The sequence below is a fragment of the Streptomyces sp. NPDC046759 genome (assembly GCF_040645475.1).
Lineage (GTDB): Bacteria > Actinomycetota > Actinomycetes > Streptomycetales > Streptomycetaceae > Streptomyces.
In genome coordinates this window covers 1-115,343 of the sequence record NZ_JBEYYJ010000003.1, presented here as the reverse complement: position 1 = coordinate 115,343, position 115,343 = coordinate 1, and the positions used below count along the sequence as shown (strand labels likewise).

Genomic DNA, 115,343 nt, shown 5'->3' with positions numbered 1-115,343 from the left:
TCCGCCCTGAGTATCGCGTCGATCGGCTGGGCAACCTCGAGAGTAATCCCATCTGCAAGAAGAAGTGGAATCCGCACAAGGTCCCCGCATCGGTCGGAACCACCAGTTGTGACGAGTACGCCATGGCGTCCACTCACGAATCGGGCGGGTTCCCCCAGTCGCCCGACAAGGTGACGGACGGGTCGCAATGCGCCCAGCTCTACACCGACGTCGTGTCCGGCGGCAACACCGCTTTCGGAATGTTGGCAGATGTCGGGCAGCAGCCCGGGGGACTGTCCACTCACGAAAAATGCGGCCGAGCCGATCTTCCAGCGGACCAGAACAGTGGGGCCTTCCGGGGTTATCCCGTTCCTGACTGGCGCATACTCGACAACGACGGCTTCTTTGTCGACACTCCTGGTTTCGACCACTGCAAAAAGGATGTCGTGCGACAACCCCAGCACCGGCAGCGACCCCACCGGCCTGCGCCTCATCTGCGGCGATGGTTACAACCCGACTGCCCCACAGGCACTGGCACGCACCAGTCCTCACCTCCCAGCAGCGGAGGCGGCGGTGGCGGTGGTGGCGGTGGTGGCACCACCACTTCCAGCGGAGGCAACCACAGCAGCTCCGTGCAGCGCACCAGCCCGCAACGCCTCGTCGAAGTTCGGCGGCGATGTCTGCGAAGCCCAGCAGATGGGCACCTACGGGCCGCCGACGTCGGGAACCCTCCGAGCGGATCTGCTTGAAGGCAGCCTCGGCTCCCAGTTGTCGAGCCTGCTTGGCGACATCCCGACGGACCTGGATCTGGCCGACGCCGACGTCTCCCCGTTACTCCACGGATCCCCGGCCCACAAGGCGTATGACCTGCTTCGCGCACAGTACGGTCTGGGGCGACCAGGGTAGCCAAACTGCTCGCCCGTAAGCGCCCACGGCTGCTGCCCGTCTACGACGACATCGTCGGGTGTACCGCCGCTCACCCCGCCTCCTGGTGGCACACCCTGCACACCGCGCTATGCACCGACGATCAAGCTCTCCACCACATCTTCCGTGACATGCGCTCCACCGCCAGCCTGCCGGAAACCGTCAGTGTGCTTCGGGTCATCGACGTCGCCTTGTGGATGCGACACCACGACGACCACGACGACAAGAAGCCTCAGCTCTGCGTCTGGCGGTGACCAGGAGGGCGTAATCTCGTTGGGTCTCTGCCGTCGGCATGCGGCTTCCCGACCGCACTGCGCTCGACGGCGAACTCGTCGTGTGGGAGGTTGGACGCCTGGCGTTCGAGCGCCTGCAGGGCCGTTCGCGGCTGGCCACATCACCGGCTTCACGGGGCGTCCGGCACCGGTGGCTCAGTGTGCGACCAGCCGCTCGCTCATCCACTGCAGCATCGGCGGGATCTCCCGCTTCCAGGTGTTGAAGTTGTGCCCGCCGCTGGGAAGGATGATCGACGAAATCCTGGTCACGTTCGTGTCCTGCACGCTCTTGATGAACTTGAGCGTGTCCTTGTAGTTGTGTTCACCGACCTTGCTCGTGGTGACGAGCAGCGACGTCTCGGGCGCGGGCAGGTGCTTGAGCGCCCAGAAGAGGTCGGCGCGATTCTGCAGGTTCTTGTTGCCGCGGAACAGGTCGCCGGTGGTGGGGTCGATCGGCGCCTTGTAGTACGGCGACAGTCCGGCAGCGGCCGCGTACGCCCTCGGGTAGTGCACGGCGATCTTCAGCGCGCAGTAGCCGCCGGTCGAATCGCCGACGATGCCCCAGCTGGCGGGCGTCTTGTCGACCCGGTAGCGGGCCACTACCGCATCGCGCAGATCCTTGGCGAAGAAGGTCTCGGTCTGCGGGCCACCGGGAACGTCGACGCACTCGGTGTCCCGCGGTGGCGCCACGGTCGGCCGCAGCATCACCAGAATCATCGGCTGCATCTTCCCGTTCCTGGCCAGCTGCTGCGCCGTGCTCGGGTAGTGCAGCTTGTCCACCAGCGCCTGGGCCGTGCCCGGGTAACCCGTGAGCACGACGGACACCGGGAACTTGTGTGCGCGGTTTTGCGGCTGGAAGTACTCGGGGGGCAGGTACACGAATGCCGGCGTGGCGAGGTGGGTCGTACGGCCGATGATGTCGACTTTCTGGATCTGCCCGGCCATCTGCGGCAGCGCGCTGCTCGCGCCGAGGACGCGGGAGGTGGAGACCACTTGGACGGAGCTGTTACCGCCCTCCGCTATATGGTCGACGACCACTCCCTGGCCGGTTTCCTGGCCGAACAGGTCGGCCCAGCTGGCGTAGAAGCCGAACGCCTGGTTTGCGGCGAGTCCCACCGTGGCGAAGAGCGCCAGCTGGGTGCCGAGCAGCAGCCCGACCCGTCCGCTGACGGCCCGCCAGTTCTGCCGGGCCAGTCCCGGCCACAGCCAGACCGTGCCGAAGAACAGGGCGACGGCGATGACCATCGCCAGCATCAGCACTTTGTTGCTCGTGAGACCCATGAGCTGTTACCTGCCTGCGCTCTCCGCCCGGCCTCCGCCCGCGCTTCGTTGTGGGGGCTTGCCCGGGGCTTTCCTCGGATGACCTGACGGGTTCAAGGTCTCTCGCAGAACTACGAGATGCGTTGTCTGTCAGATAGATGAGCAAATATCGGCCGGGGTTCCGACTCGATCCAGCCGGCCGCGGCGCATACTGTGTGGCCCGCGCCCCGAGGCCGAAAGCGTGCAACGGCTGTGAAGCACACTGATTTCTGGGCGGTTCAGTGTCCGGCCGGCGGCTGGATGTAGTCCTCCAGGCGAGCCACCGCGAAACCCTGTTCCCGGATGAGCTTGAGCAGATTTGCGAACATCTCCGTCATGGTGGTGCCCTTGAGCTCCGCAGGCCCGCGGAAGTGGGCGAGGATGATGTCGCCGGGACGCAGCTTCTTGCCCGGGTCCTGGTACTGCATACGGCGCACCTGCATGGATTCGCGCCACCAGACGATCGCTCGCGGCCCGCAATCCCCCACCGCGATCTTGGTGTTGTTGTTGTACGCCCCGTAGGGCGGCCGGAAGAGGAACGGGGCGGTGCCGAACTGCTGGGTGAGGATCCTCTGGTCGCCGCACACCTCTTGCTTCTGGCGGACCAGCGGGATGGTGTTCATCGCGGGATGGTGCAGGGTGTGGTTCTGGATGTGATTGCCCATCGCCTGCAGTGGCTTGAAGTACCCGTAGTCCGACTTGATGGCGTCGTTCATCAGGAACATCGTGATCGGGATTTTCAGGTCCCGCATCATCGCGATGAACTTGGGGTCCTTCTCCAGTCCGTCGTCGACGGTGATGAAGACGACCTTCTGGGAAGTCGGTACGTGGGCTAACACCGGAACCGGGCCGGTCGCGGACAGCTTGATGGGTTTGTCCGCCGGGGGCTTGGGCGCCGCGGGCAGCGGTGTCAGGCCCCACTTCTGCCAGGCGGCAGCCTCAGCCGTGACGTGCGACGCGGTCCCGGGCGTGCCGCCGACGGAGGCGGACGCCGGACCAGTTGCGTTGCCACCGCTCATGCCGCAGCCGCCTACGGACAGGGCCAGGAGCACGCAGTTCAGGGGGGCGTAGACCCTGCCGCCTATATTGCCTCGCCTCACCACACCGGTCTCCTGATTGAAGCGCGCTGACCTTGACTCTGCTGGGAAGGTAACCGCGGCATGAAAGGCGAAGTTCAGAGGCATGAAAGGCGAAGTTCAGCGGAGGGTGAGAATACGACCAAGGCCGACACCACCCCCGGCACCAGGCGGGTCATCACAGCCGACGCCCCGGCAGGAGGCCGCCGGTGCGGCGGGTGCAGGAGTCGCGCAGTTGCTTGGCGCCCGAGGTCTTCTGCCGCGCTCGCTGTCGGAGCCGTGTGGACCGGCTTGAGTGCGCGGGAGATCGTGCCCCAGTCCTGGCGGCCCACGTAGCGGAACGACGCCCGGATCAGGTGGACGACACAGACTCCCCCTGTCAACCTCCGTGGTCTGGGTGACCAGCCTGGGGCCGGACCGCCGAGGTGGAGTAGGGCAGGCCCTCGAGCCCGTCGTAGACGACCATTCACACGTCCTCGACGCCGCGATCCTTGATCTCGGTCAGGACCTGGAGCCAGACACCAGCGCGCCGACGGTCGCGCGGGCAGGCACCCCCAGCGGACGAACGTTGGAGCAGAGCGGCGCGCCCGGTCACCGCGAGCACGCCGACTGGTCCGGCCGCTGTCTCGCCGACCGGTACGTGAGTCAGGCCCTTTTCACGAGACGGGGGCCATTCAGTAGGTCTCGCAACCGGACACTCCCTTGCCCGACCAGGACCGTATCGTCGATGAGCAACTCCCCCCTCGGACACAACGATTGACGATACGGTGACGAGGGCCTCGACCTTACGGTCGCGGTCCTCGTTGCGTGTTCGTAGCTGATGGTGATGCCCAGGGCGTCGTAGAGCGGACCTCTCTTCTCCACGGCGGCAGTCTGGATGTGCTGTGCAATATCTCCAAGACTCTCAGTGATCTGCCGGATCTGTTGCGCGTCGAGCGGGGTTTGCTTCTTCCGGGGGACGGCGGGGTGCGCGTCGAGCTTCTTCTGCGCCGCGTCCTTGTCCCGCTGGGCCTCGTTGATCCACTGGGTGACGACGGCGGGGTCGGCTCCTGCGTCGAGGGTTGCTTGGTAGCGGGCGAGCCGCCGCTCGCATTCCTTGATTGCCTGGCGTGCCTGGGCCTGTTCGGGGGTCTGGAACTGTGCGCTGCTTGCTGCGGCGCTGGCGTGGGTGAGCGCTTCGATGGTGGCGGTGAGCCGGTCGGGGGCGAAGGCGCGGGCGATCCACTGATCCAGGGCCTGGCACACGATGTCTTCGCGCGGGTAGACGGTGCGGGGTGGGTCAGGTGGGGGTAGAGGGCGGCTTCTTCCTCTTTGAACTCGCAGCGGTAGTAGACGCGGCTGCGGATGGTGGCGGGCTGCATCTTGCGTCCGCACAGGCTGCAGCGGACCCGGCCGCGCAGAGCGTAGGGGCGCCCGCCTCGCTTGCCGGCGCGCTCCTGCCGCCCTTGGTTGCGGGCGCGCTGTGTGCGCACGGTGCGGGCGGCATCGAAGAGATCGGGGCTGATGATCGCTTCGTGGGCGGGTTCGTTGGAGTGGATCCACTCGTCGGGCTCGACGCTTTCGACCTTCCGGGGATGCTTGAGCAGCTTTGGCTTCGCGAAGTCGGGGTTGAGGGCAGCTATGAGGTTTGTTGTATCCCCTTCTACGCCTACGGCCTGGCGCTAGGCGACGTGGTGGAGAAGGGTGAATCGGAAACCGTCAATCGGGTCGTTAAGAAGTCGGGTCGTCGTGTCCTTCGGGTTCTCTTCGCTGAGCCTCGGCCCTTGACGGACAGTCGATCTGCGCTGCGCAGGGCCGTGGAGTCTGCAGGACTCTTGAGTGAGTGGAACGGTGATCGCCATGTCGCGATCGATGTCCCAGACGTCGCGGTGATGCAGCCGGTCTTCGACTCTGTTCAGGAAATCCAGAATGGAACGGCTTTCTGGGAGTGGAGTGACGCTAAGGAATTCAGGTCTGCCTGACGTGCGTTGAGTACTGGCATCGAGGCTCTATTGGCTCGCTAGAAAAACAAAGGCCAACCGTCCTCGTTCTCCAGTTGGAGCACCGCGGTCTGGTGAGCGTGTGGTGCCTGCGAGTGGGAATCTGCAGGTCGCAGGCAAGCGGTTCTGGCTCGGACCGGCCCGTTCAGGACTGACGGTTACCTTCTGGGCCGAAACCTCGGTGATCCACCTGCTGATCGCGGGAGCACGGATCAAGACCGTGCGCTCGCACCTGTCGGTGACGGATCTGGGACGGCTGGCTGCCCGGGGAGGACGCGCAGCCGGACCGACCCCGCTTCCGGCCGGCGACGGGGCCGCGTTCGAGGTGGACCGGGTGGTGACAACAGCGGCCTGGTGGGCCAGGGCGGGCACCAGGTGCTGGCGGCGGACGTCCTGGGAGGCCGCCAGGTGGGCATCCGCATCGACGACGAGACGCTGTCGTTCTTCGACCTGTCCTCGCGGGAGCTGCTGCGGGCGCGGCCCAACCCGCTGACCAGCGAAGAAATCCGCCGACTGCGGGGCCTGAGGCCAGCTGGCCCGCCGCCGCGTCCAGGCGTCGAGCCTGTGCGTGTGCAGCGGCGGGTCAGCGCGGTGGGCACGGGCATGGTCTGCCGCCAGGTCGTCTCCCTCGGTCGCCCCTACGCAGGCCAGACCGTGACCGTGCATGTCTCGGACACGACGATCACCGTCGAGCTGGACGGCCAGGTCCGAGTGATCCGGCGCACGACCGACGTCCCGGTCCGTAACGTGAAAGCGAACAAGCCCTACGGGGCTCCCTACGTTGTCTAGGCCCACCGTCAAGCATCACCTGGGACCAGATCGTTGTCTTGTCTCGGTTGATGCTTGACGTTGTGGCTTCAACGGCTGTCGCAGAGCTGATCTCGATCGTGGCCCGCGCCTCAGATGAAGGAAGGCTGGGGCCTCAGTTGCAGGTGCCGCTGCCGGAGTCGCTGTACTGCAGCGCTGTGGAGTCGAAGCCGGGGCCGGGCAGGACGGGCTTGTAGTCCCAGCTGTAGCTGTTGGACTTGAGGGTGAGCTTCATGACGCCGAAGGCGCTGGCCTGGGCGGTGACCACGTTGGGGTTGTCGTAGTTGCCGGGCGAGCCGGCGAGGGTGTCGAGGGCCTCGCCGCCGGAGCCGACGATGAACTCCGGGATGCCGTGGGTCGGGTCGTACTGGCCGTCCGGGTTCATCGGGCGCAGCCGGGCGTATGCGTGCTCGTGACCGTTGAGGATGAGCGTGGCGTGGTGCTGGTAGAGGAGCTTCCACCACGCGTCGGTCGCTGCACCCTCGGCGCCGCCGGCGCCCGGCGCGGACGCCGGCACCGTGGCGGTCGAGGCCGTCGTGGCGCTGAAGGTCGCCTGGTGCCAGTACGCGATCGTGCACTGACGCTTGTTGGCGGCCAGGTCGTTCGAGAGCCACTGGGTCTCCTGGCCGAGGAGGCCGCTGTCCGTCGTGGAGCAGTCGTGTTTGAACGCGTCGGAATTGCACTCGGCGTTGAGCGAGATGATGTGCCAGTTGCCGAGGTTGTAGGAGTACCACCCCTGCTTGTCGGCGGTGTCGTCGCCGGCCTGGCCCTGGGTCTCCGGCGTGCCGACCTGGTCGTGGCCGTTGAAGTAGCCGAAGTATCCGGCACCGTTCTGCCCGGCCTCGTTGTCGTCCTTCTTGGTGTACGGGTAGTACTCGTGGTTGCCCGGCGCCGGACGTTCGAGCATCCTCAGGCCGCCCCATGCCTGCTCGAAGGACCGCTCGAAGTCGGTCAGCTTGCCGACCTGGTACTGCTCGTCGCCCAGCAGTGCCACGGCATCGGGGTGCATGTCCGTGGCCTGCTTGGCGGTGGCGAACTCGGCGCTCATGCCGCCCAGGGTGGGACTGCCGCACTTGAGCGACGCCGGGGTGGCGGCGTTCTCGGCGTCGTCGGGCTCGCAGGCGATGTCGCCGACAGCCGCCAGGGTGTACGAGGCCGCGCTGTGGTGGGCGTAGGGCCAGTCGTTGTCGCTCTGGTTCGCGGCGGCGACGGCGGTGCCGGTGACCGCGAGGACGGCCAGGCCGACAGCTGCGGAGGAGATCTTGGTGACGCGTCTCATGTGCGGTGTCCTTCCACGGCGGGAGTAGCCAACGCACGTTAGGCAGTTGATCTATCAGTTGACACAAACACGTGCCAACGGTTCGGTGAACTCCGTTCGTGGCAGGGCGACCACGGCATCCCTGCTGTGGGCGGCTGCAAGGTGGCCGTCTGACCGGCCTGCCACCGCTGTTGCCCCGCCTGCCGAGCAGATCGCCGAGCAGATCGCCGAACGGACCGTTGGCAGCGTCGGCAGCTTCATGGTCGTCGGACAGCGCATCCAGCTCAGCCGCGGCTATGCCCGCCAGGCGGTATTCGCGGCGGGCGCCGATCAGCCGGATTCATGTCTCCCGGCCGATGCCGTAGAGGGTTCTCAAGATCCCAGACAGAGTCGCTCAGTGCGGCGAATCGGCCTCTCAGGGCGACGGGTAGGCCGGCGCGGCCACGGTCAAGCCAAGTTCTCGCAGTGCCGATCTCGCGGCGTTGTGGCCGCACATGCCGTGCACGCCCGCGCCCGGTGGCGTCGCCGCCGAGCACAGGTAGACGCCGGGGATGCCAGTTGCGTACGGGTCGAGGGCAGGGCGTGGGCGGAATGCGAGCGAGGCGAGGGAGTGGGCGCCGGTGAGGATGTCTCCGCCGACGTAGTTGGGGTTGTACGCCTCCAGCTGGACCGGGGAGCGGGTGGACAGGCCGACGACGCGGTCGCGCAGTCCAGGGGCGTACTGCTCGATCCGGTCCAGGACGGCGGCCGTCGCGTCGCCGTCGTAGCCGTGTGGGGCGTGCGCATATGCCCAGACGGGGTGGATGTCGCCGGCCGAACGCCCGGGGTCGGCGAGGTACTGCTGGGCGACCAGAACGAAGGGGCACCGGGGCATCCGTCCGCGGGACGCCGCCTGTTCGGCCTCCGTGATCTCCTCTGCGGTTCCGCCGAGGTGGACGGTGCCCGCCTTGCGGCACGCCTCGGCACGCCATGGCACGCCTCCCTCCACCGCCAGGTCGACCTTGTACGCGGCGAGCCCGTGCCGGTAGCAGGTGTAGGCGCGTCGGATGCGGGCGGGAAGACGCGGACCGCACACCCGCGCTGCCGCGCGGGGAGCCAGGTCGAGCAGGATCGTGCGGGCGGGGGGAAGGTCTCGCAGGGAACGAACGGGGGTGCCCGTTTCGATGGTGCCGCCGAGTTCAACGAGACGGGCGGCGAGCGCGTGGGCGATGGCTTGAGAGCCCCCACGGGCGACGGGCCAGCCGTGCCGGTGCGCGGCGGCGGTGAGCATGAGTCCGATGGCGGAGCCGCCCGGGGCGGCGAGCGGCTGCAGCGCGTGGGCGGCGATCCCTGCGAACAGGGCACGGGCCGCTTGGCCCCGCCATCGGTGCAGGGTCCACTGCGTAGGTTGGGCCGCCAGAAGCCCGAACCTGCCCGTCAGGACGGGGTGACGGGGCAGCCGCGCCAAGGGGCGCATGAGGTCTTCGCTCAGGGCGTCGTAGTGGGCGGTCAGGGGTGAGAAGAGACGACGCCAGGCCGGGCCGTCGACGCCGAGACCCCGCACGGTCACGGCCAGATCGCGCTGGAGCACGGCCGCGTGGCCGCCGTCGAGGGGGTGGGCGAGGGCGGTCTCGGCGTGCTCCCAGCGCAGTCCGTGGCGTTGGAGGCCGAGAGTGCGCAGGTAGGGCGATGCGACGGCCATGGGATGCACCGCGGCGCAGTGGTCGTGGAGCAGGCCGGGCACGGTGACCTCGCCGCTGCGTGTCCCGCCGCCGATGGTGGCGGCGGCTTCGAGGACGGTCACGGAAAGGCCCGCCTGGGCGAGCGTGACGGCGCCTGCGAGGCCGTTCGGCCCCGCTCCCACGACGATGGCGTCGGCGGTCACCGCAGGGCGCCCTTGGTGTGCTGGAACCAGCGCAGGTATCCCGGGGCGGGGGAGCCCAGGCCCGTGGCCTCGTCGTAGCCGCGGTGCGCGGGCAGGCCGAAGTCATGGCCGAGCGTGTAGAGGATGTAGCGCTGGGCGCCGGTGGAGGTGTCGGTGTCGGGGCCCTCGTCGCGGACCACCGTGAGGGGCGAGGATCCGGCGTTCGCGGACCGGTCGGTGACGTCGTGGAACACCTGGCTGCGGGAACCGGAGAGTGCGTACAGGAGCGGGTTGGCGAAGCCGATCCGGTGCCCGGAGGCTTGTTCCGCGTCGGCCTGCAAGGCGGCGAAGGCGGGGGTCGCCGCCGATGTGCCGCCGAATCCGATGAGGTGGAAGGTTCCGGCGTCGGTGAACCCGACCAGTACGGGCAGTGCCCCGTCACCCTCCATCGCGACGTCGGGTGTCGTGCGGTGCCCGGTGTCGCCGGTGCCGCGGTCGCGCTGGTACCAGGGCTGCGGGAAGTCGCTCGCGCCTCCTCCGCCGCCGAAGGCGAAGACGCCGGGGACGGGTCCCCAGGGTCCCTTGCCGTTGCCGGTGCGGATGGACACCTCGTCGCCCATGCTGGTCTCCCAGGCGTAGTCGCCGTGCCGGTCCAGGGCGAGCGTGGTGCCGCCGACCGAGGTGACCCACGGGGAGCCGCTGGGGAAGTCGGCCTGGGCACGGGTGGTCTTCGGGTCGCAGTTGACGCCGGTCTGAGCTGCCTGGGGCGAGGAGTCGCCGCAGTCACCCGCCGCGAAGTAGACCCCGATGCCTTCGGCGGCGGCCTGTTGGAACAGCAGGTTCCACGCGGCGACCAGGGCAGGGGTGAGATGTCCCGGGTCGGAGTGGATGATCTCGGCCCAGGAGTTCGAGATGACGTCCGCCCGGCGGCCGTCGATGACGTACGACTCGGCGTTCATCAGGTCGTTGTCGAGGCAGGAGTTCGCGCCGACGTAGAGGACGTTCGCGTCCGGGGCGAGGCCGTGGGCGAGATCGATGTCGAGAGCCTGTTCGCCGGCCCAGGTGCGCGGAGGCGCGCACGCGTCGCCGATCTGCCACTGGGAAGGGGTGACCTGCTCGCGGTACTGGCCCGGCCGGAAAGGACGGTCGCCGGTGGCGCGGGCGTAGCGGGCCGTGTCGGCCGCCATGTCCGGCGATCCGTAGGCGTCGACGACGGCGACGGTGGCGCCGCGGCCGGTGGCGCTGCCCCTGCCGCCCGCGCCGTAGGCGTGGCGCAGCTGGGCGGGGGTGTAGGGGCAGGGCGCGTAGGTGGAGATCCTGCCGTATGCCTCAGGCAAGTTCGTGGCGGGCTTCTGCCCGAAGTGGCCGGAGCAGACGGCACCGTCGGCGGCTACGTCGGGGGCGGGCGCCGGGGTGGACAGCGGGCGGGCCGCGCCGGGGAGGGAAAGGCCGGTGACACCGAGCACGGCGGAGCCGAGGGAGGCGGGCACGCTGAGGTCGGCCGAGGGGGCGTCGATGGTGTCGCGTCCGGTGCGGTAGCGATGCAGGCTCGTGCCGAAGGCCTGCCGGACGGCGCGGGCTGGGCCCCCGATCCGCAGGTAGTGGAGGGTGCGGCCGGTGACGGTGAATCCGGACCTGGCCAGCCATGCCGTGACGGTCTGGATCTGACGGTCGGCCGGGCCGAAGCGGCGCTGGTACTGCGCGGGGGTGAGGAAGTGCCGGTAATGCGGGCTGCGGGGGTCGGTGACATCGCGCAGGAACGCCGCCAGGCCCCGCGGGTCACGGGAGTTGAGGTAGAGCCGTGCACTGACGCGCCGGTCGCCGGGCACTGGTCCCGCGTCGGCGGCCGGTGTCGCGTAGGCGGGCCGGGATCCCATGAGCGGATGCCGGTCGGCGGCGTGGGCGGTGGGCAGGAACCCGGCGGTGCACAGCAGGGCGGCACAGGAAGCCGCGACCACCGAGCCGCGCAGACGGCGCAGCGGGCGTATGGGGGCATGGAAGGGCACGGGTGAAGACCTTCTGGTGAGGGGGTGCCGAGGACGCGCAGGACGTGACGAGGCGGCCCGGGGCCGGGCATGTCGTCCGTGCGGGCCGGAGGGCTGCCTGTCGTGATGAAGGGCGTGGTGTGGTCTACGAGCGGACGGTCCGGCCCCGGCACAGCGGGCCCGAGACCCCCTCGAACTCCAGGTCGAGGCCGACGCCGTCGCGTTCGGCGTGGATGTGCAGGTGCGGCTCGGTGCTGTTGCCCGAGTTGCCGACCTCGCCGAGCACCTGCCCGGCGCGCACGGTGTCGCCCTTGGCCACGGTCACGGTGCCGGGGCGCAGGTGGGCGAGTTTGACGAGTTCGGCGCCGGTGTCGATCCACACGTGGTTGCCGTAGGCGGGCTGGTAGCGGATGGTGCCGGGTTCCTGGTCGTCGATGTGGTCGGCGGCGGCGACGACCGTGCCGTCGCAGGGGGCGTGCACGGGCCGTCCGTACACGAGGTGGCTCTCGTTCACGCCTCGGGAGCGCCCCCGCGTACCGCCGGGGCCGACCTGAACCACGTCCAGGGCGCCACGCTGCTCGGGGAAGGCGAAATGGTGGTTGAGGCCGCGCCCTCCGCCCTGCGCGATGTACCAACTGCCGCCCCGCAAAGGGAAGACGAGCGGCCGGGAGACGGCTGTTCCCCAGCGGTGGCGTCGTGCCCGCACCAGCAGTACGCCGACGACGGCGACCAGGCAGGCCCCCACGACCAGCTCACCGGCGCCGCCCGACGCGGGCAGCCCCGGCAGCCGCCAGGCGGAGGCGAGGGCGACGAGGGCCCCCGCCTCCAGCGGCCGGCGGGCCCACCACGGCATCAGGGCGGGGGCACGCCAGCCCTCGATGACCAGGTACCCGACCGCGACGATGAGCAGGCGCCCGCACCAGGCGATCTGGGAGGGGGCCTCCCAGCAGGCGTCGATCCGCACGACGAACAGCGCCACCAGCACGGTCCACGGCAGAGCCCGACGCAGCCGGGCGAGGAGCGGGGGCGAGGGGCGGTACGTGCCGGGGGCGATCAGGAGATGGTCGAGCGTCCGGCCGTCCGCGGTGGCGGCGAAGGCGAGGGCGCGTCCCCGGGTGCCGCCGATCACCAGTCCGTCGGGGCTGTCGTGCACGCCGGTGACCTCGCCGACGCGTGCGAGGGCGGCGTCCACGATCTCGTCGAGCCGCTCGCGTCCCACGGCGGCGACCACGCGCGGCGCGAGGCGCTCCCGGTCGGCGCGCCCGGCGGTGAGGAACCGGTACAGGGCATCCGCCGCCGCGCCTTGCGAGCCGGTGCCGCCTGCCGGTTCCCTGACGGTGTCACGCATCGGCCACCCCGTCCTGCCCGGCCGCGATCGCCACGGGGCTCATGCCGCGCGCGGGGAGCGGTGACCAACCACGGGGCAGCAGGCGCTCCTTAAGGGTCCGCAGGCGCCGGGCGAGCGACCGGTAGTCGTCGTCGCGCAGGCAGGTGCAGTCCGCGCCGATCATCAGCAGGCCGAAGCACACCAGGCCCATGCAGACCATGATGCCCACGTGCATGGCCTCCAGAGCCAGGGTGTTGGCCTTCCGGACCCATGGGCGGGCGGACAGGATCGCGAAGGGCAGCGCGAGTTCGACAGCGATCGTGAAGTAGCAGACGGCGGTGCCCACGTAGGCGTTGCTCATCAGGTGCGTGTACGCCGCCGACATCTGGAAGCCGGTGATCCGGCTGATGTAGTACATCGCCACGCCGTCCTGCCACATCTTCCCGGTGATCTTCCAGTAGCCGGCGGCGAAGTACAGCACCGCGGTCTGGAAGACGATCAGGAAGGCGGCCAGGTTGTGCAGCACGGTGGAGACCGCCGGCCGCTCCCGCTCCCTCAGCCGCGCGCGCCGCCGCCTGGCGCCGGGCGCGAAGTAGGCGTCGGAGACGGTGAAGACCATGAACAGGATGAGGATCTGGGCGAGGTTGTCGCCGCCTTCGAGCACGTCCTGGTTGCGGTTGTGCAGCGACCACATCATCACGGCCTGGGCCAGTGCGAGCCATCGGCCGCCGAAGATCATGAAGGCCAGGGCGACCACGATCACGGCGTGGAAGACGATCTCGAACCAGAGCGTCGAGTGGCTCCACAGAAAGAGCGAGAAGCCCCAGCGCGGCAGCGCGTCCCTCGCCGTGGAGAGGGAGTTGTAGGAGTCCGGCCCCCACAGGAAGCGGCGCCTGGAGTAGTCGGACAGGCAGTACAGGACCGTGGCGAAGCCGATGACGACACGGAGCGCCGCGATGCCGATGAGCCGGTGCCTGCGGGTCGCGAGGCGCAGCAGCGCCGTGTCCAGCCGTGCCGTACCGGTTCGCCATGCCCTGGCCGTCAGAGCGGATACGCGGGTCACTGGGCCACCCCCGGTACGTAGGTCATCCACGACGTCGCCAGCAGCCCCTGCTCGTGCGCCTCCGGCTTGGGCACCGCGTACCGGGCCGAGAACGGGACGATGGGACGGTTCTTGAAGGTCGCCTGGACGGCGATGATCTGGGCGTCCGGGTAGAGCGCCTTCGCCTGGACGGAGAAGAACCGCCGCATTTCCTCGAAGTCCGACGCGAACTGGTGGTCGAGGCGTGCCCGGGCGTCCTTGCGGTCGGCCGCGGGCAGTTTGTTGAACTTGGTCGCGATGCTCGCGTAGTGGTTGGCCGCGGCGTCGAACGCGAGCAGGACGCCGGGAAGTTTCGTGGGGTTCACGGGGAAGTCCTGCGGCGCTCTGTCGATGGCCTGCTCGATCTCGACGGGGCTCGACTCCACGGTCCTGCCCGAGGGAAGCCTCATCCGGGCACGCAGGTAGATGAGGTCGTCGCTGCTGCCGGGCGTGGGCCCGAAGAGCTGCCAGTCCTGCCAGAAGTACGGCTCCATAACGGCCGTGGCGGGGCTCTTGACGCGGTCTTTCAACGGGGAGGCGGGGGCGTTGTAGACCAGGCAGCACAGGCAGTACACCGCCACGGCCGCGAGGGCTGCCAGCGCACTGATCCGTACGGCCGGCGGGAGGGGTACACCCGCCGCCGGGGGTGCGCCCTCCGATGCGCGCGAGCGCGCGGGAACTCTCATCGCTGTCCACATCCAGGTGGGTCGACGTCCAGGTCGGGTCGATTCGGAAACGGTGGTGGATCCGCGCGAGACTGCGTGCCGGGGCGGGGCGCCCCGCCCCGGCACCGGGGGTCGATCGGCATCGGTGGGCACACGACACCACATGTCACTTCGCACCGCTGGTCCTGCGGTGGCTCACGTCACCGGCACCGACGGTCGGTCGATGCCGTATGCCACGCGGCTCCGCCTGCCGGGCGGTGCCGTGGCTCTTCCCCCTTGCGCCGGATGTCCGCCGGCGCCACAGGTCACGCGGCGCCGGTGGTCGGCCGACGCCAGTGGATCTCTCGGTGCCGCACGTCGTGCGGCGGTACGGAACTGCTCGACGCCGAGGGTCAGTGGGCGTCGTAGGCGGTGTCGCCCAGGATCACCCCGTGCGCCGTCGCGCCGCTGAGGGCGGGACCGCCGCTGGACGAGGACGACGACTCGCTGGAGGACGAGGACTCGCTCGACTTCAGCTTGGTCGTGACCTTCACCGCCGCCTCGGACGCCTTGACGACCGTCGCCGCGGCGACGCTCTGCGCGATCGCGTGCCAGAACTGCGGCTGCGCGCCCTTGCTGAGGACCTGGGCGGTGGCGACCGAGTGCTGGGCGGCGGCCTTGTGCTGCGGCAGGGAGGCAGCCGAGGCGCTGGACGTGGTGAGACCCGCGGTGCCGACCGCGGCGAGAGCCGCGATGACCGCACCGGCGACGGCACGCTTGCCGTTCATGGTGGTTCCCTTCGAGTGGTGAGAATTCAAGAGGATGCGCGAATCGATTCGCAGACACGTGCGCACTTTCTCCCGAGGCTCGGCATGGCACGCTTAATGCCGTGAGCAACCGGGGAGTGGCTTCACTCTAACCATGACTTCACGGGACGCTCAACGGATTTCGCGCCCGTCAAGCGGAGTTGAATGCTCCAAACTCAGCAAAAGCTCAAATCCAGGGGGTGCACTGATGGTTCTTCCAGGTCGTCGGGGGTCAGGTGCTACTTCGGATCGCGCAACCTTTACCTTCGGGTGGGGTTTTCGAGAGGAAACTAAACCCGCGCTAACGCATCTCGAAATGGGCAGACAAGAGACTTTCGTCCTTTCCGACCTCTAGGGTTGCAATATGAACGAGCGTCATCGGAACGGACGGCCATGGGTTCCGTCGGTGGCGGACCATGTCTGCAGGCTGATCGGTGTCCTGGATCTGGTGAGTGCCCTCTTTCCCGGCTTCCGGCACTCCCGGGTGCACGCCGGCTCGGTGAGCTTCCCGGCGGGGTGACCACACTGGCCGCGGTGGGCCAGCTGACCGGCGGACTGCTGCTGATCCTGCTGGCCCACGCGCTGCGCCGCCGCAAGCGCCGGGCATGGCGCGCGGTGGTCGTGCCGCTTCCGGTGAGCGCGGCGCTTCACCTGCTGCACCGCCACCAGCTGGTCTCGGCGGTGATCGCGCTGGTGCTGCTGGGGGCGATCGTGGTCCACCGGCGTGAGTTCTACGCCAAGGCCGACCCGCGCACCCGGCTGCGAGCGCTCGTCGGCCTGCCCGGTCTCGGCGGTGTCAGCGTCCTGCTCGGCCTGCTCATCGTCAGCGTCCACCCGTCGAGCGAGCGCCGGCCGTACGGCTTCCCGCAGCGGCTGGAGCACGTGCTGTACGGGCTGTGCGGCTTCGAGGGGCCGGTTAGCCTCCGGCGACCCGCTCGGCGACGTCGAGGCATGGCCGGGCGCCATTCATGCCTTCATGGCCGAGGCCCGCGAGCACGCCTGGGTTCCCGCCGTCGTGGGCTGCAGTGAGACCGGCGGGGAGATCTGGGCCGGGGAGGCCGGACTCGACGCGCTGGAGCTGGGCGACGAGGCGGTGGTCGACACGTCCGACTTCTCGCTGTCGGGCCGGGCCATGCGCAACGTCCGGCAGATGGTGAAGAGGATCGAACGTGCCGGCTACGTCTGCCGGGTGCGCCGGGTCGCCGAACTGGCGGTGTTCCGCTCGGCTTTGGCCAGGGGGGAGCGGCTCGGAGCCGGACCGGTGCTGCGCGTGTGGCGCGGCCTGCTGGTCTTCGCCTCGCGCTGGTTCCAGATCGAGTCGCTCTACAAGTTCAACGCCAAATTCCAGCCGGACTGGGAGCCGCGTTTCCTGGTGTATCCACGGGCGCGTGATCTGCCCCGGATCGGGCTCGCCATCATGCGGGCCGAGGCATTCATCACCCTTGAACTGCCCCGGCCCGGACGTGCCGGGCGACGGACCACCCTGGCGCCGGCCCTGGCCGAGGACGTCCGTTCCGCCGTTTGAGGCGGGGGACGGACGTCCTCGGGACACATATCTAGGAGACCAGCGGAAGGGCGGCGCCGTCCTCCAGCCAGGAGGCCCGGGAGAGAATGGCGCGCTGCACCTGCCGGAGCCGCAGACTCGGTTCCATTCCCAGCCCTTCGACGAGTTTGTTCCGCAGGGTGTTGTAGACGCCGAGTGCATCGGCGGTTCGGCCGCTCCGGTAGAGAGCCACCATCAGATAGAGATAGAGGTTCTCCCATAGCGGCTGGTCCGCGACCAGACCATAAGTCTCGCTGATCACCCAGGAGTTATGGCCGAGCCGGAGTTCCGTTTCCACCCACAGTTCGTGAGTGGAATTCCGTTTCTCGTCCAGCTGGCGGCCCAGGTCGTCCAGCAGGGGCAGGCCGCGGACGTCGGCGAGCGCTGGCCCGCGCCACAGGGCGACGGCGGAGGCCAGCAGTTCCGAGGCCTCCGCCATCCGCCCGACGGTTCTCAGCCCGTGGGCCCTGGCGACCGTCGACTCGAAGCGATGCAGGTCCAGTTCGTGCCGCTGCCCCAGGTCGAGGAGGTAGCCGGGGGCTCGCGTGGTCAGGACGCCCGGGTCCGCGCCCAGCGCCGACAGGTGTTTGCGCAGCCTGGACACGTAGACCTGCAGAGCGGTGGCCGCGGTGCGCGGTGGGCTGTCCGGCCAGACGAGGTCGGTCAACTGCTGGGCGGAGACGACTCGCTCGGCGTTCAGGCACAGCAGTGCCAGCAGCGCTCGCTGTTTGAGCGCGCCCGGGCCCGGCGAGGTCGAGCCGTCGGCCGCCGAAATCTCGATTGGACCGAGTATGTGGAAGTTCAATTGTGTCCCCCGTGACGTTCTTCCGTGACGGCGAGATGGTCAGTCCCGCCAACGGCTGATCTTCCACAGCACGCCGGACCTCACGCAAGGTCATGACGTTCCTTTTGCCGAGAGTTGGTGTTTCTCTCACCGTGATTTGAGCCCCGGCGCGACTGGGTCGACCGGGTGTGACGTACGCCATAATTGTGGCAAATGCACTGTCCGTCGCATGAAGTGCGAACGGTCCGGCGTATGGGGAAGTTTAGTGGTGCCGTCTAGTCTTTGAAATATCCGCACAACGTGATTTACGGGGGAAAGAGTCGGACGGCACTCGCTTGCCACTTTCGGTTGCCCAGCACGAGATATGGCTCACCGAGCAGCTGAAATCCAAAAGGGCGGCAGCCTCCCCCTATATGCAGCGCGCATTCGCCAGGGCAAAAGCCAGGCGCGGGAATCGGGCTGCCCGGCACCGTGTGGCAGGCCAGTGCCCATGTCCGTGCAACGGCGGTGGCTTCTGCGGTGGTTGCGGGCACGCAGGCTGCGGAGGACGACGACGCTCCCAGCCCTGACATGCCCATAGCCGGCTGCGCAGGACGCGACCGCCACAGCGTGTGACCGCCATAGGAGTGATCTTGACAGCCGCCCCGTCGCATCGTGGGAAAGCTCCAGGTTGAGCAGCGCATGAAACGCATCATGAGTGTGGGCGCCGCCGTGGCCATGGCCTGCGTTCTGCCGGCAGCGGGACCGGCGGCACCCTCGACCAGCGCCTGTACACACCACTGGTCGGGTCCCCAGGTCTGCATCCGTCTGGATGGCCGCATATGGCGATCAGTAATCGCCGGCCGACTGCTGGGACGGTGATCCACTCCGACCACGGAGTCCAGTTCACGTCCTGGGCCTTCACCGAACGGGCCCGGGCCTCCGGCCTGGTCCCCTCGATGGGCACGATCGGCGACTGCTACGACAACGCCATGATCGAATCGTTCTGGGGCGGGATGCAGACCGAGTTGCTCAGTTGCAGGCCGGTGGCGATGATGGCGAAACCGGCGCGGTCCAGGGCGCGGGACGCGGCGGCGAGCTGCGTGACGACGTCTTCACAGTCGCTGCCTTCTTCGATCATCCGATTCACGCCCGAGATGTGCCCCTGCGCGCGGCGCAGTCGGTTCAGCACGGACTTCAGGTCCGCACCCGCAAGCTCCAGTTCCACGATCACTCCTCGACTGCATACCCCGTGGGGTATGGTGCGCCCGGTTTGGGGCGGAGTCGATCGGGCCATGGCGCGCGCGATGGTCGGACGGCCATCAGGGTGGGAATGGCGGGGTGTGCCGGCCCTGAGCCCGCCCGGTGGCGGATCTGATACGGGAGGTCACGGCCGCACGGCGCGGACCAGCGTGTCGAGGGCGGTACGGGGCCCGTCTGCGCCGGTCACCGGCCGCTCGACGGTCTCGGCTCGCACGATGTCGGCGTACGCTCGCCACACGGTGGCGACCTGCTCGGCGGTGTAGAGCACACGAGGGTCCTGCGGCCCGCCGTGGCCCTGCCGGAGATTGGCCGCGGCGTGACCGACCAGCAGCAGGGTCCCACCCGGTCGGACAGCACGTGCGGCCTGCCGCAGCACGTGTTCCATCTGCTCCCACGGCAGGTGGAGATAGGCGATGAGGGCCAGGTCGTACGTCGCCTCCGCAGCGGACCATGCGGTCAGGTCCGCGCAGACGGTGTGCAGCTGCGCGCCGCGCTCGGCGGCCAGCCGCCCCGCTTTCTCCAGTGCCACGGCGGAGAAGTCCACGGCGTCCACTTCCCATCCCAGCTCCGCCAGCCAGACCGCGTTGCGTCCTTCCCCGGCTGCCAGGTCGAGCACCCGGCCGGTGGGCTCGAGCCCGGCCAGTTCCTGTTCGACGAACCGGTTGGGCTCCGCCGCCCATACGAGTCCGGCGCCGCGGTAACGCTCGTCCCATGCTGCTGCGTCCATGTGGTGCTCCTCGCGTCTTTCCTGTCGCGGACCCGCCGTCGCCTCGGTCCGTGCCACCCCTGCCCGGTCGGCGCCGGGCTGCCGTCGCCGCAGCTGGGCGGCCTTCTTCGGCGACGATGGCACGCCCTCTCTGTCGCCATTGTGGGGCCCGGCACACCGAGGCAGGTACGAGCTACCTGCGCCCCGGTGCGAGAGTGGCGCCAGGGCGTCACCGTCCAACAGCCGGTGCACCTCGTCCGCGGTCAGGCGGCTCGCCTGTTGCATGCCGTCGGCCAGGGCGCGGAAGGCGCCCTCGGGATCGCGTAGGTATCCGCCCACCGGTGTCGAAGCCGATCCGGGCCAGCCGGGTGACGATCTCCTCCTCGCGGTCCTGCGGCGCGACCACCACGACCTTCGCCCCGGGACCGACGACCTGCCCGCCTGTTCGGCGAAGCGGCCGTCGGCGGCCACGTTGACCGAGCCGCTCACGTGCCCGGCGGCGAAGTCCTGCGGCGAGCGAGTGTCGAGGACGACCGCCCCGCAAGTCCGCCGCTGCGTGAACCTCCACGGACAGCGGTCGGGGCGCACCGGCCGCGACGAACAGCCCGTGTGCCTTGCGGTTGAGTACGGCGTCGTAGGCGAAGTAGGCGGGGGAGGAGGGCTGGCCGGCGGTCACCAGGGCGACGAACCGCTCCGTAGCCGATCCAGGCGCCGGTGCGGGCGGTCATCTCCAGGTGACCGGCGAGGAAGTCGGCGTGGAAGTGGGTGTTGAGGACGCCCTCGACGGTGAAACCGTGAGGGCTTGAGGAGTGAGGTCCCCGGCCGGGGCGCGGTCCTGGGGGCCGCTGGTGTCGCCGGCGCGTGCGCATCGAGAGTGCGCCGGGCGGACAGGCCGATGCGCGGGAGTCACGGTGGTCTCCGTGATCCCGCTTGACGCGTCGGCCCGCGACCATCGACGCTCGAAGCGGCCATGCAGTCAGGCGGCGGTCTGCCGATCGGTGACCATGACCGTATCCACGGCACCACCCTCGCTGGTCTGGTCCCAGTAGTGCTGCCTGCCCACGAGTTGAGCCTGTCCACGGCCGGAGTCGTCGGCGCCTACGCGGTCTACAACCTCGCTTACGCCGCCATTTCCTACCCCGCGCCGGAGCACTGTCCGACCATTTTGCCGCGTCCGCTCGTGTTCGCGGCGGGCCTGGTCTCCTTCGCCATCGGATCACTGGGCCTCGGCCTCGTCCATGCGCCGTGGCTGGTCTTCGTCGCCCTGTCCCTGTACGGCGGATGTGCCGCCTGCACCGACGGTGTCGGCAAAGCCTGGACCTCCACCCTTGTTTTCTGAGCGCCAGCAGGGCACGGCTCAGGGCCTCTACCAGGGTGCCACCGGTGCCGCGGTCCTCCTGGCCGGCCTGTGGGCCGGGCAGGCCTGGGATCCCGACGGGCATGCCCGGCTTCTGATATCCGGCGCTGTCGCCCTCGTCCTGGCCGCCGCGCTGCCCGTCCTCGGCCGCAACCGGCAAGCCAACGGCTGACCAACACCGGCAAACCAATATTGACGTGCCCTTGACCGCTTCTGCCCACTCCGGTCACACAACGCAGGGCTAGGCTCGCCGGGCGACTCATGTCCCGGCGACACCGGGACCGTACCTGCGCCAGCACAGCCCGAGACGAACCGTCATCGCGGAGTTGGGGGAATCGCCATGCGCACACGTACAAGAGCGTCTCTCGTGGCCACCGCCGCTACATTTCTGCTCGTCGCCACAGTGGGCAGTTCCGCAGCCTCGAGCGACAGCCAGCCGGTCCACCTGGTCTCGCCCACCGACCCTTACGCCGCCTGCGACATCAGTGGCGACGGGACCGGCACCAACTACCAGTCCGCCGAGGACGAACCGTACGTCACCGCAAGCCCCCGCGACCCACGCAACGCGGTCGGCATCTTCCAGCAGGACCGCTGGTCCAACGGCGGTGCCCGGGGCCTGACCGCGACATACACCCACGACGGGCGGCACTTCACCGAGACCCCGCTGCCGTTCTCGCACTGCGCCCCAGGCGGGCTCAACTACGAGCGCGCATCTGATGGCTGGGTGAGCACGGGCCCCGACGGCACGGTCTACGCCAGCGGTCTGGTGTTCGACGCGACCGACGCGCGCAACGGGGTGGCCGCCTCGACGTCGTACGACGGCGGACGCACCTGGAAGCACACCACCCCCCTGATCGACGACACACAGGCCCAGTTCACCGACGACAAGAACGCCGTCACCGCCGACCCCGTCCACCCCGGCGTCGCCTACCAGGTCTGGGACCGCATCGACGAAGACGACTCCGCCAAGGTCTACGACGGACCCGCCTACATCTCCATCACCCGCGACGGCGGCCGGCACTGGACCAAGGCACGCCCGTTCGTGGACACCTCCGTGGTCACGCACTCGCAGACCATCGGCAACGTCATCGTCGTCGACCCGCGCACCGACACCCTCTACGATGTCTTCGACTGGCAGACGTACGACATCGACTACGCGACCGGCACCTTCACGCCCACCGACCTGCATTTCGCCGTTGTCAAGTCGAGCGACCAGGGACGCACGTGGAGCAAGCCGGTCACCATCGCCAAGGACACGTCCGTACCCGAAGTCGATCCCAACGCCCCCACCGACGCGAGCAAAGCCCTGCGCGCGGGCGGCGACCTGCCGAACGTGGCCATTGACCCGCGCACTGGTGAGCTGTACGTCGCCTACGAAGGCTCGGACTTCAGCAGTGGCGGCTACGACTCCGTGGAACTGATCCACTCCACCGACGGCGGCCGGAGCTGGTCGGCGCCGAAGCGGGTCAACACCGTCGCCTCCGCGCCTGCGTTCACGCCCTCGATCGGTGTGGACGCCCGTGGCACGGTCGCGATCACCTACTACGACCTGCGCTACCTCACCGCGGGCAACGCCACGACCCTGCCCACTGCCGCCTGGCTGGTCACATTCCGACGCGGTGCGGAAAACCGTGCCACCGAGCGTCGTATCTCCCACGTCTTCGACTGGCTCCAGGCCCCCTACGCGGGAGGCCACTTCCTCGGCGACTACGAGGGCCTCGCCACGGACGGCCGCTCCGCTGTACGGCCGCTGTTCGTCGAGACCAACGCCAACGCGCCGCAGGACTCCACGGACGCCTACAGCGGGCTGTTCTCCACCGGCAGGGACCACGGCGCCTTTGCTGCGGTAGCGGCCACGCCGCACGCGACCAGAGCCCTGAAAGCTCGGCCGCACCGGTTCGTCCGGTGACAGAAGGCGCGCTTCAAAGCCCCTGTAGCGAGCGCGACTTGGGGTTCATCCGAGGCGCAAGGTAAACAACCCACCATTTTTCCCGTGAGCCCTTTGTGTGACTGTTGTGGTCACGCCAAGATCCCCTCTGCGTCCGGGACACCCCCATATGCCCGGCGCAGGGAGGAGAGGGCATGTTGCCCCCGAAGCACCAGCGACGGTTCATAACCTGCACCGTCGTAGCTGCGGCGTTCGGACTGGTAAGCACCCAGTCGTTCGCGGCGTCGAACGACGCAAGACCCCGCCCCTGGCAGGCACGCCACCAGGCCGCCATGGGCCGGCAGCACATCAAGGCGGTGCACGCGGGCCATGGGATGTCCGCGTTCGCCGCGGAGGGTGACGACGACGGCGCCGACGAGGCCGAGAACTCCGCCGAGGCGACAGCCCAGTTCACCGAGGCCCGCACCGCACCCGGCGTGGTCGCGCCCGGCGCCTACGGGGCGGCCTGGCAGCAACTGCAGTCGATGAAGCACACGGCCGGCGGCTGGGACCACGTCACCGGGAAGGCGTACAACGCCGACGACCCCCGCTACCGCGATGTCAACTCCAACTCCAGCGGCGGCGCGGGCAAGGTCACCGGACGCATCACGGGCATCGCCGCCGACGACCAGGGCTATGTGTACGCGGGCGGAGCCAACGGCGGTGTCTTCCGCTCGACGACCGGTGGCCGGCACTGGAAGCCGATCTCCGACAAGCTGCCGTCCCTGTCGACGGGTACCCTCGCCCTCGACGGGCAGAAGCGGCTCTGGTACGCGACGGGGGAGTCCAACACCGGGGCGACGTCCTTCGTCGGTACGGGGGTGTATCTCCTGAAGGACCCGCGCCACGGGCAGTTCCAGCCTGGCGACCGCGTGGGCGGCGCCGAACTGGAGTCCACCGTCATCCACGCGCTGCGCTTCGCCGGCACCACCGTGTGGGCGGCCACCAGCACCGGCGTGTGGTCGCACTCCACGACCACCCTCTCCGGGCCGTGGAAGCACGAGTTCGCTCCCAACCCCGATTACCTGCCGGGTGGTTCGAAGGCGGACGATCCCAGCGCGCCGTACAAGAACATCGCCAACGACATCGCCGTCGACCCGAAGGACCCGGACAAGGTTCTGCTCGCGGTCGGGTGGCGCGGCGGCGACACTTACAACGGGCTCTACGCCAAGCAGGACGACGGCAGCTGGAAGCCGGTCAGCGGCCTCGGTGACCTGCCGACCAGCAGTGCCGACGTCGGCAACATGACGTTCGCCGCGGCGGCCGACGGCTCTCGCCTGTACGCCATCGATCAGTCCCCGGCGCAGACGACCGCCAACCCGGACAGCGGGCTCAAGGGCGTCTACATCTCCAAGAACGGCTCGCCGTTCGGCCCGTGGACACAGATCGCGGACTACACCAAGCTGAAGGCGTCCGGATCCGCCCTGCAGGGCGCGGGCTACATGCCCGGCATCCAGTCCTGGTACAACCAGTTCCTCCAGGTCGACCCGGCCAACGCCGACCACCTCTACCTCGGCCTCGAAGAGGTCTTCGAGACCAAGAACGGCGGCCAGAGCTGGACGACCCCGGGCCCGTACTGGAACTTCCCCTTCCCCTGCTGGAGCAACGACCCGGCCAAGCAGACCGGCGACTGCTCTCCCACCGTCCACTCCGATCAGCACGCGGTCGCCATCGGCAGTTACCAGGGCAAGACCTGGGCCTACGTCGGCAACGACGGCGGCATCTACCGCCGCCCGCTCAACGGCGCCGTCGACTCCGGCGGCCACGCCAAGGACTGGCAGTCCCTCAACGACGGCACCATCGACGCCCTGCAGTACTACTCCGTCGGCGTCGGCAAGGACCTCACCTACGGCGGTGTCTCCGTCACCGGCGGCCTGCAGGACAACGGTCAATCGATCCTGCGCGGCCGCGACAAGGTCATGGGCTCCAACTTCGGCGGCGACGGCGGCGACACCATCACTGATCCCGCCAACGGCTGCAACATCGCCCAGGAATACGTCTACCTGGACATGTGGGTGACCCAGAACTGCGGCGTGAACGACGGTTCGTGGTCGACGGACCCGTCGAAGGCCACCGAGTACGAGGTCGCCCCGCCGGACAAGGACCAGGGTGGTGCGGGAGCCCGCTTCATCGCCCCGATCACCGCCGACGCCAAGAACACCAACACCTGGATCGCCGGTGGCCGGCACGTGTGGGTGAACACCAATGGCTTCGCGATCCGCTCCGGCAAGGAGTGGACGAACGCCTACGACCTCGGCGTGGGCCACACGGCTACGGCCGTGGCGTCCTCCGGTGGCACGGTCTACGTCGGCTGGTGCGGCCCTTGCAACAACCAGGGCTTCACCCGCGGCATCGCGGTCGGCAACGCCGACGGCACCGGCTGGCACCAGCTGAACCTCCCGGTTGACGGCACCATCCCGAACCGCTACATCTCTGGCTTCGAGATCGACCCGGCCAACGCCCAGCACGTGTACGTCGCGGTCAACGGCTTCTCCCGCCGGTTCACCGAGGGCCCGGGCGCGGGCGTCGGCCACGTCTTCGAGTCCAAGGACGGCGGCGCGAACTGGGCGGACATCTCCGCCAACCTGCCCGACGTCCCCGCCGACACCGTCAAGCTCCTCCCGAACGGCGGCCTCGCCCTCGGCACCGACCTGGCCACCTTCTACCGCCCCGCCGGCGCCACCAAGTGGCTGGTCCTGGGGCACGACCTGCCCACCACGGCCGTGATGCAGCTGCGCCTCGGCCCGGACGGCAAGCTGTACGCCGCCACCCACGGACGCGGCATCTGGTCCTTCGACGTACGGCGTCCAAAGGGTCGTAAGGACTGACCCGACCGGTATTTCATGCCGTACGGCGACGGCCGGTGCGAACCCCGCTCCCGGGGGCCGCACCGGCCCTCTGGCGTTCGGTTCACTGCACCGGATACGCCGTCACACTCAGCCGCAGCGTGAAGAGGGGCGCGCTCTCGGGACCCCAGGTCACGGTCACCGCCCCGATGCGCGCGGCGCGCACCGTGACCCGGGTGACGCCCGTGCTGTCGGTGACGGAGGAGGTCACCAGCGCCGGCATCGGGTTGCTGCTGTGCGGCTGCGGCCAGGATCCCTGGCAGGTTCCACTGGGGCGTGTATCGGAAGTGGTTCTTGGAGCGGCTCGGTATCTGGGCATACCAACCTGTCTCGCAAGATCCGCAGCGGTCGATGGGCAGGTACTGGTAGTAGTCGGTCGTGGCAGGAGACCTGTGGACCCCAGTGATTTCGATGGTCGGTGTGGCTGTAGGTGGTGTGTTGACGTATCTGACCCAGCGCACGACGCAACGGGCGGCTGACCGGGCTGAAGAACGAAGGCGGGCTGCGGCGCAGGCGGAGGAGCGACGTGCCGAGCAGATCAGGACCGTGCTGGAGTTCATCCGGTGCGCGCTGGAGGCGGAGGGCGTAGCGCATGCGCGGCCGCCGCAATGGGAGGTCGGCGATGAATGGTATGTGACGGCCAGGCCGGCGATGGACGGTCTTCGCATAGCCGAGAAGAGCATCGAGTTGCTCTGTGCCCCTGGCCTTCACTCACCGACGACCGCCTACGCCCGCGCCCTTAATCAAGCGGTCTGGCAGGAGCGTGACGAGGGCAGCCTGGCCGAGCGACTGGAGCCCTTCAAGGCGGAATTTCTCGCTGTAGCACGCCGGAGCCTGACCTGACGTCGCAGGTCACAGCCACTCCTTGAGCGCAGCGACCAGTACGGTCGCCTCATAGCCACAGCCAGCTTGTCGTACCTCGTGGCCACGGCCCGGTGCCTCTTGAGGCGGTTGATGCCGCATTCGACCGCGTGGCGCTCACGGTAGTCGACCGGGTCGAACCTCGGTGGCCAGCCGCCGCGAGAGCCGCGTTTCTTGCGGTTGCGGGACTGGTCGGCCTTGTCCGGGATGGTGTCTCGGATCCCGTGACGTCGCAGGTAGGCGCGGTTCTTCCGGGAGGCGTATGCCTTGCCGGCGCGCACTCGATGGGGTCGGGTGCGCGGTCGGCCGGGCCCGATGCGTGGCACGCGGACCTTCTCCAGGACGGGCTCGAACTGCGGAGAGTCGCCACGCTGTCCCGCCGTGAGACGATCGTCATCGGTTTTTGTCACTGCTCAACAGCCAGATGCAGCTTGGTGGTCAGACCACCGCGCGAGCGTCCGAGTCCGTGTCCGGCCGGTTCGACGGTGGTGCCGCCGGGCGGCTCTTTCCGGAGACCCCCGCTTTCGGCGCCCCGGCGGCGTGCTGGTGGGCGCGGACGATGGGGGAATCGACGTTGATGTCCCAGGTGATCAGGCCCTTGGCGTCGGACCGGTCCTGCAGCTCGGTGAGGATCCGTTGCCAGGTGCAGTTGCGCTGCCACTGGCGGAAGAGGTCGTACATTCCGCGACGATCCGTCCGTGTCCCGACTCCAGAGCCTGGGCGCGCAACAACCGCAGGCGGCCTCTGGATGCTGCCTGCTGAGCCTCGTACATCGGAGCGAAGTCGGTGCGGTCGTCATCTCTTGACGAACAGCACCAGCTGCGGAGTTGGGCTGCCCGCGCTCACCCGGTGCCGTCGGCGAAGGCCAGGTCTGTCGCTGTCAGGGGTGCTTGGGCAGGCAAGTGCGGGCGGGGCAGGGCGGTGGGCGGGTCGGCGCCCAGGCGCTCGCAGGTCAGCGCGGAGATGAGGATCGCGTCGTCCACGGCGGTCGCCAGTTCGTCCTGGTCTGCCGTGGCCAGCGTCTGCGGAGTGTGCAGGCCGTGGCGGAGCAGTGCGCCGAGCAGCCCGGCGGTGAAGGCGTCGCCCGCGCCCACGGTGTCCACCAACGCGGCCTTCCGGCCGGGACGGCTCAGGCTTCCCGCACTGGCGTGGAACGCGTGAGCGCCGTCGGGGCCGTCGGTGATGAGGACGAGGAGCGCGCCGCGTTCCAGCCAGTGGGCGGCGATCTGCTCGATGGGGGTGCCGGGATAGAGCCACTCGACGTCCTCGCGGCTGGCCTTGACCAGGTGGGCGATGCCGACGCTGCGTTCGGCGGCCTGCCTGCCGCGTTGCGGATCGCCCAGGAGGGCGGGGCGGACGTTGGGGTCGTAGCTGATCAGGGTCGTACCGCGGGTGCGCAGGCGCTGGACGGCGGAGTGGATGTGGGCGGCGGCCGGTGGTGTCCAGGAGGCGACCGAGCCGAAGTGCAGTACGGCGGTGTCCTGCGGGGTGTGGAGGGTCTCGGTATCGGTCCACTGCCAGTCGGCGGTGCCGTCCAGGTAGAAGTCGTAACTCGCCCGGCCTTCCGGGTCCATGGAGACCACGGCGAGCGTCGTGGGTTCGTCGGCCGCTGGAGCATACGTCAGGTCGATGCCCTCGGTCTCGGCCTGAGTGCGGAGCATGCGGCCGAAGGTGTTGTCGGCCAGGCGCGCCATGAGCGCGGTGCGGTGCCCGAGCCGGGCCAGGCCGATGGCGACATTGAACGGGCTGCCGCCGGGCCGGGCGCGGTAGTCCCCTGGCACGTCGAGTTGAACCAGATCGATGAGGGCTTCGCCGATCACGGTCACGATCGGCGGCAGCCCTCTGACATGCGTCGGCTCAGTCATGGCGCGGCCCTTCGGCTGGGATCTCGCCGGAGCCCCGCTCGATCAGCCGGGTCGGCACGGTGACGGTGCGGGTGGGCGACTCGTCGCCGTCCAGCCTGCGGAAGAGCATCTCGGCGGCCGTCCTGCCCACCTGCTCGACGTCCTGGGCGATGACGGAGATGCCCGGGTCGAGGATGTCGGCCAGGGGGAAGTCGTCGAAGCCCACCTGGGCGACGGTGTCCTGCAGGCCCATGGCGCGCAGGGCGCGGACGGCGCCTATGGTCACGAAGTTCTGGCTGGTGAACAGCGCCGTCGGCGGATCGGGCAGCGACAGGACCTGCTCGGTCGCGGCGATCGCCGCCTCCTCGCTGGACCCGACGTGGCGGACGATCTCGTCGTCGTAGTCGATGTGCGCGACTTCCAGGGCGTGCCGGTAGCCGTTGAAGCGCTGGGCGGCGGTGGTGATGGAGGCGCGGTCGCCGAGGTAGGCGATGCGGCGGTGGCCGGCCTTGAGCAGGTGGTTGACGGCGGTGATGGCGCCCTGCCGGTTCTCGGAGACGACGGCGTCCGCGTCGAGCAGGCCGGCCTCGCGGTCGACGAAGACCATGCGGGTGCCGGTGTGCTGCTCGTTGATGAGGTAGCTCTGGTCGCGTCCCGCGGGGACGATCACCAGTCCGTCGACCCGGCGGTCGATGAGTGCCTGGGCCAGTTCCCGTTCGCGTGCCGGGTCCTCGTCGAGGCTGCCGACCAGCACCAGCACTCCGCGTTCCCGGGCGACGTTCTCCACGGTGCGGGTCAGTACGGCGGAGAAGGGGTTGGCCGCGTCCTCGACGAGCATGCCGATGGTGGCGGTGCGGCCGTCGCCGCGGCGCAGGCTGCTGGCGGTGAGGTTGGGGCGGTAGCCCAGTTTGTCGGCAGCCTCGCGGACCCTGGTGACGATCGCGGGATCGACGGTGGGGACGCCGTTGAACACGCGCGAGACGGTCTTGATGGCCACTCCGGCCAGCGCCGCGACCTCACGCATGGTGGGGCGGCTACGGGTGGACCGGGGCGCGGCCTCGCCCTGAGTCATCGTTGTCTCCAACCGGTTGTGCGTTACCTACTCGTTGCCCGCGCATGTCTATCAGCGTCTTGACGGGCTCGTCCATACAGGCCCAGTATCTCGCCCAGTCAACGTTGTCTCAACGTGGGCCAAGGGACGGCTCCGAAAGGGATCAAGCCATGAACATCTCCACCAGCCAGGTGCCGAGCCGCCGCAGTCGGCCTACCCGGGCGGCAGCGATCGGCGTCACCGTCTGCCTCGGCGCCACGCTCGCGGCCTGCGGTTCTTCCAACGGAAGCACCTCTTCGTCCGCATCGGGCGGCGGTGGCAAGGTGGGGGTCTCGCTGATCCTGAAGACGCTCACCAACCCCTACTTCGTGAGCATGGAGAAGGACGCCAAGACCCAGGCGGCCAAGGACAACGTGAGTCTCACGGTGGCCGCGGGCAACAGCGACGGCGACACCCAGACCCAGATCACCGCCATCGACAACGCCATATCGCGCGGCGACAAGGGCATCCTCATCACCACCAACGGCGACGCTGTGAACGCCGCCCTGAACCGGGCCAAGCAGGCCGGCCTCTTCGTGATCGCCCTGGACACCGCGCCCAACCCGCCCAGCGTCGCGGACATCACCTACGCCACCGACAACGAGCAGGCCGGCAAGCTGGACGGCCAGTACGCGGCGGCCGCCCTGAACGGCAAGCCGGCGGTCATCGCCATGCTCGACCTGTTCAACAACCAGGTCGTCTCCGTCGACATCAACCGCGACCACGGCTTCCTGGAGGGCATGGGCATCAACCCCGGCAGCAAGACCGAGAACGGCAAGGAAGCCAAGTCCGGCAAGTACACCGGCGGCAAGGGCGGCAGCTACACGATCGCCTGCCACCAGCCCACCCAGGGTGCCATCGACGGCGGCCGCACCGCGATGGAGAACTGTCTGTCGGCCAACCCGGACATCAACGTCGTCTACGCCATCAACGAACCGGCGGGAGAGGGCGCGTACAACGCGCTGAAGGCGGCCGGCAAGGACAAGAACGTCGCGATCTACGCGATCGACGGCAGCTGCGCCGGCCTGAAGAACCTCACCAGCGGCGAGTTCGCCGCCGACGCGGTGCAGTACCCGGGCAAGATGGCGGCCCTTGGCGTCAGCTCCATCGCCAAGCTGGGTCGCGGCGGCAGCAAGCCCAGCGTGACCAACGGCAAGTCCTTCTACGACACCGGCACCGCCCTCGCCGCCGCAAAGCCCATCGGCGGCCTGACCGTGCAGTCCCCGTCGCAGGCCGCCTCCGCCTGCTGGGGCAGCTGACGCCCCGAGCGGGTGCCACCGCCGCCGACCGGGCGACTGCCCCCGAGTCAGGCGACTGCCCCGAGCCGGGTGCGGCGCCGGAAGCCACCGTGATGGCACCGGCGTCGCACCCGTACCACACGAGCCCATGAGCCCGTACCCGGGAAGACACCGGAAGGACCCCCTGTGACCACCCACGTGGACCCTCATGCCGCACCGGCACCGGCGGAGGAGTTCCTCAACCGGCCCGCCACCCTCAGCCAGCGCATCCACTCGGTACTGCACCGTCAGCCGGCGCTCAGCCCGGCCATCGTCCTGGTGCTCGCCGCCGTGGTGTTCTCCCTGGTGAACGAACGCTTCTACGCGTTGCAGAACCTCTCGCTGGTCGCCCAGCAGGTGGCCGTCATCGGTTCCCTCGCCGTCGGCCAGACGGTCATCATCCTCACCGCCGGCATCGACCTGTCGATCGGCGCCGTCATGGTGCTCGCCTCGCTGCTGATGTCGAAGCTCGTCGCGGACAGCCACTGGCCCGGCTGGCTCGCCCTGCTGGCCGGTGCGGTCGTCGCGATAGCCGCCCAGGCCGTCAACGGGCTGCTGGTGACCAAGATCAAGCTGCCGCCCTTCATCGTCACGCTCGGCACCCTCAGCGTCTTCACCGCGATCACCCTCATCTACGCCAAGGGACAGACCATCGCCCTGCAGCCGGGCAATATCCTCATGTGGAGCGGCCAGACGGTCTCCCTCGGTCAGCTGAACCTGACCTACGGCGTGCTCCTCATGATCGCCCTGTACGCGGTGGTCGGCTACGCCCTGCGCTACACCGCCTGGGGACGCCACCTCTACGCGGTCGGCGACGACATCGAGGCGGCCCGCCTCGCCGGCATCTCCGTCAACCGTGTCCTGCTCAGCGCCTACATGCTGGCCGGCCTCACCATCGCCGTCGCGGCCTGGGTCCTGGTCGGCCGGGTCGGCGGCGGCGACCCCAACAGCGGTCTGAACGCCAACCTGCAGTCCATCACCGCCGTCGTGATCGGCGGCACCAGCCTGTTCGGCGGACGCGGCGTCGTCTTCGGCTCGCTGATCGGCGCGCTGATCGTCCAGGTCTTCGTCAACGGCCTCGCGCTGGCCGGCATCGACCCGAACTACCAAGTCCTTGCAGTCGGCGTCCTCGTGATCGCGGCTGTCTCCGTCGACCAGTGGATCCGGAGTGTGAAGTCGTGACCACCGCCACCGCCCCCGTTCTCGAGGCCAAGGGCCTGGTCAAGGTCTTCGGCAGGGTCGTCGGCCTGAACGACGTCGACCTCACCCTCCACCCCGGCGAGGTCCTCGCCGTCATCGGCGACAACGGCGCCGGCAAGTCCACCCTGATCAAGTGCCTGTCCGGGGCCCTCGTACCCGACCGGGGAAGCATCCTCGTCGACGGCAAGGAGGTCCACTTCAAGCGGCCCCAGGACGCCCGCGACGCCGGCATCGAAACGGTCTACCAGACCCTCGCCGTAGCCCCCGCCCTGGACATCGCCAGCAACCTCTTCCTCGCCCGCGAGATCCGCCGCAAGGGCATCCTCGGCTCGGTGTTCCGCATGCTCGACACCGGCGAGATGAAGAAGCAGGCCGCTGACCACATCAAGCGGCTCGGCATCGGCACCCTGCAGAACATCAACCAGGCGGTGGAGACGCTCTCCGGGGGCCAGCGCCAGTCCGTGGCCGTCGCCCGGACCGCGGCCTTCGGCGGCCGGGTGGTGATCCTCGACGAACCCACCGCCGCCCTCGGCGTCCGCGAGACCGGCCAGGTCCTCAAACTCGTCCGCGACCTGCGCGACCAGGGCCTCGGCGTCATCCTCATCAGCCACAACATGCCCAACGTCTTCGAGGTCGCCGACCGCATCCACATCCAGCGACTCGGCGGCTGCGCCGGCGTCATCACCCCGCAGTCCCACTCGATGGAGGACGCTGTGGCCATCATGACGGGCGCGAAGAAGCTCGCTCCCGAAGCGAGCTGAAGGGAACACCAGGGGACATGACCGCCGAGTACCGGATCGCCGAGAACCGCCTCGGCGGCGAACCCACCCTCGTCGTTTCCGCGCCGGACGATTCGGCACGCGCCGTTCTCGCCCTGCGCGGAGCGACCCTGCTGAGCTGGCAGGTCCGGCACGGCCCGGCAGGCCGGCTGAAGGAGCTGACGGACGGCTACCGCGACGAAGAGGAACTCCTCTCCCAGGACGGCGTACGCGCCGGCCTGATGGCCCCCTTCACCAACCGCATAGCCGACGGCCGCTACCGCTACGACGGACACGACCACGATCTGCTGCCCGGCCGCCTCGGCGCCCGCACGATCTACCACGGCTTCGCCCGCGAAACACCGTTCGAACTCGCCCACGCCACCACGACGGCCGACTCGGCCCGTCTGCTCCTGCGCACCACGAGCATCAGACCGGGCCGGTACCCCGGCTACCCGTTCGCCCTCGACCTCGAAGCCGAATTCACCGTCACGGCACGAGAGCTGAGCATCGAGATCCGGGCAACGAACGTGGGCGACGCCACTGCCCCCTGCGCAGTGGGCTGGCACCCCTACTTCACCCTGTCGCGCCCCATCGACGACCTGGTCCTGCACATCCCCGCCCACACCCTCATCCGCACCGACCCATCCCTCATCCCACTGCCCGGCGCCGACGCCACGCTCCCCTTGGACCACTGCCCCGAGGTGGACTTCCGGGCACCGAAGCGCGTCGGCGGCGCGGTCGTCGACGCCTGTTACGCGGACCTCACCCCCGGCCCCGGCGGCCGGATCGAGACGGTACTGGCCGATCCGGCGACCGGCGAGGAACTGCGGGTCTGGCAGTACGGGGGATACATGCACGTCTTCACTGGAGACACCCTGGCACGCGACCGGCGCGCCTCCATCGCACTCGAACCCGTCGAGACGATGACCAACGCCTTCAACCGCCCCGAACACACCGCCGCCCTCGCCCTGGAACCCGGCCGACGCCGCGAGTTCAGCTTCGGTGTCACCCATGCGGCTCCGGCAACGTGACAGTGGACGGGACGACGCACGCGACGGTCGCATTGTCCGCGCCCTTGCCGCGTCGATTGCACCGAGTCAAGTCTGCACGGCAGTGTGACGACGACACCGCCGCACGACCAGGGTGGTCACCGCCCAGCGCCCTCAGCTTGGGAAGCCAAGGTGATCTAGAGTTCGCTGTCGCGCCGACCTGGGGCGGAAGTTGCCTACGCGGTGAGGACTCCGGGCCGCCGCCCCCATGTCAGTGCTTGTGCTTGCCGGGCCTGTCGGCTTCCTTGGGGCCTGGTTCGACTTCGGGTGCCTTCTCCAGCTCGGCTGGCCGTCCCGGGGGTGAGGAAGCAGTCTCGTATGACGTCGAGGGGGACGGCGTGGCGGGGCTCGTGTTCGTGGACGGGTTGGTGTGCGGCCCCTGCGCTGAGCCGGTGCCGCGCGAGAACAACACCATGCCCACCACCAAAGCCAGAGTGAAGAGGCCGGCGCCGCCCAGGACAGCCACCAGCCGCGAACGGCGAAGGAACGACAGGTGTGTGCGGCGGGTCGCGGCCCGGTGCACGCTCGTCTGCCACTCGGTGCCCGCCACCCGGGCGAAGGCACGGTCGGAGTGGGCGGTGGGAGCGGAGACGGAGCTTGCAAGGGTGGTGACCCTTGAGCCGGTGAGGTGCGGCCGGTCCGGGCGGACATCATGCTGGTGTTCGCTCGGCAGCGGCTCCGGCGCGCCGCGCCAGGCTCCGCGCCCGACCCAGTCCGCCACCTCCTCGGCCGTGGGTCGGCTCTCGGGCTCCTTGGCCAGAAGACCGAGCAGGTAGCTCTCGAAGGCGAGCGGTAGATCGGCGCCGAGTTGCCGGGGCGGGGTTGGGGCGGCATCGAGGTGCTGATGAAGCACCGCAAGCGCGCTGTCTGCCTGGAACGGCGGTCGCCCGGTGAGGAGTTGGTAGAGCACGCAGCCCAGGGAGTACACGTCGGATGCCGGGCCGGCGGTGCGGCCCAGGGCCCGCTCGGGTGCGAGGTAAAGGCTGGTGCCGACGATCTGCCCGGTGGCGGTGAGTGCGGCGCCGGGGTCGTCGAGGAAGCGGGCGATGCCGAAGTCACCGATCTTCAGGGTGCCGTCGGTGCCCAGCAGGAGGTTGGCCGGCTTGATATCCCGGTGCACGACGCCCTGCCGGTGCGCGACGGCCAGCCCAAGGGCGGCCTGCGCGGCGATATGGGCCACCTGCTCGGCGGGCAGCGATCCGGACACGGTGAGCCGGTCGGCCAGGCTGTCCCCCTCGACGAGCTCCATCACCAGGAACAGACGACCCTCGTGCTCGCCGAAGTCGAGGACGCCGACCACGTTCGGGTGGCTGAGGCGGCCGGCGGTCTGCGCCTCCAGCCGGAAGCGGGACGGCGCGGTGGGGTCGGTGTCGTGGGGGAGCAGGAGTTTCACGGCAACCGGTCTGCCGAGCGTCTCGTCGAAGGCTCGCCAGACCTCCCCCATCGCGCCCCGACCGATGGTGTCTCGCAGCTGGTATCGGCCCGCTATCAGCACTTGTTCTTCATCCTCATACCCAAGACGTCTTGATCGCCGCAGCCATGACTCACCGTGGGGCGTGGATCAAGGTGCGGGGTGCCGCAGCCGCCCCAGCGTACCGGCCCTGCAGCCTCGTCTTTCACGCGGCGCAGAGCCAAGCTGCTGCGGCAGCCGCGCCGGAGGACGAGGCTGCGTGCGGCTGAGTCGTGACGACGTCAAGTCGCGTGCGGCAGGCCGGCGGACGCGGACCGGGAACCACGGACCGCAGCCCGGCGGCCTGCCGCCGGTTGCGGTGTGAGGGCGGTGGTGTCTGGAGTGATGGAGTCAGGCCGGCAGGGCTTTGCGGCGGGCTGACTCGCTGGTATGGAAGCGTCCCAGGGCCCATCCATCGGCCGGTGGGCGGCTCCGACTGCCGGGCGGGCGCCGGGTGCGTGTACGGGTGAGTCGGCCCGGCGGAGCCGGCGGGCAGCCAACTTCTTTTGGACACGCAGCGTTTACACGCGTTCGACCCGTCGACCAGCGGGACTTGTTATGGTGTTACTCATTGGTAGCAAGCTGAGTGGGGGGCACGGGGGAGACCTGTGGCCATCTCGCCGCCGGGCGAGTGGCGAGACGGATGACCTGGCAAGGGGGCCGGGTCAGCGGCTTCTGCGCGTGAGCATCACGGGGCCGTCGAACTCCAGTTCCCTCACCCGCTGACCCGGACAGGTGGGACTCGACACATGGCGCGCTCCCTGGTCGAATTACTGACCGTACATGCCCAGCAACAGCCCGAGCGTACCGCCTACCGGTACCTCCTCACCGGCGACTGCGACGGGGACACCCAGGAGATCTCCTACGGACAGCTGGCCCACCGCTCCCGGGCCGTCGCCGCCTGGCTTCAGGACCGCGGCCTGGCCGGCTCGCGCGCCCTGCTGCTCCATCCGCCCGGCCTGGAGTTCGTCTCCGCCTTTCTGGGCTGCCTCGCCGCCGGCGTGGTCGCCGTGCCGGGCGTGCCCCCGCAGGGACGGTCGCAGAACCACCGCGCTCTCATCCGGATGAAGCGTCTGATGACCGACTCCGACGCCAAGGTGATCCTCGGAGGCCGCGAAGTCATCCGCGCCTTGCGCACATGGACCGAGCACCTGCCGGAACTGGACACGGTCCCCCGTATCGCCACCGAGGACATTCCCGACGACGCGGCCGGCTCCTGGCACGCCCCCGACCTCACGGCCGACTCGGTGGCCTTCCTTCAGTACACCTCCGGCTCCACCTCCGCCCCGCGCGGTGTGGTGGTCACCCATGGCAACCTGCTGGACAACGAGCGGATCATCACAGAGCGGATGGGGCACACCCCGGACGCTCTCGCGGAGCACGGCCGGGAACTGATCCTCAGCTGGCTCCCCGTCTACCACGACATGGGCCTCATGGGCCCGGTGCTGAACACGCTGTACCTGGGCGCCACGGCCACGCTCTTCTCGCCGCTGCACTTCCTGCAGCGCCCCGATCGCTGGCTGACCGCGATCAGCCGTTACCGGCCGCACACCAGCGGCGCCCCCAACTTCGCCTACGAGCTGTGCCTGAAGCACGCCACCGCCGACCTGGTCGACAGCCTCGACCTGAGCGGGTGGAAGGTCGCCTTCAACGGCGCCGAACCGGTGCGCGCGGCCACGCTGCGACGGTTCAGCGAGACCTTCCGCGCGTCCGGCTTCCGCCATGAGGCGTTCCACCCCTGCTACGGCCTGGCCGAGGCCACCTTGATGGTCACCGGTGGTGCGGTGGACGCCCCGCCCACCCTGCTGGAGGCCGCCGAGACCGGCCCGCACGCCGGCGAGGCGGACGCGGCCGCCGTGGGCTGCGGCCGGCCCGGGACCGGGATCACCGTGGTGATCGCCGACCCTGAACGGCAGGAGGAACTGCCCGAGGGCGAGGTCGGCGAGATATGGGTCGCCGGCGCGAGCGTGGCCAAGGGCTACTGGCGCAACACCCTTGCCACCCGCGAGACCTTCCGCGCCACCGTGACCGGCCGCGAGGGCCGCTTCCTGCGCACGGGCGACCTCGGCTTCCTGCATGACGGTGAACTGTTCGTCACCGGCCGCCTGAAGGACCTCCTCGTCATCGACGGGCGCAACCACTACCCGCAGGACCTGGAGATGTCCGCGGAGTTGTCCCACCCGGCACTGCGGCCCGGCTGCACCGCGGCGTTCTCCGTGGACGCCGAGGGCACGGAGGGCGAACAGGTCGTCGTGGTGGCCGAGGTCGCGCCCGAGGCGGCCGGCGAGGCCGAGAAGATCACCGGCCTGGTGCGCAGCGCGATCGGCCAGGCCCATGGCCTGTCGGTGCGGGACGTGGTGCTGGTCCACCCCGGCACCATCCCGAAGACGTCCAGCGGGAAGATCCAGCGCCGCGCCTCCCGGGCGGCCTACCTCGACGGCACCCTCGCCTTGGTGGACGTGCCCGTTACGGGATGACCCCGCCGCGGCCGGCGCGCTCGCCCGCGCCGGCCGCACGTCCGCCCTCCGGAGCCGCGCGTCCGTCGACTTCAGCCGTACGTCACCCGATGCCAGCCGCACGCGGTCGTGCGGCATCCGCCCGCACCACCGTTGCTGAGGACACCTGCCCAGATGCCTGCGAACGAGCCCCGGAAGCAGTCCACCATCACGCCCCTGACCACCGCCGAGGACGTACGGGCCTGGCTGGGGTCGGCCGTCGCCGAGGCCGCCGGGCTCGACCCGCTGGCCGTCGACCTCCACCGGCCGATCGCGGAATTCGGACTGGGATCACGCCAGTTGGTGACGCTGGCCGCCGAACTCTCCGCGCGGACCGGGCGACCACTGGAGCCGTCCCTCGTCTTCGACCACCCCACGATCGCCGCGCTGGCCGACGTGGTCCTCGGCGGGCCGCCCGCCCCGGCGGCCGACCCGGCCTGCGCCGAGGCCGCGCCGCGGGCGGCGGACGACGACATCGCCATCGTCTCCATGGCGTGCCGCTTCCCCGGCGGCGCCGACGACCCCGAAGGGCTGTGGCGGCTGCTCGCCGCCGGCCAGGACGCCATCTCCGAGGTACCGGCGGGCCGTTGGGACACCCAGGGCCTCTACGACCCCGACCCCGAGGCCACCGGCAAGGCCTACACGCTGCGCGGTGGCTTCCTCGACGGCATCGACCGCTTCGACGCCCCCTTCTTCGGGATCTCGCCCCGCGAGGCCGACGCCATGGACCCGCAGCAGCGGCTGCTGCTGCAGACCAGCTGGGAGGCGATCGAGCGGGCCGGGATCGTCCCCGAGACGCTGCACGGCAGCTCCACGGGCGTCTACATCGGCCTCTACGACAGCGGATATCTCGCCTCCGCCTCGCTGGCCCAGCTCGACGGGCACGTCGGCACGGGCTCGGCGACCAGCGTGGCCTCCGGGCGCATCGCCTACACGTTCGGTCTGCAGGGCCCGGCGGTCACCGTCGACACCGCCTGCTCCTCCTCCCTCGTCGCCCTGCACCTGGCGGCTCGCGCGCTGGCGGCGGGTGAGTGCGACCTCGCGCTGGCGGGCGGCGCGAGCCTGCTGGTGACCCCGCGGGCACATGTGGAGTTCAGCAGGCTGCGCGGGCTGTCGCCGTCCGGGCGGTGCAGCCCCTTCTCGGCCGACGCGGACGGCGTGGTGTGGGGCGAGGGCTGCGGTGTGGTGCTGCTCAAGCGGCTGGCCGACGCCCGCCGAGACGGCGACCGGGTGCTCGCCGTGGTCAAGGGCTCGGCCGTCAACCAGGACGGCCGCAGCCAGGGGCTGAGCGCCCCCAACGGCCCGGCGCAGGAACGGGTGCTGCGCGCCGCCCTCGACGCCGCCGGACTCGCACCGGACGACGTGGACCACGTCGAGGCGCACGGCACCGGCACCCGGCTCGGCGACCCCATCGAGGGTCGCGCACTGGCCGCCGCCTTCGGACCGGGCCGCCCCGCCGACCGGCCCCTCGGCCTAGGCTCGCTGAAGTCCAACATCGGTCACACCCAGGCCGCCGCAGGCATCGGCGGCGTGATCAAGACGGTGCTCGCCCTCGGGCACGAGCTCATACCGCCGTCCCTGCACGCCGAGACCCTCACGGAGCACGTCGACTGGGCGCACAGCGGCCTGGCCGTGCACGGCAGCGCCCGGGCGTGGCCGCGCGGCGGCGACCGCGTGCGGCGGGCCGGGGTGAGCGCGTTCGGCATCAGCGGCACCAACGCGCACGTCGTGCTGGAGGAGGCACCGCAGGACGCCGTCGCACCGGCCGGGGCGGAGGCGGAGCCGCCCGGCCCGACGCTTTTCCCGCTCTCCGCCCGCACGCTCCCCGCGCTCCAGGCGCAAGCCGACCGACTGCACGCACGTCTCGTCGCGCGGCCGGAGTTGCCCCTGCCCGCCGTGGCCGCGACGCTGGCCCACCACCGCACCCACTTCGAGCACCGCGCCGTCGTCCAGGCGGCCGACCGGGACGAACTGCTGACCGCGCTGCGAGCCCTTGCGGAGGGCCGGCCCGACCCCGGCCCGACCGCCGGCCCTCGGCGGACGCTGCCAGCGGGCAAGGTGGCCTTCGTCTTCCCCGGTCAGGGCGCCCAGTGGGCCGGCATGGCCCGTGACCTGCTCGAACGCGATGCCGTGTTCGCCGACGAGCTCGACCGCTGCGACGCCGCCCTGCGACCGTTCACCGTCTGGTCCGCGGCGGCGGTCCTGCGCGGCGAGGCGGGAGCCCCGTCCCTGGACCGTGTGGACGTCGTCCAGCCGGTGCTCTTCGCGGTGATGGTGTCCCTGGCCGCGGTGTGGCGGGCCCGTGGCGTCCGGCCGGACGCCGTGATCGGGCACAGCCAGGGCGAAGTGGCCGCGGCCTGCGTCGCCGGCGCGCTCAGCCTCAACGACGCGGCCGCGGTGGTCGCCCTGCGCAGCCGGGCCCTGACCGAGCTGGCCGGCACCGGCGCCATGGCCGTCGTCGGCCTGCCGCACACCGAGGTCGTCACCCGCCTCGAAGGTCTCGGTGGCCGGGTCTCGGTCGCCGCCGTGAACAGTGGCCGGGCGACCGTGATCGCCGGTGACGTGGAGCCGCTGGAGGGCCTGCTCGCCGACCTCGACCGGGAACAGGTCTTCGTCCGTCGCCTCGACGTCGACTACGCCTCCCACAGCGCCCGGGTCGAGCCGGTCCGCGCGACGATCCTCGACGAGCTCGACGGCGTGACCACGTACCCCACGTCGGTCGTCTGGTACTCCACCGTCTCCGGCGAGCCGGTCACCGAGGAGCTGGAGGCCGACTACTGGTACACCAACCTGCGCGAACCCGTCCGCTTCGCGCCCGCGGTGGAGCGCATGGCGGCCGACGGCTACCGCCACTTCGTCGAACTCGGCCCGCATCCCTCCCTGCTGACCGCCCTGCACACGATCGGCGAGGACACCGGCCACGAGCTGGTCGCCGTCGGCACCCTCCGCCGCGACGAGGACGGGCCCGCCTGCCTGGACCGCGCCGCCGCCGAACTGCACGTCCACGGAGCGCGGACGGACTGGCGGCGCCTGGTCGCCGACACCACCTGGGCGGACCTGCCGACCTATGCCTGGGACACCCGGCGCCACTGGATCGAGCCCGTGCCCGCTTCGGGCGGCACGAGCCTGTTCGACCGCGCCGCGCACCCGTTGCTCGGCGTCCAGTTGCAGTCGGCCGACGAGACCCGCTGGACCTTCCGCAACGAGTGGTCCCCGGCCACCGCCGACTGGCTGTCCGACCACACCGTGTTCGGCCGGACCGTGGTGTCCGGCACGACCCTGCTGGAGCTGTGCCGGGCCGCCCTCGCCGTGGCCCGCCCGGACGACCCGGCCGACGTGAGCGACCTGCTGCTGCTCGCCCCCCTCGTGCTGCCCGCCTCCGGCACGGTGGAGGTGTCCGTGGAGGTGGTCACCGCCGGCCCGGCACCGGAGGTGACCGTACACAGCCGCCCGCGCCGCCAGGAGGCCACCGGCTGGACCCTGCACGCCACCGCCTCGGCGGCCGGGGCGACCCCGGTGGCCGGGCCGCCGCCGGTGTGGCCTCAGGCGGCGGAGCCCGCCTGGAGCACGGAGACCTACGAGCGGCTGACCGGGCTCGGCCTCGGTTACGGTCCGGCCTTCCAGGGCGTACGGGAGGCGGCGGTGACCGGCGCCGGCGAGCTGCTGGCCCGGCTGTCGCTGCCGTCCGTGGCCCATGACCTGGCCGCCCCCTACCCGGTCCACCCGGCGCTGCTGGACGCAGCGCTGCACGTGGCCGCGGCCCTCGAAGGAGGCGCCGCCCCCGACGGCCGGGCGCTCCTTCCGGTCGCGGTGCGCCGCGTTGCGCTGTCGCACGGCGGCGCCGACGACCTCACCGTGCTCGTGCGGCGCACCGGCGCCACCGAAACGGATCTCACGCTGGACGTGACGCTGTGGGACGCCGACGGCTTCCCCGCGGGCCGGCTGGAGGGGGTACGGCTGCGGGCCGCGAGCCCGGCGGATCTCGCCGGCGGTTCCGGCAACGGGCGGCACCTGTACGAGGTGGCCTGGACGGCCGCGCCCGAACCGCCCGCCGAGGCACCGACCGGTGACTGGACCGTCGTCGGCGACCCGTCCGACCCGGACGTCACCGCGGCCCTGCGCGGCCTCGAAGCCGGGAGGATCCAGTGCCGCGACACGGGTGGCGACGTGCTCGTACGGTTCTGGCCACGACCGGCCGGGGACGCGGAAACGGCGTCTGCCGCACGGGAGCTGGCGGAAGCCGCGCTGGCCGAACTGCAGACACTCGCCGCACAGGAAAAGGCACCCACCCGGACCATCTGGGTGACCCGCGGCGCGGTCGCGGCCGACGACCGGGACACCGTGCCGGGCTTCGTCCAGTCGGTGCTGTGGGGGCTGGTCCGCAGCGCCCGTGCCGAGCATCCGGACCTCGGTCTGACGCTGCTCGACCTCGTGGACACCGATCCCGCGGCAGCCCTGCTCGCCGCCGTCGCTCACCGGGACGAGCCCGAACTCGCCGGGCGCACGGGCACCTTGCTCGTGCCCCGGCTGGTGCGTGCCCGCGCCGCGGACACGGACCGAGCACGGACACCCGTGGACGGCACCGTACTGATCACCGGAGGCCTCGGCGCCGTCGGACGCCACATCGCCCGGCTCCTCGCCGAACGGGGCGTGCCCCGCCTGCTGCTGACGTCCCGGCGCGGAACCGACGACCCGCGCACGGCCGAGGTCACCGCGGAACTGACAGCGCTCGGCGCCGAGGTCGAGGTGGCGGCGTGCGACGTCACCGATGCTGCGGCCTTGGCCGACATCGTCGGTCCCGTCGCCGGCGAACTCCGCGGCGTCGTGCACTGCGCCGGCGTCCTGGACGACGGGGTGGTCGCCGAGCTGACCCCCGAACGCCTCGCGCGGGTGCTGCGCCCCAAGGCCGACGGCGCCGCCCACCTGCACCGGCTCACCGCAGACGCGCAGCTCGACCTGTTCCTGCTGGTCTCCTCCGCCGCCGGTGTCGTCGGCAACCCGGGCCAGGCCAACTACGCCGCCGCCAACGCCTTCCTCGACCAACTCGCCCACCACCGGCGCGCCTCGGGGCTGCCCGCAGTGTCGGTCTCCTTCGGCGCCTGGGCGGGCGAGGGTCTCGCCGCCGAACACGCCGACCTGGAGCGGATGGCCCGCCTCGGCCACCGCGCCCTCACCCCGGAACAGGGCCGCGACCTCGTCGAACTCGCCCTGCGCCGGGGCGCCCCGCACCTGGTCGCCTGGGCGCTTGACCTGTCCCGCCTGCGCGAGACCACGGCCGGCGTGGGCGGCAGCGCGGCCGCGCTGTGGCGCTCCTTGCTTCCCGCGCCCCGCATCGGGCAGGACGGCGCGGACCGCCTGGCGGACCGGCTGGCCCGGCTGCCGGAGGCCGAGCGCGCCGACCGCGTCCTGGCCCTGGTCCGCGAGGAGGCCTCCCGCGCCCTCGGTCTGCGCTCGGCGGAGTCCGTCCGCCCCGACCAGCCGCTGCGCGACCTCGGCATGGACTCGGTGACGGCGGTGGAGCTCCGCAACCGCATCGGTGCCCGCCTCGGCACCCGCCTCCCGGCCACCCTGCTGTTCGACCACCCCACCCCGGCCCGCCTCGCCGAGCACCTGCTGACCACAGCGATCGCGACGAGCGGCTCCACCGCCCGCCGCCCCGCCGCCGCGCCGCACACCCGCACCGCGGCGCACGACGAGCCGGTCGCCCTGGTGGCCATGGCCTGCCGCCTGCCGGGCGGTGTGGGCGACCCGGAGGAGCTGTGGCGGCTGGTCGCCGAGGGCCGCGACGCCATCGGCCCGTTCCCGTCCGGGCGCTGGGACGTCGAGTCGCTGTACGACCCCGACCCGGAGGCGCCGGGCAAGTCGTACGCCCGGGAGGGCGGCTTCCTGGACGACATCGAGTCCTTCGACGCGGGCTTCTTCGGCATCACCCCGAAGGAGGCCGCCGCCATGGACCCGCAGCAGCGGCTGCTGCTGGAGACCGCGTGGGAGGCGCTGGAGCGCGCCGGGATCGTGCCCGCCGAACTGGCGGGCAGCACCGCCGGCGTGTACGTCGGCATGTTCGGCAGCGACTACCTGTCGGGCTCCCGGCTCGACCAGCTGGACGGGTACGTCGGCACCGGGTCGGCGCTCAGCGTGGCCTCGGGCCGGCTGGCGTACACGCTCGGGCTGCACGGCCCGGCGCTGACGGTGGACACGGCGTGCTCGTCGTCGCTCGTCGCGGTGCACCTGGCGGCACAGGCGCTGCGCTCGGGCGAGTGCGACCTGGCGCTGGCCGGCGGTGTGACGCTCATGGTGACCCCGCAGACCTTCGTGGAGTTCAGCCGGCTGCGGGGCCTGTCCCCGACGGGCCGCTGCCGCTCCTTCTCCGACGGTGCCGACGGCGCCGTCTGGGCCGAGGGTGCCGGCATGCTCGTACTGAAGCGGCTGAGCGACGCGCGGCGGGACGGCGACGAGGTGCTGGCGGTGCTGCGCGGCACGTCCGTCAACCAGGACGGTCGCAGCCAGGGCTTGTCCGCGCCCAACGGCCCGGCGCAGGAACAGGTGGTCCGGCGGGCCCTGGAGCTGTCCGGCCTCGAACCCGCCGACATCGACTACGTGGAGGCGCACGGCACGGGCACGACGCTGGGCGACCCGATCGAGGCGAACGCCCTGGCGCAGGTCTTCGGTGACTCCCGCCCCCGGCACCGCCCACTGTACCTGGGCTCGCTCAAGTCCAACCTCGGGCACACGCAGGCCGCCTCGGGCATCGCCGGACTGATCAAGGTGGTGCAGTCGCTGCGCCACCAGATGCTGCCGGCCACGCTGCACGCCGGCACACCCAGCCGACACGTCGAGTGGTACGGCAGCGGTCTGCACCTGTTGCAGGAGGCCGTGCCCTGGCCGGCGGCGGGGGAGCGCGTCCGGCGGGCCGGCGTCAGCGCCTTCGGGATCAGCGGGACCAACGCCCATGTGATCGTCGAGGAGGCTCCGCCGTCCGCGTCGGAGCCCGCAGGTGTACTCCCCTCCGGCAAGCGGCTGTTCGTTCTGTCCGGGCGGAGCGAGGCCGCGCTGCGGGGGCAGGCCGCACGGCTGGCCCGGCACCTGACCGGGGACACCGCGCTGCCGGACGCCGCCTACACCCTGGCCCGGCACCGCAGCCACTTCGCCTGGCGGGCGGCCGTCACGGCGGGCGACGTGGACGAACTGCGCGCCGTGCTCGACGCGGTGTGCAGCGGACGGGCGCAGGCGGCCACGCCGCGCGAGGAGGAGACGGGCAAGGTGGCCTTCGTCTTCGCCGGCCACGGTGGCCAACGGCCTGGAATGGGCATGGAGTTGCTGGCCGGTTCGGAGGCGTTCCGCGAGGAGCTGGCCCGGATCGACGAGGCGGTGCAGCGGCACGTCGGATGGTCGGTGCTCAATGCGCTGCGGGCGCCTGAGGAGTTCTCCCCGCTCCACCGGACCGAGTGCCTGCAACCGGTGCTGTTCGCCGTCAACGCGGCGCTGGCGGCCGCATGGCGGCAGCTCGGAGTGGCCCCGGACGCCGTGGTCGGGCACAGCCTGGGCGAGATCGCCGCCGCGTACAGCGTGGGTGCCCTCGGCCTGGACGACGCCGTGGCCGTGGTGACCGGTCGGGCCCAGGCCGTCGTCCCGCTGGTCGGGCAGGGCGGCATGGTCGCGGTGGAGCTGCCGCGGGCGCAGGTCGAGGAACTACTCGCCCCCGACGCGGACCGGCTGTTCGTCGCCGCGGTCAACAGCGCAGGCTCCACGGCCGTCTCCGGCGCCGCCGACGCGCTGGCCGAGCTGCGCCGCCACCTCGAAGAGCGGGGGATCACCGTACGACGGCTGTCGACGCCGTTCGCCTCGCACACCCCGCTGATGGAATCCGTGCGCACAGAGTTGCTCGACCGCTTTTCCGGTATCCGGGGCGCACAGGCGTCGACCCCGCTGTACTCGACGGTGCTGGCCGAACCCGTCCCCGGCGACACGCTGGACGCCGACTACTGGTACGCCAACCTCAGGCAGCCCGTCCGTTTCGCCGACACCGTCCGGCGGATGCTGGACGACGGCTACCGCTACTTCGTCGAGCTCAGCCCGCACCCGTCGCTGCTGTCCTCCATCGAGGCGGTGGCGGCCGAGGCCGGGATCGAGGTGGCCGGCGTCGGCTCGCTGCGCCGCCAGCAGGACGGACCCGACGCCCTGCTCCGCGGGGTCGGCGAGTTGTACGCCGCGGGGCACACCCCCGACTGGCCGGCGCTGTTCCCTCATGGCCGTCGCGTCGATCTGCCCACGTACGCCTTCGCCCGCGAACGCCACTGGCTCACGCCCGCCTCGGCCACCGCCACGGGCTCCTCACCGCTCCTCGGCACGCACGTCCAGTCCAGCGACGAGCCCGACCGGCACCTCTTCCAGAGCGACATCGACCTGCGGGAAAGCCGCTTCGCCTATCTGAACGACCACCGGGTGGACAACGAGGTCTGGCTGCCTGGAGCCGCCTTCCTCGACATGGTGCTGGAGGCCGCCACCGCGGTGCAGGACGGTCGCCAAGTCCAGCTGAGCGAGATCGAGTTCGTGCAGCCGTTGCGGATGGAGCCCGAACGGCCCGTACGGGTGCAGCTGGTGCTGCGGCCCGCCCGGGACGGCTTCAGGTCCTTCACCGTCGCCTCCGCCGCCGCCGGTGAGCGGAGCCCACGGTGGGAGCGTCATGCCGGCGGACGCATCGCGGTGTCCGGCAAGCGGCCCCCGGCCGACGTGCGGCTCGACGACGTGCGGCTCGACGACGTGCCGCTCGCCGCCGTGCGTGAGCAGTGCACGCAGGACGTGGACCTGCCGGCGGTGTACGCCGGGCTGACCGCCCTCGGCATCGACTACGGCCCCGCCTTCCGGGGCCTGGAGCAGGGCCGCCGCGGCCACTCGGCGGCCCTGGGCCGACTGGGCGCCCGGCCCGCCGCGGGTCATCTGCTGCACCCTGCGGTCCTCGACGCCGCGTTCCACACGGCCGCCCTGCCCGGGGACGCGCCCGAGGGCCGGGCGTTCGTGCCCGCCGGGGTGGGACGGCTGCGGTTCACCGGCCTGCGCACCACGCCTGCCTGGGCCGGCTGCGAACTGCGCTCCGTGTCCGGCGACACCGCCACCCTGGACCTCAGGATCTGGGACGAGGAGGGGCAACTGGTCCTGGAGGCGGAGGAGTTCCGGATGGCCGCGCTCTCGCCGCTGGGCGGCGCCCTCTTCGAGACCCGCTGGCACCCGCGCCCGGTGGCGCAGGAACCGCCGGTGAAGGGTAGCTGGCTGATCCTGGGCGACGACACCGGGGTGGCGGACGCGCTCGGCGAGCGGTTCGGCTCCTCGGTGCCGCACGTCGTCGCCCGCAGGGGCAACGCCTTCGCCGTCGAGGGACCGGGACGCTACGTCCTCGATCCGGCCGACCCCGACCACCTGGCCCGGCTGCTGGAGGAGGCCTTCGCGGGCGGGCAGCCCGAGCAGGTGGTCCAGCTGACCGCCCTCGACGCCCCGGCGATCGGCGACGCCGGATCGGCCGAGCAGGCGGCGCGGCTGTGCTGCCTGAGCACCCTGCACCTGGTGCGCGCCCTCGCCGGCCGTCCGCAGGGCCGGGCTCCGCGCCTGTCCGTGGTCGTACGCGGCAGCCAGGCCGCCGGTGACAGCACCGGGGTGACCAACCCGCAGCAGGCGCTCGCCTGGGGCTTCGGGCTCGCGGTGGCGCAGGAGCACCCGGAGCTGTCGACCACGCTGATCGACCTGCCGCCCACCGACGGCGTCGACGCCCTGTGGACCCAGCTCAGGCACGCCGACGACGAACGGCTCGTCGCGCTGCGCGGCACCGGCCGCCTGGTGCCGCGCCTGGCCCACACCCGCCCGGACGACGGCGGTCACGGAGAGACCTCCGTGGATGGTGTGCACCTGATCACCGGTGGTCTGGGCGGCCTCGGTCGCGTCGTCGCCGAGCGGCTGGTCCGGCGCGGGGCCCGCCGGCTGGCCCTCATGAGCCGGGGCACGCCCGACGCGGAGGCCAGGAACTGGATCACGGGTCTCGAAGAGCGGGGCGTCACCGTGCACCTGGCCCGCGCCGACGTCGCCGACCGGGAGAGTCTCACGGCCGCCCTGGACGCCGTACGGCACGTCTGTGGCCCGATCGCCACGGTCGTGCACGCGGCCGGTGTGCTCGACGACGCCACGCTGGCGAACCTGACCGACGAACGCGTCCTGCGCGTCCTCGCCCCGAAGGTCCTGGGCACAACTCTCCTCACCGAGCTGATCCCGGAGGCCCGGAACCTGGTCCTGTTCGCCTCCGCGGCCGGGCTCCTCGGGTCGGCCGGGCAGAGCCCGTACTCGGCGGCGAACGCCTTCCTCGACGCCTGGGCACACCACCTTTCCCGCTCCGACCGCCGGGCGCTGAGCCTGGACTGGGGTGCCTGGGCCGGTGTCGGCATGGTCGCCGGGTCCGGCACCCGGGCCGCCGAAAGCCGCTCGGGCTTGGTCGGCTTCTCGCCGCAGGAGGGAGGTGAGCTGTTCGAGCGGGTCCTGGCCACCGCCCGCCGCCAGCTCGCGCCGATGGCCCTGGACCGGGAGATGCTGACGCTCGCCCCCGACGCCGTGCGCACCCGCCCGATCCTGGGCGACCTGGTCACCGTCCCGACGGGCACGGCCGCCCCGGACGACCTCGTCAAAAAGGTGTTCGCGGCGACGACCGACCAGGACCGCGCCACCTGGCTGGAGGTGTACGTCCGGGCCCGGGTCGGCGAGGTCTCCGGAGGAACGGTCGATGCGTCGGCGACCACGGCCCTGAAGGAACTGGGCCTGGACTCCCTGATGCTGGTGCGGTTGCGCAACGCCTTCGTCCGCGATCTGGGCGTGGAGCTCCCGGCCGCGGACGTGTTCGCGGCATCCGGCGTCCGTGCCCTCGCCCAGGCGCTGGCCGAGTGCCTTCCGGAGCGGGGCGCCGTCGCGCAGCAGCACTCCGGCGACCTCGCGGGAGAAGTCCCGGAGACCGAACTGCGGCCCGCGACGCGCGACGTCGTACGGCTGCTGCGCAGCGCCCAGCCCGGCATGCCGGACGCGGCACACGGCATCGGTCTCGCCGTACGGCTGACCGCGCCGACCACCCCGGAGACGCTCACCGGCATCCTCACCCGACTCGTCGCGCGACACGCGGCCCTGCGCACCGCCATCGTCACCGGGGAGGAAGGCCTCCGGCAGCTGCGCGTGGACCGGGAACCGGCGGAGCCGGTGCTGCGCTGCACGGCCGTCGAAGGTCCACTCGACGCCGCCGAGCGCCTGCGCACCCTGCTGGAGCCGCCGTTCGACCTGGCGACGACACCACTGTGGCGGTTCGAGCTGGTGGACGGCGGTGCACACGGCCAGATCCTGGTGTTCGGCGCCCACCACGCGGTCAGCGACCTGCAGTCGCTGCTGCTCGTGGCCGGCGAGATCGACGCGGAACTGTCCGGCACCCCCCTCGACGACGCCGTCACCAACCGCGACATCGCCCTGCTCATCGAGGCCCAGCAGGGCGGTAAGGGGGCGGGCGCCGAGTGGCGCGAGCACTTCCACGGCAGCGAACGTCTCGATCTGGAGCTGGCCCGGCCGCGCCCGGCGACCCGGTCGTACCGGGCCGGCAGCGTGACCGTGACGATTCCCGACGGGCTGATGGAACGGGTCGCGGCGGCCGCGAGCAGGCTGGCCGTCACTCCCGCCGCCTTCTGCCTCGGCACCCTGACGGTGCTGCTGGCCAGGAAGCGGCAACGCGAGCGGTTCGTGCTCGCCGTGCCCGTGGACGCCCGCATCCACGCCGACGCGTACGACGCGGTGGGCTTCTTCGGCGTGCCGGTGCCGTTCCCCGCCGAGGCCCGCGTGGGCGAACAGGTGGCCGAGGTGCTGCGCCGCACCGACGCGCGCCTGCAGCGGGTCCTGGCGAAGGGCGCCGTCTTCTCCGACGTCCTGGCCACCCTGGCCCGGCAGGGCCTGCACCGGGAGAACGCACCGCTCGTCGAGGTCTACTTCAACTACGTACGGTCCTCGCGCCACCTCACCCGGCTGGAGGTGCTGCCGGCCGGCACCGGCTACTCCGACCTCGACCTGATGATCACCATGACCCCGGACGCGGCACGCATCCGGCTCGACCACAGCCTGGACATCCTGGACGCCGCGACCACCGCCGAGCTGGGGGAGGAGTTGCTGCGGTTGCTCGCGGAGACGGCTGAGGACCCGGCGGTGCCGGCGCGCGCCGGCACCCGGGCTCCCGCCGGTACGGGGTCCGCACCGCGCCGGTCCATGGCCCTCGCCGCCACCTTCGCCCTCGGCAACCTCCCGCTGATGTGCGAGGCGGCCGTCGAGAACGGGGCCGGGGACGGCGGACCGGCGATCACCGAGGCGCCGTACCATCACGTGCTCGCGAGCCTCCAGGACCCCTCGGGCGTCTTCGCCGACCCCTCGACGGCGGTGGGTGCGGTGCTGCTGCGGGCGGTGGACCTGGAGCGCTTCGGCCCGGTCGACGACGCACTTCTCACCGAGCTGCGCACCGCCTACCCAGCCGCGCTGAAGGCCCTGGCGGAACGCACCCGCAAGCCGCTGATCGTCGGTTTCCTGCCCGCCGCCCGTCAGGAGGACCGGCTGACGCAGTGGGAGCGCGAGGTCGCCGCCGACCTGGCCGGCCTGCCCGGCATCGCGGTGCTCGGCCCCGACGACTGGACGCGGCCCCATCCCGTCGGGGAACGCTTCGACGAGCGGACCGAGCGGCTGGCCCACCTGCCCTTCACCCCGCCCTTCCAGGCGGCCGTGGCACTGCGGATCGCCGAGCTCGTACGTGCGGTGCTGCGCCCCGCGCCCAAGGTGATCGCGGTGGACGGCGACGAGACCCTGTGGGGCGGGGTCGCCGGCGAGGTCGGCCCAGAGGCCGTCGACCTGACCGGCCCGCGCGCCCTCCTCGCGCGCAGGCTGCTGCAGTGGCGCGAGGCGGGCGTGCTGCTGGCGCTCGTCAGCAACAACGACGAGGCCACGGTCCGCGCCGTCCTGGACCGCCCGGACAGCCTGCTGAAGGCGGAGCACTTCAGCGTCCTGTCGGCCGCCTGGGGACCGAAGCCGGGCCGCCTGGCCGAGGCCGCACGCACGCTCAACGTCGGCCTGGACAGCTTCCTGTTCCTGGACGACAACCCCGCCGAGATCGCCAAGGCGCGCTCCGCGCTGCCGCAGGTGCTGTCGGTGACCTGCCCGTCCGCGGACCAACTGGAGGAATTTCTGGGCAGGTTGTGGCCGCTGGTCCCCCTCGCGGCGACCGCGGAGGACGGGCTGCGGGCCCGGTTCTACGCGCAGGAGCGGGAGCGGGAGGCCGTCCGTGAAGCCGACGGGTTCGAGAAGTTCCTCGCGCGGCTGGAGCTGGAGGTCGACATCCGGGCGCTGTCCGAGGCCGACGTGCAGCGGGCCGAACAACTCGTGCGTCGCACCAACCAGTTCACGCTCCACTCCCGGTCGGCCGACGGCGGCGACGTGCGCCGGTGGCGGGAGCGGGGTGAGGTGTGGACGGCGGCGGCCCGGGACCGGTTCGGCGACTACGGCCAGATCGCGCTCCTCGCGCTCTGTGCTGAGGGCGATCAACTGGATGTCCTGGGCTGGCTGATGAGCTGCCGGGCGCTCGGCCGAGGGGTCGAGGAACGCCTGGTGCAGTGGCTGGCCGACCGTGCCGAGGAACTGGGCTGCACGAAGGTCCGGCTGACGGCGGAGCGCACGGAGCGCAACGTACCGGCGCGGCGACTGGTGGCCGCGATCGGCGGCGGTGACCAGGACGACGAGCGCCTGGAGGCCGTGGTCACACCGGACCACCTGAGGGCGTTCCGGTCCTGGGAGCAGCAGTGAGGACGTCCGCAGCAGCAGGTGAGGACCTCATCGGAAGCAAGGACCTGGTCGGAAAGCAAGGGCCTTGTCCGAAGGCAACGGAAAGAACGGGCACATCGTGGAAGGGCTCTCATGCGTGACGTGACGGAGGACTCCGGGCAACGGGCGACCGCCGAGGCGATCGAGCGCGGTGGCGGCGGGCTCGGCGTGGACGACCTGCTGGCCAGGGTGATGCAGGCCGCCACCGGTGCGGACTCCGGCGCCGCCCCCGCCCTGCCCCGGGACGTGGACGGCGTGGCCGCCGCCATCGCCGCTGCGGCGGGCCGCTACCTGCCCGCGGGACACCTGTCGCCCGACGCCGACTTCTTCGACGCGGGGGGCACGTCCGTGCACGCCGTGGAACTCGTCGCGGAGCTGGAGGGCGAGCTGGGCATCGAGTTCGATCTGGACGAGGTGTTCGCCGACGCCCGTCCGATCAGTCTCGCCCGGCGCTGGCTGCAGGCGAGCGGGGCGGAAGCGTCGAGCGAGGCCGCCCCGCCGGCCGTGCACGCAGGGATCCCGGCGCCCACCGCCCAGCGCACTCTGCCGGTCCCGGCCGCCGGTACGCTGCCGGCCTCCGGCGCCGATGCTGTCGCGGTTCCGGCCGCCGGCGCGTTGCCGCTGTCTGCTGCGGGCGCTGCTGCGGTCCCGGCCCCTGGCGTGCCTGCGGTTTCCGCTGCGGGCGTTGTCGCGGTTCAGACCGCTGGTACGCTGCCGGCTTCCGGCGTGGGTGCTGCTGCGGTCCCGGCCTCTGACGCGTCGGCGGTTTCCGCTGCGGACGCTGTCGCGGTTCCGGCCGTCGGCGCACTTCCGCTCTCCGCGGCGAGCGCTCCGGCCGCCGGCGCACCTCCGCTCCCCGTCCCGCGCACCCCACCGGCGCTCCGCCCCCGTGTCGGCAGTGGCGACGAACGGTATGCCAGGGCCCGCCGCGAGGACCTCGAGCAGATCCTCGCCGATCTGAGCCTCGCCGACCGTCTGCCGTTCGCCGACGTGCCCGAGCCGCTGCCGCCGCGCCGGATCCTGCTGACCGGCGCCACCGGCTTCCTCGGCAGTCACATGCTGCTCGACCTGCTCCGGCACAGCGACGCGTACGTCCATTGCCTGGTGCGCGCGCCCGACGAGGAGGCGGCCGTCGCCCGGCTCGGCGAGGCGCTGAAGAGTCACCGGCTGCCCTGGTCGTCGGAGGTGCGGCGCCGGGTGACCGTGCTGCCCGGCGACATCCGGCGGCCGCGGCTGGGCCTGTCCGACGAACTGTGGCACACCCTCGCCCACGAACTGGACAGCGTCGTGGGCGTGGCCGCGGCCGTGGACTTTCTGCGCGGCTACCAGTCGCTGCGGGCGAGCAACGTCCTCGGCGCGCTCACCCTCGCCGAACTCGCGGCCACCGGGCGGCCCAAGCCGCTGCACCACATCTCCTCGATCGCTGTCTTCAATGAGGTCGGCATCACCTCCATGGGCGAGGACGACCCGCTCGCCCACGTCGACCGGCTCGTCTCGGGCTACGACCAGTCGAAGTGGGCCGCCGAGGTCGCCCTGCGCCGTGCCCGCGACCACGGCCTGGTCGTCACCGCGCTGCGCCCCGGCGGCATCGGCGGCCACACGAAGACCGGCGCCTACAACCCGCAGGACCTCAGCAGCGGCCTGATCTCGGCCTTCGGCCGCTTCCGCACCGTACCCGCCTTCCGCTACCTGAACGCGGCGCCGGTGGACTGGGTGAGCCGGGTCGCCGTCGCCGCGATCTGCGAGCCCGACGCCTGGGGCTACGACTACAACCTCACCGGCGTGCCCAACACCCTCGACGACGTCGTCCGTGACATGGCGCTCGGCGGCATGCACGTACGCATCCAGGACTGGGACGAGTGGCGCACCGACGCCCTGGCCCGTCTGGCGGCCGACCCCGTGCCCGAACTGGCCTTCCTCACGCGCGTGCTGCAGAGCCCCACCGCTCTCAAGCTGTGCGAGGCGACCCTGAAGGGCCCGGCGGCCAAAGGCGCACGCACCGCCGCGCTGGCCGAGGCTCTCGGGCTGCCACCCGCGGCCCGCTACGACGCGCAGGCCCAGCTGAGGACCTTCGAGCGGCTCGCCCAGGACGGCCTCGCCAGGCTGCCGCACCCGGACGACCAGCCCTACCTGTGGTTCCCGGAGACGACAGAGGGCAGCGTGGGACCGGTCGGCGCCCCCGCCGACAGCCCCTGCTCCATGGCGCTCACCCTCTCCGTCGCGAGCATGTACCAGCTGGTGAAGGAGCGCCGGGTGGACGTGACCGGCGAGGTCGTCTGCGCCGCCGTACATCCCGAGCCGCTGACCGTCGCGCGCGGCGACATATGGATCCGCCCCGAGGAGGGGATCCCGCAGCAGCATGGGCTGGAGCACCAGCTTCTGCGCTACCGGCTGCGGTTGCTCGACGCCGACGGCGGCCACTGGTGGCTGGAGGGTCACAAGTACGCCCGGGCCCGCCGCGACCTGTGGCGGCAGACCCGCGCGCTGACCGTGCGGATCGGCCGCGAGGGCGAGGCGGCGAGCCTGGCGGGCGAGGTCGTCGTGCCCGCGGGCTCCTACGTCCGCGACCAGATCGACGGCATCGAGGTCGACCCGCGTCTCACCAGCCAGGAGAAGCGGGCCGCCAAGCTGACCTGGCTCGCCTGGTTCGGCCTGGAGATGGGCCGTGGCCTGCTCGGCCCCTTCGCCCGCGCCGCCGCGGACCTGCTCGACCTGCGCCGCACCCCGACCCTCACGGAGCACCAGCGATGATCTTCAGGACGACCACCTCCCGCGCCGGTGGTCCGGCGCTGCCCCGGGTCAGGACCACCGCGGCCCTGCGCCCGCTCCGCCACCGCCTCGACCCTGCCCGCGTCGAGGAGATCCCCTTCCGGGCGGACGACGGTGTCCGCCTCGGTCTGACCCGCGTACACACCGGTGCCGCGGACCGCCCCGCCGTGCTGCTCCTGCACGGGCACACCGCGTCCGCCGACATGTTCCTGCTGCCGGAGACCCGGAATCTGGTCGACGTCCTCCTCGACGACGGCTACGAGCCCTGGCTGCTGGATTGGCGGGGCAGCTGCCGGCTGCCGTACAACGAGACCGGCCAGAGGTACACGTACGACGACGTGGCCCTGTACGACATCCCCGCGGCCGTCAGACATGTCCGCGAGCGCACGGGCGACCGCCCGCTGTTCGTGGTCGCCCACTGCATCGGCTCGCTCACGCTGTCCCTGAGCATGGCGGCGGGACTGGTGCCGGGCCTCGCCGGCGTGGTGTCCCAGGGTGTGTTCCTGACGCCGAAGCTCGCCAGCCGGACATCGCTGCGGATGTCGCTGGCGGGGGAGTTGCTGAAGACGAGGATCGACCACATCCCGGTCGACTTCCGCAAGGTGGGCCTGTGGTCGAAGTACACCCCGCTGTACGCATTCGCGTCACGGAAGGCGAGCTGCCCGGACCCGACCTGCCAGATCCTGCACAACTCCGCCTGGGGCACGGGCGCCTCGCTCTTCGTGCACGAGAACCTGTCCGAGGCCACCCACGACCGCCTCGCCGACCTCCTCGGTCCCGCGCCGCTGTGGATCCTGCCCCACCTGCGCCGCATCGAGCTGGCCCGCAGCGTGGTCCGCTGGCACGACACCGACCACCGCTACCGAGCCCTGCCGCCCAATGCGCTGGACGCGGCCGGCCGTATCGACACCCCCGTGCTGCTGCTCGCCGGCAGCGACAACGGGCTGTGGCTGGACTCCCAGCGGCTCTGCCACGACGTACTCGCCGAACGCCAGCCCCAGTTGGAGGTGTCCTACGCCGAGATCCCCGGTTACGGTCACCTGGACACGTTCCTCGGCCGGGGCGCCGCCCTGGACGTCTTCGGTCACATCCTCGATTTCCTGGGCGGACGGCGGTGACGCCCGCTGTCCAGGAGACAGGGCCGTTGATCAGGCACTCCCCTCGGCCAAGTCGAGGGCGCGTTGCGCAAGCCACTGGTCGTGGACGGCGCTCGGGGAACGCAGCAGGGAGCGTTGGAGCAGTGCTTCGCTCCGTGCCAGGCGTTTGCGTACCGCGGATGCCGAGACGGACAGCGCGGCGGCCGTCGGGCCGATACGCGCCTCGAGGCGAAGCCAGGTGGCGAGCGTTTGCGCGATGAAGATCGGGACGCCCGCTGCCCGTAGGGGACGGAACTGTCGTTGTGCCCACCCTGGGACTACTACTCCCCGACCCTCCCGGACGGACGACACGGGGACGCGCCCCAGAACTGGAACTGGACCTGACCGCGAGCACCCGCGAATCAGTGCGCTGACCACGATTCGGGCGACTCCATGGGGCCTGCTGTGGAGGCGAACCATGGGCGGGGACGGTGGTCTACGGTCGCGCCATGGTGATCACGTATGAGTGGGACGGCGACTTCGACAACTGTCGGCTCTCAGGCCGCCTCGTGCTCCGGCTGCACGCTTGTTGTCGATGACTGGTCCGGGGTCGTGATGACTGCGGTGCCGTCGGTGAGATGGAGGACGAGGTCGGCCTGGGCCGTCAGGCGCAGGTCGTGGGTGATGAGAAAGGTTGTGCGCCCGGCGGTGAGTCGGCGCAGCGGTGCCATGATGCGCGTGGTGGAGGCATCGTCGAGTCCGGCGGTGGGCTCGTCGAGGATCAGCACGGGCGCGGTGCGGAGCATGGCGCGGGCGAGTGCGATCCTGCGGCGCTGGCCGCCGGACAGGTTGTTGCCCCGTTTGCCGACCGGGGTGTCGTAGCCCTCGGGCAGCGCGCTGACGAAGTCATGGGCGTCGGCCGCGACGGCGGCGGCGAGCACCTCGGCCTCGGTGGCGTCCGGGCGGCCGTAGGCGATGTTGTCGCGGACCGTGCCGTCGAAGAGCATGCTGTCCTGGGCGAGCAGGGTGATGTGGCGGCGCACCTCCTCGACGGGGAGTTCGGCGATGTCCCGGCCGTCGAGCAGGATGCGGCCCCGGGAGGGCTCGTGGAACCGCAGCAGCAGCTTGCCGAGGGTGGACTTGCCGGTGCCGCTGGGTCCGGTGACCGCGACGAGCAGGCCGGGTGCGATGTCCAGGCGCACCCGCTCCAGCACGGGGCGTCCGCTGCCGGCATACGAGAAGCCGACGTCCTGGAAGGTGACAGCGCCGCGGACCGGTTCGGCGAGCGGTGGGACGCCCTCGCGGGGTGCGGTCTCGGGTAGGGGGCCGGTGCGCAGGACTTCGATGAGGCGTTCGCAGGCGGCGGTGGCGGAGGAGGCGCTGACGACGAGCTCGCCGAGCTCCTGGAGTCTGGGATGGAGATAGCCGAGGAAGGCGGCGAAGGAGAGCAGGCCGCCGACGCTGAGATGGTGCTGGGAGATCTGCCAGGCTCCAGCGCCGATCACGGCCAGCACGCTGAGTGTCTCGAGTAGTTCGCCCATCGGCCCGTACACCGACGACAGCCGGATCTGCCGCAGTCCGGCGCGCATCCAGCTGCGTCCCTCGCGATGCACCTTGCTGTACTCGACCTGCTGCCGGCCGTAGGCCTGCACCAGGGGCATGTTGACCAGGCTCTCCTCCAGCAGGGAGGCCAGGCGGCCATTGCTGTCGCGTTCGGCACGGGTGGCGGAGCGCATCAGGGCGCCGAACACGCGGGCACCGAACCAGATCAGCGGGGCGGCGGCCAGGGTGATCAGGGCCAGCTGCCAGCTGGTCCAGAAGGCCGCCGTGGCGAACACCACCGCACCGACGGCGGAGGTGATCAGTTCGACGGGCGCGGAGGTGACCAGCGACTCGACGGTCTCGATGTCGCCGGTCAGCCGGGAGACCAGGTCGCCGGTGCCGAAGCGGTCCAAGGCGTCGGGCGGGACCCGTTGGAGGTGCTGAAAGACCCGGTCGCGCAGGCCGAGCAGGAAGTGCTCGCTGGTCCAGCCGGCGAGGTAGCCGCCCGCCGTGGAGGCAACCGCGCCGGCCAACGCGAGTCCCAGCCAGAGGGCGGCGGGCCCCCAGAAGGCGGCGAGGTCGCCGGGCGTGAGCACGTCGTCGGTGAGCACGCCGACGATCCCGATCGCGCCCGCGTCGCATCCGGCGGAGGTCACCAGCAGCGCGGCGGACGCCAGCACGGCCACCCGATTGACGCTGACCAGCGGCCAGAACATCCGGAACGCGGCCAGAGGGGAGATACGGGCGTGCCGCGTCCGGGGCGAAGAACCGGATCCGGGGCCCGCCCCGGATCCGGCCACGGGCATGGTGACGGGTGCTGCAGTGTGCATGGCCGGCGCTTCCTGGGCACTGCCCGATCCGACGACGTGCCGGGATCCGTCGTGCACCTGTGCTGCACGAACGGACCCCGGCACCGTCTGCCTGTGTGATCGTGTTCCGCGACGCCGTACTACTTGGCGGCGGCCTTCTTGTGCTTCCGGTGGTGGTGCTTCTTCTTGTGGTGCTGGGCCTTGCCGGCCGCGCCGCATTCCTTCTTCTTGGCCTTCTTGGCCAGCGTGATCTTGGCGAAGGACATGCCCATATCCTTTCCTGACAGGACGTCAACCCGCGTTGGTTGCCGCTGACTTCTTCCTGCGTTGCATCTGTGAGTACGGATGCGGCTGATGCCTCATTCAAGAAGGAAGGTGAGCGTTGTCCTATGTTCCCTTACCGGATCCACGCCCGCCGACGCGACCGATTCACCTGCCGGACCGCCTGCCCGTTGCCGCGGAAGAAGATGAGGCCGAGGGGACTGCGGTTGGACCCCTGCAAGCCGGTGATCGGCGACGTGCTGGAGGCGGACCTGACCGCTCCGCCGAGCAGCGGCACACGGTCGAGCGGATCTACGACCGGTTGCTGGACGAGCACACCGAGGCCGAGGAGGCGGCACGGCAGGGGCTGCACGATCTCGATCAGTCGGCGGCCGTCCTCGTGCGTGACCGCTTTGATCGTGACCGCTTTGATGTGGTCTTTGATGCTGCCCTCACCCGCGCGCTCAACGGTCTGGATACGGCGAGGAGCATGACGTCTCCGCCTCCGACGGTGCCCCGGATCGATGGATTGAACATGAGCGGCCTGCGGCGCTCGGCCGTGAGGCGATGGGGTGTCGGTCTCGGACCGCCGGCGCTCGGAGGGCAGAGGACATCGCCGATGACGAATCCGAGATTGTGGGTGCCCCCGCGACTCGGTGCCCGGACGATGAGCCGCGCCGGCAGCGGATCTGCGTGACCGGAGGCGTCGGGAATAGCCTGGAGAAGAGCGGCACCGGGACGGAACGGACCCTCCCGATGCGATTCCTTCACGGAGGGGGACGCAAAACAGGGAGGAAGTGCCATGCCCTGGAATCTGAACGGCACGTACCTGGAGAGTTGCAACTGCGACGTGGTGTGCCCCTGCACCACCTCGGGTCTCACCGCACCGGCCGACCATGAGCGCTGCCAGGTGACCTTCGCGTTCCACGTGGACAGCGGGAACGTGGACGGCGTGGACGTCTCCGACCGCAGCGTCGCCGTCTTCATCGATGCGCCCCGGGTGATGGCCGAGGGTGGCTGGCAGGTGGTGCTGTACCTCGACGCCTCGGCCGAGGACGGCCAGGCGCAGGCTCTGGGCAAGGTCTTCTCGGGCCAGGCCGGCGGGCCGATGGCGGCGCTCACTCCGCTCATCGGCGAGGTCCTCGCTGTGGAGCGCGTCCCCATCGACTACCGCAACGACGGCCGCCTCCACACCGCGCGGGTGGGCGACGCCATCGACATCGAGATTGAGGACCAGGTCGCCCCACAATTCGGCGAGGACGGTCCGGTCATGGGCCTGACCGGCATGTTCCACCCGGTGAACAGCACGCTGACGATCGCCCGGTCCACCCGGGCGACGGGTGCCGGCGTGTACGGCCGGTCCTGGGACTTCTCCGGCGGCAATGGACACTCGGCGCCATTCGCGTGGTCCGCGTGATCGGTGGGCCTGTCACCGTCCGCCGCAGGGCGCGCCCCGCCGCCTTGCTGCTGGTCGTGGCCGCGGCTGCCTGGGGCCTGGTGGTGACGCGCTGGGGCGGCATGCAGGCGACGCCGGGCACCATGAGCCTGGGCCTGCCCGCTTTCCTGGTCATGTGGACGCTGATGACGGCCGCGATGATGCTGCCCGCCACGGCGCCCGTCGCCGCACTGTACGCGCGCACCATCACCGTGCACCGGACGCCGCGCATGGTCGCATTCACGGTCGCCTACCTGCTCGTCTGGGCCGCAGCCGGGCTGCCGGCGTATGGGCTGGCCGCAGGCCTGGGGCAGGCGGCGAAGCTGCCCGCCGCGGCCGGGACCGCAGTGGCCGCGGCCGTGTTCGCGATCAGCGGTCTCTACCAGCTCACGCCTCTCAAAGACCGCTGCCTGGCGATGTGCCGATCACCGATCGGGCTGATGCTGGGCTACGCCTCGTACCCGAGACAGTCGCGTGATCTACGTGCTGGAGCCCACCACGGGGCCTTCTGTCTGGGCTGCTGTTGGTCGCTGATGGTGCTGTTGGCGGCGTTCGGTGTGATGAACCTGTGGGCCATGGTGGTCCTGACCACCGTGATCACCGTTGAGAAGCTCGCTCCGGCCGGCCGCCGAGTGGCCCGTGCCGTGGGGGTCGCTTCGATCGCCCTGGCCTTCGCCGTCTTCTGGGTGCCGGCGCTGGCTCTGGGCCTCACCGGTGGCGGTATGGCCGGGATGTGAGGACGGCCCGTATCCGGCGGAGGGGGGCCAACGCCGGAGGTCTTGTGGATCAGCGGTTCCTCGTCCCGGCGCTGCAACTCCTCCATAAGCCGGACATGGCCGAGGGCGGGGTCGAAGACATCGCCGCTGCCGGGCTCGGAATGCAGCACCCACACCACCAGGTCCCCGGCCTGGCGGGCGAGCCGGACCAGTCGGTCCACCTGGTCGGCGATCTTCGGGTTGGAGATGGTCTCCCACAGCGGGCGGGCGCGGAAGGATTCCCGGACGTCGATGACGATCAATGCTCGGGTCATGCTCCCGGGCCTGGCCCGGAGGCCCACGCGGCGACAGGCCCCATCGGGTCCGGGTACGGACTGATCTGGTCACAGCTGGAGCCGTGACCATTCGCTGCGCAGTCGCCGCCACGCCGCCGTGCTTCCGGCCCTGATGGTCCACGTGGAATGGGCGCTCGCCGCTCTCGACGGCTCGTCCGCCGGAGCGGTGTGTCAACTGCCGGGCGGCGATCTCGTTTTGAGGCCACGTGGTGAGTTCGGTGGGCGGGACGGTCTCGTCGGTTTCTGACTCGATGGGGTGGTGGCGGGCCGTGGCGAGCAGGTCCAGTCCCATGTGGCGGCGGGCCTCGAGGGCGTCACGTACACGAAGACGATCGTCGAATCGTCAACTGCACATCAGCGGCGGCTGAGCACTTGTGATGCGACGTTGAGACTCGCTGCGTGGTCGCACCTTTCGGCCGACGGCATCCGGAGCTTGCCCACCGCCGCTCTGGGGACAGGACACGGGGAGGCCGACGGTGCCTCCTTCAGGAGGGCCGAAGGAAGCGACGGGCGTCGGGTGCTGACGGTCGTGGCCCCCCTACGTGCCCGAGCCGGCCGAGTTCAGGCCGTGGTGAACTCGGGGGCGATACGCGCCGCTGCGGCCGCCGCGTGGCGCTTGACCTCCTCTTCGTCCAGGTGGTCCAGGCCGAGGTCGATCACGAGCCGGTCGGCCTGCTGGCGCGCCAGCGCCTCTAGGGTGTGGGGCAGGCTTTGGCCGTCGATCGGCTGCCCGGACTCCTTCAGCTTCCGGGTGGCCTCCCAGGCGGCCGCGTGGCCGGCCTGCTCCTCGGTGACGAGACGGTCCAGGCTGGAGCCGCCATAGATGACGGTGTGCGCGTCCTTGTACTGCGCGATGCCCTGTGACACGGTTCCTCCTCGCACTAGGCCCGACCGGGCTCTTGCGTGCCGGCCGGATACCGTCCCAGACAAACCCGGCCCGGCCGGCCCGCGCCCGGCAGCGACGTCCGAACGGGTGACCTGCCGGGGGAAACACGCGTTGCGCTAACGGCACTCATGCCCAGCCCGACGACGAACCACGTCGGCTGGCCGCCGCCGTGAGAGAGCTCGTCATTCCCTCAGCGAATGTCCGTGATCGGCTTGCTCCGAAGCTGAGATCGGCTGGGGTGTCGCCCGGTCGCAGCGCTACCCGTGAACGATTGGGCAGCCGGTGTGGTCCTCGCCCAACGTCCGAATGCATATCCGGATTGCCGATCTCTGTCAGCGGTACGTACTCGTGGCGGACCTCCCGTCCCAGCACCGCGCCGAGCGTGCTCGCCATCTGGGCGGGAGTGGGCGCGTCGCCGGCCACGCGGCGAGCGACGTGCGATCCCTCAGGGATCCGGCCACCAGTTCGACGCCTCGGCGGGCCAATTCCCGTGCGGTTTCCCGCAGAGGATCACGTACCGGAGCCCGGAGCCGGACATGGCGGCCGACCAGCGCGTCGGTGACGGCACCGCCCTGCCCGCCGGTTGCCCCCAGTACCAGAATCGGCCCGTTTACCCTCGCGGAACGTCCTTCCCGGCAATCAGGCATGGCCGTCGGTCAACGCAGCGGCCCCACGTAGCCATCCGTCGTGGACGGCAGACGCAGCCGCGCGGCTGCCCGATCGTAAGCACCTGATCGCTCGGCGCATCGCCCCCGATGCACATCTTTGTCCGCAGAGTGTCCGGTCAGCCGAAAACAGGAGCGGCGAGACAGGGAACGCTGACCATGATGCAGAACGTCGACCGGGCGGGATTCCTCAGCAGCCCGATGACATCTTCCACGAGGAGCCGGAGTCGGGCGCCCACGCACGCATGGAACTGTGGCGGGTGGGCGACCTGGATCTCTCCACTCGCGCAATTCAGGCTTCGCGGTGGGTCGCACGGAACGGCAGGTACGCCCCGTGGTAATCGCCCTGCCGGGCGCGCACCGGTTCGGCGACGTTCGCGCCGAACTGGCGGCGCGCCAGGCGGAAGACCCTCGCCCTGGTCCTTCCGGGTACGCGCCCACCGCCCGCGCTGATGACAGGGCCGCCGGCGCAGCGTGCGCACGGCTCACCCAGGGCGGCAAGCCCTCGTCCGCGACGACGAGAGCGGCACCTGCGGTCCCCTCGATGATCTGGGTCTTCTCGCCCACCCCCCGGACCGTGTCCCGCCGCGCGCTGAACCGTGCGGCGGGACACGGCGACCGTCATGCCACAGCGGCGCGTACCGGCCGGGCTTGGGCTCGCTCACCATGTCCGGTGCGCCGGCGTCGGCCAGGGCGTCCCGGTTGCCGAAGCACGCCAGAGGGCCCTCGACGTCTACGTCGCGGGCTTGGCCAGGAGCAGTTCGGTGTCGTGGTCTGCGGCGGTGCCGATGCGGGTGGCGGGGGTGGCGTAGGGGTCGTTGTAGGCGAGTTCCCGGTACAGAGCCGCCAGGCCGGGATCGGAGGTGTCACTGAAGTCGGTCCGGTAGGGGGCGGCGGACTCGATGAGCGTGGTGAACAACGACAGAGTGCCGTCCTGGTTGTCGGCGATCTCGATGATCCGGGCGTGATGCGGGTAATCGACGTGGGAAGCGGTGTTGATCTCCCAGAAGGCGCGTTCAGGGACGGTGTGGCCGTGCGGGATGATCTGGTTGGTGTGGGTGTGCCCATTGACCCAGGCCACGACGTTCGGGAAGCGCTGGAGGAGTCGCGCTGCGGGTTCGGATCCGGGCGCGGGCGATCTCCCGTTTGGACGGGATGCCGAGCAGGGTCGTCAGTTCCTGCTGCCCCGCGGTCTGCGGCTCCGCCGCCGCGCTGCCCAGCTCGGGCATGTATGCCTCGATTCCGTAGTGGTTGAACGGAGCCATGATCGCGAACTGGTTGCCGTAGAAGGCGCGTTCATTGGAGCCGATGACGATCGCGTCGAAGTTCCGGTCGGGGTCGGCCATCGCTGCGAGCAGAGCCGCCGCTTGTGGCCGGCGCGCCCAGGGGACGATGTCGCGACCGCCACCGTCGCCAACCGACCGTCGAGACTGTGCAGTTCCGGCTGAACGTAGCCGGGGGCTGGACGGCACGCTCACGGTGCCGCGAAATCGCGTTGCAGCAGCCCGGCAGTGCGGGTGCCGACAAGAATCCGTGTCTGTAGACGTGACATCGGAGTTGTCGGCAAGCGCGGTCTGAGGGGTCAGTCGATCATGGCCTCCACCTGGGTGGATGATCTATCGGCACCCGCAGTGCCCGTCGGGCGCTGAGGCGCATCCCACATGCGATTGGGGTGGTTCCGGGGTACTTGGAGTGCAGGAACAGCAACCACGACTGTTGTCGTTTGACAACTATGGTCATGAGGCAACAAAGTAGCGGAGTCGCACTGCGCGGGGAAGGATCTGCAATGTTCCGGTGGGCGGAGGTCGCTCCGTGCGCCGGCCATCCAGGCCCCGAAGCGTCGGGGCGAGCGGTGGTCCGGCCCTGTGATCAGGCCGTCTGGTCGTCGGCGTGCGAGCCGGTGTCGTGTATCTGCAGTGTTGCTATGTCGCAGAACGCCTCCAGGCCCTCGAGGAGTGCGGTCCGCTTGGTGGCGGGCATCATCTTCAGTACCGCCTGCAGCTCCTGCTCCCGGCGGGCGCGCACGCCGTCGAGGAAGGCGCGACCGCGGTCGCTGAGATGCAGTTGCACCTCGCGCCGGTCGGCGGGGCTGACCGCCCGCTCCATGAAGCCGGCGGCTACGAGCCGGTCGCAGAGCCGGCTGGTGGACGGCGGGGTGGAGGCGAGCGAGTCGGCGAGGCTGCGCAGATTGATTCCGTCCTGGTGTTCGAGCATCAGGAGCACGCGCATCTGGGACGGAGAGGCCGGCGCGGTCGAGGCCCGGCCCCACAGGACTTCCAGCAACTCCACGGCCGTCGAGGTCACACGCGCGACCTCGGCGGGCTCGGGGCGGGGGCGGAAGACAGTCACCGTCACACTCTCGCAGGCGCCTGGGACGCCCGCCAGCGTACTAGGTGTCGGTAGCGGCAAGAGATGGCTGGGACGGCGCAGCGTGACTCGAACCGGGCGGCCTCCTCGCCCGGGCGGGGTTCGTGTGTGTCAGTCAAAGGATGGGTGTATTTAGGATCATGGACAGATTTGTGACCGCTGAGCGTGCTCTGCGCACGGCGGCCCCACACGAGTTGCTCCACGTCGTGCGCCGCGTGCTCGCGGAAGAGTATGCGGCGCAGTCCGTCGAGTTGTTCATGGCCGACTACGGCCTCACCGTCCTGCAGCCGGTGTCCGTGTTGCCCCACACCGCGGTGCCGGTGCCGGTGCACAGCAGCCCCGCGGGCCGCGCTTTCGGCGCCCAGGAACCGTTCGTGGAGGGCGCCGGCGGGGAATCTGTGCGCGTGCATCTGCCGGTCAGTGTGCGCGGAGACCGGCTGGGCGTGCTCTCGGTCACCCTGCCCGGCGAAGAAGGTGTACGTGGCCTTCTGGGGGAGCTCGCGGACATCGCCCAGGTGCTCGGTCATGAGGTGGTCGTGGCCGAGCGCGACACGGACGTCTACCTGCAGGCGAGGCGCAAGGACCGGCTGACCCTGGCTGCGGAGATGCAGTGGCAGCTCCTGCCCGGCCGCTCCTGCTCCGGGCCGGAGTACGAACTCGGCGCGCAGCTCGAACCGGCTTACGCGATCTTCGGTGACAATTTCGACTGGTCCGCCACGGCGGACCATCTGGTGCTCTATGTCACCAACGGCATGGGAGAGGGCATCGAAGCCTCCCTGCTCACGAACCTCGCCATCAACGCTCTGCGAAACGCCCGGCGGGCCGGGATCGCCATCGACGACCAGGCTGCCTTGGCCGATCAGGCGGTGTACGCCCACTACCAGGGGCGTTGCTATCTCTCGGTGCTGATGTTCGACTTCGACCTCGCCACGGGCCGGGCGAAGGTGGTGGACGCCGGTTCCCCGCAGCTGCTGCGGCTGCGCGACGGCGTGGTCGAACGCGTCACCTTCGAGGCGCAGCTCCCGCTGGGGATGTTCGAGGAGACCGACTATGTGGCTCAGGAGTTCCTGGTCGAGCCCGGCGACCGGCTCGTCTTCGTCAGCGACGGGGTGTACGCGGTCGCCTCGCCGAAGGGTGAGGCGTACGGGGACGCCGCCCTGGCCCGGGCGATCATGTCCACTCGCCTCCTGCCCGCTGCCGAGGTGCCGCGCGCCATCCTGCGTGAGCTGACCGGACATCGCGGACAGTCGGTCCCGAAGGACGACGCCCTGGTTGTCTGTCTGGACTGGCGGGGGCGCTGAGCCGTCGAGACCGCGGGCCGGGTATGTGTCGATGCTGTGTCGCTTCCGCCACACGTGCAGTGTCAATGTTTGTCATGTGGCAATAATTGGCTGGGTTGTGCCGGTCCTGGCGCAGCGGCCTGTTCTCAAGGGAGACGATGCAGGTGTCGGAGCCGGCAGCGGCCGAATCGGCGGCGCGGGAACTGGCGGCGTTCCTCGAGCGCCGTCGTGAACAGATCGCCCAGCGGTGGGCGGGCACGCCTCTTTTCAGGACGGTTTTCACCGTCTCCCGTGACGAGGCCGTGGAGGCGTGCAAGACCGTCGTGGATGCCCTGGCGGACGTGGCCTCGACCGGCCGGCTGGAAAACATAGCCGCTCCTGGCTTCGAGTCGGTGCGTGAGCAACTGGGGCGCATGGCGGCTTCTCGTGCCCGCAGGGGATTCAGCACGGCCCAGATCACGGACGAGGCTGCCGGCCTGCGGGTGACGATCGCCGAGTTGCTGCGTGGCGAGATCCATGACCTGCCCGGTCATGAGGCGCAGGAAGTCTTGTTGGCCGCGACAGTCCTGATGGGGACGCTGAGTCTGGTGATCATGGAGACGACGGTCAACGCCGGCGAAGAGCTGATCGCGCGGCAGCGTCAGCAACTGCTCGAAGTGGCCACCCCCGTGATCAACCTGTGGGAGGGCATCGTCGCCGTGCCCCTGATAGGCACGTTGGACAGTGCCCGCAGCCAAGTGGTCATGGAATCACTGCTGGGGGCCATCGTGGATCAGCGGGCCCGATACGCGATCCTCGACATCACGGGCGTGCCCACGGTCGACTCGCTCGTCGCGCAGCACCTGATGAAGACGGTCGCCGCGGCCCGGCTGATGGGCGCCGAGTGCATCGTCTCCGGCATCCGTCCGGCCATCGCGCAGACCATCGTGCACCTCGGCATCGACCTGGGCTCGGTCCTCACTCGCAGTTCTCTGGCTGACGCCCTGGCCTATGCCCTCACCCAGCAGGGCATCGAGGTCTTCCGCGCGGCCGGTGTGAACCCGCGATGACCACGTCCTTTCCGGGCCATTCGGCCATGGTGCCGGTTCCGGTCCTGGCGCTGGGAAACATCCTTCTGATCTCCCTCCAAGGGGAACTGCACGACAGCGTGGCCGAGCAGCTCCAGCAGGACATCACCCACCGCGTCGCCCGCAGCGAGGTGAGCGGCGTGGTCATCGACGTCTCCGGTGTCGAGATCGTCGACTCGTTCCTGGGGCGTGTCATCGCCGAGATCGCCGCCAGCGCCCGCCTGCTGGCCGCTCGTACCGTCCTGTGCGGGATGCGACCCGCCGTGGCGATCACCCTGGTCGAGCTGGGTCTGACCCTGCCCGGCCTGGTGACCGCCCTTGACGTCGAACGCGCTCTCGAACTGCTCCAGCAGGCCGATTCCGCGACCGCCCCGGGCACACGTGCGGGGTGTGCATGACACCGGACTCCGACCCCGCCACCGCGACGAACCTGCCGATCCGCTCGGACGCGGATCTCGCTTGGGTACGTCACCAGGTGCGGCAGTTCGCGGCCGAAATCGGGTTCGGGCTCGTGCAGCAGACGAAACTCGTCACCGCGGCCAGTGAACTGGCCAGGAACACCCTGGTCCATGGCGGTGGAGGGCAGGCGAAGATCACCGCGCTGGTCGACGGCTCGACGCGTGGACTGCGACTGTCCTTCATCGACACCGGCCCCGGCATTCGCGACGTCGAGCTGGCGATGCGTGACGGTTACACCACCGGGGGCGGTCTCGGGCTGGGCCTCAGTGGAGCCAGGCGACTGGTCGACGAGTTCACCATCGACACCAAGCCCGGTGAGGGCACGGTCGTCACCCTCGTCGCCTGGGCCACCGGCGTTGCCGCCGCTCGTCCGGAGTCCCGATGACGCGCGTCTGGGTCGTCCCGGTGCACGACTCCACCCGAGTGCGTGACGCCCGGGTGGCGACCGAGGAGGCCGGCGCCCGTGCCCGCCTCGACACACATCGCACCGCTGTCGCGGCCCTGGTTGCCACCGAGCTGGCGACCAACTTGCTCAAGCACGCCGGTGGCGGCAGCTTGGTGATCGACCTCGTCGATCGTCCGGGAACGGGCGTCCGCGGTCCGGCAGTGCAACTCGTCGCCCTCGACCACGGCCCCGGCATCCGCGATGTCACCGCGGCCATGCGTGACGGCCACACCACCAGTGAGGCGTCACTCGGCGCAGGACTGGGCACCTGTCTTCGCATCTCCAGCGCGTTCGACCTGTACAGCACCCATCGCGGCACCGTCGCGGTGGCCCGTGTCGACCAGGGCGCCGGGCCGGAGGAGACCTGGTCCGCCTCCCCGGCCGGGGGGATCAACGTCCCCCTTGCACAGGCGGAGTACTCCGGAGACGCCTGGAGCTGCGTCCGGTCGGGCTCTCGCGTGACCCTGATGCTCGCCGACGGCCTCGGCCACGGAGACAAGGCCGCCCAGGCGTCCAGCGCCGCGGTCGACGAGCTGCACCGCGTTGCGCACCTGCCGTCCGCCGAGATTCTGCGGCACCTGAACCTGGCACTACGACCTACTCGCGGGGCAGCGGTCGCCGTGGCCCAGCTGGACTCGGGCAGCGGGGAACTCGTGTTCACCGGGGTCGGCAACGTAGGCGCCCGGCTGCGCACCACAGGCTCATGGGAGCACCTGGTCTCCCACCCCGGCATCGTCGGCGCCCAGTTCCCGGCGACCGTACCCGTGCGTCGCCTGCGCTGGGAGCCGGGCAGCCTGCTCGTCCTGCACAGCGACGGACTGCCGAGCAGGTGGGTGCCGCCCCACGATGCCGACGTCCTCGCCCACAACCCGGCTGTGGTCGCAGCGACCATCCTCCGGGATGCCAGCAGCGCCGCCAGCCCCGTACGCGATGACACCTGTGTGGCCGTCCTGGCCTCCGACCGCCCGGCCGGGCGCCCGTGATCCCGCCGGAGGTCCGGAAGATCACCTCGGTCACCGAGGCCGTCCGCGCCCGGATCTCCGCCGCGCGCCTGACGGCCGCCCTGGGCGCGCCCACGGTCGAACAGGCTCGTTTCCTCACAGCGCTCACTGCGCGCCTGCGCCAGAGTCTCGGCGAGGGCGGTGCGGAACTCGCCCTCACCGTCCAGCCGTCCGCGCCCGACGAGACCTCGGTCGTGCACGCTGTCGCACGGCCCCTCTCACCCGGGCCCAGCCGAACGCCGCCCTGGCGGCTGACTCTCGTCTGTCCCGGACCTCAGAGGGGGAGCCCGTACCACTCGGAAGGACTGGACGACACCACTCAGGCAGAAGCAGTACTGGAGGCGGACGAGGAGACCGCAGCGATCCTGCGCCAGCTGGACGAGACGCAGAGGCAGCTCCGATTGCACCGCGAGGAGCTGCACCAGACCAACCAGGGCGTGCTGGCCCTCCACGCAGAACTGGACGCCGCCGCGCGAATCCAGCGGGACCTGCTCGACGCCGAACGAGCCGCACGCGGCCAGGCGGAGAAGGCGCGAGGCCTGCTGACGTTCCTCGCCGACGCCAGCGCGGCCGTGACCACATCGCTCGACCAGGAGGACATCCTGCGGTGCCTCCCTGAGCTGCTCGTCCCCGGGTACGCGAGCAGGGTCGACGTATGGCTCTTCGACGAACCGGCGAGCTCGAACGGCGCCCACTCCGCCGCGGCGGTCGCAGCCGCCCGCTGTGACCGTCCCCAGCACGCAGGAGCGCACCCTGGTGCACTCCCCGGCATCGACGACCTCCCGCCCTCCGCACTGTCCCCGGACCGGCCGCTGCTGTGCATTCCCCTGACCGCGCGCCGGACCGCCGGCGTGCTGACACTGACCGCACCGGACGACGGCTTCGACGAGGACACCAGCGTGATGCTGGTCGAACTGGCCCGGCGGACCGCCATCGCCCTGGACAACGCCCGCCGGTACGGACAGCACCGGGACACCGCCGAAGCCCTGCAGCGTGCCCAGCTCACCGATCTGCCCGCCACCGAGGGGCTGCACCTGGCGGCCCGCTACCTCCCGGCCACTCGGGGACTCAACATCGGCGGCGACTGGTACGACGCCTTCCCCCAGCCCGACGGCAGCCTGCTGACCGTGGTGGGCGACGTCACCGGACACGGGCTGCGTGCCGCCGTGATCATGGGGCAGCTGCGCACCGCCCTGCGCGCTTACGCGGTCGAGGACGACAGCCCCGCCCGGATCCTCACCCGTCTCCACCGCATGCTGCGCCACCAGCAGCCGAACCTGTACGCGACCGCCGTGATCGCCCGCTTCCGGCCCGGCGACCCCCGCCTCGTATGGGCCGCCGCCGGACACCCTCCGGCCCTGGTCCGTGCGCCCGGCGGCCCCGTGCGCGTGCTGGACACCCGCCCCGGCGTGATGCTCGGAGTGCCCCTGCCCTACGAGTACGAGGACCATACGGCCGAACTGCCGCCCGGCTCGACGCTGGTCCTGTACACCGACGGCCTGGTGGAGCGGCGAGCACATGGCATCGACCCAGGTATCGAACTGCTCGGCCGGACCCTGGCAGCCCTGGGTGAATCCGAGCTGGAGGACCTCGACGTGTGCGCCGAGTCGCTGCTCAAGCCCCTGGTGCACGACTCCGAACGCGACGACGACGTCTGTCTTCTCCTGTGCCGCACCCTTCCGCCCGAGGGCGGGGAACCGGAGTACACCCAGGCCCGCGACATGCGCACCGGCAAGGCCGACGACGTGCCTCGCTCACAGCAAGCCGCACTGGCTGCGCCGACCACTCCGGAGCAGACCCCGACCGCGATAGCGTGGAGGTCACAAGGGGAGAGGATGGAGACACGGTGAATGCCTCTGAACCGCGCCCGTCCGCGGAAGCCCAGCTGCGCGCAGCTCCGCCGCACGCCCTGGTGGCCACCGCCGGCCGCCTGCTGGCGGAGCGCTTCGGCGTCCTGAATGTGACGCTCCTGCTCGCCGACTACGGTCTGAGGTTCCTGCAACCCGTCACTCATCTGCCGCACACCGGCGATCCGGTCTCCGCCCACGACGGCCCCGCCGGTACCGCCTTCACCACCCAGAACCCCGTGCTGGAAGTCACGGCCGACCCGGCCACGCAGATGGTTCACCTGCCCATCACCGTCCGCGGTGACCGCCTCGGAGTGCTCTCCCTCCGCGTGCCCGATACCTCCACCGACCCGGGCACGGTGCTTCAGCTGGGCGACTTCGCCACTGCGTTGGGCCACGAGGTCGCCACGGCGGGCCGGGACACGGATCTGTATCTCCAGGCCCGCCGCACCCGTAGGCTCACCCTCGCCGCCGAGATGCAGTGGCAGCTCCTCCCAGGTCGTGGGTGCGCCCGCGACGAATACGTCATCGGCGCTCACCTCGAGCCGGCCTACGCCATCGGCGGCGACAACTTCGACTGGTCCACCAGCGCCGACCACCTCACGCTCACCGTCACCGATGGCATGGGCGAGGGCATCGACGCCGCCCTCCTCACCAGCCTCGCCGTCGGCGCTCTGCGTAATGCCCGTCGCGCCAGCATCGGCTTCGCGGACCAGGCATGCCTCGCCGACCAGGCCATCTACTCCCAGTACGGAGGCAAGATGTACGCCTCCACCCTTCTCCTGCGCTTCGACCTCGGCACCGGCACGGTGTGTGCGGTCGACGCCGGATCCCCCCGGCTCTACCGCCAGCGCGGTACCACGATCGAACGCGTCGAACTCGAGGCCCAGCTGCCCCTCGGCATGTTCGAGGAGACCCTCTACGAGGAGCAGACCTTCCAGGTCGAGGCAGGTGACCGCCTGGTCGCCATCAGTACCGGCGTCCACGGCACCCGGTCGGCGACCGGAGAGGTTTTCGGCGAGGGCGTCCTGCGCCAGATCCTGAGCGCGACCCGGCAGACCTCGCCTCACGAGGCGGCACGAGCAGTCGTCGCCGGTTTGATCGAACACGTCGGCAGCGAGGGCCTCGTCTCCGACGCCGCCGTCGTCTGCCTCGACTGGGCAGGGCGCGATGCCGGGGGGACCCCACGGCGCGGCTGAACCGCTGACCCTAAGGCGCCCGCGGTGGCTGGCGAAAGGCTTGGCCCGGAGCGGCAAGGAAGGCTTTCATGCCACGGATCAGCGCCGATCGCTCCGCAGGTTCCATGGCCGCCAGTACTTCTGCCAGGGCCTGGGTGCGCTGACGGGCCACATCTTCCAGAACGCGGCGCCCCTGACCGGTGAGCCTGAGCTGCACCTCGCGACGGTTGTGCGGATGCAGCGCGCGCTCGAGCATGCCCGCTGCCTCCAGCCGGTCACAGAGACGGCTGGCGGTGGGAAGCCCTATGTCCATTCGCTCCGCCAAGCCCGTGAGATTCACCTCCGGTGCCGTCTCCAGAGCCCGAAGCGCCCGCAGTTGGTGGAGGGACAACCGTATCGTCGCCTCCTGAGCTGCCACGGACCACAGGTTCGCAAGACGCTCCACGGCATCGGCGATCTCGCGCGCGCCGACGCTCGGATCGTCACCCGAACCCTCAGCGCGGTAGTCAGCGCCACCGGGAAGTGTCACGAACAAATCACTTTCAGTGAGACTGGGTGTTGCGGGAACACCCCACATTCAATCGCGGTACCCAGTGAGCCGGAGTGCAACCGGTGTCATCCGAGGCTCACGGCCATCCGGCCGTGCCAGGTGCACACGGGCGGGCGCCCTGCCTCCCAGCCGGTGCGGGGGCATGGGCGGCGAATCCGAGGGAGACGGCCAACAGGAGCAGCACCGACAAGGTGCCGCCAGGCGCCATTTCCCTCATCAGCAGCCCGGCCCGGCGTCCGGGCCGGGCTGCTGAACCCGGGTACCGGGCCGGGGGCCGCAGGGCGTCTGGGGGCGTACTGCGGTGGCCGGTCGTGCCCGCGGTCGCCGTCGCCCCGGTGCTCGTCCTGCGCCGTGCGGACCCTGTGCCTTCCCGCCCTGTCGGGCGACAGCTGCAACCCGGCCCCAGCGCTCCCGCTCCGCCGAGGAAGACTGTCCGTGCCAGGTGAAAGCGGCAGCCCAGTCGGTGACGTCGTCGTTCCAGACCGCCACCGGTGGACGGACAGCGCCGCCCACCATCGAGTCGCGCGACCGTCCGCCTCATCCATGAGGCGGATGCTCTCACCCCTTCGGGCCGCTTTCTGACTCAGAGACACCTCCTGCCGTGCGCCCGCCCGCGGCCTTTCCACGGCCAGGCGCGGCACATCCGGTCCGGGCGGTGCGTGAAGGCTTGCTCGCGAGTCTCCCGGACAGCAGGGCGTCACAAGCGGGCGGATGAACAGAGGAGTGCCCACCGGCGGGGAGATCCGTCGCCACTCGGCCACGCCCAACCGGACCCCCAGGTGTTGCTCGGCATCTACGCGCTTCCGCATCGAGGCCCGACCCCGGCGAAAATCACCGGCGCTGCACTGCGGCCCCCGTCGCCGACGTCATCCGTGCCGGCCGGAATGCCCGAACGGAATTCGACAGCCAACTGCTGTGGCAACTGGGGTGGTGAACGTGTGGCGGGCCGTGCCTCGAAAATTCTTGCATTGAAACTGACGCCCGTGCGGGTCTGGCGGTGGACAGATGATGGAACCTGCGGTGTAGTTTCGCCCGCTCTGCCTTTGGAATCCGGGGGCTATGAGGGCTACGGCGGGGTGCGGCATATCTGTGCGTACGGCGTTCCCTGGCTTCCCGTGCGCGGTTGCTAGAAGGTGTTCCCGCGTAGGCTGAGTTCGGCTATGACCTCTTTGCCGTCGTCGAGGCGGACCGTGTGGAACCGTTCGCAGAGCCGGGTGATCAAATGCATGCCGTGTCCCCCGATGCGGCTGGGGTCGGGGACCAGCAGTCGCGGCGGTCGCGCTGAACAGTCGCGGACGGTGATGCGCAGCAGGCCGCTCTCGGAGTCGAGTTCCAACAGAAGTCGGCCGGGGCCGGGTGCGTGACGCAGTGCGTTGGTGACGAGTTCACTGACGACGATCTGGGCGTCCTGGCCCGTCTGGTCGTCGGAGGGGTGTCCGGCGTGGACGAGCAGCGTGCGAACGGCCTGTCGGGTGTAGGCGATGGATGTCCCTTCGCTGCTCCAGGTGGCGCCGTAGCGCAGGGGTGCTGCCGAGTCGCGCTCATCCGTCGCCTGCTTTCTGAGCGGGATGACCATGGAATTTCCTGTGCAGTGAGTTCGGCTTTCTGGTTACTGATCGTTTTCGGTTGGCTTTTTTCGCCTACCCGCTCTCGCCACGCTCATGGGGGTGACCGCTGAACACGGTCTCTTGTAGGGGTCCGAGTCAAAGGTCGTGAAGTGTTTGAGGCTGCCGCTGATGGTCAAATGCCGTCCGACCGAGGGGCGCAGGGCTCCCCTCAGCATGAACTCGCTTTCATCTGAGCGGCGTTGTCGCGTGCTGCAGAAGCATGCTGTCGGCGAAGGTGACATGGGCGAGATCCACCACTGTAGTGACAAGTGCCGCGAGGTCGGCGTTCTCCCAGGCCGTCCTCCCAAATGACCCCTTCGGTCCGCCGCGTCACGCGAGTCGCTGCCGCGCCTCGTCGAGGAGGCCGTCAAACGACCCGCAGACTCCGGCGCTGTGAGCAGCGCCGGTGGGCGGTCTTTGTGCCAGGGATACGGTCGGCTCAAAGGAAGCGCCGGAGCGGGGTGACCGCGGCTTCCTTGGCGCGTTGCAGTACCGCCCGCCGTCTCCATCGCGGGAGGTCGATCTCCACACTGCGCAGCAGGTCTGCCTCGTAGTCGCGGTCGAGGGCGCCGGTGAACGTCTCGTCCAGGACTGCGAGCATGACCTCTTCGTCGTGGTCCATGGACCGGCGGTTGAAATTGGTGGATCCGATGAGGGAGGCGACCGAGTCCACGGTGATGATCTTGGCGTGCATCATGGTCGGCTGGTACTGACGGATGTGCACGCCCGCCTGCAGCAGCTGTGTGTAGTGGTGCTGACCGGCGAGCTGACAGGTGCGCTGGTCAGTGTGGGGTCCTGGCAGCAGGATCTCGACTCGCACGCCTCGACGCGCTGTATCGCACAGCAGGTCGATGAAATAGGTGTCGGGGGCGAAGTAGGCGGTGGCCAGCCGGAAGCGTTCCTCGGCGGAAGTGAGCATGACGCGGATGAGGGTCTGCATGTCCTGCCAGCCGATGCTCGCGGAGCCGCGGACGACCTGCACCACCGACGAGCCGACCTGCGGATGCTCCGTGAAGCGATCACGGTCGTCGAAGAGTTCGTCGTGGCACTCCGCCCAGTTCTGTGCGAACGCGGCCGCGATGCCGTCCACGGCCGGACCGCGGACCTGGACGTGGGTGTCTCTCCACTCGGCGGGGTTGCGTGCATCACCACACCATTCCTCCGCGATGCCGACACCGCCGGTGAAGGCGGTGTGCTCGTCGACGACGAGGGCCTTGCGGTGACAGCGGTGATTCTGCTTGAACGGCGACAGCCACACGGGTTTGCGGAACCAGGCCACCTGTACACCCGCGGCGCTCATGAGGTCGAGCAGTCGCCCCTCGATCTCTTTGGCGCCGAAGCCGTCGAGCAGCAGCCGCACCCGCACCCCCGCGCGGGAGCGCTCGGCCAGAGCGGCGGCGAAATCATGGGCGATCTGCCCCCGCCAGTACACGAACGTCATCAAGTCGATGGTGTGCCGAGCCGAACGGATCGCCCCGAGCATCGCGGGGAAGATCTCATCGCCGTTGCGCAGGGGCACCAGCTCGTTTCCCTCAGTGGCGGCCACACCGATCAGCCGCTCCAGGCGGCGGCGCAGGCGCTGCTTGCGCGCCGCCGTGTCAGGTGTGGTGCCGCGAGACGGGGGTGCCGGTACACCGTCGAGTATCACGCCGAATCCCCCACTGGGCCATGAAGACAGAAGCTGGTGGGCCGCAGGACGAGCCCGAACAAGCGATTGCCCGGCGGACACCCTCTTACTCCAGCCGTCCGCCGGGCCCAGCCCACCCGCAATCGGACACGACTCCGTTCATCCAGTGCGTCGCGCTCCTCGAAAGAGGGGGCTCCACACCACAGCGGGAGTCCACAGCAGGGGTGTGCGCCGGCAGCTTGGACGGCGCCCAGCACTCCTGCCTGACGAAGCCCTCTCCTGCGTGAGATCGAGGGTGCCCAGGGCCTCAGCGGGCCATCAGAGCCACGGCGAGGCAGGATTGGATGCCGGCCTCGGTGCCGGCCTCGGCGAGCTGTGCCGCGGCTTGGGCATCTCGGGCGATGGCGGCGAGGCCGTCGTGGGTCAGCGGCGGTGCACCGCCACGGGGCGGGCGCTGCTAGGCACTGTGTGACGAGCCGGGCAGCGTTCTGGTGAGCGAGTTTGCTTGAGGACTCGACAGCACGATCCGGCCCTGAGCATCCAGCACTGCCGTCGCCGGGCGAGGCTAGTCCACCGACCCGACCGGCTCTGCCGGATCTGCGCCTGTGGGGTCCGAGGCGGTCCGAGGCGGTGGCGGGCCGTTCGGCGTCAGCCATATGCGGCCTCCTTCGCCATGACGCCCCGGAGCCTCCCCCGATCCGCCCGCTGGCGGACCTTGCGGTCCCGTCCCATCCGCCGGTGACGGTGGGGACCGTCGGCATGCTTGAACCTGCTGGTTTCCCACCGCAAGAACGGCGTGAGCCTCGTCAAACGGAGTCGACACACACCACTACGGCGTAGGAGCCGAGGCCGATGAGACGGTCTCCGGAGATGTCCCCTAGAGCTGTGTACAGGGTGCGGATCCGTCCGGTCGTGTCGTCGAAGGCGATGTCCTTGACAGTACCGTGGGCAGTGCCGTCCTCGGTCAGGACGGAGTGTCCCATCGCCTCTTGGTGAGCTGGGAACCTGTCGTGACGGGTGTCGGTGGCGGCGCGGGAGTGCACGATGACGGCGTCCCGTCCCATCCCTTTGATCGCGTGCCAGGCGACGGTAGCAGCGTGCTTCGGGGCTCCGGACAGGCGAAGGCAGGCGACGCTTTTGGTGTGGGCGTCGATGGTCAGGCCTTCCACTCGCCCCAGCGGCTCGGCCTCTTCCGCGGTGATCACGGGAAGGCCCTGAGCCTGAGTGAACAGCATCATCCCTGGCCCTCTTCTCCGATACCGGCCGTGCCCGCGTACTGCTCGGCGGTGTGCGCGCGGAAGGCTTCGACCTGGGCGCTGAAGCTGGGCAGGTCGTCGGCGACGAAGTGGCGGGCGTGCGCGGGAACCACCAGGGCCCGTCCGGAGACGGCCAGTGTCTCTCCGCGTGGGATGAACGCCTTCCGCTCCCGGTCCTCCGGGTTTTCGCGGGCGGCGATCTCGAATCCGATCACCCGTCCGCTGCTGCCGGCCTCGATCACGACATCCAGGACCGTGCCGATCTCCGCCCCCTGATCCGTGAGGACGGGCGCGCCGATGACCTGGCCGTGTCCGGCTTCGCCGGCTCCCACGACCAAGTCCCGCTTCTCCAGGACCGCCTCACTGAGAATCATCACGGCGGACGGCCCGATGGCGTGCACCTCGGAGAAAGGCAGGCTCTCCTTGAGGGGACCGGCCAACAGGCCGCGTCCGCTCAGGGTGAAACCGGTGATCCGGCCCGCCTGAGCGTCGAAGACGGTGTCCTTGATCTGGGCGACGGCCTCGCCTCCCAGCGTCACGACCACTCGTTTGGTCAGTTCCGAGGCCAGCATGAGTGCGATCACCGCGGATCCTCCCGACTGGTCCGGTGGCCCGTACGCACCGCGATCACGGTGCCGCTGCGGCGTCTGGCCTGAACCGCCAGCGTCGCCGCGGCGAGCAAGCCCACCGCCAAGATGAGGAGTACCACCCAGCCCCACCACTCCATCGCCGACCTCCTCCTACCGTCCGACTTCGCCGTTGGCCGTCGTTCTGTCCGGCGGTCCCTGGGCTATCCGCTTGCCCGCAGTACGGGTTCGCACGCCTTCCGCGGTCGGAGTCGGCGGACCAGGTCACCCCTGGGAGTGACTCCGCCGGGGGCAGACGGCTGCGCGGGATTCCTTCCTCCACCGAGGACGTCGTGAGAGCGACCACCGGGATGTGGCGAGGCCCTCGTAGGACTTGAGGAGATCGAGGTCGGGAGTTGAGATCAATTGTCCTGGTGAGCCCGGAGGACGAGCACGGAGCGGCCCTCGACCTCCACTTCGCTGCCGCCCTTGATCAGCGGCCGGTACTCGGTGTACGGGATGGCGGTGTCCACCTCCACCGCCCACCACGGATCGAGCCCTTCGGGAACGGTGAAGCCGAGAGCCTGGCTGTGGGCGTTGAACAGGAGGAGGAACGAGTCGTCCTCCACGCGCAGGCCCCGCAGGTCCGGTTCCGTGATGGCCCTGCCGTTGAGATGGACCATCAGGGACCTGGCGAAGCCGGTGTCCCAGTCGGTGTCGGTCATCTCCCGCCCGGCAGGGGTGAACCAGGTGAGGTCCTTCACCGCCTCGCCGGATGCCTGCGCCGCCCGTCCCCTGAAGAACCGTCGCCGACGGAAGACGGGGTGCTCGCGGCGCAGGGTGATCAGCTTACGGGTGAAGTCGAGCAGCTCGCTTCCTTCGGTGACCTGTGCCCAGTCGATCCAGGTCAGTTCGTTGTCCTGGCAGTAGGCGTTGTTGTTGCCGCGCTGGGTGCGGCCGAGTTCGTCGCCGTGCAGCAGCATGGGTACGCCCTGGGAGAGCAGCAGGGTGGCGAGGAGGTTGCGCTGCTGGCGGGCGCGGAGCGCGAGAACGCCGCGATCGTGGGTGGGGCCTTCGGCACCGCAGTTCCACGAGCGGTTGTGGTCTTCGCCGTCGTGGTTGCCCTCGCCGTTGGCCTCGTTGTGCTTGCCGTTGTGCGAGACGAGGTCGCGCAGGGTGAAGCCGTCGTGCGCGGTGACGAAGTTGACCGAGGCATAGGGCCGGCGGCCGTCGTTCTGGTACAGGTCGGAGGAGCCGGTGAGGCGGGAGGCGAACTCGCCGAGCGTGCCGCCTTCGCCGCGCCAGAAGTCGCGTACGGTGTCGCGGTACTTGCCGTTCCACTCGGTCCACAGCGGCGGGAAGTTGCCGACCTGGTAGCCGCCGTCGCCCACGTCCCAGGGCTCGGCGATGAGCTTCACTCGGGAGATGACCGGGTCCTGCTGGACGAGGTCGAAGAACGACGACAGCCGGTCCACCTCGTGAAACTGGCGCGCCAGGGTGGCGGCCAGGTCGAAGCGGAAGCCGTCGACGTGCATCTCGGTCACCCAGTAGCGCAGCGAGTCCATGATGAGCTGCAGGGTGTGCGGGTGGTTCATCCGCAGGCTGTTGCCCGTGCCGGTGGTGTCCCAGTAGAAGCGCGGATCCTCCGGGGACAGGCGGTAGTACGCCGCGTTGTCCAGTCCGCGCAGCGACAGCACGGGCCCGAGGTGGTTGCCCTCGGCGGTGTGGTTGTAGACAACGTCGAGGATGACCTCGATGCCTGCCTCGTGCAGGGCCCTGACCATCGAGCGGAACTCCTGCACCTGTTCGCCTCGCTGCCCGGACGAGCAGTAGGCGTTGTGCGGGGCGAAGAAGCCGATGGTGTTGTATCCCCAGTAGTTGGACAGTCCTCGCTCCACCAGCGCGTGGTCCTGGACGAACTGGTGGACCGGCATCAACTCCACTGCGGTGACACCCAGCTTGACGAAGTAGTCGAGCATGGCCGGGTGCGCCAGTGCGGCGTACGTGCCGCGCATCGCCTCCGGTATCGCCGGGTGGGTCTTCGTCATGCCCTTCACATGGGCCTCGTAGATCACGGTCTCGTGATACGGGATGTGCGGTGGGTGGTCGTTGCCCCAGTCGAAGAAGGGGTTCACCACCACCGACTTCGGCGCGTACGGAGCGGAGTCGAGGTCGTTGCGCCGGCCGGGAGCGTCGAAGTGGTAGGGGAACAGCGCCTCGTTCCAGTCGACCTCACCCTCGATCGCTCTGGCGTAGGGGTCTAGCAGCAGCTTGCCCGGGTTGCAGCGCTCACCACGCTCGGGCCGGTACGGGCCGTGGACCCGGAACCCGTAGCGCCGGCCCGGGCCGACGCCGGGCAAGTAGATGTGGTGGACGAAGCCGTCCACTTCCTTCAGCACGACGCGCTCTTCGGCGCCGTCTTCATCGAAGAGACACAGCTCCACGCGCTCGGCCACTTCGGAGAACACGGCGAAGTTCGTCCCGGCACCGTCGAAGGCCGCACCCAAGGGCGACATCTGTCCCGGTCGCGGGCCTACCTCGGTGTTTTCCTGCCAGATACGCACGTCACGCCCCTCCCCAACGCGGATGGTGGGCAGCCCCGCCTCGTTCGTTCCCTTTTGCCCTCGTCCCCGGTGAGCATGCGCGTTGCTGCCCTGCACGACCAAGGGTGACGAGTACGACGTCGCAGCACATCGTCGACGTACGTTCAAGGGATGCGCGTCAGTGGCGGCTTTGCCTGTGAGAGAGAACTCGCCGGATGGGAGGGGCCGTACCAGGTGCGCCGGACCAACTTGTCGAGCAACCGGGTCGCCCATGAGGCGCTGGTACAGACGCATCTGACCGCCCGAGTCCCTACGGGCGTGACCGGCCCGGCCCGTGCGTGGCTTCTGTGAGTTCGGGTTCCAGGCCCTCGCTCACCGGGTGGTGCCCAAGACCGGCTTCGGTACGCCACGCTTCGAAGGCCGCGGTAGTGACGGCGACGACCGCAAGGCCGAGCAGCCAGCCGCCCAGGACGTCGCTGAACCAGTGCACACCGAGGGCGACTCTGGTGAAGCCGACGCCGAGCACGCTGAACACGGCGACGCACCAGCAGGTGGTCCGCCAGACCGTCGGTACCAGGGGCAGGAGCACCAGGACGAAGATGGCGAAGGACGTGGTGGCCGTCATCGCGTGGCCGGACGGGAAGGAGTAGCCCGGGGCATGCGCCACGGGGTCCTGCAGAGCCGGTCGGACACGTTCCACAACCGTCTTGACCAGCAAGCCGATCAGCCCGCCCGCCACGGCGGTCACCGTCGCCCAAGCAGCCAGGCGCCACGCCCTGCGGTGGAGCAGCCAGACGGTCAGGGCCGCGACAGCCACGCGCAGGGTGACGGGGTCCCAGACCCGGTCGGACAGCAGGTGCAGGACGGCGGTCCAGGCCGGGTGACGGACGGCGACTTCGTGCAGGCGTTGTGCGGCGCCGATGTCGATGCGCCGCAAGGGCGCCCACTGCCCCTCGACCAGTACCAGGATCAGTGCGAAGGGCACCGCGGCCGCAGCGGCGACGGCTGCGGAGACGAGCAGCCGTGCGCCGAATCTGCGGTCGGCCTGCTGGCGACGTGCACGAAGCTGCCGTAGGGCGGTCAGCGTGCCCATTCAGACTCCCGGATCTTCTTGGACCGGGCCGGGACGCCGACCGCGTGCCGCTTCCAGCTGGGCGGCGAAGGACAGCCCGAGGAACAGGGCGATCGAGGTCAGGTAGGCCCACAGCAGCAGCGACATGAAGGCGCTCAGCGGGCCGTAGACGGTGTCGAAGGAGCCGCTGAGGTTGAGGTACAGGCTCAGCAGCCAGGTCAGTGTCATCCACAGCAGCAGGTACACGGCCGCACCGAAGGCGAGCCAGGTGTAGCCCGGCTGTCTGCGGCGTGGGGAACGGCGGAAGACGGCGCTCGCGGAGATCAGGGCCAGCAGCAGACCGAGCGGCCAGCGCAGGATGTCCCAGGCCTTCTGGGCGCTGCCGCCGAGGTGGTAGACCGTGACCGCCGCGGAGGCGAGGTAGTCGCCGGCGACCATGGCGACGAACCCGAGGCCGAGCGGAAGGCCGGCGCCGACGGACATCACCAGGCCGCGCAGGTACTTGTGGTGGAAGGGACGGTCGCGTTCGTTGCCGTAGATCCGGTTGGCGCCGCGCTCGATCTGGCACATGGCGGTGGTGACGTTGACCAGGGAGAAGGCCGCGCCGAACCAGAGGGCGGCCTCGGCGCCGCCGCCCGACGTGTGACGGCTGCTGTCGAGCGCGTCGTCGACGACGCCGGCGCTGGGACCCTGTGCGATCCGGTGGATCGTGAGTTCGGCGACCCTGCCGACATTCTCGGTGTGGAGTGTGGTGGACAGACCGACGAAGGCGATGACCAGGGGGACGACCGCGAGTACCGTCTGCAGGGCGAGAGCCCGGGCGTGACTGAAGCCGTCGGCGTAGCGGAAGCGGATGAAGGCATCGCGCAGCAGCGACCAGCCGCCGTAACGGCGTAGCGCGGCCCAGGCCTCGTCGGCGGACAGTTCCTCTCCGCTCATGTCCCGTGTCTCGGGGACCTTGGTGGCGGTACCCACCTATTCCCCCCGTGCCGGCAGCAGCATGGTCAGGGCGCCCGGCCTGACCTCTGCGATCAGGCGGCGGCCGGGTGCCACGGGATCGCCGTCGAGTTCGCGGGGCTGCAGGTCGTCGAAGGTGATCTCGGCATGCCGGAAGTCGAAGAACTCCACAGGTGCGCCGTCCGTGCGGCCGTTCTGTGCGGGAACGGTGGCTGCGGCCGACGACGGTTCCATGGTCCTGCCCCGCAGGAGCGCCCATACGGCGCGCATCCAGCCACCGAGTCCCCGCGGGTCCAGGATCAACAGGTCGAGCCGTCCGTCGTCGTAACGGGCACCCGGGAGCAGCGTCAAACCGCTCTGTACGGTGCCGATGTTGCCGAGGAGCACCATGCGGGCCGTACGGCGCAGGGCCGGCGCGCCGTCCAGGCGGATGTTCACACTCATCCGAGGGGTGCGCAGCACGCGGAGAACTGACACCGCATAGGCGGTCCAGCCCAGCACGGCCTTCGCGCGGTCGCTGTGATTGGCGCGCTCCAGCATCGCGGCGTCGAGGCCGGCGCCGGCCATGGCGGCGAAGTGGGTGGCGGCCAGGCCGTCGCCCTCGATGCGGCCGAGGTCGATGTGGCGCGTCGTACCACGCAGCGCGGCATCGAGCGCGTCGGCAGGAGACAGCGGCAGTCCGAGGTTGCGGGCCAGGAGGTTGCCGGTTCCGCAGGGCACCAGCAGGAGAGGAACCTCCGTGCCCGCCAGGGCGTCGGCGGCAGCGCGAACCGTGCCGTCGCCCCCGCAGACCACCACGAGCATGGCACCCTGGCGGACGGCATCGGCCGTCTGGCCACCCCCCGGGTCCTCGGCGGAGGTCTCCTTGAACGCCGGTTCGTCATAGCCGTGTCTTTCCAGGACCCGGCGCAGCGCTTCGCGGTCGGTCCGGTCGGTGACGGTGGGATTGAAGATCACCGCGGCGTGACCGGGCGGCCGCCCCGCGCGGTCGGCGACGGCGGGGAGCGTGGAGGCGACGGGCGCAGCAGTCACGAATCCGTCCGTGAGCAAGGCACGTTGGACGATCAGCAGGGACAGGCCGCCATTCACGAGACCGCCCACGACATCGGTGGGGTGGTGCATGCCCCGGTACAGTCGTGCGAGGCCCACCGCGACGGGAATGAGGAACAGCAGGCCGGCCACGACTCTCCGCCAGGGACCGCGCAACCGGGACAGCACCAGCACAGCCAGGCCGCCGTAGAGTGCGGTGGCCGCACCGGTGTGACCGGAGGTGTAGCTGGAGGTGGGCAGCGAGCCGTCGAGACGGTGCACCTCCGGACGGTGACGGTCGACCGCCACGGTGATGACCAGGAAGACCAGCGACTGCAACGACACGGCGAGGGCGAGGAAGGCTGACTGCCGCCACATCGGGAGCCTGGGGATCAGGATCAGGCCCAGACAGCTCAACAGAGTCACGGTGATCACCGTCGGGGTGTCGCCGGCCTCGGACGCGACCGATGACAACGCGGTGAGAGAGCCTGTGCGCATACGCTCGAAGGCTTCATCGACCTTGTCCTCGACCGTCAGCGGCCACAGACCGTGGGCGGGTCCGGTGATCAGCAGGCCGATCCCCACCATCAACGCCGCCTGGCAGGTGGTCAGCGCGCTGATCCATCCAGCGGACCAACCGATTCCGTGCGGCACTGCGGAGCGGCCGCTCCTGGTGGCGCCGGGGCGGTGCCCAGGTCTTTCACCGGGCAACTCGGCAGGTGTTCCCGTTGCAGCGGTCGGCATCCGTACCCCCTGATCACGTCTCGCGGCATGTTCGGCCGGAGGTCGTCCCCTGGCTCACCGCCGTATGCCCGCTCAGCTCCGAAGCAGGCAGACCTACGTCCGGCTCACTCCGCCTCAGGAGACCGACCGGCCGCCTTGGTGCCGCCGATCACCTGGCTCACCGGCGGGGGTCGCTGCACGGACCCGCTTCTCGTAGTCGGAGAAATCGACTGTCCCCGCGGTCCTTGCCGCCTGACGGTCGAGCTTGAGAATGTAGGCCTCTCCCTCGGGCGAACCCCCATGGTCGACCCGATGGTTCAGGACCTTCCTGCTCAACTGAACACAGCTGACGGCCTGCTGTGTCGGCTGTCCCGTGCCGACCTGTAGGCCGCTTGCCTCGGCCGACGCTGGGATGGAACTCGCGGCGTCCGGAGCAGCCACCCGAAGGGCTGGCACAGTCACGTCCTGGACATACCCACTCTTCGCCCGTCTCCGGTTCCGGCGTGCTCGGGTGTGCGCGCTCGGGCGGCGGCGGCCTGCCAGGTGCCGGCGACAAGGCGCTGACCGGGACGCGCCGCCGTGATCGAGGGCTGCCCCGCTCGCTCCTGCGCGGACCGCCACCGCAACCGGCCCCCCTCTCCGGGGCCAGGCCGGGGAGGTTTGTGCATGGCGTCAGGATGTGGCTGAGCGAGAAACTACTATGTCGTCGAGCTTTGAACGCCACTGGGTGCGCAATGGGGCAGCCGCGACTGGGCGTCGGGCGCATGGTGGGCTTTGGCGGCGTCCTGCGATCCGCGGGAGTGGACCGACAGGGATGGGCGGCGCGCCGACATCCGCCCCCTCGGAGACGCTCAGGACGAGTGGCGCGCACGGCGTCCCTATGATGGGCGATAGGGGCAAAGCCGGGGAATGGGCCGATGCCGATGATCGGATCTGCGAGTGACCGGCGGTTCGACGGGGGAGAGGAAGGTCACGGCGGAAGGCTAGGGCCGAGGGCTACGACTGCCGCCGCTGAATCGCGCGGCCGGGTCCACGGATGGCGGCCTGCGCTCCCTCCGCGGCCCGCACTAGGACACCAGGCGGTGTCGCTCTCGGTGGGCCTCCTCGATGTGCTGCGCAGCCGCTCGCTTCACAACGGCCGCCGAGCCAGGGGCAACACACAGCGGGAGGGGCCCGGCCGGCGCACGCCGGACGGGGGTCCGCAGCCGCCACCCCCGCTGCCTCGGCAGGCGCGGCAACTGGGCCTTTCGTGGATTGAAGAGGCACCGGTTGGGCACGCGACTCCGGGCCGGCAAGGTCGGCCGCCAGTGCGCCAAGGGCGAACTCGGCACGTGTGGGGTGGGGCCTGCCGGCATCCGTCCGCCGGGCGGTCGCGCGCGGCCGTCGCCTGCGGGGAAGCAGGCCGCAGTCCGGGACGCGGTCCCCGGGCCCGGCCCCGGCCGCGGGGCCGGGCCCGGGGGAGCAGGTCAGCGGACGTAGCGGTGCATCGTCACGGTCGGCATGAAGTCGGCCAAGGGGTCGTTGCCGCCACTGGTGCGTGGTGCGCGTGCCGCCTCACGGTCGAGGACGGCTTTGACCTGCCGGGCGAGCTCGTCGGCCTGACGCGTGATCTGGTCGATCGGCAGGCGGGACGCCCTGAGGGCGTCCACCTGGCGGTTGATGCTGTTCAGTTCGCTGCGCGCCTGGCGACTCAGGCTGAACTGCCGGGGTGTGGCCACGACGAATTGGTAGGCGGCGGAGACAGTCTGGCACGCCGGGCAGTGTTCGTTGACGGACCTGCTGATGTTGGTGGCGTTGATCAGGCGGGCGTTCCGGCCGGCCGTGGTGACGATCTGGTAGGAGAGCGCGACGGAACGGCAGGGGGCGTCCAGGGAGCATCCCGCCGAGACCGCGGTGGCCCGGTTGTTGGCCGTCACGGCGACGGAGGGGCCGTATTCGTGGAGCACGAAGGATTGGTCGAACTGGTTCACGTGAGTCCTGTCTGCGTGGCTGAGCGCGGCGTCGACAGCGATGGCGACGTCGTGGGAGATGCCGGCACGGCCGGGGGTGGCGCGCGCCGCGGTGGTGACGGCCGTCATGGCCAGGCCGGCGGTGACGGCGACACCGAGACGGACGGCCGTCTTGGTGGCCCTGGGGGTGCGCGGCTTGCGATGGTGCATGGTCTTCTCCTGCATAGGGTGCGGTGGTGCGTGGTGTCAGGAATGGCTCGGGATCGATGGCGCGGTCGCCGAGGGCGGTGGCGAGGTGGGGGGAGGCTGCGAGGGCGAGGAGGAGTCGGAGGGGGATTCGGTGGGGGTCTGACTCGTGGACACGCTGGGAGCGGGGCTGGTGGGCGTGGTGCCGGCCGACGTCGTGGGGCCCGGTGAGCCGGTGCCGGGCGGCGGGGCTGCCGGGGATGCGGCGGACGGTGTGGCCGCGGGGGTGCGCCGGCCGCTTGCGGTGGGGTGGGGGACTTGCGCAGGGCGGCTCTGCCCGGGCGTGGCGCCGACGGAGTGGCGGGCGGCCGGATGCGTCGCAGTGGCGTGTGTGGGGGTGGGGGACGGGGTGCGCGGTGCGGGTTTGCCCGGTTGCAGGACGGGGGTGACCGGGGCCGCTTCCGGAAGCGGTTGGGGGGTCAGGCCCTGCACCCAGGCCGTGGCGAGGACGGCGCAGCCCACGGCGGCCGCGGCGGCCAGCGCCAGACGCACCACCGGCCTTCCTGCACTCGCCCTCGCGGCAGCACGCCAAAGGCGGGCTGCCAGCCGGGCGGCGAGGTAGGCGCCTCCCGCCATCGGGCACAGCAGCATGAATGTGCCGATCACTCCGACCAGCCCGGCCGCCATGTGCCCGTCGGCGAACGCCGCGATCGTTCCCAGGCATTGGTCGTGCAGGCCGCGCGCCGCAGTGGCCAGCAGGCGCGGCAGGTTCCACAGGGCGTACGCCGCCTCGGCGAGCAGCAGTGGGACCATGGTCAGCACCCACACCGTCACGATGGTTCGTGCGGAGCGTTTGAGGTCCGCCACCTGCGCTGCGGCCCGGTGGTGCCCGGGCAGCAAGCTCAGCAGGATCGGCTTGACCTTGCCGTACAGGTCGGGTACGCCGGCGAGGTCGCCCAGGATGTAGTAGCCGTCCAGCCGCACCGCCGGTACGAGCTGCTCGAGGACTTCGAAGTGCGCGAGGTACACCGCGGCGAGAAGGAAGGACTGGCCGGTGAGCAGGGAGGCTGCGGTGAGGGCCAGCATGAAGATGACGTTGAAGTAGACGCCGCCCAGTCCGGTGCGCAGGCGGCCGGCCTTCCCGATCCGGTACACGTCGGTGACGTCCGTGTACATGGACGGCCAGATCAGGAAGATGCCGCATCCGATCTTCCCGGGCACTGCTCCGCTGTACCGGCAGGCCGACGCGTGCCCGAACTCGTGGAAGAGGAGGGAGGCCACGGTCAGCGCGAAGATGATGAGCATCCACAGCGGCTGTTCGAGCACCTGCAGCACGGGTGTCATGGCTCCGTGGACGGCGAAGAGCCAGGCGTCCATGACGACGACGCCCGCCAGCGTCAGCACCACCACCAGGGGCCGGTGCAGCCATGCGAGCGCGGTGGCGATGCGGGCCACGTGCCCCTCATGGAAGATCACTTTGTGGCCGCGCAGGGCAAGCAGCAGGTCGGAGCGGGGAGTGAAGACCTCGCCGGGGTGGTCTTCGAAGGGGACGGTGATCCCGAGCGGGGTGAGCTTGTGCTCCACCAGGTAGACGATGTTCTCCGTGGTGACTTCGGCCCCGTAGCGGCCACTGACCCGGTGGGAGATCGCCTCGGCGTCGCGGACGCCGTCGACACTGCTGACGACGAGGTACAGCAGGCGCGACAGCTGGATCACTTGTCCGTCGCCGCGGCGGACGATGTATCGGCGCTCGGTGAAGCCCGACCCCTTGTATTCACCAAGGGTCTGCAGACGGTGGCTCGGTTGCGGGACGGGTGCGGTGCTCGGGGACGCCGGGGTGCCGGCCGTCATGGCGGGCGCCGGGTGTGCGAGGGGACCGGACGCGAGCGTGGCGACCGTCTGCCCGGGGGAATGTCCGGGGTGTGGAGCGTGGGCCTGCAGCTTGGTGAGGCTTCTGTTGTCTTCGGACGCCGGCATGGTCTTCTCCTGGGCGCATCTGACGGTTCGACACATGTGCGCGGTGTGCAGCGGATGCCGGTTGGGGTGTCGTTGCATCCCGGCAGCCGCCCAAGAGGGCACGACCGCATGGGGGCGGTCACGGGCGGCGGGTGCGCGGTGAGGTGAGGTTCGGTGCGAGGAGAGCGGTCCCGACGCGGACGGCTCGGTCACCGAGGCCGAGTGGGCCGGAAGCGTACTCGCGGGTTCTATTGGCCAACCGGGCTGGCTGCCACGGCTCTTGATGCACCATGAGCAGCGAGCCGGCCGTGGCGTGGTGAGGATCTGCCAGGTGACCCGGGCAGGGCCAGGTCCGTTTGCCGACCTGACCCTGCCCGGTCCGCGTTACTGCTGCACGCTGATGCTCTGCGTGGCTTCGGACTGGGCGACCGCGTACGGCGAGCACTGGTTCAGCGCGGCCGATTCGTTGTGCGCGTCCACGTGCGCCACCTTCTTCGTGACGGTGGTCATCTTGGCGAAGTTGAACGAGAACTTGCCGAGCGCCTCACGCCTCGGCAGCAGTTCTGCGGTCTCGGCCTCGAGCTGGTCCATGTTCATGAAAAGACTCCTTTCAGCCTTCAAGTGATGTGTGAACAAAACGAGTTCCGGTGCGTTACGGCCCAACATGCCGTCGGGCCGCTGTCCGGCCTCGTTTCGGCCTGCCGGCGCGTTCCGGCTGACGGTGAGCGAGAAGCAGGTTGTCTGCACGGCCGTGCCGCAGGATCGGTGGACGGCGAGAAATCCCTTCCTCCGCAGCCGGGTCATGCGGAAACCCGGCAGCGGAGTCGGGGCGCGGCGGAACTGGGAGACAACCGCCCGCCGTCCAAAGCCTCCGAACGATTCGTCCGGAGATCCCGGACAGTAGCCGAAACCGAAGGAAAAGTGCAAACAATTCAAATGCGACATTCGTTCAAAGTCGCACTGCCGTTCACTTGCGTGGCATCACCAGGGCCGATTGCGATGGCGCGGCACTGCAGCGCGCATCCGGCCACCGGCCGCCGGGCCGGTCGGACGCGGGGCGGAGGTGCCGTCGGCGCTCGGGACGGCCGGGCGCGGCACCGCGCAGTCCTGGACCGGTGGGGTCGGGCGGCGCTCCGGGTAGGGTTACGTGGGCATGCCCCAACGGGCGTGCGGACGTGCGGCACATGACGGCGGGAACGGCGTCGTCCTCGCCGACGGATGTCCGACGGCTTCTGCGCATTGACCGGGTGGTGCCGGCGCGCTTCCGTGGGTGGCGTGCGCGCAGGTCACCGCCGCCGGTCCGGCACATCGGCGAAGTGTCCGGCGCCGGTTGATCCGGTCTTGTTCAGCAGGCCCCGGGCGTGGGCGGTTTCGCCACTCTTCCGCCTGCAAAGGGCGTTCCACGGCACGAAGCCCCCCGGCGACCTGCGTTCGGTGGACACGGCCCGGTCGCCCAGGGCGAGCTCCGCCGGGCACGACCGGTTACCGCTCGACAGGGGGGAGATGAATGCCCTTTGTCACCTGCAGGTCACCTGCTGGCGGAACTCAGCTGACAGCAAGTCTGTAGACCGTCAACTCGGTTCCGTCGAAACGGACCTGGAAATCCGGCGGGCCTGTGCCGAGCGTGGGAACGGCGTTGTTGAGGTTCTGGAGTTCTGCGGCGCTGAGAACGGCGGCAGCAGCCTTGATCATGTCGGTGAACGTCGTCTCCGGTACCTGCCGGAGCGAGTCGCCGGAAAGCAGAACCACCGCCTCGCCCGTGCTGCTGCGCACGACAGCGGTCATGGGGGCTCCTTGTACGACAAGCACCTGCTACCCCTCTCGGCGTGACCCTTTCGACCCGCTGGATGCCGGCACGGCAGGAGGATAACCTTCGCTCTTCCCACGACCGTAAGCCGTCGTGCACGCACTGGATTTCGGAAAGATTCCGCCGAGCTTAGCGGGAGAGGCATTGCCGAGTGGACGGACCTGGCGGGGCGTGCATGTGCTCGATTTCCCGCGGCCGTAGGTCGGGTGGTGCTGTCGGTGAACGCGGTGCGCGGCGACCTGGCCGTGTTCGGCCGGGTCGCCGCGCCGGCCCGGCCGCAGCGTGGGCCGGCGCGAGAGGCTGGAGCGGACGACGCCCACCGGCCCGCTCGTCCCGCGATGCCAGGTCTGCCGGTGACATCCCTCCCCGGGCAGTCGGCTCAGGCCGGGACGACCGGCACACGGTGATCCGCGGCAGGGGATCCTGGCGGGAGCGGTGTCATCTGCGTGTGCGCCAGGTGCGCTTGTTTTCCTGCAACGGCCCTGGATCCTGGGCCGCATCGATCTCCGCTTGGAGTTCGATCGCGTTGACGATGCTCCCGTTCAGTGTCCTGCGAATGATGGGATCTGTGATTCTCCACGCAGTCATGGCGTCGTCCGGCGAGAGCGTGGTCGAGTTCGGTGCCCGTCGTGGTGATTGAGGCGCTCGCTGTTCAGGAATGAGACCGCTCTCCACCAGAATCCTCCGATGATCAAGGTTGAGGACCGTCGCCCACGTCGTCAATTGCGAGGGCAGCGGCAAGGTTTTGCCGTCCAGCGTCCGGCTGATGGTGGTCAGGCTCAGACCGGTCGCGGCCGCCAGTTGCGCCCGGCCGCCCTGCCGTCGGCGGACGTCGTATCCGGCTGCCGTCGCAGCTCCTGTGAGATACGCGGCGACCCGCTGCGCCTGAGCCTGCCGCTTGGCCCGGCTTTCGTGGGGGGAATCTTTCGCACTCCGCATGCCCCGGAGGGTAGCGCGCAGGCATGTCGTCACACGCTGGTTGCACGCGTGCACCTTTGCAGGTCAAAACCTAGATCGGCATTTCTGCAGGCCACATCCCAAATCTCGTATCTGTGTGCGAATCAAAATACCCTTGCGTCACTCATGCCTGGCAACTTGCATATGTTGCGCTCGTGTGGGTTAGCCACACGGCTGCACGTTGCTGAGGGGGTCTTTTGACCATGCTTCGCCTCCACATGGCCACGCTCCTGGTAAAGGCCAGGGAGCTCGGTGACGAAAGTGTCGCCGACATGGCGCAGCGCACCGGTATCAGCAGGTCGACGCTCCACCGGCTCGCGACCGGAACGAAACAGCCGAGCCTGGCCACACTCTGGACACTGCGCGACGCCTACAGTGTCCGGCTCGACGCCCTCGTCTACGACGACCCGCAGACGATGCAGCGCAGCAGCCTTCCGCAACGGCAGCGTGTGCTTGCCCAGGACCGGCGCCGCTTGCGGCACGGGGACCGGGACCGCCACGCGGCCGGCTGAGAACCGGCCCGGTCCTGTCCCGGGTCCGCGGCCCGGAGGCGGTCTTCGCACCACCACCACCTCAGTTCTGCCACGAGCCCCACCTCACTTCTGTCCACGCACGATCGGGAGCAACCTTGACCACTCAGGCTCACGACGCTGCCTTCGACGGCAGCGCCACGGGGGAACCGGCCCTCATCACCCGTGCCCAGCAGGGCGATCGCGAGGCGTTCGCCGAGCTGTACCGGATGCACCACGGCGTTATCGCCGCGCTCATCGGCCAGCGCGTCAGATCGAATGCGGCCCTGGCCGAGGACCTCACCGCGGACGTCTTCGTGAAGGCGTGGGCCAAGATCACCACCTTCACATGGAACGGTACGTCGATCCGCGCCTGGCTGTGCACGATCGCACGTAACGTGGTCATCGACCACTTCAAGACCGCCACGACACGCCGCCTCACCTTCGTCGACCAGATCACCCAGGTGGGAGACGCCTGGGCCCCTTCGGTGAGCAACCCCGAAGACACCGTTCTGTCCTCGCTCGCGCTCGACGACCTGCATCACGCCCTGTCCGAGATCACCCCCCGTCAGCAGGTCGTCATCCGGCTGCGGTTCCTGGGTGAGATGTCCGTCCGCGAGACCGCCCGCACCATGGGCACCACCGACGCTGCCGTCAAAACGCTCCAGTGGCGCGCGCTCGACTCCCTCCGCAAGGTCTACGTGGGAGCTGTGGCATGACCATCGCCTACGGCAAGGGCACGGACGTCGAGCAGGAACTCACCGCGCGACTCAGCCAACTCGTCCACGCCTTCATCGCCGAACTGAACGCACAGGGCCGCTTGGTGGAGCCCGGCGGGGCCGACACCCTCAGACGACTCCGGGAACAGAACCGGACGCAGCACAGTCTGCCTGAGGCGGAACCCGGCGACACCGCGGTCACCCAGACCGCTGCGCATCCGGCACCGGGCGCCCCGGCCCTGTGGGAGGCGATCACCGCGCCCCGCGCCGGGGAGGGCACACCAGGCGTACCCGTAACGCCCCGCCCGCTGCACATCCTCTGCGTGTCCGAGACTGCCCCCACGAGCGCGCACGTGCTCGACTCGTGCGACGCTCCGGTCGGCAGACCCGACCCGGCCGACCCGGCCCCCGCCCAGCAGGCCGCCGAGTTCGGACCGGTCACCGGACACAGCACCGGCGCCCAGGAGTCGCGCACGGCCGACGGGGAGCAGGCGCAGTCCCCGGCCGCCGCCACAGCGGCCAGGCTGCGGGCCGAGAACGCGGGCCGGCTCGAGGTCACGCAGATCACCTCGGATCATGAACGTGTCACCGTCCACATCAACGCCATGTCGCTGGGCGACTGGGAATACTGGCTGGCCGCGATCGGTGCACCCCTGAACGCGCCGACCCACCGCAGCGGATGGGCCCAGACTGCCACCGGGCACCTCGACGGTGTGGAGGTCCGTCTCACTGCGGACGCCGTGCCCCGCCTCTTGGAGGAGGCGGCGCAGAGGACTACCGAACCCTTCTGTCTGGGGGGCCGCATCTACGACCTCGCCCTCGGCCACACCGACCGCCTTGGCCAGACCTGGCACTACCACGGGCAGCGCCAGGAGGACGACACCCCCCTTTTCACCGTGGGCGGTACCAGCGGCCTGCTCTACCCGCTCACCACCATCGTTACGGCCAACGGGCCCCTCACCCCCGCCGCCGCGAACCCCGACCACCCCGAAACCCGCTGAGCACGCGTCGCACCGCCGGTCGTCCCCTGCAGCCCCGGGTCCGCACGCGAAGACCGCTGCAGGGCAGACGATGGCTGCCGAGGCCGCAAGAGGCCACCCCGGCTGCGCGGAGTGCGGTCGTCGGGCGCACTCGGGTCGCATCGGGCTCGCCACCGCAAGGGCGGGGCAAACTGCCGACTTCAGCCGGCACATCACTCCAACCGCTCCTGCTCGGCATGCATGGGGCCTGCGGCGGCGCGTCGCCGAGGGCAGGGGCACGGGACCACCGCGAGGGCGGTGCGTGGTACTCGGGGTGGCCGGGGTCCTCGCCGAGCGGCACGACCGCCAAGCCCGGGGCCGAACGCCTGGCATTGCACGCCGAGGACACCTCCGCCGTCCGGCGCCACGTCGCCCACGCGGCTCAGCACGGGTGGAGCCTGATGTCGCCGGCGTCGTAGGTGACCTCCTCTGGCCGGACATTCGATCGCGTGGCACGCCGACCTCCCGCAGGCAGGGGCGATCAACTCCCCGGTTGGCCAGGCGCACTGACGCACAGGGCGTCCCGTCTCAGTGAGCTGGTCCTCCAGGCCGCCGACGCCGAGCGGCTCTCCGGGTTCCGGAGCGAGGCCCTCTGCCACGTCGAACTCGGCCGCAAGGGCGACGCAGGCATCGAGATCGGGGCGCCCGACGCCGGTTTCACCGGCCGCAGTTCACACTCGTCCTCCACCCCGGGCACCGGCCCACGGCCCGAGCAGCTCCGCCTGCCCATCGACGTCAACGCCACCGACCGTGACCAGGACGCCGAGCTGGAGCGGCGGCTCGCGCTCGGCGCCGGGTCCGCCGACGTCGGCCGGAGCGGCACCGAGAACTGGCAGGCCCTGGCCGACCCGGACGGCAACGAATTCTGTCTCCTGCACGCCCGGCTGGGCCCCTGTGATGGCGTGCGCGGTGGCGCCAAGCCGCTGGGCCGTTCGCGTGCGGCCGGGGATGTGCTTCACGATCAGCGCCCGGGCCCTGGCTTGAGTTGCACCGTGTTGATCGACGAGCGGCGCGGATGCCGCGGCGGCGGGCCTTTGCGTGGAGCCGGCCGTGGGCGGGGCGGTCGGCACGCGTGTGAGGGCGCCGACCGGCCGTGTGCTTGAGGTCGTGGCACGGGTGGAGGTGCGGCTCGCGGTACGGGACTCGCCCTGGCCGATGTGCTCTTCGTTCACGGCGCAGGCTGAGCTGGTCCACAGGTGTCGACCACGGCTTGCAGTCGCAGGGCAGCGTAGCGAAGGCGCCGGTGAAAAAGAAGGTGCAGAACGCCCCGGCGGCAGGGCCGTTAGACTCATCGACAGGCGGTCACTCCCTCTCCACAGGAAGAACCGGCGTGCCCAACACACTGCAGGAAATGATCAAGCACAAGTTGGACCAGAACGGATGGTCCTACAGCGAAGTAGCGCGCCGCGGTGGCATCTCCCGTTCGACGGTCCACCATCTGGCGACGTCGGCGCGGCTGGCGCAGATGCCCCAGCAGACCACTCTGGAGGGCTTGGCCAAGGGACTGGGCATCCCGGTGGCGCCAGTGCAGAGGGCCGCTGCCGAGGCCGCGGGCGTCAACCTGTACCTCGAGGATGCGCCCGAGGCCGCGGATCCCGAGGTGGCGATCCTCATCGCGAGCGTCCACAAGTTGAGCCCGACCGACCGCCGGCATGTGGCCGTCCTCGTCGAGTCGTTGCTACAGGCGAACGGCACCGGGTAGGGAAGGCGAACGTTCGGGCCGTACGTCGGGGCCCGTCACTTCGGGCGCGGAAGCGGTGGAAGCGTTCGTGCCGTGTGGAGCCAGTCGATGACGGCGTGCACGGTGACGCAGTCGAGTTCGGCCAGTTGGAAGACGGCCTGGACGTCAGCTGCAGCGAGGGGAACGCATACCTTGTCCAGGGCGCCGTACAGGCGCAGTCGGTGGGCGTGGGCATTCGAGGAGTCCTGACCTTCGTGGATGTCGGGTTTGGGGCCGCCGGTCGCCGGCAGAGGTGGTGTCGTTTCCAATTGATCCGCCTTGGTGTGGATGGGCAGGCTGGGCCGGCGGCTCACGCCTGCCGGGTGAAGCGGTCGAAGGTCTCGCTGAGCTGGTTCTCGAGGGAGTGAGTGTCCGGCCAGAGGGACGGACCGTGCAGTTCGCGGTGGATGGTGTCCCAGAAGGACCCGACGACCGCGTGGTCGTACCAGTCCCCTACTCTTCCGCGGACGGGCGCGCATTCGAGCAGGGCGGCCCGCTCGGTGAAGGAGCAGGCGAGCAGGCTGTCGTGCGCGGTCCCGGCGGCCGGTTCGGCGTGGGCGGCACGGGTGATGGCGGCCATGAGGGCGTGGTGGACGAGGCCGCGGTGTGCTGTCGCGGCGGTGCTCCAGCCGATCAGGCATCGGGATGCGGTGTCGAGGACGACGGCCGTGTACAGGGGGCCCAGGAGCGTGGTGAGGGCGAGCACGTCGACGGTCCAGCGCCGGCTGGGTGTGCGGGCGCCTTCCCACGGGACCTGTTCGTGCAGCCGTCCTGCTCTGCCGCGGATTCCGGCCCCCTTCATGATGAGCTCCACAGTGGTGTGGCTGACGACGATGCCGTAGCGGTGGCAGAGTTCCTGCCTCACCCTGCGGTATCCGTAGGTGGAGCCGGACTCCTGGTGGATGTCGAGGATCAGGCGGGTCAACCAGGCCCGGCGCAGTGCTCGTGGGGAGGGGCTGCGTGCGCGCCAGGCGTAGTATCCGGACTCCGAGACGTCGAGGAGTGCGGCGATCCTGCGTGCCGGGAAACCCTGTGACGCCATGCGGTGGATCACCTCGTAACGTCTTTTGGGGGCATCATCTGCCGTAGCGTGGCGATGACTTCGCGGCACAGGAGGACTTCCTGCTCCAGTTCGTCGATGCGGGTGCGGGCCCGTGCCAGGTCCGACCCGGTCGCACGGGAGCGCCGCCAGCGGTAGACGGTCTGCGGGGAGATGCCCAGTTGCCGTGCGACCTCCTTCGCCGGGTGTCCTTCGGAGACCAGTTGCTCTGCGCGGGTGCGCAATGCTGCGGGGTGAGGACTGCTCACTGGATCCCACCCGTTCATGCCGCTGCCGGAGGCTGGGTGAAGGGGCCGGTGCGGGGGCCGGTTCACCACCTGGCGTCTGCTGGTGGATGTCGCCGGGTCCGCCGTCCGCCCGGCGTTCGAGGGTCGGCTCGCCAAGGTGTGTCTTCCCCCGGCCGGCAGGCGTCGTAAGGACCCTGACACCGGCGGCAGGCCTTGACCGTCCGGTACCCGCACCGACACCCAGCCGGCCGTCTTCATCACCCGGCATGCTGTGTGAGCCTCGATCCCTGCGGCGCCGCAGGGGCACGCCCGGGGGGCCCGCCCCTGCGCCAGGGGTCGTGCTACTGCCGGACGCTGATGGCCTGGGAGGCCTGGGACTGGGCGACCGCGTACGGCGAGTACTGGTTCACCGCCATCGACTCGTTGTGGGCGTTCACGTGCGCGATCTTCTTCGAGACGGTCGTCGTCCTGGCGAAGTTGAACGAGAACTTGCCCAGCGCCTCGCGGCTGGGCAGTAGCTCGGCGGTCTCGGCGTCAAGCCAGTCGTTGTTCATCAGGAGGCCTTTCATGAGTGAAGGGATGTATGCGAAACCGGAGCCGGGCCAGGCGGCGCCATCGCGGGAGCCGTAGGCCGGGCGCGACTGCGTCGCACGGATCCCGGAGGGACGCTGTCACCCTGGGCGGCCGGGCCATGGGGAACACGCAGGCTCGCGCCAACCCCGCCGTCCGGAGTTTCTGGACGATTCGTCCAGAGGGCGTGGACGGTAGCCGAAAATGCACGGTCAGTGCAAACCGTCTATTTCCGACATTCGTTCAGAAGTGCGTGTCTGTTCCATTTCTTGCCTCTGGGCTCAACTGCGCGCCCCATGCCGCGTGGTGCGGCCGCCGCTGCTCCGCCGGCTTCGACGGTGTGCACAGATACGAGGGCAGCACCGGCGGGCCGGCCGGCCCCTTGCCCCGACCGCTTGCCCGCGCCGAGGCATCGAGAACGCTCCCGTCCCGGAACCAGCGGCCACAGTCGGCCACGGACGGTGTCATGAGGGCAGCGGTGGGCCCCGGTTGCCCTCCACTGGAGGGCGCGCCGATGCGCGCCGCCGCCGAAGTTCCCCTTCGGTGGCCCCGGCCGGCGGCCCTGGCCCTCATCTCCCCTGTGCCGGAAAGCGCGCCGCACCGCCCGGGAGGTGCCCCGGTGACCTTCGCCTCTGCGCGGCCGCCGTGCAGCCGGCGGAAGGCGACACGCAGGAGTCCGGCGTGGTCTGCCGCCCGCGGATGGTCGGCAGGCATCTTTCAGCGAGAAATGCACTCCATAAAAGTCGGGGCAGCGCCGAAAGTCGCCTCATCGGCTTCGCCGTCAGGTCGCCGCAAATTTTCTCATCGCATGACTCCGAAAAACGCAGGGCAATTCAAGCGGCGTATTCACGACGGCGGACCCAATTTGTCGCCCGCTTGCGAACAGGCCTGGCGGGTTGGGAAGTTCACCTGGGTGGGTGCCTTTTCCAGGGGTGGCACACGTGTCTCCGCAAAGAGCACGGCAATGCCGCTGAGCTGCTGTTTTCGATATCTCGCCCGGGATGCTGCCGGATTGACGGTGACTTGGCCGCAAAGAATTCCGCGTTATTTGATGTAGCGTCAGGCTCAGCACTAGGGCGAAACGGGCCCTGATGTTTGAAAGGAGATCAGGTGAAGATCCTTGCTAAGGCAGCAGCGGGCACGCTTTTGGCGGCCGCCGCTGTCATGGCGCCTCTCTCGATGGAGGCAGCCGCTGTCCCGGCGGCTGCCTCTGTGACGGCAGTGGCGCCCTCGTTCCACCCGGGCGACCACCACGCCTACTGGTACCGCCACGCCGGTGACTGGCGGCGGTACTGCGACGACGACCGCTACGACCGCTGGCGTCACCGCAGCCACTGCCACGACGACGACTACTACAGCTGGGACCACTGCAGGTACGGCCACCACCACCGTGTCTCCTACTGGGACCGCGACTGACGTCGCCAGCCCGGACGATGTCCGCGCCGCCCGCTGTCAGGAACCCTGGCCGCGGGCGGCCGGCGTTGTGACAGGGGAGGAACACGCCCGCGCCGGCATGTCGGAGCGGACGCCACTGGCACGATTTGCCCGGACTACCTGCGCACCCTGTATGCCCACGGTGCGGTGCCGACTCCGGACATCCTGCGCAATCGGGTCCTGGGGCACAGGGGGCGAGGTATGGCTGGCGATCTGCTGCTGTTCCGCCAGGCCGCCGTGAAGACGCTCCGGCCGGAACTGGCGGCAGATCCGCTCAAGATCCGGATGCCACTGCAAGTGAAATGCGGAGGTGAGAGGGTGAGTTCGGGGCATCGGCTCGTGCGGTCCGCCACCGACCGGGCGAAGCGACTTGGCCCCGGCCCCCGACTGCATTCCAGGACTTCCTGGACCGCCATGAAGTCCCTCGGCCGAGAACCTGGCGAGCCGTCAGCGAATGAGCTCGACGACTGCAAGATCCCGACGGCGTCGAGCTCAGGCCGGGAAGCCGTAGCCGTAGCCCTCAGAGTCCAGCTCGTTGAGGAGGCAAGCGAGCGCCTGCACCGTCTGCGAACGGTCACCGCCGCCGTCGTGCATCAAGATGATCGCGCCGGGTCCCAAGTCCTGGTTGATGTTGCGCAGGATGCCGTCCACGCCCGGGCGCCGCCAGTCGTTGGCGTCGTCGCTCCAGCCGAGCGACTGCAGGCGGTTGGCGCCGGCTATCCCGCGGATCGTCGGGCTCCAGTCGCCCCCGGGTGCCCGGTAGTACATCAGCTTCACGGAGTTTCCCGCGGCGTCGGTTATCTCGCGCTTGGCGTCGATGATCTCGTGGATGTTGTAATAGACCGACTTGCGGTGCTGCTGCTCGTCATGATGGACCGAGTGGTCGCACAGCCGGTCCCCGTCCGCGACGATCGCCTTGGTCAGGTATGGGTAGCGCTGGGCGAGCGGCCCGATCTCGCAAAAGGTGGCCTTCGCGTGGTGCTGAGCGAGGAGTGCGAGTACCTGCGGGGTCCATCGCGGGTCTGGGCCGTCGTCGAAGGTGAGCGCTACGGATTTGCCGCTGCCCTCTACTCCGTGGCTGACCAGCGCGTCGGAGCCCGTCAGGGTGCTCGGCAGTTGCCCGAAGGTGTTCGCCGAGCCCGATGGCGAAGCGGGCCTGGACGGCACCGTGGCGGAGGCTCCATTGCGGCCGGACTGCGTTCCCCCTGAGGCGCGGCCGGATGCCGACGCGGAGGGGGAGGCGTAAGAGGGTGACGGCGCCTGGGACGACAAGGGCGGCCTGGAAGGGGACAGCGTCGTCGAGGGAGTCACGCTGCTGGGCGAGCTCTGGGGTGTGTGCCCGCCTGCGTGGTGCCCGCACGCCGTGATCACGGCTCCTGCGATCGCCGCCGTGAGGGCGGTTGCCGTCGCCACTTTGATTCTGGCCAACGCCACAGATCTACCTCCGTCGGCACCACTCGGTGCTCAAATCGGTGCTGGTAATGGTCACGTCGAGGCAGGGCTGAGCGCAGGCGCGCTGCCGGTCGACGGCACGGCGGCATCCATGGTCGGGATCCGCCGGTGATCTACTTCCCTGTGCGCCGGCGCCCAGGGTCACCGGTCGCTCCAAGTGCTCCGGGGTCGGTCTGGCGCGGGCTTCGTCGCCCGGCCCCCGCTGTCGATGGAGATGGCCGGTACAGCCGGTTGAGGCCTGATGTCCGACCACGCTAAGGGAGGCCTGTCGCTTTGCTTAATAATTCCGGCCTGTGATGAATGTCGCGTTGTTCCTGAGATGTAAGGGTCGGAGCCTGAAACAGAGCCGTCGGCATCGCATCAGAGCAGGAGAAGTCCGGGCCCGTAACACTGTGTGATGGCCTGATCAGGGCTGCGCTGACTGGACGTGTAGCGATCTGGTCCTACGCCGGCAGGACGACTGCTCGGGATGCACCGACGAAACCTGGTCGCTGCGGCACACAGCCGACAGGCGGGGCACCAGGCCGCAGCCCCGTCGCCCAGGACGGCTGCTCTTACCGGCCTCTCACCAGCAGGTTCACCGGGACCGCCCAGGACCACCGCAGGGTGACGCCGCTACACCGCCACCTCGTGCGTGACCCGGATCTTCGACTGGCCGTGCGGGCGCCGTTCCCAGTCGTCCATGAAGCGGGCGCTCAGACCATGCCGTCCGGCCAGCGAGAGGAGGGTCTCGGTACGGTAGTAGAAGTCCTCGCGGAGCACCTGGTGCTCGGTGCCCTCCGTGCGGTCGAAGGTGAAGTCGAAGAAGCCGTCGGGGGCCAGCACCCGCCCGACGTTGGCCAGGCATTCGTCGATCACCTCGAGCGGCGAGTGCGAGAACACGCTGTGGGCGTGCACCACGGTGAACCAGCCCGGGGGCAGGAAGTCGAGCGTCAGGCTCTCGACGAGGGCCAAGTGGGGGAGGCGGCCCTGCAGGCCCCGGCGGACGATGGTGCGCTGTGCCTCGAGGAGGATGTCCGGCGATATGTCGATGCCGTAGTAATGGCCCGGGGCTAGGTGGTCGATGAACCGCCACCCGGCGCGGAGGTTCCCGCAGCCGATCTCCAGCATGCGGTCCTGGGGATTCAGGCCGTGTTCCACCAGGTAGTCGAACTGCATCTGCCCGAGTGCCAGCCAGCCGGCCTCCGAGCCGCTGCCGACGGCACGCTCGGGGCTGCGCGCGGTGTCGGAGGCCATGACGGCGCGGTAGTACGCGACGTGGTCACGGTGCCGCAGGCCCAGCCAGGTGTCCCGCGCCGCCCGGCGCAGATAGGGAGGGATCCGCCCAGGGTGCCGTACTGCATAGCGCAGCTTGTGCCGTACGGACGACCGGTTCCTCGACAGCTCGGACTTTCGCATGGCTGACTCCGTGATCCACGACAGCCCCCGCCCGGCAGCGTAGCCCGGAGCGCGCGGTACGGCCTCCCCGCAGCGCGGTGTGACCGGGCGGAGAGGGGGTGTCCGCCGGAGCGGTCCCCGACCGGTCCGTCGTACGTCGGTGCTGTGCCGTCAGTCCTCGTCGTGGTCGCCGGAGCCGTTGCCGTTGCCGTTGCCGTGGTCGTTCCTGGCTGGCGGCTCGGCCGAGGCGGCGCTGTGGCCGGATCCCTGAGTCGGCCGCAGCGCCTTGCCTTGCCGGAACCGCTCTGTAGGGGGGCAGCGACCGTGGCCGTCGTGGCGTAAGTGCACGAGGGGAAGACCCCGAACGCGGACGAACTCTACGACGAGGCCCTGGACTGCCCGAGCCCAGCTGCGCCGGCCGAGCGCATCCCGTCGGTCCAGGACTTTCCGGAGCCAGACCCTGCCGACGGCGCCGCCTCACCGGCCGAAGGCCCGCGGTCACGCCTTCAGGCCCAGCCGGAAAGCCCGGCTGCCCGGCTCTGGCCGTGATGCGCGCACCCCGGGCCCTGCGGGCCGCCGTCGCCCGTCACACCGCCCGGTGAGGATCACTTGCCTTGTCCTGTCCCGTCGGACGGAACCGGTGATCGTCGGGTCCCCTCTAGCCAAGTAGCCGGCATGCGTGGTCATTGCGGACGCTACAGCCGGTAGCGCCCGGTTCACTCTCGTTCAGCGGTCCAGAAAGGTGGTCGTGTGTCTCTCACCGGAACGCCGTTCTTCGTCGCCCTCATCGTCGCGACGGTCGTGGCGATGGTTGGCACGATCGCCCTGTGGGCCAGGATCCGCGGGCCCAGGCCGGTGCGTTGGCTGACGCACGCCGTGATGATCGGCCTGTGCCAGCTCACCGCGATCAGCGTCGTGGCCACCTGGATCAACAACAGCTACGGGCTGTATGCGTCCTGGGACGACCTCACGGGCAATACGGACAACACCAACGCGGTCGCGATGCCAGGGCCGCCGGTGCAACGCGCGAAGTTCAACCACAGCACCAAGGGCGGTGTCCTGGACACGTACTTCCACGGGCAGAAGTCCGCCCTGTCCGGGCAAGTGCTGGTGTGGAAGCCGCCGCAGTACGACGAGCCGGCCTACAAGAACAAGCGGTTCCCGGTCATCATGCTGCTGCACGGCGTGCCCGGATCCCCGGAGTCCTGGCTGGAGCGCGGTGGCATGCCGGGCGCCTTCTCGGACCTGCTGAAGCAGGACAAGGTGCACCCCTTCATCCTGGTCATGCCCGTGGTCAACCCGGGCAGTGTGGACACCGACTGCACCGACCTGCCCAACCGCAAGGTCGCGACCTGGATGTCGGTGGATGTCCCGGACCTGATCAGGCACAAGTTCCGCACCCTGCGGGGTGCCGGTGGCTGGGGCGTGATGGGTTTCTCGACCGGCGGCTTCTGCGCCGCGAAACTGCCCCTGCAGTACCCGAAGGTCTTCGGTGCGGGCGCCGCTCTCGACCCCGACCCGCTGACCGGCGACGAGTCCGTCCTCCCGGACCCGACCGTGCGCGGGCTCAACAGCCCGACCTACCTGGCGCGGCACACGAAGTCCCACGTCAGTCTGTTCCTCGCCACCTCACGCGAGGACCGTCTCAGCCCGCCCTCCTACATCACACAGTTCCAGGCGGCCGCGGCGTCCTCGCCGGTCACGGTGCGCACGCTGTTCCTGCCGAACGGCGGCCACAACTACAACACCTGGTCCGCGGAGTACCCGCCGGCGTTCGCTTGGCTCAGCCAGTGGCTCTCCGCCCCGCACTGACCCCGGCTGCGGGGCTGGCTCAGCGGGTGGTCGGGTTTTTGCCGAGCAGGTCGTGATCGCGTGGCGGTAGGCGGTAGGCGGTAGGCGGTAGGCGGTAGGCGGCAACAAGGTGAGTGAGGTTGACTGAGGCCGCACACGACAGCCGGCTCGGTGTTGCGCGTCAGCGGTGGTCGACGTCAGGTGGCTCCGGAGGACGGCCAGACGCGCCGTTCGCGTCACCGGCCGGGCGGAATCAAGGTGCCCGAGGTCCCCGTCTCCTTCTGGATCGTCAAGGTGCTGTGCACGACGGTCGGAGACCGCGGCGGACCTGCTGAACGGGCGTCGGGCGTGCACCAGGAGTCGGGACGCGGCAGACGACACTGCCGACCGTTCACCTTATGTGACGAGTTGCCGGTTAGTCGCTGCAGGGCGGGGCAAAGGGCTCTGTGAAAGGCGGTGATTTCGTGGACGAGAGGATTCGCAAGTACTTCATCCGTGCCTCGCTCGTGGGGTTGCTGACCGGAGCGGTGCTGGGCTTCGCCTCGGGAGGTGGTCTCGGTGCTTTGGTGGGCGCGGCAATCGGCTTTGCCCTGGCCGCCGGCAGCGTCCTGTACTGGGGTGAACATGGTGGTGTGCGCCGCCGTCAGCCAGCAGGTGAGGTGCCACCAGGTCGTTCGGACGGCCAGCACCTCAGGAGGGCTCGCCGGGTACCCCACCAGAGGGCGGGCACGTCGACTGGCTGGCCGTACCTGAACCACTGACCTCGCGAGCGACTCGACCGCTTCCACTCCAGGCCTGCTGTCCTCAGTTGGTGGACGAGGCCGAACTGAGCGTGTGGAAGCGGAACATGAGGGTGGCGGTCGTGCTCGAATTCGCGGTCAGCGCCATGCGCTGCGACGACGTGCAGTCGGCGGTGACCCGTCTGGAGATCGTGCACGCCGCCACCTGCGCGCCACCTCGTCTGCCGCGACCCAGCCGGCGCGGTGCCCGGCACCGAGAAATCGGCCGGTCGGACCGCGATGTTCCCCGGGCCGTTGATCAGGCACTCCCCTCGGCCAAGTCGAGGGCGCGTTGTGCGAGCCACTGGTCGTGGACGGCGCTCGGGGAACGCAGCAGGGAGCGTTGGAGCAGTGCTTCGCTCCGTGCCAGGCGTTTGCGTACCGCGGATGCCGAGACGGACAGCGCGGCGGCCGTCGGGCCGATACGTGCATCGAGGCGAAGCCAGGTGGTGAGCGTTTGCGCGATGGAGATCGGGACGCCCGGTGTCCGCAGGGGACGGAACTGTCGTTGTGCCCAGGCCACGACATGGGGTGGCGCGAGGAGTTCGTCCAAGGAGGGCGCCGTCCCCCCGGCGTCTGACGTGCGATGCTCCGGGCGGGGCGGGATGCCTGAGGTGATGGTGCGTAGTGCGAGTGCCAGTGCGGCCTGGTCGGCGAGCCGGTTCAGGTCAAGGCCCAGCAGCTGCTGTATGAGGGAGAGACGTGCGGTCAGGGTGTTGCGGTGGATCTTCAGATGGGCCGTCGCGTGGGAGGAGAAACTGAGCCATGACGCGGCGGTGGCGAGCAGTTCCCTGCTGTCCGGGTCCTGCGAACGACGTGCGCAGTGGCCGCGCAGCGGCGCGAGGAAGACCGCGGCCCAGGCTTCCGCGGCCGGCCCGATGGTGAGTGTCAGGTTGGGGTGGGCCGCGAACGAGGCGCGTCCTTCGGCGCGGTGGCGTGCTGCGGCCAGGGCGTGGAAGGCCTGGGCGTAGCTGATGGCGGTGTCGCGTAAGGGCACCGGGTCACTCACTCCGATGCAGCAGGTCTTCGCCACGGAGCGAGGCAGGACCGGCTCGGCAGGCATGCCGGCGTGGGTCTCGCGGTCGGCCGGCGCGAGCACCACCAGGTGGTTGGTGTATACGGGTCACTGCACGATCCACGCGCGGTCGACCGCCTTGGCCCACGTTTCCGCGACCGCCCTGCGTATCGTGTGCGGTCCCTCGATGACGTGCATCCGCACCACGTCGGGCAGCGCGGGCCGCAGTGCCCCCGCGACCTGGCGTGCGGTGGTCACCTGACCGTTCATCAGCAGGTGCAAGACGGCTTCCCGGATTCGCGCATCGGCGTCCCGGAGCCGGCGCTGCTGCTGCCGGGTGCACTCCAGCTGCCAGCACAGGCTCAGGCCGGATGCGGCATCCGCGAGCAGGACCGGCAGACCCGGTGGCATCGGCCGTGGCACCACGGCCGCGAGAAAAGGCGCGTGGACGCCTGGTGGGCCGTCGAGGGGAAGGACGACGCCCGTGAGGTCTTGCTCGTCGATGGTCACGGACCTGAGCCCTCGCGCGGTGGCCTCCCGGATCCCGTGCAGTACGAGATCGCGCTCGGCGCTGCCGAGGGGCAGCGGGGGCGGGGAGACGGCGGCGCCCGAGCGGTTCACCAGGAGGACGGCGGCCCCGGTTCGGCCGGCCAGCCAGCGGAGCAGCAGCGCGGTCCCGCCCTTTCGGGCTGCGCGCTGCATGTCCAGCACGTCGTCGGCCCGCCGAGCGTGTCCAGTTGCCGCCGTGTCCGTACGCGGATCATGACCGTGCATCTCACTTCCCCGAGAGACAGCCGAATCCGTTCGGCTGGAGGGTATCCGGGGCTCTGCCAGGCGGACAAAGGGGCTCGCTGTGCGGTCTGGCACCGGAGGGACCGCCTCACTGTGCAACGGCGTCCTTCGCACCCCATTCGTTCGCCCGTAGGTTCTGCCGTGCCCACCCGATGCCGGGCCGGGCACTGGGGGCGATCCGGCCGGAGGTACCGGGCGTAGCACCGCATGCGTGCCCAGGCGAACGACCATTCGCCGTACTCCCATCACGGGATCTTGTCCGATACAGGGGGAAACCATGAAGAAGACCGCCAAGCTCAGTGCCGTGGCGGCGATGGCAGCGCTGGTCATCGTCGACGTGGGCATGGGGACGGCCCACGCGAGCCCGGGTAACTGGCAGCTTCACACACCGTTCGCGGGCAACATGTGCCTGGACGCCGCGTATGCGCCCGGCGACCCGCACCAGGATCCGTGGAAGGACGGTGACAAGGTGCAGATGTGGGTCTGCAACAACCAGGCGCAGCAGGGGTGGATCTTCCACCCTGTCAGTACGCCCAGTGGCGTACCCGCGTTCACCATCACCAATCAGCGCAGCGGTCTGTGCCTGGACATGGACATCAGTGGTGGCACGTACCACAACATCCCCAACGACTACAAGGGGCACCTGGTCCAGCTGTGGCACTGCATCACCAACAACGGGCAGCCTGAGGCGAACCAGGTCTGGTACCAGCTCTCCGGTGACTACGACGGGTGGTCGCGACTGCAGAGCGGCTCCGACTCCGGCGGCACCTACGACTTCATGGACGCCAAGAACTACGGCGGCACCGACCCGTCGCAGAACGGGGATCCCGTGCTGGTCTGGGACTACTACTCCCCGACCCTCCCGGACGGACGACACGGGGACGCGCCCCAGAACTGGAACTGGACCTGACCACGTCCACCCGCGGATCAGTGCGCTGACCACGATCGGGGCGACTCCATGAACCCGTTGAGCAGTCCTCATGTACATGTCGCAGGAACACTTCGCGACACGACACGGAACCGCGCGGCCGCGGACAGTGGTTGTGCCGACTGTCCGCGGCCGGGCTGTGCAGCGAGGAAGGTCCGGTCATCGGCTGGCGACACGCCCGCGCTTCGTCGAGGACACCGTCCTGCGCGACCTGCGCGGCGGTACCGTCCTGCTGGACGACTCCGACCGCACCTCCGCCACCGGCTCCTGGCGCACCACCCTGCGGGCACTGCCCCGCATCCTCGACGCCTGCCAGGCACGGGGCCGGCAGGCCGGTCCCCTGCGCGAGCGCGGGCACCGAGCGCAGGGAAGCAAGGCAGAGCCACCTGTTGGTCAGCAGGGCAGACGAAGGGTGACGGCCGCTCCGTTCGCCGCGTTGCCGGCTCGGGCGGTGCCGCTGTGGGCGGTGGCCACCGCGTGCGCGAAGGCGAGTCCCAGGCCGGATCCGTCGCTGGTGCGGCTGGCCTCGGCGCGGGCGAAGCGGTCGAACGCCCGCGGCAGGAACTCAGGTGAGAAGCCTGGGCCTTCGTCCGTGACGCACACACTCAGCACGCCTGCGTGGACGGTCGCCGCGACGCGGACGGTGCCGTGCCCGTGCCGCAGGGCGTTGTCGATGAGGTTGCTGACGGCCGGCCGCAGCCACCGGGCGTCGATGTCGACGGTCACGTCGGCGGCATCGACGACCAGTTCACGCCCGGCCCGTTCTGCGGTACGTCGATGAGGGGTGACGGCGGCGTCGACGAGGTCGGCGAGGGACGCGGGTGCGCGGGCGATGTGGCCGGTGCTGCCGAGTTCCTCCAGACCCAGCAGGGCGTTGGAGAGGTCGATCAGGCGCTGGACCTCGGCGTCCACGGAGCGCAGGGTCTCGGTGAGTTCCCCGGCGGAGCGGGGGCGGTGCAGGGCGACGTCGAGTTCGGCGCGCATCAGGGTGAGCGGGGTGCGCAGTTCGTGGCTGGCGTCCGCGACGAACCGGCGCTCGCGCTCGGCCGATGTCTGAAGGCGGTCGAGCATGTGGTTCAGGGTGTGGCCGAGGCGGGTGATCTCGTCGTCGCGGTCGACGGGCACGTCCAGGCGCAGGTTCTGCGTGCCGTCGGCGAGGGTGGCGGCCCCGCTGCGGTAGCGCTCGACGGGGCGCAGGGCGCCACGGGCGGTGCGGTAACCGACGTAGGAAGCGGCGATCAGGGTCAGGCCCGAGGCGAAGGCCAGCTGAGCGAGGAGTTCGCGCAGCGCTTCGTCGCGGTGGCCGCGCCGGACGGCGGCGACCACGATCCGGGTCCGTCCGCCGGTCGTGACGCGGTGAGCCTGCAGGCGCAGAGTGCCTGGGGTGATGAGCAGCAGGGAACCGATGTCATGCCGGACCGTGGCTCCACGTGCGACAGAGCCCAGTTCGGCCGGAGTGAGCAGCATCTGGTGGCGGATGGCCTCGCTGGAGTCCAGCACTCGGCCGTGCGCGTCGAGGACCTGCTGGAGACTGCCGCTGGGGCCGGGCGGGAGCTGCGCTCCGTGGCGCACGGCGTGGTCGAGGCTGCGCTGGTAGGTGGTCAGGTCATCGTTGAGCTGCTGGTCCAGGGCAGTTCTGACCCGCCAGTAGACGAAGCTTGCCGCACCCGCGAGGACCAGTGACATGGTGAGGGCCACGGCCAGCACCAGACGCGTGACCACGGGCAGCCGCCGAAATCGGGGCAGCAGCCGGCCGTGCAGGCTCACGGAGCCGTCTCCAGCCGGTAGCCGCGCCCCCGCAGCGTCGTGATCGACGTGCGGCCGAAAGCCCGGTCGGCCTTCGCGCGCACCTTGGAGACATGGACGTCGATGGCATTGCTGCGCAGGTCGGCCTCGCCGTCCCACACCTCCTCCAGCAGCTGCAGCCGTGAGACCACGGAGCCGGCGTTCTCCATCAGTACGCGCAGCACGGCGAACTCCCGCCGGGACAGTTCCAGCTCGGTGTCCCCACGCCATACACGCTGCTGTTCGGGGTCGAGGACGAGGTCGCCGACCCGGAGCCGGCCGGCCGGGTCGGGGCGGCGCCGGGATATCGCGCGCAGCCTGGCCAGCAGCTCGTCCATGGCGAACGGCTTGACCACGTAGTCGTCGGCGCCCGCGTCGAGTCCGGCGACGCGCTCGCTGATCGCACCCCGCGCGGTGAGCAGGATCACGGGTACGTCGATGCCCTCGCTGCGCAGCGTCCGGCACAGCTCCACGCCGTTCATGCCGGGCAGCATCACGTCCAGCAGGACGGCGTCCAGCCGGGGGTCACGTGCGGCGGCCAGCCCGGACGGCCCGTCGTAGCGGCCCTCGGCGGTGTGTCCCGACTCGGTCAGGTAGCGGACGACCAGATCGGTCAGGCGGGTTTCGTCGTCGACGACCAGGCAGTGCATGCCGGGCAGGGTAACCGCTGGCCGGGCATGGCCGGCCAGCCGAAGGTCTTCATGGTCTGTTCATGTGACTTCCCTACCGTCCTTCAGGTCGCGGTGCTCCGCGGACCGCGACCGGTCCGCCGTTCCGACGCGCCACGACGGAACGGAAGGGACAGCCATGCACGCACTGGTGCTCGCCGCCAAGGGCATCACCCACCACATCGCGGTCACCGACCTCACGACCCGCGGCGGTCTCGACGTCATCTCGCTGCTGATCCTGGTCGGCTGGCTCTACCGCCGCCGGCCCAGCGTGCCGGCGATGCCGTTGGTCTTGGCCGCACTGAACATCGGCCTGTTCGCCGCGATGAGCACGATCAGCGCCGGCAAGTTCCCGGCCGGGGTCGGGTTCGGTCTGTTCGGCATCCTCTCGCTGGTCCGCCTGCGCAGTGCCGCTTTCACCCTGCGCGACGTCGCCTACACCTTCGTCACACTCGTGATAGCCCTCTGCACGGGGCTGCCGCAGCGCCAGACCTGGCTAGTCGTCGCCCTGGACGCCGTGGTCCTGGTGGCGGTGCTCGTGGTCGACGACCCGAAGTCGTACGAGCCGCCGACCCGGACGGTGAAGCTCACCCTCGACCGGATCTACCCGGATCCCGCTCTGATCGCCGAGGACGTGGCCTTCCGGTTCGGGCAGGCGCCGCTGTCCGTGGTCGTGGACGAGGTCGACTACGTCCGCGAGACCACCCGGGTCTCCGCCCGCTACCCCGCCCAGCCGCAGGAACCCGCCATCAGCACGGACATCGAGCCGCGTGAGCCGGTGACGGTGTCATGACCGCCGGCCCCTCGCTCGCGGCCGGGCTGGGCCTGCAGGAACTGCGCGGTGCGACACTCGCCGAGGTGGACGCGGCCGCAGCGCTCCAGCACCGGGTGGACCGCAAGTACCTGGTTCCGCTCGACCGGGCTCGCCGCCTCGTCGCCCAGCTGGCCGACAGCCACCATGTCCTCGATCTCGGCGGGCGCCGTACGACGAGCTACCTCAGCGCCTACTTCGACACCGAGCAGCTCGGCGCCTGGCGCGCCCACACCCAGAAGCGCCGCCGCCGCTGGAAGGTCCGCACCCGCCTGTACGCCGAGGACGGGCTGTGCCGGGTCGAGGTCAAGACCAAGGACGGCCGCGGTGCCACGGTCAAGCACGCCCTGAAGGTCCCGGCCGCCGAGTACGGCGAACTCACCGAGCACGCGGCCCGGTTCGTCGACGAGGTGCTGGAACGGGCCGGTGTCCCCGTCATGGCCAAGGAATTGACCGCCGCCGCCGAGGTTCGCTACGTCCGCGCCGCCCTCGCCGACCTCGACGGTGGCAGCCGCGTCACTCTCGACGGCGCCCTCAGCTGCCACCGCGACGACCGCACCGTCGCGCTCGACCCCGGACAGGTCCTGATCGAGACCAAGGGCCGGGCCCAGCCCGCCTCCGCCGACCGCCTGCTGCTCGGCATGGGCGTCCGGCCGGTCTCGCTCAGCAAGTACATCGTCGGCCAGTCCCTGCTCACCCCGGGCCTGCCCGACAACGACGTACGCCGCCTCGCCCGCGCCCACTTCACCACCGCGGTGAACCCCGTACCGCTCCCCGCCGAAAGGAACCCCGCCGCATGAACGTCCTGCGCGGTATCAAATGGCCGTACGCCCTGATCGCGGTGCTCGCCGTCGCGGCCATCGCCGTCGGCGCGCTACGACCGCAGCTGGTCACGTCGGTCGCCTCCACGAAGAAGAAACCCAGCGCGACGGCCAAGATCAAACAGGATCCGCCGCCCACCCTCTTCACCGACGCCCAGATCGCCGCCATCGGCAAGAAGGCGGACGACCAGCACAAGAAGGCCGACGCCCTCTTCGCCCAGTGGAAGAAGGCACACGGCACCACCCGTGACGACAAGGCGTTCGCCGCCTGGGCCGCCCAGCAGGTCCCCGCCCCGCCCGCGGCCGCGCAGCGCACCGCCGAACTCCACCAGGTCCAGCAGCTCGCCAAGACCCGCACGACGGCGGGGAAGAAGGCCGCCACCTGGCTGGAGCTGCATGGCAAGAAGGACATCTGGAAGCTGTACCTCCACGACCAGCGCGACCTGGTCCCCGCCGCGCAGGGCTCGGCCGAGAAGGCGGAGCTCAAGGCAGCGCTGAAGATGGCCAAGACCATCAGCGACCAGGTGGCCGCCAAGGACAAGCAGCCCGCCCCCTACGTCCTGGACACCACCCTGCGCCCGGACAAGCACATCAAGCCCGGCGCCAAGGGCCCGTACTCCTACCCGTCCAGCCACGCCGCCCGGGCCGCCGCTGCCGTCATCTACCTCACCGCCCTCTCCCCGCACCGGGCCCCGGACTACCAGTGGATGCAGGACGAGGTCCTCTACTCCCGCCTCTACATGGCCGGCCACGTCCCCAGCGACATCACCGCCGGCGCCCTCCTGGGCGACCTGATCGGCGACTACGAACTGGCCGTCAGCGGTCGCTGACATCCGCAGTCGTACTCGGCGCCGTCCGCTGTGCGGGGTCGCTGCGCGAGCCGTCGCGGTGGTTCGGTGGGTGACGCCCCTGGGGGGAGTGGGCGCCCGGTCAGCCGATGGTGAAGTAGGCGAGGCTGCCGAGCCCGGCCAGGGTGCAGTAGACGGCGAACGGGATGAGGGTGCGGTTCTCGAAGTAGCGGACCAGGTAGCGGGTCGCGAGGTAGGCCGCGACGAAGGCGGCGACGCTTCCCGCCAGCAGGGGTCCGCGCAGACCGTTGCCCTCGGAACCGAGGAGTGGGGGCAGCTTGAGCAGCGCGGCTCCGCCGATCACGGGGGTGGCGAGCAGGAACGCGAAGCGGGCGGAGTCCTCATGGTCGAGGCCCTTGAAGATGCCCGCGCTGATGGTGGAGCCGGAGCGGCTGATGCCGGGCAGCAGGGCGAGGATCTGGGCCGCGCCGATCGTCACGGCCTGGCGGATGGTCATCCGCGTGATCCGCAGGTCGGACTGTGCGTCCGCCGGCAGATGCTCCTCGTCGGGGGTGACGGCGGCCCCGGCCCGCCTGTGGCCCGTCCCGCCGCGCCGCAGCTGTTCGGTGACGAAGAGGACGACGCCGTTGAGGGCCAGGAAGATCGCGGTGGGGACGGGTCGTCCGAGCGTCGTACGGAAGACCTTGTCGAGCGCGATGCCGGCGACGCCCACCGGGATGCAGGCCGTGATGATCAGCCAGGCGAGCTTCTGGTCCACGGTCTGGATGCGGCGCTGGGTGATCGAGGTTGCGAGGCCCCGGATCACGCGGATCCAGTCCCGCCAGAAGTAGACGACGAGCGCGAGTGCGGTGGCCAGGTGGAGGCCGACCAGCTCGTTGAGGTAGAGGGATCCGTCGGCGGAGACGTCCAGGTCGTGCTTCCAGTGCCCGCCGAGCAGTGCGGGTATCAGGATGCTGTGCCCCAGGCTGGAGACGGGGAACAGCTCGGTGACGCCTTGCAGCAGACCGACGCCCACGGCTTCGGGATAGGTCAGGACGGACATGGAGGGCCTTCGACTCGGAATGCGGGAAAGTCAGGCTTCGGGCGACGCTCGCGGCGGCTCCGACCCATCCGGAAGCTACTACATCTTGTAAAACTTGATGGCGGGGGTGAAGGGTGTTCATCTCGGCGTTCTGCAAGGTTCACCTTCCCTCGCTGGGTGTCGCGTCGGCGGCGGAGGCCGGTGAGGACGAGCTCCCTGCTGTCGAAGGGGTGCTCAGCCCGCCGCACGGCGGCGGCGCAGCACCCTGCGGGCCACGAGGGCGAGGATCAGCACGCCCAGGGCGATGAGCGCATAGGTCGAATAGCGGTTGACCTCGGTGTAGATGGTGGTGATGTGGTTGCCGGCGGCGTAGCCGACGCCCGCCCACAACCCGACCCACAGCACCGCCCCGAGCGTGTTGAAGGCGACGAAGCGCGGCCAGGGCATCTCGGTGGTGCCGGCGATGATGCCGTTGAGCTGCCGAAGCCCCTCGAAGAAGCGCGCGACCGTGACGACTTTCCCGCCGTGGCGGGCGAAGAACTCCTCGGCCTTCTCGTACCGTTCGGGCGGGAGGAAGACGTACTTGCCGTAGCGCTGCACCAGCGCGTGTCCTCCGGTGCGGCCGATGAGGTAGCCGACGTTGTCGCCGAGGACGGCGGCGACGACGCCGATGGCGATGACGGTGGCGATGTTGAGCTGCCCGGCCCCCGCGTACACCGCCGCGGCGATCAGGATCGTCTCGCCCGGGGAAGGGACGCCGAAGTCCTCCACGAAGATCAGGCCGCCTACTGCCCAGTAGCCCCAGTGAGTCAGGATCGGCGCGAGGTCACCGAGCACCCCGGGCAGTGGTGGTGTACTCATGTGGATCTCGTTCCTTCGGCGGAACGGCGGGCCCGGAGGCCGATCAGACCGGTGAGTAATGCGTCGGCGAACATGGCGGTGAGCGCGGGGGCGATCACCAGCAGCGGGCCGAGATGCATGTCCTCCGGGGTCAGCTGGTCGACTGCCGTGATCACTACCGAGCTGTGCCCAGCGGTCACATCTCCCACACTGCCACCGTCCGCCACCCCCGACGAGTGGACGCCACCTGGGCGATTCGGGAACCTGACCTCTGACCAGGCCAGAAGGAGTCGTGGTTCTCGCCGGCGTCACTCATGCCGTGATTACGCGCCCGCGCACCCTAGGTGAAGGCGACGCACCGAGCGCCGGGCACTGTCCGCTGGGCGCTCCCTCCATCCAGGTCTCTGGGCGCCGGGACCTTGTGGGGCAAGGCCCTGATCAAGAAGCCGCTCGGAGGTTCGTCACGACCGGGCCCGTCTGTTCTCCCGCAGCATCGGTGGCAGCTCACCGGGCAGCGTCCAGCACTCCGGCCCACCACCCTGACGCGGCCAAACCTCTGGACCACCACCGTGCCACTCAATGAGGTCCGATTCGGCTACATCCAGCTCATCCCCATCCACCAGCCCGGCTTGTCGCAGGAGCAGCGTCAGGTCGTGCAGCGAATACGCCGTGCCCAGAACTTTGTCACCGACGCACACGCGGCGGCCTCCGGAGCCGCATGGGGCTTCCACGCTCGCAGAACGCTCAGCCATGGGCCCAGCGTCTCACTGGGCAGCACCCCGCCGCACGTCCGCGAAGCGACCTCAGACGGACGGGCTGCGCAGGGCTTGAGCCGGGAGGACTGTCGTACCTGATCGACCCACCGCCGCAGGCGGGCGCAGGCCGCGGCGGGCCGTCCCTGATCGCTCCACGGGTCGTCCGCGGAAGGGCGCTGCGGTCGACGGCGAAAGTGGATGCAGTCCAGCATCCCAGCCGCGGGCAGGCCGAGTCATAGAGGGCACAGCGTTCCCATCTCAGCATGGCGACGGCATGATCAGGTCGAATCCGAGATCACTGGACGATTCCTCCGCCAAAGCTTGGTCTCACGGGTGATCCAGTCGTCGAACTCGTCGGCAAGGTTTTTGAGTGAACCCGTGTCGCCCAGGCGTATGAAGTGGCAGTCCAGATGATCGCCCGGGTTGTGCGGATTCAGGGTGCCGCACCGGAGGCCCGTACGGTCGAACTGGCCGGGATCTGCTGAGCATGTTGGCAGCATTCAAAACTGCAGCCTTCTGCTCTTCCTCAACTCTGCTTCTCGACTGTCGTCGTTACCGAACTCGAACTCGTGAGGTCGGCGACCTCGCTGCGGGCAACGAGCAGTTTCCTCGGGTGCGGGCCGACTGGCGCCACCGTGGTCCTGATCAGTCCAGAACCCTCACCACCATCGGCGCGACCAACTGGCCGTGATCGAAAGCCTCGGCGGCTGCGGCCGCCAGTGCGCCCGCAACCTGGGCGTCGTGCGCTGCGCCGATCCATTCGCACGCACAGCGGGCGATGAAGTACGGCTCCAAGTCGTCCTGCCGCCGGCGCGGCGCGTCACGTAGCGCGACCCCACTGAATTCCGATGAACCCGCATGTGCCCAGCCGCCTGGCCCTGAGCACGTGATCGTCTCCGAACCGTGTGGCCCGGATTGGTTGCGCAGCACATCGTCGCTCAGGTGAGCGCGACGACCGTCGAGCCCCGGTCCTGCCTGCTGATGCCGTCCCGGTCGTCGAGCGGCCTCCCGGGGTGGTCGAAGGCTCCTGCCAGCAGCAGGTCGAGGTTGGAAGATAACTGTGCGGGCCGAACGGGTTTGCGGGCTACCCGTCGGTGCCTGGGCGCTCAGCCCAGGCCATGAGGCAAAGGCCAGCGATGACCAGGCACATAGCCGCAGTTCCGTCAGCATAGGAACGCCCATGCGTGGTGATCCCGATCGTGGCTGCCAGACCTACCATGATCACGCCGATACCCCACATGCGCGGAGCTGCGATGGGCCTGCGCCACGGGAAGGGCAGCCGGCCACAAAAGATCGCTACAGCTCCTGACCCGAAGGTCATGAGCCACGCGATCGCTATACAGATCCAGTCGATGACGTCCACCGACAGCCACCCCCACCACTTCCCTGCGGCTCGTTCCCGCAGCGCAGAGAGCCTGTCAGGCCAGTCATCGACGGGAAAGAAGCCGATCAGGTCCTTAGCGCGATCTTTACCCCTGGTGAAAGTCACGGGGTGCCCAGCACCCACCACCTTCCCCAGCTCCCATCCCGTCTGCCGCCGACCCACACGCCGTGGAGCGGGAGTGGTTCAGGGCGTCAAGGTGGAGCGCGCCACTGCACAAGGCCCGGCACGGCACCGCCACGCTCCTCACCGCGGCTGGAGTCGCGCCCCGCGTCGTGACGGAGATCCTCGGTCACCCCCAGATCAACATCATGATGGACATCGACAACCCATGTCGTCCAGGACACCCAGCGCGAAGTCATGAGCCACATGGACCGCCTGCTGCGGAGACGTCCTGGTCGTCAGTGATCAGTGGCGAGCGCCCGCGCCGATGTCAGAAGCAGAGGTCAAAGGCCCCGGGACCATGCGGCGGTTTCTAGGGGTCGTCGCAACACGTGGTCGTGTTGATCAGGCCGCGAGCAGTTTATGCAGGCGCTCGGCTGGGGTTTCCCAGCCGAGCGTT

General features: G+C 70.1%; 89 protein-coding genes and 9 pseudogenes (1 of these 98 running past the window's edge). 41 read left to right on the top strand and 57 right to left on the bottom strand.

Going from position 1 to position 115,343, the window contains the following annotated elements; genetic code table 11:
- Nucleotides 1-458 carry the 5' portion of a hypothetical protein gene (locus ABZ919_RS05260; RefSeq protein WP_361243028.1) on the bottom strand. The gene continues 79 nt to the left of window position 1, outside the view, so the window shows 458 of its 537 coding nt (coding positions 1-458); the start codon lies at nt 456-458; the stop codon falls past the left edge of the window.
- 417 nt (nt 459-875) lie between these two features.
- Here ABZ919_RS05260 and ABZ919_RS05255 point away from each other — a divergent pair.
- A pseudogene (locus tag ABZ919_RS05255) lies at nt 876-1,157 on the top strand (DUF6308 family protein); the annotation flags it as partial.
- A 174-nt stretch (nt 1,158-1,331) separates the two neighbouring features.
- On the opposite strand, the gene ABZ919_RS05250 reads toward ABZ919_RS05255, so the two are convergent.
- From ABZ919_RS05250 to ABZ919_RS05240, 3 genes are all read right to left on the bottom strand, one after another.
- Entirely contained in the window at nt 1,332-2,456 is a 1,125-nt protein-coding gene (locus ABZ919_RS05250; protein WP_361243027.1) for an alpha/beta hydrolase-fold protein, read from the bottom strand.
- 257 nt (nt 2,457-2,713) lie between these two features.
- Complete coding sequence (locus tag ABZ919_RS05245) at nt 2,714-3,574, bottom strand: polysaccharide deacetylase family protein (protein WP_361243025.1); 861 nt, start codon at nt 3,572-3,574, stop codon at nt 2,714-2,716.
- 761 nt (nt 3,575-4,335) lie between these two features.
- Nucleotides 4,336-4,911, bottom strand: a complete 576-nt coding sequence (locus tag ABZ919_RS05240) for a hypothetical protein (RefSeq protein ID WP_361243023.1) — start codon at nt 4,909-4,911, stop codon at nt 4,336-4,338.
- On the opposite strand from ABZ919_RS05240, the gene ABZ919_RS05235 reads away from it, so the two are divergent.
- Together ABZ919_RS05235 and ABZ919_RS05230 are read left to right on the top strand one after the other, a co-directional pair.
- On the top strand, nt 4,834-5,511 hold the full coding sequence (locus tag ABZ919_RS05235; protein ID WP_361243021.1) for a DUF4265 domain-containing protein: 678 nt from the start codon (nt 4,834-4,836) through the stop codon (nt 5,509-5,511). The genes ABZ919_RS05240 and ABZ919_RS05235 overlap by 78 nt on opposite strands.
- A 426-nt stretch (nt 5,512-5,937) precedes the next feature.
- On the top strand, nt 5,938-6,318 hold the full coding sequence (locus ABZ919_RS05230) for a hypothetical protein (RefSeq protein WP_361243019.1): 381 nt from the start codon (nt 5,938-5,940) through the stop codon (nt 6,316-6,318).
- Nucleotides 6,319-6,451: 133 nt separating this feature from the next.
- Here ABZ919_RS05230 and ABZ919_RS05225 read toward each other — a convergent pair whose 3' ends face one another.
- The 7 genes from ABZ919_RS05225 to ABZ919_RS05195 form a co-directional block, all read right to left on the bottom strand.
- Nucleotides 6,452-7,615 carry a metallophosphoesterase gene (locus ABZ919_RS05225; protein WP_361243017.1) on the bottom strand — a complete coding sequence of 388 codons (1,164 nt, stop codon included), beginning with the start codon at nt 7,613-7,615 and terminating at the stop codon, nt 6,452-6,454.
- Between the two features lie 394 nt (nt 7,616-8,009).
- Nucleotides 8,010-9,458 carry an NAD(P)/FAD-dependent oxidoreductase gene (locus ABZ919_RS05220; RefSeq protein ID WP_361243015.1) on the bottom strand — a complete coding sequence of 483 codons (1,449 nt, stop codon included), beginning with the start codon at nt 9,456-9,458 and terminating at the stop codon, nt 8,010-8,012.
- On the bottom strand, nt 9,455-11,443 hold the full coding sequence (locus ABZ919_RS05215; protein ID WP_361243013.1) for a S53 family peptidase: 1,989 nt from the start codon (nt 11,441-11,443) through the stop codon (nt 9,455-9,457). Before ABZ919_RS05215 ends, ABZ919_RS05220 begins: the two co-directional genes overlap by 4 nt.
- A 124-nt stretch (nt 11,444-11,567) precedes the next feature.
- Nucleotides 11,568-12,770: a M23 family metallopeptidase gene (locus ABZ919_RS05210; RefSeq protein ID WP_361243011.1), complete on the bottom strand. Its 1,203-nt coding sequence runs from the start codon at nt 12,768-12,770 to the stop codon at nt 11,568-11,570.
- Nucleotides 12,763-13,812, bottom strand: a complete 1,050-nt coding sequence (locus ABZ919_RS05205) for a hypothetical protein (protein ID WP_361243010.1) — start codon at nt 13,810-13,812, stop codon at nt 12,763-12,765. Before ABZ919_RS05205 ends, ABZ919_RS05210 begins: the two co-directional genes overlap by 8 nt.
- Nucleotides 13,809-14,516 carry a DUF5819 family protein gene (locus ABZ919_RS05200; RefSeq protein WP_361243008.1) on the bottom strand — a complete coding sequence of 236 codons (708 nt, stop codon included), beginning with the start codon at nt 14,514-14,516 and terminating at the stop codon, nt 13,809-13,811. The genes ABZ919_RS05205 and ABZ919_RS05200 overlap by 4 nt, the downstream gene beginning before the upstream one ends.
- A gap of 371 nt (nt 14,517-14,887) precedes the next feature.
- A complete protein-coding gene (locus ABZ919_RS05195; protein ID WP_361243006.1) occupies nt 14,888-15,262 on the bottom strand; it encodes a hypothetical protein in 375 nt (124 codons plus the stop codon).
- A gap of 382 nt (nt 15,263-15,644) precedes the next feature.
- Between ABZ919_RS05195 and ABZ919_RS05190 the strand changes: the two are divergent.
- A pseudogene (locus ABZ919_RS05190) lies at nt 15,645-16,805 on the top strand (phosphatidylglycerol lysyltransferase domain-containing protein).
- Between the two features lie 31 nt (nt 16,806-16,836).
- Here the strand turns inward: ABZ919_RS05190 and ABZ919_RS05185 are convergent.
- On the bottom strand, nt 16,837-17,628 hold the full coding sequence (locus ABZ919_RS05185) for an AfsR/SARP family transcriptional regulator (RefSeq protein ID WP_361243004.1): 792 nt from the start codon (nt 17,626-17,628) through the stop codon (nt 16,837-16,839).
- Nucleotides 17,629-18,428: 800 nt separating this feature from the next.
- Here ABZ919_RS05185 and ABZ919_RS05180 point away from each other — a divergent pair.
- A pseudogene (locus ABZ919_RS05180) lies at nt 18,429-18,623 on the top strand (IS3 family transposase); the annotation flags it as partial.
- Here ABZ919_RS05180 and ABZ919_RS05175 read toward each other — a convergent pair.
- Together ABZ919_RS05175 and ABZ919_RS05170 are read right to left on the bottom strand one after the other, a co-directional pair.
- Nucleotides 18,566-18,814: a metal-sensitive transcriptional regulator gene (locus tag ABZ919_RS05175; RefSeq protein WP_361243002.1), complete on the bottom strand. Its 249-nt coding sequence runs from the start codon at nt 18,812-18,814 to the stop codon at nt 18,566-18,568. The pseudogene ABZ919_RS05180 and the gene ABZ919_RS05175 overlap by 58 nt on opposite strands.
- A gap of 159 nt (nt 18,815-18,973) precedes the next feature.
- Nucleotides 18,974-19,576, bottom strand: a complete 603-nt coding sequence (locus tag ABZ919_RS05170; RefSeq protein WP_361243000.1) for a class I SAM-dependent methyltransferase — start codon at nt 19,574-19,576, stop codon at nt 18,974-18,976.
- Between the two features lie 949 nt (nt 19,577-20,525).
- Here ABZ919_RS05170 and ABZ919_RS05165 point away from each other — a divergent pair.
- From ABZ919_RS05165 to ABZ919_RS05150, 4 genes are all read left to right on the top strand, one after another.
- On the top strand, nt 20,526-20,894 hold the full coding sequence (locus ABZ919_RS05165) for a hypothetical protein (protein WP_361242998.1): 369 nt from the start codon (nt 20,526-20,528) through the stop codon (nt 20,892-20,894).
- A complete protein-coding gene (locus ABZ919_RS05160; protein ID WP_361242996.1) occupies nt 20,884-21,084 on the top strand; it encodes a hypothetical protein in 201 nt (66 codons plus the stop codon). Before ABZ919_RS05165 ends, ABZ919_RS05160 begins: the two co-directional genes overlap by 11 nt.
- A 168-nt stretch (nt 21,085-21,252) precedes the next feature.
- Nucleotides 21,253-22,821 (top strand): sialidase family protein, encoded by a 1,569-nt coding sequence (locus ABZ919_RS05155; protein ID WP_361242994.1) that lies wholly within the window; start codon nt 21,253-21,255, stop codon nt 22,819-22,821.
- Between the two features lie 173 nt (nt 22,822-22,994).
- Nucleotides 22,995-25,667 (top strand): glycosyl hydrolase, encoded by a 2,673-nt coding sequence (locus ABZ919_RS05150; RefSeq protein WP_361242992.1) that lies wholly within the window; start codon nt 22,995-22,997, stop codon nt 25,665-25,667.
- Nucleotides 25,668-25,749: 82 nt separating this feature from the next.
- On the opposite strand, the gene ABZ919_RS05145 is transcribed toward ABZ919_RS05150, so the two are convergent.
- The gene (locus ABZ919_RS05145; RefSeq protein WP_361242990.1) at nt 25,750-25,908 is read right to left on the bottom strand and encodes a hypothetical protein; all 159 of its coding nucleotides are present in this window, start codon (nt 25,906-25,908) and stop codon (nt 25,750-25,752) included.
- A 212-nt stretch (nt 25,909-26,120) separates the two neighbouring features.
- On the opposite strand from ABZ919_RS05145, the gene ABZ919_RS05140 reads away from it, so the two are divergent.
- A complete protein-coding gene (locus ABZ919_RS05140; RefSeq protein ID WP_361243479.1) occupies nt 26,121-26,528 on the top strand; it encodes a hypothetical protein in 408 nt (135 codons plus the stop codon).
- A gap of 65 nt (nt 26,529-26,593) precedes the next feature.
- Here the strand turns inward: ABZ919_RS05140 and ABZ919_RS05135 are convergent.
- From ABZ919_RS05135 to ABZ919_RS05120, 4 genes and pseudogenes are all read right to left on the bottom strand, one after another.
- Nucleotides 26,594-27,009, bottom strand: a pseudogene (locus ABZ919_RS05135) (transposase); the annotation flags it as partial.
- A complete protein-coding gene (locus ABZ919_RS05130; RefSeq protein WP_361243509.1) occupies nt 26,985-27,227 on the bottom strand; it encodes a hypothetical protein in 243 nt (80 codons plus the stop codon). The gene ABZ919_RS05130 and the pseudogene ABZ919_RS05135, both read right to left, overlap by 25 nt.
- Nucleotides 27,228-27,388: 161 nt before the next feature.
- Complete coding sequence (locus ABZ919_RS05125) at nt 27,389-28,411, bottom strand: carbohydrate kinase (protein WP_361242988.1); 1,023 nt, start codon at nt 28,409-28,411, stop codon at nt 27,389-27,391.
- A complete protein-coding gene (locus ABZ919_RS05120) occupies nt 28,404-29,462 on the bottom strand; it encodes a LacI family DNA-binding transcriptional regulator (RefSeq protein ID WP_361242986.1) in 1,059 nt (352 codons plus the stop codon). The genes ABZ919_RS05125 and ABZ919_RS05120 overlap by 8 nt, the downstream gene beginning before the upstream one ends.
- 149 nt (nt 29,463-29,611) lie before the next feature.
- Here ABZ919_RS05120 and ABZ919_RS05115 point away from each other — a divergent pair, with 149 nt between their 5' ends.
- The 4 genes from ABZ919_RS05115 to ABZ919_RS05100 all read left to right on the top strand — a co-directional run bounded on the left by ABZ919_RS05115 (nt 29,612) and on the right by ABZ919_RS05100 (nt 33,749).
- On the top strand, nt 29,612-30,739 hold the full coding sequence (locus ABZ919_RS05115) for a substrate-binding domain-containing protein (protein ID WP_361242984.1): 1,128 nt from the start codon (nt 29,612-29,614) through the stop codon (nt 30,737-30,739).
- Nucleotides 30,740-30,904: 165 nt separating this feature from the next.
- Nucleotides 30,905-31,939, top strand: a complete 1,035-nt coding sequence (locus tag ABZ919_RS05110; protein WP_361242982.1) for an ABC transporter permease — start codon at nt 30,905-30,907, stop codon at nt 31,937-31,939.
- Nucleotides 31,936-32,718, top strand: a complete 783-nt coding sequence (locus tag ABZ919_RS05105; protein ID WP_361242980.1) for an ATP-binding cassette domain-containing protein — start codon at nt 31,936-31,938, stop codon at nt 32,716-32,718. The genes ABZ919_RS05110 and ABZ919_RS05105 overlap by 4 nt, the downstream gene beginning before the upstream one ends.
- Nucleotides 32,719-32,735: 17 nt before the next feature.
- Nucleotides 32,736-33,749 carry an aldose 1-epimerase gene (locus ABZ919_RS05100; RefSeq protein ID WP_361242978.1) on the top strand — a complete coding sequence of 338 codons (1,014 nt, stop codon included), beginning with the start codon at nt 32,736-32,738 and terminating at the stop codon, nt 33,747-33,749.
- 229 nt (nt 33,750-33,978) lie between these two features.
- Here ABZ919_RS05100 and ABZ919_RS05095 read toward each other — a convergent pair whose 3' ends face one another.
- A complete protein-coding gene (locus ABZ919_RS05095) occupies nt 33,979-35,262 on the bottom strand; it encodes a serine/threonine-protein kinase (protein WP_361242976.1) in 1,284 nt (427 codons plus the stop codon).
- A gap of 704 nt (nt 35,263-35,966) precedes the next feature.
- On the opposite strand from ABZ919_RS05095, the gene ABZ919_RS05090 reads away from it, so the two are divergent.
- From ABZ919_RS05090 to ABZ919_RS05075, 4 genes are all read left to right on the top strand, one after another.
- Complete coding sequence (locus ABZ919_RS05090; RefSeq protein WP_361242974.1) at nt 35,967-37,694, top strand: fatty acyl-AMP ligase; 1,728 nt, start codon at nt 35,967-35,969, stop codon at nt 37,692-37,694.
- Nucleotides 37,695-37,847: 153 nt separating this feature from the next.
- Nucleotides 37,848-51,557, top strand: a complete 13,710-nt coding sequence (locus ABZ919_RS05085; RefSeq protein ID WP_361242972.1) for an SDR family NAD(P)-dependent oxidoreductase — start codon at nt 37,848-37,850, stop codon at nt 51,555-51,557.
- A 111-nt stretch (nt 51,558-51,668) separates the two neighbouring features.
- On the top strand, nt 51,669-54,326 hold the full coding sequence (locus tag ABZ919_RS05080; protein ID WP_361242970.1) for a thioester reductase domain-containing protein: 2,658 nt from the start codon (nt 51,669-51,671) through the stop codon (nt 54,324-54,326).
- Entirely contained in the window at nt 54,323-55,462 is a 1,140-nt protein-coding gene (locus tag ABZ919_RS05075) for an alpha/beta fold hydrolase (RefSeq protein WP_361242968.1), read from the top strand. Before ABZ919_RS05080 ends, ABZ919_RS05075 begins: the two co-directional genes overlap by 4 nt.
- A 30-nt stretch (nt 55,463-55,492) precedes the next feature.
- Here the strand turns inward: ABZ919_RS05075 and ABZ919_RS05070 are convergent, their stop codons facing one another.
- The 3 genes from ABZ919_RS05070 to ABZ919_RS05060 form a co-directional block, all read right to left on the bottom strand.
- Nucleotides 55,493-55,900: a helix-turn-helix domain-containing protein gene (locus tag ABZ919_RS05070; RefSeq protein ID WP_361242966.1), complete on the bottom strand. Its 408-nt coding sequence runs from the start codon at nt 55,898-55,900 to the stop codon at nt 55,493-55,495.
- 77 nt (nt 55,901-55,977) lie between these two features.
- Nucleotides 55,978-57,792 (bottom strand): ABC transporter ATP-binding protein, encoded by a 1,815-nt coding sequence (locus tag ABZ919_RS05065; RefSeq protein WP_361242964.1) that lies wholly within the window; start codon nt 57,790-57,792, stop codon nt 55,978-55,980.
- Between the two features lie 119 nt (nt 57,793-57,911).
- Nucleotides 57,912-58,037 carry a hypothetical protein gene (locus ABZ919_RS05060; protein WP_361242962.1) on the bottom strand — a complete coding sequence of 42 codons (126 nt, stop codon included), beginning with the start codon at nt 58,035-58,037 and terminating at the stop codon, nt 57,912-57,914.
- A 116-nt stretch (nt 58,038-58,153) separates the two neighbouring features.
- On the opposite strand from ABZ919_RS05060, the gene ABZ919_RS05055 reads away from it, so the two are divergent.
- The 3 genes from ABZ919_RS05055 to ABZ919_RS05045 all read left to right on the top strand — a co-directional run bounded on the left by ABZ919_RS05055 (nt 58,154) and on the right by ABZ919_RS05045 (nt 60,204).
- Nucleotides 58,154-58,729 carry a hypothetical protein gene (locus ABZ919_RS05055; protein ID WP_361242960.1) on the top strand — a complete coding sequence of 192 codons (576 nt, stop codon included), beginning with the start codon at nt 58,154-58,156 and terminating at the stop codon, nt 58,727-58,729.
- A gap of 105 nt (nt 58,730-58,834) precedes the next feature.
- Nucleotides 58,835-59,449, top strand: coding sequence for a DUF1326 domain-containing protein (locus ABZ919_RS05050; protein WP_361242958.1), 615 nt, complete (start codon nt 58,835-58,837; stop codon nt 59,447-59,449).
- The gene (locus ABZ919_RS05045; RefSeq protein WP_361242956.1) at nt 59,446-60,204 is read left to right on the top strand and encodes a DUF2182 domain-containing protein; all 759 of its coding nucleotides are present in this window, start codon (nt 59,446-59,448) and stop codon (nt 60,202-60,204) included. Before ABZ919_RS05050 ends, ABZ919_RS05045 begins: the two co-directional genes overlap by 4 nt.
- 35 nt (nt 60,205-60,239) lie before the next feature.
- Here ABZ919_RS05045 and ABZ919_RS05040 read toward each other — a convergent pair.
- From ABZ919_RS05040 to ABZ919_RS05015, 6 genes and pseudogenes are all read right to left on the bottom strand, one after another.
- Nucleotides 60,240-60,497 (bottom strand): annotated as a pseudogene (locus tag ABZ919_RS05040) (isochorismatase family protein); the annotation flags it as partial.
- Nucleotides 60,498-61,079: 582 nt separating this feature from the next.
- Nucleotides 61,080-61,385 carry a DUF3759 domain-containing protein gene (locus ABZ919_RS05035; RefSeq protein ID WP_361242954.1) on the bottom strand — a complete coding sequence of 102 codons (306 nt, stop codon included), beginning with the start codon at nt 61,383-61,385 and terminating at the stop codon, nt 61,080-61,082.
- Nucleotides 61,386-61,736: 351 nt separating this feature from the next.
- On the bottom strand, nt 61,737-62,051 hold the full coding sequence (locus ABZ919_RS05030) for an NmrA family NAD(P)-binding protein (RefSeq protein ID WP_361242953.1): 315 nt from the start codon (nt 62,049-62,051) through the stop codon (nt 61,737-61,739).
- A gap of 751 nt (nt 62,052-62,802) precedes the next feature.
- Nucleotides 62,803-63,174, bottom strand: a pseudogene (locus tag ABZ919_RS05025) (TIGR03767 family metallophosphoesterase); the annotation flags it as partial.
- A complete protein-coding gene (locus tag ABZ919_RS05020) occupies nt 63,086-63,415 on the bottom strand; it encodes a hypothetical protein (RefSeq protein ID WP_361242951.1) in 330 nt (109 codons plus the stop codon). The pseudogene ABZ919_RS05025 and the gene ABZ919_RS05020, both read right to left, overlap by 89 nt.
- A gap of 523 nt (nt 63,416-63,938) precedes the next feature.
- On the bottom strand, nt 63,939-64,424 hold the full coding sequence (locus tag ABZ919_RS05015) for a MarR family transcriptional regulator (RefSeq protein ID WP_361242949.1): 486 nt from the start codon (nt 64,422-64,424) through the stop codon (nt 63,939-63,941).
- Between the two features lie 152 nt (nt 64,425-64,576).
- Here ABZ919_RS05015 and ABZ919_RS05010 point away from each other — a divergent pair, with 152 nt between their 5' ends.
- From ABZ919_RS05010 to ABZ919_RS04980, 7 genes are all read left to right on the top strand, one after another.
- On the top strand, nt 64,577-65,737 hold the full coding sequence (locus tag ABZ919_RS05010; RefSeq protein ID WP_361242947.1) for a PP2C family protein-serine/threonine phosphatase: 1,161 nt from the start codon (nt 64,577-64,579) through the stop codon (nt 65,735-65,737).
- Nucleotides 65,738-65,874: 137 nt separating this feature from the next.
- On the top strand, nt 65,875-66,765 hold the full coding sequence (locus ABZ919_RS05005; protein ID WP_361242945.1) for an STAS domain-containing protein: 891 nt from the start codon (nt 65,875-65,877) through the stop codon (nt 66,763-66,765).
- Nucleotides 66,762-67,181 (top strand): STAS domain-containing protein, encoded by a 420-nt coding sequence (locus ABZ919_RS05000; protein WP_361242943.1) that lies wholly within the window; start codon nt 66,762-66,764, stop codon nt 67,179-67,181. Before ABZ919_RS05005 ends, ABZ919_RS05000 begins: the two co-directional genes overlap by 4 nt.
- Entirely contained in the window at nt 67,178-67,627 is a 450-nt protein-coding gene (locus ABZ919_RS04995) for an anti-sigma regulatory factor (RefSeq protein WP_361242941.1), read from the top strand. The genes ABZ919_RS05000 and ABZ919_RS04995 overlap by 4 nt, the downstream gene beginning before the upstream one ends.
- A complete protein-coding gene (locus ABZ919_RS04990) occupies nt 67,624-68,670 on the top strand; it encodes a SpoIIE family protein phosphatase (protein WP_361242939.1) in 1,047 nt (348 codons plus the stop codon). Before ABZ919_RS04995 ends, ABZ919_RS04990 begins: the two co-directional genes overlap by 4 nt.
- The gene (locus tag ABZ919_RS04985) at nt 68,667-70,538 is read left to right on the top strand and encodes a SpoIIE family protein phosphatase (protein WP_361242937.1); all 1,872 of its coding nucleotides are present in this window, start codon (nt 68,667-68,669) and stop codon (nt 70,536-70,538) included. Before ABZ919_RS04990 ends, ABZ919_RS04985 begins: the two co-directional genes overlap by 4 nt.
- The gene (locus ABZ919_RS04980; protein WP_361242935.1) at nt 70,535-71,734 is read left to right on the top strand and encodes a PP2C family protein-serine/threonine phosphatase; all 1,200 of its coding nucleotides are present in this window, start codon (nt 70,535-70,537) and stop codon (nt 71,732-71,734) included. The genes ABZ919_RS04985 and ABZ919_RS04980 overlap by 4 nt, the downstream gene beginning before the upstream one ends.
- Before the next feature lie 10 nt (nt 71,735-71,744).
- Here ABZ919_RS04980 and ABZ919_RS04975 read toward each other — a convergent pair whose 3' ends face one another.
- From ABZ919_RS04975 to ABZ919_RS04910, 14 genes are all read right to left on the bottom strand, one after another.
- On the bottom strand, nt 71,745-72,248 hold the full coding sequence (locus ABZ919_RS04975; protein WP_361242933.1) for a MarR family transcriptional regulator: 504 nt from the start codon (nt 72,246-72,248) through the stop codon (nt 71,745-71,747).
- Between the two features lie 1,141 nt (nt 72,249-73,389).
- The gene (locus ABZ919_RS04970) at nt 73,390-73,839 is read right to left on the bottom strand and encodes an ATP-binding protein (protein ID WP_361242931.1); all 450 of its coding nucleotides are present in this window, start codon (nt 73,837-73,839) and stop codon (nt 73,390-73,392) included.
- 470 nt (nt 73,840-74,309) lie between these two features.
- Nucleotides 74,310-75,518: a phospholipase D-like domain-containing protein gene (locus tag ABZ919_RS04965; protein WP_361242929.1), complete on the bottom strand. Its 1,209-nt coding sequence runs from the start codon at nt 75,516-75,518 to the stop codon at nt 74,310-74,312.
- A 785-nt stretch (nt 75,519-76,303) separates the two neighbouring features.
- Nucleotides 76,304-76,735, bottom strand: coding sequence for a PRC-barrel domain-containing protein (locus ABZ919_RS04960; protein WP_361242927.1), 432 nt, complete (start codon nt 76,733-76,735; stop codon nt 76,304-76,306).
- The gene (locus tag ABZ919_RS04955) at nt 76,732-77,337 is read right to left on the bottom strand and encodes a PRC-barrel domain-containing protein (protein ID WP_361242925.1); all 606 of its coding nucleotides are present in this window, start codon (nt 77,335-77,337) and stop codon (nt 76,732-76,734) included. The genes ABZ919_RS04960 and ABZ919_RS04955 overlap by 4 nt, the downstream gene beginning before the upstream one ends.
- Nucleotides 77,338-77,741: 404 nt before the next feature.
- On the bottom strand, nt 77,742-79,835 hold the full coding sequence (gene glgX, locus ABZ919_RS04950) for a glycogen debranching protein GlgX (protein WP_361242923.1): 2,094 nt from the start codon (nt 79,833-79,835) through the stop codon (nt 77,742-77,744).
- A 337-nt stretch (nt 79,836-80,172) separates the two neighbouring features.
- Nucleotides 80,173-80,955: a phosphatase PAP2 family protein gene (locus ABZ919_RS04945; RefSeq protein WP_361242921.1), complete on the bottom strand. Its 783-nt coding sequence runs from the start codon at nt 80,953-80,955 to the stop codon at nt 80,173-80,175.
- Nucleotides 80,956-81,909: a YihY/virulence factor BrkB family protein gene (locus tag ABZ919_RS04940; RefSeq protein ID WP_361242919.1), complete on the bottom strand. Its 954-nt coding sequence runs from the start codon at nt 81,907-81,909 to the stop codon at nt 80,956-80,958. It lies immediately after the preceding gene.
- Nucleotides 81,910-83,508 (bottom strand): diacylglycerol kinase family protein, encoded by a 1,599-nt coding sequence (locus ABZ919_RS04935; protein WP_361243477.1) that lies wholly within the window; start codon nt 83,506-83,508, stop codon nt 81,910-81,912. It abuts the gene before it with no gap.
- A 1,601-nt stretch (nt 83,509-85,109) separates the two neighbouring features.
- Nucleotides 85,110-85,802, bottom strand: coding sequence for a hypothetical protein (locus ABZ919_RS04930; RefSeq protein ID WP_361242917.1), 693 nt, complete (start codon nt 85,800-85,802; stop codon nt 85,110-85,112).
- 36 nt (nt 85,803-85,838) lie between these two features.
- Entirely contained in the window at nt 85,839-87,755 is a 1,917-nt protein-coding gene (locus tag ABZ919_RS04925; RefSeq protein ID WP_361242915.1) for a hypothetical protein, read from the bottom strand.
- 363 nt (nt 87,756-88,118) lie between these two features.
- On the bottom strand, nt 88,119-88,331 hold the full coding sequence (locus ABZ919_RS04920; protein ID WP_361242913.1) for a hypothetical protein: 213 nt from the start codon (nt 88,329-88,331) through the stop codon (nt 88,119-88,121).
- 948 nt (nt 88,332-89,279) lie between these two features.
- Entirely contained in the window at nt 89,280-89,519 is a 240-nt protein-coding gene (locus ABZ919_RS04915; RefSeq protein ID WP_361242911.1) for a hypothetical protein, read from the bottom strand.
- Nucleotides 89,520-89,979: 460 nt separating this feature from the next.
- Entirely contained in the window at nt 89,980-90,480 is a 501-nt protein-coding gene (locus ABZ919_RS04910; RefSeq protein WP_361242909.1) for a transcriptional regulator, read from the bottom strand.
- A gap of 236 nt (nt 90,481-90,716) precedes the next feature.
- On the opposite strand from ABZ919_RS04910, the gene ABZ919_RS04905 reads away from it, so the two are divergent.
- From ABZ919_RS04905 to ABZ919_RS04885, 5 genes and pseudogenes are all read left to right on the top strand, one after another.
- The gene (locus tag ABZ919_RS04905; RefSeq protein ID WP_228620895.1) at nt 90,717-91,010 is read left to right on the top strand and encodes a helix-turn-helix transcriptional regulator; all 294 of its coding nucleotides are present in this window, start codon (nt 90,717-90,719) and stop codon (nt 91,008-91,010) included.
- A gap of 116 nt (nt 91,011-91,126) precedes the next feature.
- Nucleotides 91,127-91,726 (top strand): sigma-70 family RNA polymerase sigma factor, encoded by a 600-nt coding sequence (locus ABZ919_RS04900; protein ID WP_361242907.1) that lies wholly within the window; start codon nt 91,127-91,129, stop codon nt 91,724-91,726.
- Nucleotides 91,723-92,727, top strand: a complete 1,005-nt coding sequence (locus tag ABZ919_RS04895; RefSeq protein WP_361242905.1) for a BN159_2729 family protein — start codon at nt 91,723-91,725, stop codon at nt 92,725-92,727. The genes ABZ919_RS04900 and ABZ919_RS04895 overlap by 4 nt, the downstream gene beginning before the upstream one ends.
- Nucleotides 92,728-93,251: 524 nt before the next feature.
- Nucleotides 93,252-93,638 (top strand): annotated as a pseudogene (locus tag ABZ919_RS04890) (VOC family protein); the annotation flags it as partial.
- A gap of 437 nt (nt 93,639-94,075) precedes the next feature.
- On the top strand, nt 94,076-94,447 hold the full coding sequence (locus ABZ919_RS04885) for a helix-turn-helix transcriptional regulator (RefSeq protein ID WP_361242903.1): 372 nt from the start codon (nt 94,076-94,078) through the stop codon (nt 94,445-94,447).
- A gap of 35 nt (nt 94,448-94,482) precedes the next feature.
- On the opposite strand, the gene ABZ919_RS04880 is transcribed toward ABZ919_RS04885, so the two are convergent.
- The 4 genes from ABZ919_RS04880 to ABZ919_RS04865 all read right to left on the bottom strand — a co-directional run bounded on the left by ABZ919_RS04880 (nt 94,483) and on the right by ABZ919_RS04865 (nt 96,306).
- Complete coding sequence (locus ABZ919_RS04880; protein WP_361242901.1) at nt 94,483-94,779, bottom strand: hypothetical protein; 297 nt, start codon at nt 94,777-94,779, stop codon at nt 94,483-94,485.
- Nucleotides 94,776-95,507 (bottom strand): IS3 family transposase, encoded by a 732-nt coding sequence (locus ABZ919_RS04875; RefSeq protein ID WP_361242899.1) that lies wholly within the window; start codon nt 95,505-95,507, stop codon nt 94,776-94,778. Before ABZ919_RS04875 ends, ABZ919_RS04880 begins: the two co-directional genes overlap by 4 nt.
- A gap of 8 nt (nt 95,508-95,515) precedes the next feature.
- The gene (locus ABZ919_RS04870) at nt 95,516-95,773 is read right to left on the bottom strand and encodes a helix-turn-helix domain-containing protein (protein WP_361242897.1); all 258 of its coding nucleotides are present in this window, start codon (nt 95,771-95,773) and stop codon (nt 95,516-95,518) included.
- Between the two features lie 320 nt (nt 95,774-96,093).
- A complete protein-coding gene (locus ABZ919_RS04865; protein WP_361243475.1) occupies nt 96,094-96,306 on the bottom strand; it encodes a hypothetical protein in 213 nt (70 codons plus the stop codon).
- A gap of 1,126 nt (nt 96,307-97,432) precedes the next feature.
- Here ABZ919_RS04865 and ABZ919_RS04860 point away from each other — a divergent pair.
- Nucleotides 97,433-97,738 carry a hypothetical protein gene (locus tag ABZ919_RS04860; RefSeq protein WP_361242895.1) on the top strand — a complete coding sequence of 102 codons (306 nt, stop codon included), beginning with the start codon at nt 97,433-97,435 and terminating at the stop codon, nt 97,736-97,738.
- Nucleotides 97,739-98,248: 510 nt separating this feature from the next.
- Here ABZ919_RS04860 and ABZ919_RS04855 read toward each other — a convergent pair.
- Nucleotides 98,249-98,923 carry a polysaccharide deacetylase family protein gene (locus ABZ919_RS04855; protein ID WP_361242893.1) on the bottom strand — a complete coding sequence of 225 codons (675 nt, stop codon included), beginning with the start codon at nt 98,921-98,923 and terminating at the stop codon, nt 98,249-98,251.
- Nucleotides 98,924-99,823: 900 nt separating this feature from the next.
- Nucleotides 99,824-100,606 (bottom strand): class I SAM-dependent methyltransferase, encoded by a 783-nt coding sequence (locus tag ABZ919_RS04850; protein ID WP_361242891.1) that lies wholly within the window; start codon nt 100,604-100,606, stop codon nt 99,824-99,826.
- A gap of 729 nt (nt 100,607-101,335) precedes the next feature.
- Here ABZ919_RS04850 and ABZ919_RS04845 point away from each other — a divergent pair.
- Complete coding sequence (locus tag ABZ919_RS04845) at nt 101,336-102,397, top strand: alpha/beta hydrolase-fold protein (protein WP_361242889.1); 1,062 nt, start codon at nt 101,336-101,338, stop codon at nt 102,395-102,397.
- A 1,017-nt stretch (nt 102,398-103,414) separates the two neighbouring features.
- Here the strand turns inward: ABZ919_RS04845 and ABZ919_RS04840 are convergent.
- Nucleotides 103,415-104,257 (bottom strand): helix-turn-helix domain-containing protein, encoded by an 843-nt coding sequence (locus ABZ919_RS04840; RefSeq protein WP_361242887.1) that lies wholly within the window; start codon nt 104,255-104,257, stop codon nt 103,415-103,417.
- Between the two features lie 21 nt (nt 104,258-104,278).
- On the bottom strand, nt 104,279-104,872 hold the full coding sequence (locus ABZ919_RS04835) for a hypothetical protein (RefSeq protein ID WP_361242885.1): 594 nt from the start codon (nt 104,870-104,872) through the stop codon (nt 104,279-104,281).
- 367 nt (nt 104,873-105,239) lie between these two features.
- On the opposite strand from ABZ919_RS04835, the gene ABZ919_RS04830 reads away from it, so the two are divergent.
- A complete protein-coding gene (locus tag ABZ919_RS04830) occupies nt 105,240-105,872 on the top strand; it encodes an RICIN domain-containing protein (RefSeq protein ID WP_361242883.1) in 633 nt (210 codons plus the stop codon).
- Nucleotides 105,873-106,086: 214 nt separating this feature from the next.
- Nucleotides 106,087-106,239: pseudogene (locus ABZ919_RS04825) on the top strand (polysaccharide deacetylase family protein); the annotation flags it as partial.
- A gap of 44 nt (nt 106,240-106,283) precedes the next feature.
- On the opposite strand, the gene ABZ919_RS04820 reads toward ABZ919_RS04825, so the two are convergent.
- Together ABZ919_RS04820 and ABZ919_RS04815 are read right to left on the bottom strand one after the other, a co-directional pair.
- Complete coding sequence (locus tag ABZ919_RS04820) at nt 106,284-107,657, bottom strand: HAMP domain-containing sensor histidine kinase (RefSeq protein WP_361242881.1); 1,374 nt, start codon at nt 107,655-107,657, stop codon at nt 106,284-106,286.
- Entirely contained in the window at nt 107,654-108,325 is a 672-nt protein-coding gene (locus tag ABZ919_RS04815; protein ID WP_361242879.1) for a response regulator transcription factor, read from the bottom strand. The genes ABZ919_RS04820 and ABZ919_RS04815 overlap by 4 nt, the downstream gene beginning before the upstream one ends.
- 157 nt (nt 108,326-108,482) lie before the next feature.
- Here ABZ919_RS04815 and ABZ919_RS04810 point away from each other — a divergent pair, with 157 nt between their 5' ends.
- Genes ABZ919_RS04810 through ABZ919_RS04800 form a run of 3 tightly spaced genes read left to right on the top strand, consistent with a single transcriptional unit; the run spans nt 108,483 to nt 110,805 of the window.
- Nucleotides 108,483-109,136 carry a DUF4956 domain-containing protein gene (locus ABZ919_RS04810; RefSeq protein WP_361242877.1) on the top strand — a complete coding sequence of 218 codons (654 nt, stop codon included), beginning with the start codon at nt 108,483-108,485 and terminating at the stop codon, nt 109,134-109,136.
- Nucleotides 109,133-109,954: a polyphosphate polymerase domain-containing protein gene (locus tag ABZ919_RS04805; protein WP_361242875.1), complete on the top strand. Its 822-nt coding sequence runs from the start codon at nt 109,133-109,135 to the stop codon at nt 109,952-109,954. The genes ABZ919_RS04810 and ABZ919_RS04805 overlap by 4 nt, the downstream gene beginning before the upstream one ends.
- Nucleotides 109,951-110,805, top strand: a complete 855-nt coding sequence (locus tag ABZ919_RS04800) for a phosphatase PAP2 family protein (RefSeq protein ID WP_361242873.1) — start codon at nt 109,951-109,953, stop codon at nt 110,803-110,805. Before ABZ919_RS04805 ends, ABZ919_RS04800 begins: the two co-directional genes overlap by 4 nt.
- Nucleotides 110,806-110,905: 100 nt before the next feature.
- On the opposite strand, the gene ABZ919_RS04795 is transcribed toward ABZ919_RS04800, so the two are convergent.
- The 4 genes from ABZ919_RS04795 to ABZ919_RS04780 form a co-directional block, all read right to left on the bottom strand.
- Entirely contained in the window at nt 110,906-111,826 is a 921-nt protein-coding gene (locus ABZ919_RS04795) for an undecaprenyl-diphosphate phosphatase (RefSeq protein ID WP_361242871.1), read from the bottom strand.
- Nucleotides 111,827-112,039: 213 nt separating this feature from the next.
- The gene (locus tag ABZ919_RS04790) at nt 112,040-112,666 is read right to left on the bottom strand and encodes a DedA family protein (protein ID WP_361242869.1); all 627 of its coding nucleotides are present in this window, start codon (nt 112,664-112,666) and stop codon (nt 112,040-112,042) included.
- Complete coding sequence (locus ABZ919_RS04785; protein ID WP_361242867.1) at nt 112,663-112,821, bottom strand: hypothetical protein; 159 nt, start codon at nt 112,819-112,821, stop codon at nt 112,663-112,665. Before ABZ919_RS04785 ends, ABZ919_RS04790 begins: the two co-directional genes overlap by 4 nt.
- 1,224 nt (nt 112,822-114,045) lie before the next feature.
- Nucleotides 114,046-114,195 carry a hypothetical protein gene (locus ABZ919_RS04780; RefSeq protein WP_361242865.1) on the bottom strand — a complete coding sequence of 50 codons (150 nt, stop codon included), beginning with the start codon at nt 114,193-114,195 and terminating at the stop codon, nt 114,046-114,048.
- A 798-nt stretch (nt 114,196-114,993) separates the two neighbouring features.
- Between ABZ919_RS04780 and ABZ919_RS04775 the strand changes: the two are divergent.
- A pseudogene (locus ABZ919_RS04775) lies at nt 114,994-115,189 on the top strand (site-specific integrase); the annotation flags it as partial.
- Nucleotides 115,190-115,343: the final 154 nt, after the last annotated feature.

Excerpts from the sequence above, each read along its gene's own strand:
- ABZ919_RS05250 (WP_361243027.1), bottom strand. The coding sequence starts at position 2,456 with ATGGGTCTCACGAGCAACAAAGTGCTGATGCTGGCGATGGTCATCGCC.
- ABZ919_RS05240 (WP_361243023.1), bottom strand. The coding sequence starts at position 4,911 with ATGCAGCCCGCCACCATCCGCAGCCGCGTCTACTACCGCTGCGAGTTC.
- ABZ919_RS05225 (WP_361243017.1), bottom strand. The coding sequence starts at position 7,615 with ATGAGACGCGTCACCAAGATCTCCTCCGCAGCTGTCGGCCTGGCCGTC.
- ABZ919_RS05210 (WP_361243011.1), bottom strand. The coding sequence starts at position 12,770 with ATGCGTGACACCGTCAGGGAACCGGCAGGCGGCACCGGCTCGCAAGGC.
- ABZ919_RS05200 (WP_361243008.1), bottom strand. The coding sequence starts at position 14,516 with ATGAGAGTTCCCGCGCGCTCGCGCGCATCGGAGGGCGCACCCCCGGCG.
- ABZ919_RS05195 (WP_361243006.1), bottom strand. The coding sequence starts at position 15,262 with ATGAACGGCAAGCGTGCCGTCGCCGGTGCGGTCATCGCGGCTCTCGCC.
- ABZ919_RS05170 (WP_361243000.1), bottom strand. The coding sequence starts at position 19,576 with ATGGACGCAGCAGCATGGGACGAGCGTTACCGCGGCGCCGGACTCGTA.
- ABZ919_RS05165 (WP_361242998.1), top strand. The coding sequence starts at position 20,526 with ATGCAGTCAGGCGGCGGTCTGCCGATCGGTGACCATGACCGTATCCAC.
- ABZ919_RS05155 (WP_361242994.1), top strand. The coding sequence starts at position 21,253 with ATGCGCACACGTACAAGAGCGTCTCTCGTGGCCACCGCCGCTACATTT.
- ABZ919_RS05150 (WP_361242992.1), top strand. The coding sequence starts at position 22,995 with ATGTTGCCCCCGAAGCACCAGCGACGGTTCATAACCTGCACCGTCGTA.
- ABZ919_RS05145 (WP_361242990.1), bottom strand. The coding sequence starts at position 25,908 with ATGCCGGCGCTGGTGACCTCCTCCGTCACCGACAGCACGGGCGTCACC.
- ABZ919_RS05130 (WP_361243509.1), bottom strand. The coding sequence starts at position 27,227 with ATGTACGACCTCTTCCGCCAGTGGCAGCGCAACTGCACCTGGCAACGG.
- ABZ919_RS05125 (WP_361242988.1), bottom strand. The coding sequence starts at position 28,411 with ATGACTGAGCCGACGCATGTCAGAGGGCTGCCGCCGATCGTGACCGTG.
- ABZ919_RS05120 (WP_361242986.1), bottom strand. The coding sequence starts at position 29,462 with ATGACTCAGGGCGAGGCCGCGCCCCGGTCCACCCGTAGCCGCCCCACC.
- ABZ919_RS05115 (WP_361242984.1), top strand. The coding sequence starts at position 29,612 with ATGAACATCTCCACCAGCCAGGTGCCGAGCCGCCGCAGTCGGCCTACC.
- ABZ919_RS05100 (WP_361242978.1), top strand. The coding sequence starts at position 32,736 with ATGACCGCCGAGTACCGGATCGCCGAGAACCGCCTCGGCGGCGAACCC.
- ABZ919_RS05090 (WP_361242974.1), top strand. The coding sequence starts at position 35,967 with ATGGCGCGCTCCCTGGTCGAATTACTGACCGTACATGCCCAGCAACAG.
- ABZ919_RS05085 (WP_361242972.1), top strand. The coding sequence starts at position 37,848 with ATGCCTGCGAACGAGCCCCGGAAGCAGTCCACCATCACGCCCCTGACC.
- ABZ919_RS05080 (WP_361242970.1), top strand. The coding sequence starts at position 51,669 with ATGCGTGACGTGACGGAGGACTCCGGGCAACGGGCGACCGCCGAGGCG.
- ABZ919_RS05075 (WP_361242968.1), top strand. The coding sequence starts at position 54,323 with ATGATCTTCAGGACGACCACCTCCCGCGCCGGTGGTCCGGCGCTGCCC.
- ABZ919_RS05070 (WP_361242966.1), bottom strand. The coding sequence starts at position 55,900 with ATGGTTCGCCTCCACAGCAGGCCCCATGGAGTCGCCCGAATCGTGGTC.
- ABZ919_RS05065 (WP_361242964.1), bottom strand. The coding sequence starts at position 57,792 with ATGCACACTGCAGCACCCGTCACCATGCCCGTGGCCGGATCCGGGGCG.
- ABZ919_RS05060 (WP_361242962.1), bottom strand. The coding sequence starts at position 58,037 with ATGTCCTTCGCCAAGATCACGCTGGCCAAGAAGGCCAAGAAGAAGGAA.
- ABZ919_RS05050 (WP_361242958.1), top strand. The coding sequence starts at position 58,835 with ATGCCCTGGAATCTGAACGGCACGTACCTGGAGAGTTGCAACTGCGAC.
- ABZ919_RS05030 (WP_361242953.1), bottom strand. The coding sequence starts at position 62,051 with ATGCCTGATTGCCGGGAAGGACGTTCCGCGAGGGTAAACGGGCCGATT.
- ABZ919_RS05020 (WP_361242951.1), bottom strand. The coding sequence starts at position 63,415 with ATGGCCGACCCCGACCGGAACTTCGACGCGATCGTCATCGGCTCCAAT.
- ABZ919_RS05010 (WP_361242947.1), top strand. The coding sequence starts at position 64,577 with ATGGACAGATTTGTGACCGCTGAGCGTGCTCTGCGCACGGCGGCCCCA.
- ABZ919_RS05005 (WP_361242945.1), top strand. The coding sequence starts at position 65,875 with ATGCAGGTGTCGGAGCCGGCAGCGGCCGAATCGGCGGCGCGGGAACTG.
- ABZ919_RS05000 (WP_361242943.1), top strand. The coding sequence starts at position 66,762 with ATGACCACGTCCTTTCCGGGCCATTCGGCCATGGTGCCGGTTCCGGTC.
- ABZ919_RS04995 (WP_361242941.1), top strand. The coding sequence starts at position 67,178 with ATGACACCGGACTCCGACCCCGCCACCGCGACGAACCTGCCGATCCGC.
- ABZ919_RS04990 (WP_361242939.1), top strand. The coding sequence starts at position 67,624 with ATGACGCGCGTCTGGGTCGTCCCGGTGCACGACTCCACCCGAGTGCGT.
- ABZ919_RS04970 (WP_361242931.1), bottom strand. The coding sequence starts at position 73,839 with ATGGTCATCCCGCTCAGAAAGCAGGCGACGGATGAGCGCGACTCGGCA.
- ABZ919_RS04960 (WP_361242927.1), bottom strand. The coding sequence starts at position 76,735 with ATGATGCTGTTCACTCAGGCTCAGGGCCTTCCCGTGATCACCGCGGAA.
- glgX (WP_361242923.1), bottom strand. The coding sequence starts at position 79,835 with ATGTCGCCCTTGGGTGCGGCCTTCGACGGTGCCGGGACGAACTTCGCC.
- ABZ919_RS04945 (WP_361242921.1), bottom strand. The coding sequence starts at position 80,955 with ATGGGCACGCTGACCGCCCTACGGCAGCTTCGTGCACGTCGCCAGCAG.
- ABZ919_RS04935 (WP_361243477.1), bottom strand. The coding sequence starts at position 83,508 with ATGGTGGGGATCGGCCTGCTGATCACCGGACCCGCCCACGGTCTGTGG.
- ABZ919_RS04930 (WP_361242917.1), bottom strand. The coding sequence starts at position 85,802 with ATGCACCATCGCAAGCCGCGCACCCCCAGGGCCACCAAGACGGCCGTC.
- ABZ919_RS04925 (WP_361242915.1), bottom strand. The coding sequence starts at position 87,755 with ATGCCGGCGTCCGAAGACAACAGAAGCCTCACCAAGCTGCAGGCCCAC.
- ABZ919_RS04920 (WP_361242913.1), bottom strand. The coding sequence starts at position 88,331 with ATGAACATGGACCAGCTCGAGGCCGAGACCGCAGAACTGCTGCCGAGG.
- ABZ919_RS04915 (WP_361242911.1), bottom strand. The coding sequence starts at position 89,519 with ATGACCGCTGTCGTGCGCAGCAGCACGGGCGAGGCGGTGGTTCTGCTT.
- ABZ919_RS04910 (WP_361242909.1), bottom strand. The coding sequence starts at position 90,480 with ATGCGGAGTGCGAAAGATTCCCCCCACGAAAGCCGGGCCAAGCGGCAG.
- ABZ919_RS04905 (WP_228620895.1), top strand. The coding sequence starts at position 90,717 with ATGGCCACGCTCCTGGTAAAGGCCAGGGAGCTCGGTGACGAAAGTGTC.
- ABZ919_RS04895 (WP_361242905.1), top strand. The coding sequence starts at position 91,723 with ATGACCATCGCCTACGGCAAGGGCACGGACGTCGAGCAGGAACTCACC.
- ABZ919_RS04875 (WP_361242899.1), bottom strand. The coding sequence starts at position 95,507 with ATGGCGTCACAGGGTTTCCCGGCACGCAGGATCGCCGCACTCCTCGAC.
- ABZ919_RS04865 (WP_361243475.1), bottom strand. The coding sequence starts at position 96,306 with ATGAACAACGACTGGCTTGACGCCGAGACCGCCGAGCTACTGCCCAGC.
- ABZ919_RS04850 (WP_361242891.1), bottom strand. The coding sequence starts at position 100,606 with ATGCGAAAGTCCGAGCTGTCGAGGAACCGGTCGTCCGTACGGCACAAG.
- ABZ919_RS04835 (WP_361242885.1), bottom strand. The coding sequence starts at position 104,872 with ATGCAGCGCGCAGCCCGAAAGGGCGGGACCGCGCTGCTGCTCCGCTGG.
- ABZ919_RS04830 (WP_361242883.1), top strand. The coding sequence starts at position 105,240 with ATGAAGAAGACCGCCAAGCTCAGTGCCGTGGCGGCGATGGCAGCGCTG.
- ABZ919_RS04815 (WP_361242879.1), bottom strand. The coding sequence starts at position 108,325 with ATGCACTGCCTGGTCGTCGACGACGAAACCCGCCTGACCGATCTGGTC.
- ABZ919_RS04810 (WP_361242877.1), top strand. The coding sequence starts at position 108,483 with ATGCACGCACTGGTGCTCGCCGCCAAGGGCATCACCCACCACATCGCG.
- ABZ919_RS04805 (WP_361242875.1), top strand. The coding sequence starts at position 109,133 with ATGACCGCCGGCCCCTCGCTCGCGGCCGGGCTGGGCCTGCAGGAACTG.
- ABZ919_RS04800 (WP_361242873.1), top strand. The coding sequence starts at position 109,951 with ATGAACGTCCTGCGCGGTATCAAATGGCCGTACGCCCTGATCGCGGTG.
- ABZ919_RS04795 (WP_361242871.1), bottom strand. The coding sequence starts at position 111,826 with ATGTCCGTCCTGACCTATCCCGAAGCCGTGGGCGTCGGTCTGCTGCAA.
- ABZ919_RS04790 (WP_361242869.1), bottom strand. The coding sequence starts at position 112,666 with ATGAGTACACCACCACTGCCCGGGGTGCTCGGTGACCTCGCGCCGATC.